General features: G+C 63.5%; 112 protein-coding genes and 3 tRNA genes (1 of these 115 running past the window's edge). 47 read left to right on the top strand and 68 right to left on the bottom strand.

What is annotated here, in order from left to right:
- Positions 1 to 220: 220 nt before the first annotated feature.
- Genes ASC83_RS08220 through rapZ form a run of 4 tightly spaced genes read left to right on the top strand, consistent with a single transcriptional unit; the run spans position 221 to position 3,971 of the window.
- The gene (locus ASC83_RS08220) at positions 221 to 484 is read left to right on the top strand and encodes a hypothetical protein (protein ID WP_056060505.1); all 264 of its coding nucleotides are present in this window, start codon (positions 221 to 223) and stop codon (positions 482 to 484) included.
- A 15-nt stretch (positions 485 to 499) separates the two neighbouring features.
- Positions 500 to 1,396 carry an NAD kinase gene (locus ASC83_RS08215; protein ID WP_056060503.1) on the top strand — a complete coding sequence of 299 codons (897 nt, stop codon included), beginning with the start codon at positions 500 to 502 and terminating at the stop codon, positions 1,394 to 1,396.
- Positions 1,397 to 1,398: 2 nt separating this feature from the next.
- Positions 1,399 to 3,108 (top strand): DNA repair protein RecN, encoded by a 1,710-nt coding sequence (recN, locus tag ASC83_RS08210; RefSeq protein WP_056062044.1) that lies wholly within the window; start codon positions 1,399 to 1,401, stop codon positions 3,106 to 3,108.
- Complete coding sequence (gene rapZ, locus ASC83_RS08205; protein WP_056060499.1) at positions 3,108 to 3,971, top strand: RNase adapter RapZ; 864 nt, start codon at positions 3,108 to 3,110, stop codon at positions 3,969 to 3,971. The genes recN and rapZ overlap by 1 nt, the downstream gene beginning before the upstream one ends.
- A gap of 111 nt (positions 3,972 to 4,082) precedes the next feature.
- Here rapZ and mutY read toward each other — a convergent pair whose 3' ends face one another.
- The 3 genes from mutY to mutM form a co-directional block, all read right to left on the bottom strand.
- Positions 4,083 to 5,153, bottom strand: a complete 1,071-nt coding sequence (mutY, locus tag ASC83_RS08200; protein ID WP_056060496.1) for an A/G-specific adenine glycosylase — start codon at positions 5,151 to 5,153, stop codon at positions 4,083 to 4,085.
- The gene (locus ASC83_RS08195; RefSeq protein WP_056060492.1) at positions 5,150 to 7,111 is read right to left on the bottom strand and encodes a dynamin family protein; all 1,962 of its coding nucleotides are present in this window, start codon (positions 7,109 to 7,111) and stop codon (positions 5,150 to 5,152) included. The genes mutY and ASC83_RS08195 overlap by 4 nt, the downstream gene beginning before the upstream one ends.
- A 102-nt stretch (positions 7,112 to 7,213) precedes the next feature.
- Entirely contained in the window at positions 7,214 to 8,029 is an 816-nt protein-coding gene (mutM, locus tag ASC83_RS08190; RefSeq protein ID WP_056060489.1) for a bifunctional DNA-formamidopyrimidine glycosylase/DNA-(apurinic or apyrimidinic site) lyase, read from the bottom strand.
- Between the two features lie 29 nt (positions 8,030 to 8,058).
- On the opposite strand from mutM, the gene ASC83_RS08185 reads away from it, so the two are divergent.
- The 7 genes from ASC83_RS08185 (at position 8,059) to pth (ending at position 14,027) form a co-directional block, all read left to right on the top strand.
- On the top strand, positions 8,059 to 9,837 hold the full coding sequence (locus ASC83_RS08185; RefSeq protein ID WP_056060486.1) for a tetratricopeptide repeat protein: 1,779 nt from the start codon (positions 8,059 to 8,061) through the stop codon (positions 9,835 to 9,837).
- Positions 9,838 to 9,947: 110 nt separating this feature from the next.
- Positions 9,948 to 10,364 carry a lipoprotein insertase outer membrane protein LolB gene (locus ASC83_RS08180; RefSeq protein ID WP_235509334.1) on the top strand — a complete coding sequence of 139 codons (417 nt, stop codon included), beginning with the start codon at positions 9,948 to 9,950 and terminating at the stop codon, positions 10,362 to 10,364.
- A gap of 70 nt (positions 10,365 to 10,434) precedes the next feature.
- The gene (gene ispE, locus ASC83_RS08175; protein WP_056060483.1) at positions 10,435 to 11,292 is read left to right on the top strand and encodes a 4-(cytidine 5'-diphospho)-2-C-methyl-D-erythritol kinase; all 858 of its coding nucleotides are present in this window, start codon (positions 10,435 to 10,437) and stop codon (positions 11,290 to 11,292) included.
- A gap of 30 nt (positions 11,293 to 11,322) precedes the next feature.
- Positions 11,323 to 11,399 (top strand) — tRNA-Gln (locus tag ASC83_RS08170).
- A gap of 46 nt (positions 11,400 to 11,445) precedes the next feature.
- Positions 11,446 to 12,420, top strand: a complete 975-nt coding sequence (locus ASC83_RS08165) for a ribose-phosphate pyrophosphokinase (RefSeq protein ID WP_056060480.1) — start codon at positions 11,446 to 11,448, stop codon at positions 12,418 to 12,420.
- 160 nt (positions 12,421 to 12,580) lie between these two features.
- A complete protein-coding gene (locus ASC83_RS08160; protein WP_056060476.1) occupies positions 12,581 to 13,216 on the top strand; it encodes a 50S ribosomal protein L25/general stress protein Ctc in 636 nt (211 codons plus the stop codon).
- A 202-nt stretch (positions 13,217 to 13,418) separates the two neighbouring features.
- The gene (pth, locus tag ASC83_RS08155; protein ID WP_056060475.1) at positions 13,419 to 14,027 is read left to right on the top strand and encodes an aminoacyl-tRNA hydrolase; all 609 of its coding nucleotides are present in this window, start codon (positions 13,419 to 13,421) and stop codon (positions 14,025 to 14,027) included.
- A gap of 101 nt (positions 14,028 to 14,128) precedes the next feature.
- On the opposite strand, the gene ASC83_RS08150 is transcribed toward pth, so the two are convergent.
- Positions 14,129 to 14,386, bottom strand: a complete 258-nt coding sequence (locus tag ASC83_RS08150; protein ID WP_056060470.1) for a YfhL family 4Fe-4S dicluster ferredoxin — start codon at positions 14,384 to 14,386, stop codon at positions 14,129 to 14,131.
- A 208-nt stretch (positions 14,387 to 14,594) separates the two neighbouring features.
- On the opposite strand from ASC83_RS08150, the gene ASC83_RS08145 reads away from it, so the two are divergent.
- From ASC83_RS08145 to ASC83_RS08095, 10 genes are all read left to right on the top strand, one after another.
- Complete coding sequence (locus tag ASC83_RS08145; RefSeq protein WP_056060468.1) at positions 14,595 to 15,557, top strand: ABC transporter permease; 963 nt, start codon at positions 14,595 to 14,597, stop codon at positions 15,555 to 15,557.
- 5 nt (positions 15,558 to 15,562) lie between these two features.
- A complete protein-coding gene (locus ASC83_RS08140) occupies positions 15,563 to 16,441 on the top strand; it encodes an ABC transporter permease (protein WP_056060465.1) in 879 nt (292 codons plus the stop codon).
- A 33-nt stretch (positions 16,442 to 16,474) separates the two neighbouring features.
- The gene (locus ASC83_RS08135) at positions 16,475 to 17,512 is read left to right on the top strand and encodes an ABC transporter ATP-binding protein (protein WP_056060462.1); all 1,038 of its coding nucleotides are present in this window, start codon (positions 16,475 to 16,477) and stop codon (positions 17,510 to 17,512) included.
- Positions 17,509 to 18,402, top strand: a complete 894-nt coding sequence (locus tag ASC83_RS08130; RefSeq protein ID WP_056060458.1) for an ATP-binding cassette domain-containing protein — start codon at positions 17,509 to 17,511, stop codon at positions 18,400 to 18,402. The genes ASC83_RS08135 and ASC83_RS08130 overlap by 4 nt, the downstream gene beginning before the upstream one ends.
- A 105-nt stretch (positions 18,403 to 18,507) precedes the next feature.
- Positions 18,508 to 19,998, top strand: coding sequence for an ABC transporter substrate-binding protein (locus ASC83_RS08125; protein ID WP_056060456.1), 1,491 nt, complete (start codon positions 18,508 to 18,510; stop codon positions 19,996 to 19,998).
- Between the two features lie 130 nt (positions 19,999 to 20,128).
- Positions 20,129 to 21,532 (top strand): amidase, encoded by a 1,404-nt coding sequence (locus tag ASC83_RS08120; RefSeq protein ID WP_056060453.1) that lies wholly within the window; start codon positions 20,129 to 20,131, stop codon positions 21,530 to 21,532.
- A 104-nt stretch (positions 21,533 to 21,636) separates the two neighbouring features.
- Positions 21,637 to 22,245: a hypothetical protein gene (locus tag ASC83_RS08115; RefSeq protein ID WP_015012762.1), complete on the top strand. Its 609-nt coding sequence runs from the start codon at positions 21,637 to 21,639 to the stop codon at positions 22,243 to 22,245.
- A gap of 23 nt (positions 22,246 to 22,268) precedes the next feature.
- Positions 22,269 to 23,612: a tetratricopeptide repeat protein gene (locus ASC83_RS08110; RefSeq protein ID WP_056060450.1), complete on the top strand. Its 1,344-nt coding sequence runs from the start codon at positions 22,269 to 22,271 to the stop codon at positions 23,610 to 23,612.
- Between the two features lie 232 nt (positions 23,613 to 23,844).
- Entirely contained in the window at positions 23,845 to 24,804 is a 960-nt protein-coding gene (locus tag ASC83_RS23485; protein ID WP_082522384.1) for a hypothetical protein, read from the top strand.
- Positions 24,805 to 24,806: 2 nt separating this feature from the next.
- Positions 24,807 to 25,910, top strand: coding sequence for a hypothetical protein (locus ASC83_RS08095; protein WP_156379456.1), 1,104 nt, complete (start codon positions 24,807 to 24,809; stop codon positions 25,908 to 25,910).
- 15 nt (positions 25,911 to 25,925) lie between these two features.
- On the opposite strand, the gene ASC83_RS08090 is transcribed toward ASC83_RS08095, so the two are convergent.
- From ASC83_RS08090 to ASC83_RS08055, 8 genes are all read right to left on the bottom strand, one after another.
- On the bottom strand, positions 25,926 to 26,597 hold the full coding sequence (locus ASC83_RS08090; protein ID WP_056060440.1) for a histidine phosphatase family protein: 672 nt from the start codon (positions 26,595 to 26,597) through the stop codon (positions 25,926 to 25,928).
- Between the two features lie 107 nt (positions 26,598 to 26,704).
- Positions 26,705 to 26,923: a hypothetical protein gene (locus tag ASC83_RS08085; protein WP_056060436.1), complete on the bottom strand. Its 219-nt coding sequence runs from the start codon at positions 26,921 to 26,923 to the stop codon at positions 26,705 to 26,707.
- An 81-nt stretch (positions 26,924 to 27,004) separates the two neighbouring features.
- Positions 27,005 to 27,859 carry a DUF429 domain-containing protein gene (locus ASC83_RS08080; protein ID WP_056060434.1) on the bottom strand — a complete coding sequence of 285 codons (855 nt, stop codon included), beginning with the start codon at positions 27,857 to 27,859 and terminating at the stop codon, positions 27,005 to 27,007.
- Positions 27,856 to 28,737 carry a DMT family transporter gene (locus ASC83_RS08075; RefSeq protein ID WP_056060430.1) on the bottom strand — a complete coding sequence of 294 codons (882 nt, stop codon included), beginning with the start codon at positions 28,735 to 28,737 and terminating at the stop codon, positions 27,856 to 27,858. Before ASC83_RS08075 ends, ASC83_RS08080 begins: the two co-directional genes overlap by 4 nt.
- Before the next feature lie 206 nt (positions 28,738 to 28,943).
- Positions 28,944 to 29,366 (bottom strand): BLUF domain-containing protein, encoded by a 423-nt coding sequence (locus tag ASC83_RS08070; protein ID WP_056060427.1) that lies wholly within the window; start codon positions 29,364 to 29,366, stop codon positions 28,944 to 28,946.
- A gap of 2 nt (positions 29,367 to 29,368) precedes the next feature.
- A complete protein-coding gene (folE, locus tag ASC83_RS08065) occupies positions 29,369 to 30,094 on the bottom strand; it encodes a GTP cyclohydrolase I (protein ID WP_056060424.1) in 726 nt (241 codons plus the stop codon).
- Between the two features lie 117 nt (positions 30,095 to 30,211).
- The gene (gene clsB / locus ASC83_RS08060) at positions 30,212 to 31,456 is read right to left on the bottom strand and encodes a cardiolipin synthase ClsB (protein ID WP_056060421.1); all 1,245 of its coding nucleotides are present in this window, start codon (positions 31,454 to 31,456) and stop codon (positions 30,212 to 30,214) included.
- 37 nt (positions 31,457 to 31,493) lie between these two features.
- A complete protein-coding gene (locus tag ASC83_RS08055; protein ID WP_056060418.1) occupies positions 31,494 to 32,231 on the bottom strand; it encodes an endonuclease/exonuclease/phosphatase family protein in 738 nt (245 codons plus the stop codon).
- A 356-nt stretch (positions 32,232 to 32,587) separates the two neighbouring features.
- Here ASC83_RS08055 and ASC83_RS08050 point away from each other — a divergent pair, with 356 nt between their 5' ends.
- Positions 32,588 to 34,354, top strand: coding sequence for a tetratricopeptide repeat protein (locus ASC83_RS08050; protein WP_056060415.1), 1,767 nt, complete (start codon positions 32,588 to 32,590; stop codon positions 34,352 to 34,354).
- Between the two features lie 52 nt (positions 34,355 to 34,406).
- Here ASC83_RS08050 and nudB read toward each other — a convergent pair whose 3' ends face one another.
- The 14 genes from nudB to serA all read right to left on the bottom strand — a co-directional run bounded on the left by nudB (position 34,407) and on the right by serA (position 50,784).
- The gene (gene nudB, locus ASC83_RS08045; RefSeq protein WP_056060412.1) at positions 34,407 to 34,883 is read right to left on the bottom strand and encodes a dihydroneopterin triphosphate diphosphatase; all 477 of its coding nucleotides are present in this window, start codon (positions 34,881 to 34,883) and stop codon (positions 34,407 to 34,409) included.
- 14 nt (positions 34,884 to 34,897) lie between these two features.
- Positions 34,898 to 35,725 carry a CsgG/HfaB family protein gene (locus ASC83_RS08040; RefSeq protein ID WP_056060409.1) on the bottom strand — a complete coding sequence of 276 codons (828 nt, stop codon included), beginning with the start codon at positions 35,723 to 35,725 and terminating at the stop codon, positions 34,898 to 34,900.
- 138 nt (positions 35,726 to 35,863) lie between these two features.
- Complete coding sequence (gene aspS / locus ASC83_RS08035; protein WP_056060406.1) at positions 35,864 to 37,681, bottom strand: aspartate--tRNA ligase; 1,818 nt, start codon at positions 37,679 to 37,681, stop codon at positions 35,864 to 35,866.
- A 53-nt stretch (positions 37,682 to 37,734) separates the two neighbouring features.
- Entirely contained in the window at positions 37,735 to 38,355 is a 621-nt protein-coding gene (locus ASC83_RS08030; RefSeq protein ID WP_056060402.1) for a DUF502 domain-containing protein, read from the bottom strand.
- Between the two features lie 8 nt (positions 38,356 to 38,363).
- Positions 38,364 to 38,714, bottom strand: coding sequence for an FmdB family zinc ribbon protein (locus ASC83_RS08025; RefSeq protein ID WP_056060401.1), 351 nt, complete (start codon positions 38,712 to 38,714; stop codon positions 38,364 to 38,366).
- Between the two features lie 65 nt (positions 38,715 to 38,779).
- Positions 38,780 to 40,225 carry a sodium:solute symporter family protein gene (locus tag ASC83_RS08020; protein WP_056060397.1) on the bottom strand — a complete coding sequence of 482 codons (1,446 nt, stop codon included), beginning with the start codon at positions 40,223 to 40,225 and terminating at the stop codon, positions 38,780 to 38,782.
- Between the two features lie 99 nt (positions 40,226 to 40,324).
- Positions 40,325 to 41,890, bottom strand: a complete 1,566-nt coding sequence (ubiB, locus tag ASC83_RS08015; RefSeq protein WP_056060393.1) for a ubiquinone biosynthesis regulatory protein kinase UbiB — start codon at positions 41,888 to 41,890, stop codon at positions 40,325 to 40,327.
- Positions 41,887 to 42,525, bottom strand: a complete 639-nt coding sequence (locus ASC83_RS08010) for a hypothetical protein (protein WP_056060391.1) — start codon at positions 42,523 to 42,525, stop codon at positions 41,887 to 41,889. The genes ubiB and ASC83_RS08010 overlap by 4 nt, the downstream gene beginning before the upstream one ends.
- A gap of 61 nt (positions 42,526 to 42,586) precedes the next feature.
- Complete coding sequence (locus ASC83_RS08005; RefSeq protein WP_056060388.1) at positions 42,587 to 43,624, bottom strand: Tim44 domain-containing protein; 1,038 nt, start codon at positions 43,622 to 43,624, stop codon at positions 42,587 to 42,589.
- A 36-nt stretch (positions 43,625 to 43,660) separates the two neighbouring features.
- Positions 43,661 to 44,392: a bifunctional demethylmenaquinone methyltransferase/2-methoxy-6-polyprenyl-1,4-benzoquinol methylase UbiE gene (gene ubiE / locus ASC83_RS08000; protein ID WP_056060384.1), complete on the bottom strand. Its 732-nt coding sequence runs from the start codon at positions 44,390 to 44,392 to the stop codon at positions 43,661 to 43,663.
- A 215-nt stretch (positions 44,393 to 44,607) separates the two neighbouring features.
- Entirely contained in the window at positions 44,608 to 45,030 is a 423-nt protein-coding gene (locus ASC83_RS07995) for a gamma-butyrobetaine hydroxylase-like domain-containing protein (RefSeq protein WP_056060381.1), read from the bottom strand.
- A 79-nt stretch (positions 45,031 to 45,109) separates the two neighbouring features.
- Positions 45,110 to 45,541, bottom strand: a complete 432-nt coding sequence (locus ASC83_RS07990) for an HIT family protein (RefSeq protein WP_056060378.1) — start codon at positions 45,539 to 45,541, stop codon at positions 45,110 to 45,112.
- Positions 45,541 to 49,455: an FAD/FMN-binding oxidoreductase gene (locus ASC83_RS07985; RefSeq protein ID WP_056060374.1), complete on the bottom strand. Its 3,915-nt coding sequence runs from the start codon at positions 49,453 to 49,455 to the stop codon at positions 45,541 to 45,543. The genes ASC83_RS07990 and ASC83_RS07985 overlap by 1 nt, the downstream gene beginning before the upstream one ends.
- Positions 49,456 to 49,554: 99 nt before the next feature.
- Complete coding sequence (gene serA / locus ASC83_RS07980) at positions 49,555 to 50,784, bottom strand: phosphoglycerate dehydrogenase (protein ID WP_056060371.1); 1,230 nt, start codon at positions 50,782 to 50,784, stop codon at positions 49,555 to 49,557.
- 300 nt (positions 50,785 to 51,084) lie between these two features.
- Here serA and ugpB point away from each other — a divergent pair, with 300 nt between their 5' ends.
- From ugpB to ugpQ, 6 genes are all read left to right on the top strand, one after another.
- Positions 51,085 to 52,398, top strand: coding sequence for a sn-glycerol-3-phosphate ABC transporter substrate-binding protein UgpB (ugpB, locus tag ASC83_RS07975; RefSeq protein ID WP_056060369.1), 1,314 nt, complete (start codon positions 51,085 to 51,087; stop codon positions 52,396 to 52,398).
- Between the two features lie 120 nt (positions 52,399 to 52,518).
- Positions 52,519 to 53,400, top strand: coding sequence for a sn-glycerol-3-phosphate ABC transporter permease UgpA (gene ugpA / locus ASC83_RS07970; protein ID WP_015012736.1), 882 nt, complete (start codon positions 52,519 to 52,521; stop codon positions 53,398 to 53,400).
- Positions 53,401 to 53,402: 2 nt separating this feature from the next.
- Positions 53,403 to 54,254: a sn-glycerol-3-phosphate ABC transporter permease UgpE gene (ugpE, locus tag ASC83_RS07965; protein WP_056060366.1), complete on the top strand. Its 852-nt coding sequence runs from the start codon at positions 53,403 to 53,405 to the stop codon at positions 54,252 to 54,254.
- A 61-nt stretch (positions 54,255 to 54,315) separates the two neighbouring features.
- On the top strand, positions 54,316 to 55,326 hold the full coding sequence (locus ASC83_RS07960) for a sn-glycerol-3-phosphate import ATP-binding protein UgpC (RefSeq protein ID WP_056060362.1): 1,011 nt from the start codon (positions 54,316 to 54,318) through the stop codon (positions 55,324 to 55,326).
- Between the two features lie 4 nt (positions 55,327 to 55,330).
- Positions 55,331 to 55,699 (top strand): VOC family protein, encoded by a 369-nt coding sequence (locus tag ASC83_RS07955; RefSeq protein ID WP_056060358.1) that lies wholly within the window; start codon positions 55,331 to 55,333, stop codon positions 55,697 to 55,699.
- The gene (ugpQ, locus tag ASC83_RS07950) at positions 55,696 to 56,457 is read left to right on the top strand and encodes a glycerophosphodiester phosphodiesterase (protein ID WP_056060357.1); all 762 of its coding nucleotides are present in this window, start codon (positions 55,696 to 55,698) and stop codon (positions 56,455 to 56,457) included. Before ASC83_RS07955 ends, ugpQ begins: the two co-directional genes overlap by 4 nt.
- 110 nt (positions 56,458 to 56,567) lie before the next feature.
- Here the strand turns inward: ugpQ and ASC83_RS07945 are convergent, their stop codons facing one another.
- A complete protein-coding gene (locus ASC83_RS07945) occupies positions 56,568 to 57,536 on the bottom strand; it encodes a tripartite tricarboxylate transporter substrate binding protein (protein ID WP_056060354.1) in 969 nt (322 codons plus the stop codon).
- 173 nt (positions 57,537 to 57,709) lie between these two features.
- A complete protein-coding gene (locus ASC83_RS07940) occupies positions 57,710 to 57,988 on the bottom strand; it encodes a hypothetical protein (protein ID WP_056060351.1) in 279 nt (92 codons plus the stop codon).
- A 72-nt stretch (positions 57,989 to 58,060) separates the two neighbouring features.
- On the opposite strand from ASC83_RS07940, the gene hemA reads away from it, so the two are divergent.
- The 6 genes from hemA (at position 58,061) to ASC83_RS07910 (ending at position 64,577) form a co-directional block, all read left to right on the top strand.
- On the top strand, positions 58,061 to 59,392 hold the full coding sequence (gene hemA / locus ASC83_RS07935; RefSeq protein ID WP_056060348.1) for a glutamyl-tRNA reductase: 1,332 nt from the start codon (positions 58,061 to 58,063) through the stop codon (positions 59,390 to 59,392).
- 113 nt (positions 59,393 to 59,505) lie between these two features.
- Complete coding sequence (gene prfA, locus ASC83_RS07930) at positions 59,506 to 60,594, top strand: peptide chain release factor 1 (RefSeq protein WP_056060345.1); 1,089 nt, start codon at positions 59,506 to 59,508, stop codon at positions 60,592 to 60,594.
- A gap of 71 nt (positions 60,595 to 60,665) precedes the next feature.
- Complete coding sequence (prmC, locus tag ASC83_RS07925) at positions 60,666 to 61,511, top strand: peptide chain release factor N(5)-glutamine methyltransferase (RefSeq protein ID WP_056060342.1); 846 nt, start codon at positions 60,666 to 60,668, stop codon at positions 61,509 to 61,511.
- 60 nt (positions 61,512 to 61,571) lie between these two features.
- The gene (gene grxD, locus ASC83_RS07920; protein WP_056060339.1) at positions 61,572 to 61,895 is read left to right on the top strand and encodes a Grx4 family monothiol glutaredoxin; all 324 of its coding nucleotides are present in this window, start codon (positions 61,572 to 61,574) and stop codon (positions 61,893 to 61,895) included.
- Positions 61,896 to 62,051: 156 nt separating this feature from the next.
- Positions 62,052 to 63,059 carry an AAA family ATPase gene (locus tag ASC83_RS07915; RefSeq protein ID WP_056060336.1) on the top strand — a complete coding sequence of 336 codons (1,008 nt, stop codon included), beginning with the start codon at positions 62,052 to 62,054 and terminating at the stop codon, positions 63,057 to 63,059.
- Between the two features lie 174 nt (positions 63,060 to 63,233).
- Positions 63,234 to 64,577: a hemolysin family protein gene (locus tag ASC83_RS07910; protein WP_056060334.1), complete on the top strand. Its 1,344-nt coding sequence runs from the start codon at positions 63,234 to 63,236 to the stop codon at positions 64,575 to 64,577.
- A 37-nt stretch (positions 64,578 to 64,614) separates the two neighbouring features.
- Here ASC83_RS07910 and ASC83_RS07905 read toward each other — a convergent pair whose 3' ends face one another.
- Both ASC83_RS07905 and ASC83_RS07900 read right to left on the bottom strand, forming a co-directional pair.
- A complete protein-coding gene (locus ASC83_RS07905; RefSeq protein ID WP_056060331.1) occupies positions 64,615 to 65,322 on the bottom strand; it encodes a lytic transglycosylase domain-containing protein in 708 nt (235 codons plus the stop codon).
- Positions 65,319 to 67,061: a proline--tRNA ligase gene (locus ASC83_RS07900; protein ID WP_056060328.1), complete on the bottom strand. Its 1,743-nt coding sequence runs from the start codon at positions 67,059 to 67,061 to the stop codon at positions 65,319 to 65,321. The genes ASC83_RS07905 and ASC83_RS07900 overlap by 4 nt, the downstream gene beginning before the upstream one ends.
- Positions 67,062 to 67,154: 93 nt before the next feature.
- Here ASC83_RS07900 and ASC83_RS07895 point away from each other — a divergent pair, with 93 nt between their 5' ends.
- Positions 67,155 to 67,832, top strand: a complete 678-nt coding sequence (locus ASC83_RS07895) for an RNA pyrophosphohydrolase (protein ID WP_056060325.1) — start codon at positions 67,155 to 67,157, stop codon at positions 67,830 to 67,832.
- A gap of 110 nt (positions 67,833 to 67,942) precedes the next feature.
- Here ASC83_RS07895 and proB read toward each other — a convergent pair whose 3' ends face one another.
- The 4 genes from proB to rplU form a co-directional block, all read right to left on the bottom strand.
- Positions 67,943 to 69,085: a glutamate 5-kinase gene (proB, locus tag ASC83_RS07890; RefSeq protein ID WP_056060322.1), complete on the bottom strand. Its 1,143-nt coding sequence runs from the start codon at positions 69,083 to 69,085 to the stop codon at positions 67,943 to 67,945.
- 90 nt (positions 69,086 to 69,175) lie between these two features.
- Complete coding sequence (gene cgtA, locus ASC83_RS07885) at positions 69,176 to 70,246, bottom strand: Obg family GTPase CgtA (protein WP_056060319.1); 1,071 nt, start codon at positions 70,244 to 70,246, stop codon at positions 69,176 to 69,178.
- Between the two features lie 170 nt (positions 70,247 to 70,416).
- Positions 70,417 to 70,674 (bottom strand): 50S ribosomal protein L27, encoded by a 258-nt coding sequence (gene rpmA, locus ASC83_RS07880; protein ID WP_005794180.1) that lies wholly within the window; start codon positions 70,672 to 70,674, stop codon positions 70,417 to 70,419.
- A 15-nt stretch (positions 70,675 to 70,689) separates the two neighbouring features.
- On the bottom strand, positions 70,690 to 71,001 hold the full coding sequence (rplU, locus tag ASC83_RS07875; protein WP_005794184.1) for a 50S ribosomal protein L21: 312 nt from the start codon (positions 70,999 to 71,001) through the stop codon (positions 70,690 to 70,692).
- Between the two features lie 235 nt (positions 71,002 to 71,236).
- Here rplU and ASC83_RS07870 point away from each other — a divergent pair, with 235 nt between their 5' ends.
- From ASC83_RS07870 to ASC83_RS23480, 8 genes are all read left to right on the top strand, one after another.
- Positions 71,237 to 72,166, top strand: a complete 930-nt coding sequence (locus tag ASC83_RS07870; protein ID WP_056060316.1) for a polyprenyl synthetase family protein — start codon at positions 71,237 to 71,239, stop codon at positions 72,164 to 72,166.
- Positions 72,167 to 72,205: 39 nt separating this feature from the next.
- Positions 72,206 to 72,282 (top strand) — tRNA-Pro (locus ASC83_RS07865).
- A gap of 135 nt (positions 72,283 to 72,417) precedes the next feature.
- Positions 72,418 to 74,157, top strand: coding sequence for a type IV-A pilus assembly ATPase PilB (gene pilB / locus ASC83_RS07860; protein ID WP_056060313.1), 1,740 nt, complete (start codon positions 72,418 to 72,420; stop codon positions 74,155 to 74,157).
- 20 nt (positions 74,158 to 74,177) lie between these two features.
- A complete protein-coding gene (locus tag ASC83_RS07855; RefSeq protein ID WP_056060310.1) occupies positions 74,178 to 75,398 on the top strand; it encodes a type II secretion system F family protein in 1,221 nt (406 codons plus the stop codon).
- On the top strand, positions 75,398 to 76,270 hold the full coding sequence (locus ASC83_RS07850; protein ID WP_056060307.1) for an A24 family peptidase: 873 nt from the start codon (positions 75,398 to 75,400) through the stop codon (positions 76,268 to 76,270). Before ASC83_RS07855 ends, ASC83_RS07850 begins: the two co-directional genes overlap by 1 nt.
- Positions 76,271 to 76,279: 9 nt before the next feature.
- The gene (gene coaE, locus ASC83_RS07845; RefSeq protein WP_056060305.1) at positions 76,280 to 76,900 is read left to right on the top strand and encodes a dephospho-CoA kinase; all 621 of its coding nucleotides are present in this window, start codon (positions 76,280 to 76,282) and stop codon (positions 76,898 to 76,900) included.
- A gap of 85 nt (positions 76,901 to 76,985) precedes the next feature.
- Entirely contained in the window at positions 76,986 to 77,741 is a 756-nt protein-coding gene (gene zapD, locus ASC83_RS07840) for a cell division protein ZapD (RefSeq protein WP_056060302.1), read from the top strand.
- A gap of 89 nt (positions 77,742 to 77,830) precedes the next feature.
- The gene (locus ASC83_RS23480) at positions 77,831 to 78,049 is read left to right on the top strand and encodes a DNA gyrase inhibitor YacG (RefSeq protein WP_082522383.1); all 219 of its coding nucleotides are present in this window, start codon (positions 77,831 to 77,833) and stop codon (positions 78,047 to 78,049) included.
- A gap of 117 nt (positions 78,050 to 78,166) precedes the next feature.
- Here the strand turns inward: ASC83_RS23480 and ASC83_RS07835 are convergent, their stop codons facing one another.
- The 5 genes from ASC83_RS07835 to ASC83_RS07815 form a co-directional block, all read right to left on the bottom strand.
- Positions 78,167 to 78,625 carry an NUDIX domain-containing protein gene (locus tag ASC83_RS07835; protein ID WP_056062038.1) on the bottom strand — a complete coding sequence of 153 codons (459 nt, stop codon included), beginning with the start codon at positions 78,623 to 78,625 and terminating at the stop codon, positions 78,167 to 78,169.
- A complete protein-coding gene (locus tag ASC83_RS07830) occupies positions 78,615 to 79,487 on the bottom strand; it encodes an ATP-binding protein (RefSeq protein ID WP_056060299.1) in 873 nt (290 codons plus the stop codon). Before ASC83_RS07830 ends, ASC83_RS07835 begins: the two co-directional genes overlap by 11 nt.
- Positions 79,488 to 79,549: 62 nt before the next feature.
- On the bottom strand, positions 79,550 to 80,779 hold the full coding sequence (gene argJ, locus ASC83_RS07825) for a bifunctional glutamate N-acetyltransferase/amino-acid acetyltransferase ArgJ (protein ID WP_056060296.1): 1,230 nt from the start codon (positions 80,777 to 80,779) through the stop codon (positions 79,550 to 79,552).
- A gap of 96 nt (positions 80,780 to 80,875) precedes the next feature.
- Positions 80,876 to 83,632 carry a preprotein translocase subunit SecA gene (gene secA / locus ASC83_RS07820; protein WP_056060294.1) on the bottom strand — a complete coding sequence of 919 codons (2,757 nt, stop codon included), beginning with the start codon at positions 83,630 to 83,632 and terminating at the stop codon, positions 80,876 to 80,878.
- A gap of 137 nt (positions 83,633 to 83,769) precedes the next feature.
- A complete protein-coding gene (locus ASC83_RS07815; RefSeq protein WP_056062035.1) occupies positions 83,770 to 84,753 on the bottom strand; it encodes a M23 family metallopeptidase in 984 nt (327 codons plus the stop codon).
- A 32-nt stretch (positions 84,754 to 84,785) separates the two neighbouring features.
- On the opposite strand from ASC83_RS07815, the gene ASC83_RS07810 reads away from it, so the two are divergent.
- Positions 84,786 to 85,085: a hypothetical protein gene (locus tag ASC83_RS07810; RefSeq protein ID WP_056060290.1), complete on the top strand. Its 300-nt coding sequence runs from the start codon at positions 84,786 to 84,788 to the stop codon at positions 85,083 to 85,085.
- A gap of 43 nt (positions 85,086 to 85,128) precedes the next feature.
- Here the strand turns inward: ASC83_RS07810 and ASC83_RS07805 are convergent.
- From ASC83_RS07805 to petA, 6 genes are all read right to left on the bottom strand, one after another.
- Positions 85,129 to 85,204: transfer RNA gene (locus ASC83_RS07805), tRNA-Thr, on the bottom strand.
- 49 nt (positions 85,205 to 85,253) lie between these two features.
- The gene (locus ASC83_RS07800) at positions 85,254 to 85,790 is read right to left on the bottom strand and encodes a ClpXP protease specificity-enhancing factor (protein WP_056060287.1); all 537 of its coding nucleotides are present in this window, start codon (positions 85,788 to 85,790) and stop codon (positions 85,254 to 85,256) included.
- A gap of 52 nt (positions 85,791 to 85,842) precedes the next feature.
- Positions 85,843 to 86,454 carry a glutathione S-transferase N-terminal domain-containing protein gene (locus ASC83_RS07795; RefSeq protein WP_005794209.1) on the bottom strand — a complete coding sequence of 204 codons (612 nt, stop codon included), beginning with the start codon at positions 86,452 to 86,454 and terminating at the stop codon, positions 85,843 to 85,845.
- A 101-nt stretch (positions 86,455 to 86,555) separates the two neighbouring features.
- Positions 86,556 to 87,317 (bottom strand): cytochrome c1, encoded by a 762-nt coding sequence (locus ASC83_RS07790; RefSeq protein WP_056060285.1) that lies wholly within the window; start codon positions 87,315 to 87,317, stop codon positions 86,556 to 86,558.
- Between the two features lie 17 nt (positions 87,318 to 87,334).
- On the bottom strand, positions 87,335 to 88,750 hold the full coding sequence (locus ASC83_RS07785) for a cytochrome bc complex cytochrome b subunit (protein WP_056060282.1): 1,416 nt from the start codon (positions 88,748 to 88,750) through the stop codon (positions 87,335 to 87,337).
- An 11-nt stretch (positions 88,751 to 88,761) separates the two neighbouring features.
- Positions 88,762 to 89,361 carry a ubiquinol-cytochrome c reductase iron-sulfur subunit gene (gene petA, locus ASC83_RS07780; RefSeq protein WP_056060279.1) on the bottom strand — a complete coding sequence of 200 codons (600 nt, stop codon included), beginning with the start codon at positions 89,359 to 89,361 and terminating at the stop codon, positions 88,762 to 88,764.
- Positions 89,362 to 89,506: 145 nt separating this feature from the next.
- Here petA and mscL point away from each other — a divergent pair, with 145 nt between their 5' ends.
- Complete coding sequence (mscL, locus tag ASC83_RS07775) at positions 89,507 to 89,935, top strand: large conductance mechanosensitive channel protein MscL (protein ID WP_056060276.1); 429 nt, start codon at positions 89,507 to 89,509, stop codon at positions 89,933 to 89,935.
- Between the two features lie 183 nt (positions 89,936 to 90,118).
- Here the strand turns inward: mscL and pdxA are convergent, their stop codons facing one another.
- Positions 90,119 to 91,147 (bottom strand): 4-hydroxythreonine-4-phosphate dehydrogenase PdxA, encoded by a 1,029-nt coding sequence (pdxA, locus tag ASC83_RS07770; RefSeq protein ID WP_056060273.1) that lies wholly within the window; start codon positions 91,145 to 91,147, stop codon positions 90,119 to 90,121.
- Positions 91,148 to 91,271: 124 nt separating this feature from the next.
- Entirely contained in the window at positions 91,272 to 92,045 is a 774-nt protein-coding gene (locus ASC83_RS07765; protein WP_056060270.1) for a Nif3-like dinuclear metal center hexameric protein, read from the bottom strand.
- A gap of 140 nt (positions 92,046 to 92,185) precedes the next feature.
- On the opposite strand from ASC83_RS07765, the gene ASC83_RS07760 reads away from it, so the two are divergent.
- Positions 92,186 to 93,334 (top strand): trypsin-like peptidase domain-containing protein, encoded by a 1,149-nt coding sequence (locus tag ASC83_RS07760; RefSeq protein WP_056060267.1) that lies wholly within the window; start codon positions 92,186 to 92,188, stop codon positions 93,332 to 93,334.
- A 356-nt stretch (positions 93,335 to 93,690) separates the two neighbouring features.
- Here the strand turns inward: ASC83_RS07760 and tatC are convergent, their stop codons facing one another.
- The 16 genes from tatC to ASC83_RS07680 all read right to left on the bottom strand — a co-directional run bounded on the left by tatC (position 93,691) and on the right by ASC83_RS07680 (position 104,636).
- A complete protein-coding gene (gene tatC / locus ASC83_RS07755; RefSeq protein WP_056060263.1) occupies positions 93,691 to 94,485 on the bottom strand; it encodes a twin-arginine translocase subunit TatC in 795 nt (264 codons plus the stop codon).
- A 59-nt stretch (positions 94,486 to 94,544) separates the two neighbouring features.
- The gene (tatB, locus tag ASC83_RS07750) at positions 94,545 to 95,009 is read right to left on the bottom strand and encodes a Sec-independent protein translocase protein TatB (RefSeq protein WP_056060260.1); all 465 of its coding nucleotides are present in this window, start codon (positions 95,007 to 95,009) and stop codon (positions 94,545 to 94,547) included.
- Between the two features lie 52 nt (positions 95,010 to 95,061).
- Entirely contained in the window at positions 95,062 to 95,304 is a 243-nt protein-coding gene (gene tatA / locus ASC83_RS07745) for a Sec-independent protein translocase subunit TatA (RefSeq protein WP_056060256.1), read from the bottom strand.
- A 106-nt stretch (positions 95,305 to 95,410) separates the two neighbouring features.
- Positions 95,411 to 95,767, bottom strand: a complete 357-nt coding sequence (locus ASC83_RS07740) for a histidine triad nucleotide-binding protein (protein ID WP_015012693.1) — start codon at positions 95,765 to 95,767, stop codon at positions 95,411 to 95,413.
- A 235-nt stretch (positions 95,768 to 96,002) separates the two neighbouring features.
- Complete coding sequence (locus ASC83_RS07735) at positions 96,003 to 97,040, bottom strand: patatin-like phospholipase family protein (RefSeq protein ID WP_056060253.1); 1,038 nt, start codon at positions 97,038 to 97,040, stop codon at positions 96,003 to 96,005.
- On the bottom strand, positions 97,033 to 97,419 hold the full coding sequence (locus tag ASC83_RS07730) for a hypothetical protein (protein WP_056060250.1): 387 nt from the start codon (positions 97,417 to 97,419) through the stop codon (positions 97,033 to 97,035). Before ASC83_RS07730 ends, ASC83_RS07735 begins: the two co-directional genes overlap by 8 nt.
- Complete coding sequence (locus tag ASC83_RS07725) at positions 97,416 to 97,790, bottom strand: phosphoribosyl-ATP diphosphatase (RefSeq protein ID WP_056062032.1); 375 nt, start codon at positions 97,788 to 97,790, stop codon at positions 97,416 to 97,418. The genes ASC83_RS07730 and ASC83_RS07725 overlap by 4 nt, the downstream gene beginning before the upstream one ends.
- A 20-nt stretch (positions 97,791 to 97,810) precedes the next feature.
- The gene (hisI, locus tag ASC83_RS07720) at positions 97,811 to 98,209 is read right to left on the bottom strand and encodes a phosphoribosyl-AMP cyclohydrolase (protein WP_082522382.1); all 399 of its coding nucleotides are present in this window, start codon (positions 98,207 to 98,209) and stop codon (positions 97,811 to 97,813) included.
- 124 nt (positions 98,210 to 98,333) lie between these two features.
- Entirely contained in the window at positions 98,334 to 99,134 is an 801-nt protein-coding gene (hisF, locus tag ASC83_RS07715; RefSeq protein WP_056060246.1) for an imidazole glycerol phosphate synthase subunit HisF, read from the bottom strand.
- Between the two features lie 7 nt (positions 99,135 to 99,141).
- Complete coding sequence (gene hisA / locus ASC83_RS07710; RefSeq protein WP_056060243.1) at positions 99,142 to 99,882, bottom strand: 1-(5-phosphoribosyl)-5-[(5-phosphoribosylamino)methylideneamino]imidazole-4-carboxamide isomerase; 741 nt, start codon at positions 99,880 to 99,882, stop codon at positions 99,142 to 99,144.
- Positions 99,883 to 99,947: 65 nt separating this feature from the next.
- Positions 99,948 to 100,625 (bottom strand): imidazole glycerol phosphate synthase subunit HisH, encoded by a 678-nt coding sequence (gene hisH / locus ASC83_RS07705; RefSeq protein WP_056060240.1) that lies wholly within the window; start codon positions 100,623 to 100,625, stop codon positions 99,948 to 99,950.
- 51 nt (positions 100,626 to 100,676) lie between these two features.
- Positions 100,677 to 101,315 (bottom strand): imidazoleglycerol-phosphate dehydratase HisB, encoded by a 639-nt coding sequence (gene hisB / locus ASC83_RS07700; protein ID WP_015012685.1) that lies wholly within the window; start codon positions 101,313 to 101,315, stop codon positions 100,677 to 100,679.
- Complete coding sequence (hisC, locus tag ASC83_RS07695) at positions 101,312 to 102,433, bottom strand: histidinol-phosphate transaminase (RefSeq protein ID WP_056060237.1); 1,122 nt, start codon at positions 102,431 to 102,433, stop codon at positions 101,312 to 101,314. The genes hisB and hisC overlap by 4 nt, the downstream gene beginning before the upstream one ends.
- Positions 102,430 to 102,882 (bottom strand): PIN domain-containing protein, encoded by a 453-nt coding sequence (locus tag ASC83_RS07690; RefSeq protein WP_056060234.1) that lies wholly within the window; start codon positions 102,880 to 102,882, stop codon positions 102,430 to 102,432. The genes hisC and ASC83_RS07690 overlap by 4 nt, the downstream gene beginning before the upstream one ends.
- A gap of 14 nt (positions 102,883 to 102,896) precedes the next feature.
- Positions 102,897 to 103,121, bottom strand: coding sequence for a hypothetical protein (locus ASC83_RS07685; RefSeq protein ID WP_015012682.1), 225 nt, complete (start codon positions 103,119 to 103,121; stop codon positions 102,897 to 102,899).
- Positions 103,122 to 103,181: 60 nt separating this feature from the next.
- Positions 103,182 to 104,636, bottom strand: a complete 1,455-nt coding sequence (locus ASC83_RS07680; protein ID WP_056060231.1) for a PLP-dependent aminotransferase family protein — start codon at positions 104,634 to 104,636, stop codon at positions 103,182 to 103,184.
- 151 nt (positions 104,637 to 104,787) lie between these two features.
- On the opposite strand from ASC83_RS07680, the gene ASC83_RS07675 reads away from it, so the two are divergent.
- Positions 104,788 to 105,219, top strand: a complete 432-nt coding sequence (locus ASC83_RS07675; protein ID WP_056062029.1) for a DUF2917 domain-containing protein — start codon at positions 104,788 to 104,790, stop codon at positions 105,217 to 105,219.
- Here the strand turns inward: ASC83_RS07675 and hisD are convergent.
- From hisD to ASC83_RS07650, 5 genes are all read right to left on the bottom strand, one after another.
- Positions 105,206 to 106,588 carry a histidinol dehydrogenase gene (hisD, locus tag ASC83_RS07670; RefSeq protein ID WP_056060229.1) on the bottom strand — a complete coding sequence of 461 codons (1,383 nt, stop codon included), beginning with the start codon at positions 106,586 to 106,588 and terminating at the stop codon, positions 105,206 to 105,208. The genes ASC83_RS07675 and hisD overlap by 14 nt on opposite strands.
- A gap of 22 nt (positions 106,589 to 106,610) precedes the next feature.
- The gene (gene hisG, locus ASC83_RS07665; RefSeq protein ID WP_056062026.1) at positions 106,611 to 107,258 is read right to left on the bottom strand and encodes an ATP phosphoribosyltransferase; all 648 of its coding nucleotides are present in this window, start codon (positions 107,256 to 107,258) and stop codon (positions 106,611 to 106,613) included.
- An 8-nt stretch (positions 107,259 to 107,266) separates the two neighbouring features.
- Positions 107,267 to 108,541, bottom strand: a complete 1,275-nt coding sequence (gene murA / locus ASC83_RS07660; protein WP_056060227.1) for a UDP-N-acetylglucosamine 1-carboxyvinyltransferase — start codon at positions 108,539 to 108,541, stop codon at positions 107,267 to 107,269.
- 87 nt (positions 108,542 to 108,628) lie between these two features.
- The gene (locus tag ASC83_RS07655) at positions 108,629 to 108,871 is read right to left on the bottom strand and encodes a BolA family protein (protein WP_010462096.1); all 243 of its coding nucleotides are present in this window, start codon (positions 108,869 to 108,871) and stop codon (positions 108,629 to 108,631) included.
- Between the two features lie 104 nt (positions 108,872 to 108,975).
- Positions 108,976 to 109,707, bottom strand: the 3' portion of a protein-coding gene (locus tag ASC83_RS07650; RefSeq protein ID WP_056060224.1) for an ABC transporter permease. The gene runs 24 nt beyond the window's last position; the window shows 732 of its 756 coding nt (coding positions 25-756); the start codon falls outside the window, past its right edge; it ends in the stop codon at positions 108,976 to 108,978.

Here is a 109,707-nt window from a genome sequence, read left to right as displayed (position 1 = left end):
ACACCCCCAGCGCAGGCGCTGCAGGAGCCGCCACAGCGCGTGCAGCGCCTTTAGTGGCTGGGAGTGTGCGAACGGGGGGTTTTGAGGTCATGGCGGCTCCAGAAATGCACACATAACGTGTGCATGCCGCAAGACTAAGCCGCAAACATCATGTGTGCAATCCTTTTGCTACGATGCACACTGGCTGTATGCATGCAAACAACATGTAGGAGTTACGCATATGCAAACGACGATGAATCTGCTAGACACAGCGCTCAAGCTGAATCCTGCGCCCTACTGGCATGAGAAGCTGAAGCTCTCGCGCAATGCTTTGCACACGGCAAAAACTCGCGGACACCTGAGCCCGGCGATTGCTGGAGCGCTGGCCGAGGAACTAGGCCAGGACGTAAAAACTTGGATCGTGGTGGCCGCTCTGGAATCAGAGCGAGAGAGCGCATGCAAGACGCGGATGATGAAGCGCGTCGCAAAGCTCACATCTGTTTAATGATGTAATTTCGCGATGACGTCCAATTTCCGCCATGTGGCACTTATAGGCAAGTACCAGACTTCAGCTGCAGGCGCCCCCGGTGATGGCTCTCGCCGGGCTTTGGAGGATATTGCGCATTTCTTGGAGCGCCAGGGATGTGAGGTGGTGCTGGAAGCGGAGACCGCCAGCAATACCGGATTGACACACTACCCTTCCTTGAATGTAGACCAGATCGGTGCACGGTGCGATTTGGGGCTGGTGGTGGGGGGGGATGGAACGATGCTCGGCATTGGCCGGCGCTTGGCGCGTTTTGGAACGCCGCTGATCGGCATCAATCAGGGCCGGCTCGGATTCATTACTGACATTCCCTTCGACACCTATCAGACCACATTGCCACCGATGCTGCGAGGTGCCTACGAAGAAGACCAGCGGCCTTTGATGCACGCAACAGTCGTTCGCGATGAACGTGTGGTGTTCGAAGCCTTGGCCATGAACGATGTGGTGGTCAACCGTGGCGCGACATCGGGCATGGTGGAATTGCGTGTCGAAGTTGGTGGGCAGTTTGTGGCCAATCAAAGGGCCGACGGCCTCATCATTGCCTCCCCCACCGGATCGACGGCATATTCGTTGTCTGCGGGCGGCCCCATGCTTCACCCATCCATCCCGGGCTGGGTGCTGGTTCCTATAGCGCCACATACGCTGTCCAACCGCCCTATCGTGCTCTCCGATGCGACTGAAGTGGCTGTCGAAGTAGTGAGCGGGCGAGATGTCAGCGCGAACTTTGACATGCAGTCCCTTGCGTCCTTGCTGCATGGCGACCGCATCCTCGTCAAACGCTCTGAGCACCGCGTGCGATTTCTACACCCTCAAGGCTGGAACTACTTCGCGACTTTGCGCAAGAAGCTGCGCTGGAACGAAGGGGGCTCATGACCATGGCACTGCGGCGGATAACCCTGCGGGATTTTGTGATCGTTCAAACGCTGGAACTTGACTTGCGCAGCGGCTTTACCGTGTTGACTGGTGAAACCGGGGCGGGCAAGTCCATCTTGATTGACGCATTGCAACTGGCACTGGGAGCACGCGCGGATGCCGGGGTAGTACGGGAAGGATGCAGCAAAACCGACATTTGCGCGGAATTCGACTGCCCTGCCCATGCCCGCCCATGGCTGGAAGAAGCCGGGTTTGAAACCGATGACTGGCTGCTACTGCGCCGTACCGTCGACACACAGGGCAAGAGCCGCGGTTGGATCAATGGGACACCAGCGACAGCTTCGCAGTTACGTGCCTTGGGCGAGATGCTTCTCGACATCCATGGTCAGCACGCATGGCAAAGCCTGACCCGCCCAGAGTCGGTGCGCGGCTTGCTGGACGCTTTTGCCGGTGTGAATACCCGCGATACAGCATCGCGTTGGACGCAATGGCGCGCTGACCTCAAGGCATTGCAGCAGGCACGCGCAGCACAGGCAACGCTTCAGCAAGAGCGCGAGCGCCTGCAGTGGCAAATCAGCGAAGTGGACAAACTCGCGCCAAGTGACCTGGAGTGGGAGGATCTTGACGCGCAACACAAGCGCCTATCGCACGCGCAGGCGTTGCTGGATGGGGCCCATGGAGCGCTTCAAGCTTTGCAAGAAGACGACGCGGGAGCCGTTTCCGCACTGACCCACGCACATTCGCTGCTTCAGGCGCAAGAACACATTGAGCCAGAGTTCGCCAATCTGGCCGATATCCTGGCGTCGAGTCTGGCGCAGACGACAGACGTGGTGCATTCTCTGCACACCTATTTACGCCATGCGGACATTGACCCCCAACGTTTGGCAGAACTGGACGAACGCATGTCCTTGTGGATGGGACTGGCTCGCAGGTACAAACGCCCTCCAGCGGAACTGCCCGCTCTGCTCAAGGACTGGAAAGCATCCATGCGCCAGCTTGATGCCGCCACCGATCTGGAAAAGCTGCAAGCCAACGAATTCGCCAGCGCTAAGGCGTACCATGCGGCGGCGCGCGCACTGTCTCTGGCTCGCGCCAAAGCAGCACCAAAGCTCTCCGTGTCCATCTCTCAGGCCATGCAAGGTCTCGGGATGGAGGGCGGTAAATTCGAGGTGTCAGTGACGAAGGCGTCGGAGCCCTCTCCAGACGGGATCGATGATGTCGTGTTTTTGGTGGCAGGACACCCCGGCATGACCCCCAAGGCGGTCGGCAAAGTCGCCTCCGGCGGGGAGTTGTCCCGCATTTCGCTGGCTATCGCAGTCACAACCAGTGAATTGGGCTCAGCCCCCACACTCATTTTTGACGAGGTGGACTCCGGCGTGGGTGGCGCAGTCGCCGAAACCGTGGGACGTTTGATGCAGCAACTGGGACGCGACCGCCAGGTGCTGGCAGTAACTCACCTGCCCCAAGTAGCCGCATGCGCGCATCACCACCTCAAGGTGGAAAAAAATAAAAGCGCTCAAGGCACAACCAGCACCGTGCTGGTTGTGCAGCAAGACGAGCGTGTGGCAGAAATCGCCCGCATGCTGGGTGGGGAGCGCGCTACCGAAACCACGCTGGCGCACGCGCGCGAAATGCTGGGTACTGCGGCACCGTCGTTGGTCGCTGCGCCCACCCCATCCGCTCCCTCCTCTAACGCCGCTAGGAAACGCTGATGGCCCTTGAAATTGTTGTCATCACGGGCATGTCGGGATCTGGAAAATCCGTCGCCTTGCACGCACTGGAAGATGCTGGCTACTACTGCGTAGACAACCTGCCGCCGGAGCTACTGCCAGCCTTCGTAGCGCTAGAACACAAACACCATGGCAACCGCGTAGCCATTGCAGTGGATGTCCGCAGCGCAACGTCCTTGCACCAAGTGCCCCAAGAGTTGAGCCGTTTGCGCAGTCAGGGCGTGGCCGTCAAATCCCTTTTTCTGGATGCCACGATTGATACCCTGGTGCGGCGTTTCTCCGAGACGCGCCGCCGCCATCCCCTGTCGCACGACGACCTCCAGCAAGGACGCAGGGCATTAGTTCAGATCATTGAGCTGGAGCGGGAGTTGCTGGCTGAACTGCGCGAACAGTCACACGTGATCGACACCAGCACCATCCGCGCCTCCCAGTTGCAAAGTTATGTCAAAGGCCTGATGTCCACAGCGCAAGGGCAATTGACCTTGGTTTTCCAGTCATTTGCTTTCAAACGCGGGATTCCCATGGATGCCGACTACGTCTTCGACGTCCGCATGCTGCCCAACCCACACTATGAGATCGCGCTCCGGGACCTCACAGGACTGGACCAGCCGGTGGCTGACTTTCTGGACCTGCAACCCGAGGTGGACCTGATGCGGGCCCACATTGAAAAATTTTTAGCACACTGGCTGGACATGCTGGATCGCAATCACCGAAGCTACGTCACCGTAGCCATCGGCTGCACCGGTGGACAACACCGCTCTGTCTATTTGGTGGAGAAACTGGCGCAAGCGTTCAGCGACCGATGGACTGCATTGAAGCGTCATCGTGAACTGGATGGGCGCTGACCATTGCCTTCACAAGCGAGCTGTTGAAGTCAAACCTCTGGGGAACAAGTTGTGGAGCTTGGTGCCAACGAAACGAGACCCCCCACAACTGAGAGCGCGCCCCGTTTGGGCTCACCATAGCGACGATTGCGTGGTGTCCAGCAACTTACGAACGGGCGCTGGCAACCCCACAAAGGACCACTGATCCGGCCCCAGCCACTCTCCGCTCTCCACGGGAGGCACCACTCCGTCGGTCTGTATCAACAGGGGGTGAAGATGCAAGTCCCGGTGCGTGAGGACATGCACAAATGGCTGCAACTCTTGCTGCGCGTACTGCCCATCGCTACCCAAAGCACTCACAAAAATATCCCGCGACTCCAGGTCAGCGAACACGGGCACGCAGTGCATTCCCGCCCAGATCCCAGTGGGTGGGCGGCGTTGCAGCCAGATGCGCCCTTTGCCATCGCGCAGGATCACCAATTGCCAGGATTCAGCCCGGCGTGACAGTTTGCGGGTTCTGACGGGATAGCGTTCAGGATCCCCCTCCTTGAAAGCTGCGCAATCGCCCACCAAAGGGCAATCGGAACATTTTGGAGAGCGGGGTGAGCAAAGGGACGCCCCCAAGTCCATCAGGCCCTGAGTGTAACGGGGCATCGCCACATCAAGATCGCGCACTGGCAACAGCGCATCGGCATGCTCCCATAGAAGGCGTTCGTTTTTGGCAGAAGCCAGGTCTTGGCCAAAGCCCAGCAGGCGCGTGAGCACCCTCCGCACGTTGGCATCCAGAATGGGCACGCGCTCTGAAAAACAAAACGCGGCAATGGCGCCTGCGGTTGAACGCCCGATGCCCGGCAAAGACGCCAACAGCGACGCCGTTCGCGGGAAGGCGCCACCATGGTCGGTCATGATCTGCTGAGCGCAGCGATGGAGATTGCGTGCACGACTGTAGTAGCCCAAACCACTCCACAAGCCCAGGACCTCATCTTGAGGGGCTGCCGCCAGGGCGCTCACATCAGGAAATCGGCCCAGAAAGCGGGCGTAGTAGTCCAGCACAGTGGTGACCTGGGTCTGCTGCAACATGATCTCCGACAGCCAAACCCGGTATGGATCGCGGGTCTGTTGCCAGGGCAGATGATTGCGCCCATGTACGGCTTGCCAAGCGACTACCCGCGCGGCCACACCCTCCCGGGATTCAGCACTCATGCGGAAACCGGATGCGCGTCAGTCAATGCCGGTGCAGCCCCTGGCAGAGCCACCAACTTGGAAGTCAGCTCACGCAACTTGTTCTCCAACTGGCCGAGTTCCTCCTCGCCAGCCTCGATCTCCGAGATGCGCTCCACCAAGCCGCTGGCAGCCTGTTGTATGCGGTCTACGGCCTCCATGCGGCGAGCAAAGCTGCGACGCCGTTCTCGCAGCTGTGCGTCCAATTGCGCAGTGGCTGATTTGCTCCACAGTTCCAGATCATTGGCCGCTGACTCGTACACCGTGCGCAAACGCATGGCCAGCGCGCGCACCAGGCGCTCCGCAAACTCGGGTTGCGCCAACTTGAGAGCATTGCCCATACCCAGGTACTGCAAATGACTCTGCTCGATCTGGTGCAGGTCTTGCGCAAAGTGTTCAAGCTGCGGCGGCGTGGGCACCTGCAAAGAAAAACCGAACTCTGCATTGAGCTGCCTGAAGGTCCCGCTGAGCATGGCCTGAATCTCGGTACCAGAGGCTTGCGCCTTGTCCAAGGTGCCGCGCAGTTTGTCAAAGGTCTGGACGTATATTTTCTTCACGCCCAGCTTGAGCCCCTTTTGCTGCAATGTCTGGGCCAGCTCAGCCAGCTCTGCTTTGAGCGACTTGGCGCCCAACTGCTGAAAAACGTCACGCAGCAACTTGAGGTGAACCGCACGCACCGCCTGGATCTTGGCAGTGCTGAGATCAAACTCACGCTGCTCCTGCTCAATGCGATGGCGCATGGATTCGATCACCGATGCGTTCTTACCCCGCAGACTGCGCAACTCGGCCATTTGGTCATCGAGGTCGCGGCGTCGGATATTGATGACCCGCGACGTTTCTGTACGCAGGCTCGCCACCCCTGCCGCTACCGCAGCGCGCAGTATGGACTGTCGTCTGCCCATGATGCCTTTGGCAAGGGCCTCTTCCAACGCTGGCAGTCCACTGGTTTCCAGCAAAACGTCGTCCGCAGTGATCTTGGCCACCAGGCCTTTTTGCGCAGACACAGGCACCACACGGTCTAGAGACACGCCGAGCATCTCGGCGGAAGTCGCGCACTGGCGCTCCATCTGCGCCTGGACCTGCTCGGCGGTGTTGAGCGTATCCCAGAGGGTGTCGATCTTGTTCAGCACCACCAAACGCGCTTCCATGCTCTCGGGCGAGATGGCCAGGTGCTCGCGCCAGATCGACAGGTCAGAGCGCGTCACCCCGGTGTCGGCACTCAGGATGAACACCACTGCATGCGCCTGGGGGATGAGGTTGACCGTCAGCTCGGGCTCTGCACCCACTGCGTTCAGGCCAGGCGTATCCAGAATCACCAAACCCTGCTTCAGGAGCGGATGGGGGATATTGATGATGGCGTGGCGCCACATGGGCACCTCTACCAAGCCCTGCGCATCAGGCACAGGGTTTTCATCTGTCAGATCGTCATGCCAGAAACCCAGCGCACGCGCATTGTCCAGACTGACCTTGCGAACCTCGGCCACTTTTTCCAGTGCTTTGGCAATCTGGTCGGCGTTGCCAACATCCAGCGGGATTTCCTGCCAACGGTCGGTCTTGACCCGCCACTCCGCCAGGCTCTGCATCTGAAGCCGAGTCTCAATGGGCAATAGCCGCAAGCTGGGTGCAACATTGGCGTCATACCCCAGTTCGGTGGGACACATGGTCGTGCGGCCCGCACTGGCAGGCATGATGCGGCGACCATAGTCAGCAAAAAAGATCGCGTTGATCAGTTCGGATTTTCCACGCGAAAACTCCGCCACAAACGCCACCATGACCTTGTCGCTGCGTACCTGCTCTTCCAGCCGCTGCAGGCGCTCTTGCACTGCTGCATCCATCAGGTCGTGCGTGGCCATCCAATCGGCCAGCCGCTTGAGCTGCTGGGCGAACTCCCGTCGCCAGACGCCATGCTGGTCAAACTGTTCGTTGAATGAAGGTCCCACTTTGCTCCCAGAGATCTATGGATGGCCCGCGAGGCAGGTATATACAAAATATAGCATCGACCGTCCGCCAGCTGTCACAAACCGTCCATCGGATGGCAGCATCTATTGGCGCTGGCACTGGCGGCAGAAGTAAGTGCTTCTCTGTCCCTGGCGAATCAGCCCGATGGCTGTACCGCATACATGGCAAGGCTGACCATCGCGGCCATACACGTTCGCGGCCGTCTGAAAGTGGCCAGCCATTCCTTCGGCATTCGAAAAATCGCGCAGCGTGCTACCGCCCATCTCCACAGCGCGGGCCAGCACCGAGCGAATGGCCTGATGCAGCTTATGTACTCGTGCCGGACCAATGCGTGATGCAACGGTAGTAGGACGGATGCCAGACAAAAAAAGCACCTCAGAGGCGTAGATATTCCCGACCCCCACAACCACGCGCCCCGCCAGAAGCAACTGTTTGATAGGCATCCGGCTTTTCTTGAGCCCTGCCTGAAAAGTCGGAAGTAGAAACTCCTCAGACAAGGGCTCCATGCCTAAGCCGCCCAGCAATTTGGCGGCTACCGGCGAGTTCTCTGATGGCGCATAGACCACCGCGCCAAATCGTCGCGGGTCATGCAGGCGCAGCGTGCCCCGGTCGGTGACAAGGTCAAAGTGGTCATGCACCCCCGCTTCTGGCATGTCTGAAGCAAAACGCAGGCTTCCCGACATCCCCAAATGCAGAAGCAGAACGCCTTGGTTCATATCGAGCAACAGATACTTGCCCCGCCGGCGCAATCCGACCACTTGTTGGCCTCCCAGCAACTGCGGGTCACAACCCAGAGGCCACCGCAGGGGCTTGCCCATCATCACAGCCTCGATCCGGGCTCCAGCGATCGCGGTAGCAAAACTGCGCCGCGTCACTTCCACTTCAGGCAACTCAGGCATACAAACAACCGGGCAACGGCTTAACAGGCATGGATTATTATGGCCCGATGGTGTTATCCCACAGCTTTCGTACCGTCGCCTTGGTCACCGTGATTGCGGCGTCCGCCCACTCAGCTTGGGCCCAAAAGCCCGCCGGTGAAAGCCGCCCCCCGAGCGAGCCCCCACCGGTAGAGTCCAACCCCGCGTTGGACGCAGAGCTGTTCTACGAAATCTTTCTGGGCGAGATCAGTGCACGAACTGGGGACCCAGGCGCAGGCTACGCGTTCATGCTGGAGGCTGCGCGCCGAAGCGCTGACTGGCAGCTCTACCAAAGGGCCGCAGACATTGCCCTGCAATCACGATCAGGCGAATACGCCCTGGCTGCAGCCCGAGCCTGGAAGGAAGCCCTGCCACAGTCGCGCGAGGCCAATCAGTATGTGCTGCAGATCCTGATCGCATTGAACCGCATCGCCGAAACACCGGACTTGCTGCGCCAGGAACTTGCACAAGCCTCTCCTAGGACCAAGGCGTCAACGCTGGCATCTTTGCCACAACTGTACGGACGCGCGAGTGACAAAGCGCTGGCCGCCAAGGTGGTGGAACAGGCCCTGGTCAATGAACTCACCAACCCTGCCACCGGACCCGAGGCCTGGGTGTCGCTGGGTCGATTGAGGCTTGCAGCGGGCGACAAGGCCGGTGCGCTCGACGCAGCACGCAGGGCCCAGGGCCTGGACAATGCCAGCGAAAGCGCGGCCCGGCTGGCGCTGGAGCTGATGGACGAAGGCCTGCTGGACGCAGAGCCCATCGTGACGCAAACGCTGTCCAGACAACCCATCCCGGACCTGCGCATGGCGTATGCCAGGGTATTGCTGGGCCTTCAGCGCTACCCGGAGGCCAGTCGCCAGTTGGAGACGGTCACCAAGGAAAAGCCTGACCTGGCAGAGGCGTGGTTGGTGTCCGCCACCTTGCAGTACCAGGACAACCGCCTGCCTGCCGCACAGGCATCGCTGCAACGGTTCATGGAACTGGCATCTGCATCTGGTGACACCGACCTGCGGCGAAAGAGCCTCACGCAAGCGTACCTACTGCACGCGCAGATTGCCGAGAAAAAGAAAGACTTTGTAGGCGCAGAAGCCTGGCTCGCACGGATCGACAACGCAGAGGAAGTCTTTGGTGCGCAGACGCGCCGCGCATCATTGCTGGCACGCCAGGGAAAGCTCGCCCAGGCGCGGGCCTTGTTGCGCAACCTGCCAGGCAATTCAGCAGACAGCCAACGCATGAAGCTGATGGCCGAAGTGCAGCTGTTACGCGACCAGCGCCTGTACCAGGAAGCCTACAAGGTACAAGTCGAACTGGTAGCCCTGGCCCCGGACGACGCCGAACTGGTCTACGACCAAGCCATGCTGGCCGAAAAGGCGGGCCAGCCAGACACGATGGAGAAGCTGTTGCGTCAGGTGATCGCGCGCCAGCCAGAGTACCACCACGCCTACAACGCCCTTGGCTATTCGCTCGCAGACCGCGGAGTGCGGCTGGCCGAGGCCAAACAGCTCATCCTGAAGGCATTGGAATTCGCCCCCAACGATCCCTTCATCATGGACAGCCTTGGCTGGGTGGAGTTTCGCCTGGGCAACAAGGCAGACGCCCGCAAACACCTCGAAGTAGCCTTCAAGGCACGGCCCGATGTGGAGATTGCTGCACATCTGGGTGAGGTGCTCTGGAGCATGGGCGACAGGGACGGTGCAACACGCGTCTGGAAAGAAGGTCAGCGTGCCAGTCCTGACAATGACACCCTCAAAGAGACCCTGAAACGCCTCGGGGCCTCCCTCTGATGCAAGGCCTTTTCAGCGCCACTTCAAAGAGTCGGCTACGGACTCTTCCTCACCGGTGGGCATGGTGGTTGGTGTTGTGGGCGATGTGGCTCGCAGGTTGCGCGCAGCCAATGGCCACAGCCCCCCTGGACGAAGACAGCTGGAGTGGGCGCATTGCCCTGCAGATCGACGGGGAGGCCTCGCAGTCTTTTTCCGCCATGTTCGAGCTGCGCGGCACCGCCCAGGCGGGTGGACTCGTTTTGCTCAGCCCCTTCGGCAATCGCATTGCGCAACTCGACTGGAAAGATGGTCACGCGCAGCTGCTTAGCGGTCAGGACACCCGCACCTCTGATTCCCTGGACACGCTGCTCCAGGACGTGACCGGCACTCGCATTCCCGTGACCGCCTTGTTCAGCTGGCTCAAGGGCACCCAGGCCAGTGCGACGGGGTGGCAAGCAGACCTTACCGGCATTGCAGACGGGCGGCTGACGGCACGCCGCAGCGACCCGCAGCCTACCGCCACGCTGCGCATTGCGTTGACTCCCTGACGGCCTGCAAACTGCTGCGGCTAGCAGAGCCGTTCGCACAGCAAAACCTCGCTCCCCACTCTTTCGCCCCATGCAAGCCTTGTATGACGTGCCAGCCCCGGCCAAGCTCAATCTTTTTTTGCACATCACCGGACGGCGTGCTGACGGCTATCACCTGCTGCAGTCCGTGTTCATGCTTGTGGACTGGTGCGACACCCTGCACTTCCAACGCCGCACGGATGGATTGATTTCGCGGGAAGACCTGTCCACAGCGCTACCCGAAGTGGACCTCTCGGTCCGCGCTGCACATGCACTGCGGGCCGCAACGGGCTGCCGTGAGGGCGCTCACATTGGCGTTCTGAAACGCGTGCCTGCGCAGGCGGGCATGGGAGGCGGCTCTTCGGATGCCGCCACCACGCTGCTGGCTTTGAACCGGCTGTGGGGGCTGAACCTGCCAAGACACGCATTGGCAAAGATCGGTTTGCAGCTGGGCGCTGACGTCCCGTTTTTTTTATGCGGTCACCACGCTTGGGTGGAGGGAATTGGTGAGACAATCACGCCGCTTGAGAAAGTGCACCAGCTACCGCAAGCGAGCTTTGTGATCGTGAAGCCCGCAGCAGGTTTGGAGACAAAAGAAATTTTTTCGTCACCAAGTTTGAAACGCGATTCAGATAGTGCTACAATCTTAGGCTTTGCTGCAGCACACTTTGACTTCGGTCGAAACGACTTGCAGCCAGTTGCTCAGGCTCTTTGCCCCGATGTTTTTCAAGCCATTGAATGGCTCAAAGATCGCGGCCTCAAAGGCAGAATGACAGGCTCAGGCAGTGCAGTGTTTGCGCATATGTCACACGCAGTTGACTTGAGCGGAGCCCCCGAGGGTTGGCAAGTGAAGGCATGTGAAAATCTGATGACGCATCCTCTGGCAGGTTGGGCATCAGGAGAAATTTAAGGTTGGTTGCCCTCGGCAATTGACCTGTGTAGGGGAGTCGCCAAGCTGGTTAAGGCACCGGATTTTGATTCCGGCATGCGAAGGTTCGAATCCTTCTTCCCCTGCCAAACGCTTTCCGCGTACGGGCTTTTATTTCAGACTGCTGGGACGCTCATGCAAGCCAACCACCCCGACTTCATGGTTTTCACCGGCAATGCCAATCCTGGCATGGCAGCTGAAATTGCCCAACACCTCGGCACCACCCTCGGTGCGGCTGACGTGGGTCGCTTCTCTGACGGTGAAGTCACCGTCGAAATCAAACAAAACGTGCGCGCACGTGATGTTTTCGTGGTGCAGTCCACCTGCGCACCCACCAACGAAAACCTCATGGAACTGCTGATCATGGTCGATGCGCTCAAGCGCGCGTCGGCTGAGCGCATCAGCGCCGTGATTCCTTATTTCGGTTACGCCCGCCAGGACCGCCGCCCCCGCTCCACCCGTGTGCCCATCACGGCCAAGGTGGTGGCCAACATGCTGCAAGCCGTGGGCGTGGCCCGCGTGCTGACCATGGACCTGCACGCTGACCAGATTCAGGGCTTCTTCGATATTCCCGTGGACAACATCTATGCGTCGCCGGTGCTGCTGGGCGACCTGCGCCAGAAGAACTACGAGGACCTGATCGTCGTCTCTCCCGACGTGGGCGGCGTGGTGCGCGCACGCGCCCTGGCCAAGCAACTGAACTGCGATCTGGCCATCATCGACAAGCGCCGTCCTAAGGCCAACGTGTCGGAAGTGATGCACGTGATCGGCGAGATCGAAGGCCGCAACTGCGTGATCATGGACGACATGATCGACACCGCCGGCACGCTGGTGAAGGCTGCCGAAGTGCTCAAGGAGCGCGGTGCCAAGAAGGTGTACGCCTACTGCACGCACCCCATTTTCTCGGGTCCTGCCATCGAACGCATCGCCAAGGGCACAGCCCTCGATGAAGTCGTGGTGACCAACACCATCCCGCTGAGCGACAACGCCAAGGGATGCTCCAAGATTCGCCAACTCTCCGTGGCCCCGCTGATCGCCGAAACGATCCAGCGCATTGCCAAGGGTGAGTCGGTCATGAGTCTGTTCTCGGACCAGGACAACCTGTTCTGACACGCTCCCCCGGGAGCGTTGCAGTCGGATTGCACTCAGGCCTCCTTCGGGAGGCTTGTCTGTTCGAGAGCAATGCGCAGGCCTGCCGCCATGAAGGCGTCACAGGTCTTTTTTAATCGGGGTACGACTGGTCGCGGTCTACCCTTTTCAGGAGCTAACTATGAACTTCGTCGCTTTTGAGCGCGCCAAGCAGGGTACGGGTGCGAGCCGCCGTCTGCGTAATTCGGGCAAGACGCCTGGCATCGTGTACGGTGGTGCTACCGAGCCACAACTGATCGAGGTGGACCACAACGCACTGTGGCACGCCCTCAAGAAGGAAGCGTTCCACTCCAGCGTGCTGGACATGGAAGTGGCTGGCGCCACGTCCAAGGTTGTGCTGCGTGACGTGCAATACCACCCCTACAAGCAACTGGTGCTGCACATCGACTTCCAGCGCGTGGACGACAAGACCAAGCTGCACCTGAAGGTGCCACTGCACTACAGCGGTGCAGAAGAGTCCAACGCCGTCAAGGTGGACAAGTGCATGGTCAACCCGATCGTGAACGAACTGGACGTGACCTGCATGCCTTCGGACCTGCCCGAATTCATCGCTGTGGACCTGTCCAAGCTGGAAAAGGGTGCTTCCCTGCACCTGAAGGACATCAAGCTGCCCAAGGGCGTGGTGGCCAAGGTCCGTGGTGGCCAGAACAACAACCCCGTGCTGGTGTCCGTGGTGCCTCCAGTCGTGGTCGTCGAGACCCCTGCTGAAGCCGCTCCTGCTGCCGATGCCAAGGGCAAGGGCAAGGGCAAGAAGTAATTCGCCGGTCAACGACCTCGATCACTTCACCCGGTCAACCCGCTTTGCGGTGTTGACCACGAAACGGCCCACCTTGCGTGGGCCGTTTTCATTGGTGTGGCGCACTTTGCACGCCGCACCTCTCTCTCGCCGACTGCATCCTCAGGCAGCGGCAGCAATGCTGACGGCCTTTCTCCACCCCCAGCCACCGATAATCCCGCACATGATCAAGCTGTTTGTAGGCCTGGGAAACCCCGGGCCAGACTACGAGGACACGCGGCACAACACCGGCTTCTGGTGGATTAATGCCCTGGCGCGCGAACTCAAGACCACGCTGGTGCCCGAGCGCAGTTACCACGGCCTGGTGGCACGCACCACGGTGCATGGCCAGAACGTGTGGCTGCTGGAGCCGCAGACCTTCATGAACCTCTCGGGCAAGTCCGTGGCCTCGCTGGCGCGCTTTTTCAAGATCCTGCCCGAGGAAATCCTGGTGGTGCACGACGAACTGGACATTGCACCGGGCCAGGTCAAGCTCAAGCGCGGCGGCAGCCATGCGGGGCACAACGGCCTGCGTGACATCCACGGACAGCTGGGCTCGCCCGACTACTGGCGCCTGCGCATCGGCATCGGCCATCCGGGCGTCAAAAGCGAAGTCGCCAACTGGGTGCTCAAGAAGCCGTCGCCAGACCAGCGCACGCTGATCGAGGACAGCATCGCCCACTCGCTCAAGGCCTACCCCGCTCTGTTGGCGGGGGACATGGAAAAGGCCACGCTGCTCATCCACACCACCAAACCGCCCCGCCCCAAGCCCCCTCGGCCTGTGGAGGACTGAGGGGCCACCAGTCCATCCAGCCGTTGTGCTATGGGTATTGCTATTTATTCAATAGCACCCAAGGCATGACCTACTAGCGCAAGCTGTCGATTTGGCTCAAATTACGTCGGTGTGGACGCCTGCAGCCGCTGGAACTTCTGCCACAGGGTTTCGCGGCTTTCCACGTGCTGCGGGTTCACGGGAATGCAGGCCACAGGGCAGACCTGCACACACTGGGGCTCGTCGAAATGCCCTACACATTCTGTGCACTTGTTCGGGTCGATTTCGTAGATCTCCTGCCCTAGGTAGATCGCCTGGTTGGGGCACTCGGGCTCGCACACATCGCAGTTGATGCACTCGTCCGTGATCATCAGCGCCATACAGCCTCCCAGTGCACAGGGCCAAAAACAGGGGCAACGGAGCGAGCGGCGCAGTTCATGCTCCGTATTATCCCGCGCCGGTGGCATGTGCCTTGCGTGCCACACTGCAACCCACCACCGCTGACGGGGACGTTTTTACCGTTATGCTGTGTATACACATTAATTTTGACGCCCCTGCGTCTGACCCACCTGCCAACGCACCCCACCCATGGGCCTGTTTTTTCTCAAGCGGTTTGTCACCCTCCTGGCCACGTTGATTGGCGCCTCCATCGTCGTGTTCCTGGTGCTGGAAATCCTGCCGGGCAATGCCGCGCAGATTCTGATGGGTCCCGATGCCTCTCCCGATGCGGTGGCAGCTCTGGCCACCAAGCTGGGTCTGGACCAGCCCGCCAGCCTGCGCTACTGGCAATGGGTGAGCGGCCTGGTGGTGGGCAACATGGGCGACAGCTACGCCTACAGCTCGCCCGTGCTCGACCTGGTGCTGGAGCGCCTGGCGCTTACCGTGCCGTTGGCCCTGATGGCCATGGTGATCACCACGGTGCTGGCATTGGCCGCCGGTGTGTACGCCGCGGCGCGCCACAACAAGCTGGGTGACGTGGGCGTGATGGGCCTGGCGCAGATCGGCATTGCCATCCCCAACTTCTGGTTCGCCATCCTGCTGATCCTGCTGTTCTCGGTGAAGCTGCAGTGGTTCTCGGCCGGCGGCTTTCCGGGCTGGACGGAAGACGCCGGCGGCAGCCCGCTAGAAGCCCTCAAAGCCCTGCTGCTGCCCGCCATTGCGCTGGCCGTGGTGCAGGCTGCCATCCTGGCGCGCATCACCCGCTCGGCCGTGCTGGAGGTGCTGCGTGAAGACTTTGTACGCACCGCCCGCGCCAAGGGCCTCACGCAGCGCGCTGCACTGTGGGGCCATGTGCTGCGCAACGCCATGATTCCGGTGGTCACCGTGATGGGGCTGCAATTCGCCAACCTGCTGGCGGGCACCATCGTGGTCGAGAACGTGTTCTATCTGCCCGGCCTTGGGCGCCTGATCTTCCAGTCCATCTCCAACCGCGACCTGATCGTGGTGCGCAATTGCGTGATGCTGCTCGCCGCCATGGTGGTGATCGTGAACTTCGTCGTGGACATCCTCTACGCCGTGATCGACCCCCGCGTGAAGGCTTCCGACATCTGATCCCCATGAGCGCCGCCGTGTCCCCCCCCTCCTCTTCCACACCCTCCGCCCCCGGCTGGCTGCACCGCGCGCTGCGCCACCGCAGTTTTGTCATCGGCGCCGTGTTGTCGGCGCTGCTGATCCTTGCTGCGCTGCTCTCTTTTGTCTGGACGCCTTGGTCGCCCTACGAGATGGACCTGGCCAACAAGCTGGCGAGTCCCTCCGGCACCCACTGGCTGGGCACCGATGCCTTTGGCCGCGACGTAGCCTCGCTGCTGCTGGTGGGCGCCCGCAACTCCATCCTGGTAGGCGTGATCGCGGTGGGCATCGGCCTCACCATCGGCACGGCCCTGGGCCTGCTGGCTGCCGCCAAGCGCGGCTGGGTGGAAGAGCTGATCATGCGGCTGGCAGACTTCACCTTCGCCTTCCCCGCCATCCTCTCGGCCATCATGATGACGGCGGTGTTTGGTGCAGGCATTGTGAATTCCATCATCGCCATCGGCATCTTCAACATCCCGACGTTTGCACGCGTCACGCGCGCATCGGCCAACGCCGTGTGGTCGCGCGAATACATCCTGGCCTCACGTGCCTGCGGCAAGGGCAGCTGGCGCATCACGCTGGAACACGTGCTGCCCAACATCCTGTCGGTGCTCATCGTGCAGGCCACCATCCAGTTCGCCATCGCCATCCTGGCCGAGGCCGCCCTGTCGTACCTGGGCCTGGGCACCCAGCCGCCCCAGCCCTCCTGGGGCCGCATGCTCAGCGAGGCACAGACGCTGATGTTCCAGGCCCCGCTGCTGGCGGTGTGGCCCGGCATGGCGATTGCGCTGGCGGTACTGGGGCTGAATCTGCTGGGCGACGGGCTGCGCGATTTGCTCGACCCCCGCCTCTCCCGCAAACGCTGACAGCTCCGCACCGAAGACCACCTGCATTCCACGATGTCTCTGTTAGAAGTCTCCAACCTCCGCATCCGCCTGCAGACGCACCGGGGCCCCGCCGATGCCGTGCGCGGCGTGAGCTTTTCGCTGGCGCGCGGTGAAACCCTGGGCCTGATCGGTGAGTCCGGCTGCGGCAAGTCCATCACCGCCATGTCGCTCATGGGCCTGCTGCCCGAGAGCGCACAGGTCACCGGCAGCATCCGCTTTGATGGGCAAGAGCTGGTGGGCCGCACCGATGCACAGATGTGCAAGATGCGCGGCAACCGCATTGGCATGGTGTTCCAAGAGCCCATGACGGCCCTGAACCCCGTGCACACCATTGGCCGCCAGGTGGCGGAGCCGCTGCGCCTGCACCGGGGCATGAACGCAGCAGCCGCACGCACCGAAGCGATTGCCTTGCTGGACCGCGTGGGCATCCCCAACGCCGCACAGCGCTTTGACGCCTACCCGCACCAGTTCTCGGGCGGGCAGCGCCAGCGCATCACCATTGCGATGGCGCTGGCCTGCGGGCCCGACCTGCTGATCGCCGACGAGCCCACCACGGCGCTCGACGTGACCATCCAGCAGCAGATCCTGGACCTCATCAGCGACCTGGTGGCCGAGCGCAACATGGCGCTGATCCTCATCTCGCACGACCTGGGGGTGATCTCGCAGAACGTGGACCGCATGATGGTGATGTACGGTGGCAGCGTGGTCGAAAGCGGCTCCACTGCCTCGGTCTTCTCGGCCATGGCCCACCCTTACACACGCGGGCTGTTCGCCGCCCGGCCCCACCTGGGTGCCGTGCACGCGCCCGGGCAACGCCCGCGCCTGTCCACCATTCCGGGCACGGTGCCCGAGCTGGTGGACCTGCCCGCTGGCTGCCCGTTTGCAGGGCGCTGCAGCTACACGGTGGATGACTGCCACCACAAGCAGCCCGAGGCCACGCTGGTGGCCACCGATGCCGACGGCGACCACCTGGTGCGCTGCCTGCGGCGCGAAGCCATTGCCGAGGCGCAGAGTGCGGACGTGGTGAACATCATCGGGGTGGCTGCATGACCCAGGCCCCCCACACCACCGGCGCGCCAGCCACCGCGCCGCTGCTCCAGGTGACCGACCTGGTGCGCGAATACACACTGCCCCGCGAGCACCTGTTTCGGCCCCCGGGCAAGGTGCACGCGCTCAACGGCGTGAACTTCTCGATTGCCTCTGGCCGCAGCCTCGGCATCGTCGGCGAATCGGGCTCGGGCAAGTCCACCCTGGCACGGCTGGTGATGGCGCTCGATGCACCCACCTCCGGCACGGTGGAGCTGCTGGGCCGCAACCTGCACCAGTTGCCCGCCGAGCAGTTGCGCCAGGCGCGGCGCGATTTTCAGATGGTGTTCCAGGACCCGTACGGATCGCTGGACCCGCGCCAGACCGTGGAGCGCATCGTGACCGAACCGCTGCAGGCACAGGGCCAGACCACGCGCGCCGAGCAGCGCGAGCAGGCCGCCCAGGTGCTATCGCAAGTGGGCCTGCGCACCAACGACCTGGGCAAGTACCCGCACGAATTTTCTGGCGGCCAGCGCCAGCGCATCGCCATTGCACGCGCCCTCATCACCCGGCCCCGCCTCATCGTGGCCGACGAGCCTGTGAGCGCACTCGACGTTTCGGTACAGGCCCAGGTACTGAACCTGATGCAAGATTTGCAGCAGCAGTTCGGCATCACCTACATGCTCATCAGCCATGACCTCGCGGTCGTCAACCACCTGTGCGACGAGGTGGTGGTGCTGTACCAGGGGCGCATCGTGGAGCGTGGCTCGCCGGGCGAGCTGTTCCGCAACGCGCAGCACCCTTACACGCAGTCGCTGGTGGGTGCCGTGCCGCAGGTGCTGCCCGGCCGGGCACGGGCACGCCGTGCAGCTGCCGCCGCTGCAGCGACTGCGGCAACGGCAAAAACCGCATAACCACATGCAGGTGTGATGGTGTAAAAAGCTTCTTTCCTCCCCGGTAACAAATTGCACCGGGGTCTCTATGGTTGTTGTCTGGTTTTTTGTCTGGAGAGTCCGAACATGCTGAACCGCCGTACCGTCCTTGCCACTGGCGCCATCGCCGCTGTGCCCTTGACCACCTCGCTTGGCGCCCTGGCGCAAGGCCGCAAAGATGCGGTGACGCTGGCGATGACGCTGGAACCCCCAGGCCTGGACCCCACCGCCGGTGCGGCATCTGCCATCGCCGAAATCGTTCAGTACAACATCTTCGAGACGCTCACCAAGATCAACCCCGACGGCAGCGTGTCGCCCCTGCTGGCCGAAAGCTGGGAGGTCTCGCCCGACCTCAAGACCTACACCTTCAAGCTGCGCCGTGGCGTGAAGTTCCAGAACGGCGAGCCCTTCACCGCTGCGGCCGTGAAGTTCTCGTACGACCGCGCAGGCGGCGAGAAGAGCACCAACAAGGACAAGCGCACCTTTGCCGGCATCACCACCCAGGTGGTGGACGACTACACCGTGGTGCTGCTCAACAAGGAGATCGACCCCGACCTGCTGTTCGTGCTGGGCCAGGCCACCTCCATCATCGTGGAGCCCAAGAGCGCCGACACCAACGCCAACAAGCCCGTGGGCACCGGCCCCTACCAGCTGCAGGCCTGGAACAAGGGCTCGTCGGTCGTGCTGACCGCCTGGGACGGCTACCGCGACGCCAAGGCCATCAAGATCAAGCGCGCGACCTTCCGCTTCATCTCCGACCCCGCAGCCCAGGTGGCTGCCCTGCTGGCGGGCGACGTGGACGCATTCCCCCGCGTCACGCCGCGCAGCGTGGCGCAGTTCAAGGCCAACCCCAAGTTCCAGGTGGTGGTCAGCGGCTCGCGCGCCAAAACCATCGTGGCTATCAACAACGGCAAGAAGCCGCTGGACGACGTGCGCGTGCGCCGCGCCATTGCCGCAGCCATTGACCGCAAGGCCGTGATCGAAGGCGCGGGCGACGGCTACGGCGCACCCATCGGCAGCCACTACGTGCCCGGCGCGTTTGGCTACGTGGACACCACGGGCGTGAACCCCTACGACCCCGAGAAGGCCAAGAAGCTGCTGGCCGAGGCCGGCATCAAGACACCGCTGGAGCTGACCATGACGCTGCCCCCCACGCCTTACGCCCGCCAGGGCGGCGAGGTGGTGGCTGCCCAGCTGGCCAAGGTCGGCATCATCGCCAAGATCCAGAACGTGGAATGGGCGCAGTGGCTCAGCGGCACCTACGGCAGCAAGAACTACGACCTGACCATCATCAGCCACGTGGAGCCCTTTGACCTGGGCAACTTTGCCAAGCCCGACTACTACTGGGCCTACAACTCGCCCAAGTTCAACGACCTGTTCACCCAGATCAAGAACGCCGCCCGCCCCGCCGACCGCGCCAAGCTGCTGGGCGATGCGCAGCGCCTGCTGGCCAACGATGCGGTGCACGCCTTCCTGTACTCCAACCAGTGGATCACGGTGGCCAACAAGAACCTCAAGGGCCTGTGGAAAGACATGCCCGTGTTCGTGAACGACATCTCCGCGCTGTCCTGGTCCTGACAGCCACGCGCCGCAACGCGGCGCGTGCAGGAGCCAAGACTCCTAAAACAATAGCTGCCAGCGCTTGATCCACTAGCGCTTGCAGCCTTTTTTATTGATAAACATCGCTACGGCGACCACCCACCCCGCCATGACCGAACTGCACGACCTGCCCGCCCACGACCTGATTGCCGCCTACCGCCAGCGCAAGCTGTCACCGGTCGAGGTCACGCAGTCCGTGCTGGCCCACATTGAACGGTGGGAGCCCCACATCAAAGCCACCTACCTGCTGCGCCCCGAGGCCGCCCTGGCCCAGGCCCGTGCCTCCGAGGCCCGCTGGCTGCGCGGCGAGCCCAAGGGCGCGCTCGACGGCGTGCCCAGCACCATCAAGGAAAACATTGCTACCGAAGGTGACCCCACCCCGCTGGGCACGGCCGCCGTCGAGCTGGTGCCCGCCGCAGCTGACGCCCCCCCCGCCGCCCGCATGCGCGAGGCCGGTGCCGTCATCGTCGCCAAGACCACCATGCCCGACTACGGCATGTTGTCATCCGGCCTGTCCACCTTTCACCCGCTTTCGCGCAACCCCTGGGACGTGAGCAAGGGCCCGGGCGGCTCCAGCGCTGGCGGCGGCGCGGCGGCCGCCGCGGGCTACGGCCCGCTGCACATCGGCACCGACATTGGTGGCTCGCTGCGCCTGCCCGCCAGCTGGTGCGGCATCTTCAGCCTCAAGCCCAGCCTGGGCCGCATCCCGATTGACCCGCCCTACACTGGCCGCGCCGCCGGCCCCATGACCCGCACCGTGGCCGACGCCGCGCTGATGATGCAGGTGCTGAGCCAGCCCGACGCACGCGACAGCATGAGCCTGCCCTACCAGGACATCGCCTGGAGCCAGTTCAACAGGGGCGCAGAACGCCTGCGCGGCCTGCGCATCGGCCTGCTGCTGGATGCAGGCTGTGGCCTGCCGGTGGAGCCCGAAGTGAAGGCCGCCGTGGAGCGCGCAGCCCAACTCATGGAAGCCGCCGGCGCTACCATCGTGCCCATGGCACCTTTCATGACCCAGTCCATGCTCGACGGCATGGACCACTTCTGGCGCATGCGTTCGCACATCGACCTGCAGGCCCTGCCTGCGGCGCGGCGCGACAAGGTGCTGCCCTACATCCGCACCTGGGCCGACAGTGCCGCCGGCATGAGCGGCACCGAGGTCTTCACCGCCAGCCACCAGTTCCACCTGACGCGCGTGGCCGCCGTCAAGGCCTGCAGCGCGTTCGACTATGTGATCTCGCCCGTGGCGCCCAACGTCGCCTTCCAGGCCGAGCTGCCCTCGCCCACCAACGACCCGCTGCGCCCGCTGGAACACATCGGCTTTACCGTGCCCTTCAACATGTCCGAGCAACCTGCGGCCTCGGTCAACTGCGGCTACACCCGCGCTGGTTTGCCCATCGGCCTGCAGATTGCGGGCGCACGTTTTGACGACCTGGGCGTGCTGCAGGTGGCGCACGCGTTCGAGCTGATCCGCGAACCCCAGCGGGCATGGCCCCAGCCGCCTGCGGCATAACCCTGCATCTGTCGTGCGTTGTTGTTGGTAACCTTGGGGGATACGCTCTGACGCTGGCACCACCGCTGGAGCCCCCACCTCACAAATCACCATCCCACCACCGCATGGACATCATCATCCTGGCGATCCTCATCGCCACCGGCACCTTCATGCTCAACGCCAAAGAGCAGCGCAAGCGCATTGCGCTGCTGGGCAAACACCTGGCCAACTACCAGATCGAAAAGCTGATGGAGGCGCTGACCGACGGCTACCTGCGCGCCCTGGGTGAAAGCACCGACGAGCGCCGCAGCCAGATATGGAGCCTGCTGAGTACCACCGAGTCGCAACTGAGCGAGCAGTTCAGCCGCTTTGCCGCCGATTTTGCCAAGGTGGACGAAGCCCACGCGCGCGTCAGCCGGCTCTCCGTGCCGATCCCGTTTGCCGACAAGCTGCTGCCCGCCATGACCTTTGACGTGCGCCGAGCCCTGGCCATCCACGCGCGCGGCATTGCCCATGTGGTGCAGAACACCAGCCACCTGTCGCCCAAAGACCGCGCCTACATGATGACGGCCGAGCTGTTTCTGATGCAGCACACCTGCCACTGGTACTGCAAGTCCAAAACCGTGGCCAGCGCCCGCATGCTGGCGCGGCACCAGACGCCGCATGAACAGCTCGTCGCTTCCGTTTCAGCCGAAACCCGCAACGCCTACCTGACCTTGATCAACGGCGGCTGAGCCCAGCGACCCAACAATGCCCCATGCCATCCTCCACGCACACCCGCATGACCGACTGCCTGGGCAACGCCATCACGCTGCAGGACGCCACCAGCGCGACGGCGCTGAATGACTTTGTAGAAGGCTTCATCGCCTGCGAAGCCCGCGCGGTGAACGTGCTGAACGCGGCGGCCGACACCAGCCCCATCGTTCAGGCCAGCTGCGCGGCGCTGCACATGTTTGCCGAGTCGGCCGACGCCCCGCGCAACGCCCGCCCCTTCATCGACCAGGCGCTGGCCCGTGCTGCAGAGGCTACCGAGCGTGAACAACGCTTTGTGGCCGCCATCGCCGCCTGGGTGGATGGCGACCTGCCCCGCGCCATTTCGCTGCACGAAGAGCAAGCCCGCCTGCACCCGCGCGACCTCGCCTCCCTCAAGCTCGGCCAATACCATTTGTTCAACCGGGGCGACTCGCCCCGCATGCTGCGCCTGGCGCTGCAGGCCCTGCCCGCAGCGGCCGAGGTGCCCTACCTGCACGGCATGCTGGCCTTTGGCTGGGAGCAATGCCACCGCCTGCAAGAGGCCGAAAGCGCCGCACGCCACGCCATCACCCTGTGCCGCAAAGAGCCCTGGGCCCACCACGCGCTGGCCCACGTCATGCTGACCCAGGGCCGCATCCGCGAAGGTACCGACTTCATGGCCAGCGTGGGCGACACCTGGACGGGCCTGAACTCCTTCATGGTCACGCACAACTGGTGGCACCAGGCGCTGTTTTTGCTGGAGCAGGACCGGCACGCCGAGGTGCTGGCGCTCTACGACCAGCAGGTGTGGGGCGTGGTCAAGGAATACACCCAGGACCAGATCAATGCCGTGTCGCTGCTCGCCCGGCTAGAGCTGGCGGGCGTGGATGTGGGCGACCGCTGGACCGACGTGGCCGACTACCTAGCGCCGCGCCTGGCCGACCACGTACTGCCCTTTCTGGACCTGCAATACCTCTACGGCCTGGCCCGCGCCGGGCGGATGGAGGCAGCACGCACGCTGCAAAACAACATCGCAACCCACGCCGCCACCCGCACCGAGGCACACGAGCGCACCGTGTGGCAGCAGGTGTGCGTGCCTGCCGCCCACGGCCTGCTGGCACATGCGCAGGACGACTGGGCGACGGCAGTGGAGAAGCTGGGCGTGGCCCTGCCCAGGCTGGTGGAGATTGGCGGCAGCCACGCGCAGCGGGATCTGTTTCACCAGATCTGGCTGGACGCACTGCAGCGCAAAGGGCAGTGGGCGGCGGTGCAGAACGTGTTGCAGCCGATAGTGAATGGGCAGCCGGAGTCGGTGAGGCTGGCGCGGCAAGTGGGGGTGGTGAATGCAGCGCTGAAATTGCCGGGTTGAGTCCCAAAGCCGCTTCCCAACGCGCTCCACAGCAAACGCAACCAGACTTGGATTCGCGTAACGACTTTCACACCCAGATACAGCCAACAGGCTGATCAATCCGTGTTTCCAGAGAATCTGGAACTGACAATTGTGGGCCGTTTAACTTCATGCCGACCTGCGGGCTGTGCCAATCGACGCATCCACATGCCGCGTCGTAGAGAGCGAGTGAGACACCCAGTCGGCACCCACCATGCCTCTCGTCATTTCCAGCCAGCCCGCAGGCCCGCGCTTCTCTATCACCGCCGAGGCAGAGATGCCCACCATCGTAGTGACGGCGGCGCTACAAAACCAGCCCATGCCCTCGGGTGCCGCCCCCATATACGAGTGGTCGGCTACCCTTGCTTTTGACGGTAGTTCACCAGCCACCAATGCCACCTTTGGCGGCGGCAGAAGCACGCAGCACAGCCGCATCGCTCCGCAGGTAAGTGCCAACGCCAGTTGGCGAATACCCTTCACCGAAATACTGGGCGGCGTGTTGACGGTGCAAGTCATTTTGCGCGCCGGAGGGACTGAGCAGCGCGCCCAGGCGACATGGACGATCGCGGGAACAAATCCCACTGGTACGGCCATACGCGCCTTCGCCAACAGCATTGGGGCTAACCGCGCCGTCTTTCGAAAGAAAATGCGCCAGGAAAGCTCGCTCCAACAGTTCCGGACGCCAGGTAACTGGCCGAAGTACAGCAGCGATGGTCTTGGCGGCGTTGGCTTGTGCCAACTGACACGCCCTGCACCTACAGCCGATCAAACTTGGAGCTGGAAAGAGAATGTACGCGGCGGATGGGCGCTGTACTTGGAAAAGGAACGCATTGCCCGCGCTTACCCTCGCAACGTACGTAGCGGAGAGCGTTTTCGTAATCTGGTGACTGCATGGAACCGCGCTCGTACCGCACAAGGGCTGCCCGCCTTGCCTGTGGAATTACCTGACTACACGCCGGAGCAACTTGAGTTGGACACACTTCGCGGCTTCAACGGATATGCCAATGGCTTGCATGAGTACAGGGTACGACTCGATAACGGCGCTCTTTTCGTAACGGTGGATTCCAGCGGCCAGCGGGGGTTTGCCGAATGGGAGCGAGTGCCAGTAGCCGCCAGAGGCACGGTCGGTGATCCAAACTATGTAGAGAACGTGCTTGCCCAATCGGACTTCTGAACGTGCTGACAACCTCTGATTCCATTGCGACCCGCCCGCGCGGTCTGCTAGCTGCGTCCGGCGTACTTGCCTTGTCTTTGCTCTTGGCGGCGTGTTCCCCAGAGAATGCAAACACCGCGTCGCAAGTACGTGCTTCCACGGCGGCTAGCGGGAGAGAGAACTCGCAGCATCTGTATGTGGTGTATTGCAACGGCACCGTTGACCACCTGGATCTTGCGAAACAGGCCAAGGTAGCAAGCTTTCAACTGTCAGACCGCAGCGGCAGCCCTCCCGCCGTGGCCAAGCTGCCGGCAGCAGGCGTGCGACCTGACAGCTGTTTGGCCAGACCGGCCTCGTTGACCGATGCCCTGCCTCAGGATGAAGGAATGGCGCTCATCGTTGCATCTGCCCAGTTGCAGCGTGACGACACAAGCGGACGCATGCCTTACAGTCTCCTCAAATTTTCAGTGCCTGCATGGACTTTGCAGAGCCGACAGGATCTGGGCAGCTTTGATGTACTCAATGGAACGCCGCCAAGCATTACACGTGGCTCCGACGGGCGGCTCAAGCCCCAGCTGGCTGAAATCGACCTGACTTCTGAGCTGCGTGCAGAGCTCAGCCGTTACGCGGGCGGCGCCACGGTGACATTTGCCACCCCGCTCGCAACATCTGCCAACACCGCGCTGATTGGATACACAGCTTCTCAAAATGCCCACGGTGCGGCTTATGCGCTGCTGCACCGTACACAACGCAGCATCGTACGGATTGAGGGCGTTCCCGGCAGCGACCCTGAGCCTGCTCTCACGCTGGCGCCGGGGGGACAGTTTGTCCTGCACTCGGTGCGCGCTTTCTCCTCCAAGCAGGGCAGCCGCCAACTCGCAGCCACAGGCGAACTGAGGCTGTACGGAGCGGACGGTAAGCTGGTCAGCCAGCAAACAGATGAGCGTGTTGCCGGAGACTGGTATCCCATTGCGCTGACGCCGCAGGGAGTCGCCGTTTACACCGATCGACGCGGTACCTACAACTTCGTGACACTAGGGCGCATGTTTGGTGTGGAGCCTGTGCAGGACCCCAATACCGATGACCTGGGCGGTACACGCCCAGGTGTCATCTATGCAGGCGGGTAAAGACCTCGGGCCTCCTCACCGCACCACCAACTTCGTCTGGTCGTACACCGGCTGCTCCGGCAAATCTGCCAGGTGCCGCACATCGGCCCAGTCCATCACCTCCACCGCCTCGCCGCGCACCCGCACGCGGTTGAGCCCCGCGTTGGGGATGTCGCTCTGGCGGGGGCCATCCAGCCCGGTGCCACGCGCAGTGCGCCAGATCATGTCGAGCACGCCGCCATGGGTGACCACCATCACCGTCTGGCCGCTGTGCTGCTGGGCGATGCGGTAGACGGCGTCCATCACGCGGGTGTGGAACTGGCGGGTGGTCTCGCCGCCGGGCATGCCGTAGTCGGCTTCAAAGCGCAGCCACTGGTTCCATGCGTCGGCGTGTTCCTGCTTGACGTCGTCCACGCGCTTGCCGTCCACCACGCCAAAGTTTTGCTCGCGCAGGGCGCTGTCGGTGAGGGTGTCTATGCGGGCCTGGGGGAACAGCACCTGCAGGCTGGGCGTGGCAGTCTGCTGGGTGCGGATGAGGTCGCTACAGATGAGGTGGTGCACCACGGGGCGCTCTGCGGCCACACGCTCTGCCAGGCGGCGGGCCTGTTCGTGGCCAGTGGCGTTGAGGGGCACATCCACGTGGCCCTGGAAGCGCAGTTCGCGGTTCCAGTCGGTCTCGCCGTGGCGGATCAGAATCAGTTCAGTCATGCGTGACATTATCGAATGTACACACACGATTGCAAGGTTTTTTGGCCGCTACCGCCCGTCCAGTAAGCCTCAATAGCTATTATTTTTATAACAAAACACAGCAGACACTACCGCATGGGCACGATGAGCACTTTGCGGCGCGGCTGGCAGCCGGGGCCTTCGTGGGGGGTGCTGTCCTGCTCCCAGCCCGGGCCGGGCGAGGTTTGCGCGCACACGCGTTGGCCATCGACCAGGCTGCGCCAGTAGTACCAGGGCGCGGGGGCGGCCTGTACCAGCAGCGGGGCCAGCAGAGTCAGGACCAGCAAGCGGCGGGGGACAAAAGACATGGCAAACAAAGTCCTACGTGTACCGCCAATGCTACGCAGCCTGCGGCGGGCCGATGCCCGGAAAAGCGGCGGGATCGTCGGTCAGGGCTTGTCCGCCGTGACGATCCAGCCTTCGAGTGGATCGAGCCCCGGCGGCAGGCCGTAAAGCGCGTCGCCCTCGGCATGGCGCTGCTCCGCCCAGGCGGCTTGCAGCAGGCACAGCACGGCGTCCAGACTGTCGCCGCTGGCGTCCTGCACCAGCGCATCGCGCTGGGCGTGGCTGAGCTTGAGGTGCAGGCCCAGGCGGGTCTGGCCCAGCTCCAGCGCATTGACCAAGTCCTTGCGGGCGATGAGGCGGTCGGGGGTCTGCTTGGCGCGGTCGTCGCTTTTGTAGCTGCGCCGCTGCAGCACCTCACGCGCGAGCAGGCCGGGGTAGGCCTCCAGCGCCACGCGGCGGGGGTCGCCTGTGTGCAAGCCGGGCAGGTGCACGCCCGCGTCCAGCAGCAGCGGCAGGCCCGCGTGCAGCATGTAGGCCACCGGCGGGTTCACCCATTTCATGGACGGGCTGGAGCCCGCGGGCCCGTCGGTGGCGCGGTGCGCAAACTTGCCACCTACCGGGCGGGCGTCGCAGAACGCCGCAAACTGGGCACGGATCTGCTCGCGGCTCAGACTGCGGTAGTGCTGCATGCAGGCATGCCAGTCGGTGGGCCAACCCAGCGCCTGCACCAGCTCGCGAGGCAGGCCGAAGGGCAGGTCAAAACCGCCCACCCAGTCGCCGGGCTGCTCCAGCCACTGGCCGAATGCGGCCAGGGTGTCGAACGGCTGCAGCGCGGTGATAACCACACGCGCGCCCTGGCGCTGGCCCAGCGCCAGCACGATGGGTTTGCGCCGCGTGGGGCTGCTGGAGAAGTCGCAGCCCAGCAGGTGGAATGGGGGTTGGGGTGCCATGGTGGTCATCCCAAGGCCAGGGCCGTGACACCCGCTGCAATGCACAGCGCGCCACAGATACGCGCCAGGCGGTCCCCCTCGCCCAGCAGGTGCCCGCCAATCAGCGCGGCAAACAGCATGGACACCTCGCGCGCCGGGGCCACGTGCGACAGGGGCGCCTGCTGCATGGCATAAAGCACCAGCACATAGGCCACCGGGCTCACCACCGCCACGGCCAGGGCAAAACGCCACTGCGCCAGCCACAGCGTGCGGGCCGTGGGCAGGTCGCGCAGCACCACCGGGGCCAACAGGCCCACACGCACAAAGTTGCCCATGTAGTCCACCAGAATGGGCGACATGAGCAGAAACTTGACCGCATAGCCGTCAACCACCGTGTAGCTGGCAATGAAAGCCCCCGTGAGCAAGCCGTACAACATGCCCTTGTGCACCCGCGCCCGCGCGGCAGGGTCGTGCGCGGCGCGCAGCAGGCCCGGGCCACCCGCGATCAGAAACACGCCCCCCACCACGCCCACGATGCCCAAGGCACCCAGCGCCGAGATCTGCTCGCCCAGCAGCGTGATAGCCACCAGCGACGACAACAGCGGCCCCGAGCCGCGCGCCAGCGGGTAGACCACGGTGAGGTCCGCCACACGGTAGCCGCGCAGCAGGATGACGAAGTACGCCACATGCAGCAGCCCGCTGGCGGCCACGAAGCCCCACTCCACCGCACCCCACTGCGGCACCGCGTCGCGCCCCAGGTACCAGCCCAGCGGCGCCCAGACGACCATCATGATCACCGAGGTGAAGAACGCAAACCGCGAGTCCCCCCCGGCCTTCTTGGCCACGATGTTCCAGCACGCGTGGATGAGGCCGGCGAGGATGATGAGGGCGAAGGCGGTAAAGGTCACGGGTGAGAAAGAGAGAGGGCTTGAATGCAAAAAGCCGCAGCCCCTGTGGGCTGCGGCTGAAATGGCGAGTTCAGGACAACGACGAAAAGTGGGGTGATTTGCGTAGCGAGCGGCCTCAGCCTGGGTTGAGGAACGCAGCCGCACTCCCGTGCGGCGAGTACCGCAGACCCGGGATCAGGCCGCGCAGTAGCAAAGCGCCCCGCTTTTCAGGCTCTTCCGATGATGGAGGCGGTGGCCATCAGTTCTTCGAGCAGCGCAAAAGACACCTTGCCCGACACCGCATACGGATCCAGCTCGGGCTTTTCGGAATATTTGAGCAAGATGGAGTGGTTGATCTTGGACAGGTTGACCTGCCCCATGGTCCAGCCGCCAAAGCGGCGCTCGGCGATTTCTTCGTAGTGCAGCAGCTCCACGTTCTTGTGGCGTGTGTCCTTCTGGATGTGGCCATACAGCTCGCTCACCGCGGAGCGGCCGCCCTCGATGGCTTGCAGGAACACGCCACCGCCGTAGCACAGCACGCCGGTGATGCCGCTGCCGGGGTTGTGCTGGCGCGACTGCGTCAGGATGGCTTCGATGGCGGCGGGCGAGGTATCGACCGCGCGACTGGCGTAAAGCAGACGTACCAGCATGGTCAGTTCTTTCCAGGAATGAGGGACAAAAATTCACGGCGCAGGGCGCTGTCCTTGAGGAACACGCCACGCATGACCGAGTTGATCATGCGGCTGTCGTTGTCGCGCACGCCGCGCCAGGACATGCAGAAGTGGCTGGCTTCCATGACGATGGCCAGACCGTCGGGCTGGGTCTTTTCCATGATCAGGTCGGCCAGCTGCACCACGGCTTCTTCCTGGATCTGGGGGCGGCCCATGATCCAGTCCACCAGGCGCGCGTATTTGCTCAGGCCGATCACGTTGGTGTGCTCGTTGGGCATCACGCCGATCCAGATCTTGCCGATGACGGGGCAGAAGTGGTGGCTGCAGGCACTGCGCACGGTGAGCGGGCCCACGATCATCAGCTCGTTCAAGTGCTCGGCGTTGGGGAACTCGGTGATGGGCGGCTGTGCCACATAGCGGCCGCGGAACACCTCGTTGAGGTACATCTTGGCCACGCGGCGCGCGGTGTTGTTGGTGTTGTGGTCGCCCTGGGTGTTGATCACCAGGCTGTCGAGCACGCCTTGCATCTTGACCTCGACCTCGTCGAGCAGCTTTTCCAGCTCGCCGGGCTCGATGAATTCGGCAATGTTGTCGTTGGCGTGAAAGCGCTTGCGCGCGGCGGCAAGGCGTTCTCGGATCTTGACGGAAACGGGCGTGCCTTCGTCCGGTGAGGTGGGCGTCATATCGGCGGCAGGTTGGCTGGACATGGCTGGCATCGTACCAGCGAACCCAGTTTGATCAATTACAAGGGTTTTAGGCAGCAAGCGCTAGTGGAATATGCCTGAGCAGCTATTAATAATATAGCAAACTCGATAAAGGCGCCCTCAATACCGCTTGCCCGTCACCCACAGCGCCAGGCGCATGAGACCAAACGCCACGCGGTCCAGCACCCGCTGGCGCAGCGGGCGGCCGGCATAGCGCGCAGGGTCCATGCGGCGGCCCGCGTGCTGCATGGCGTGCACCAGGCGCTGGCGCAGGTCAATGGCGAAGGCGGCGTCTTCCACCACCACGTTGGCCTCGCGCGCCAGCAGCAACGAAAGCGGGTCGAGGTTGGACGAGCCCACCGTGGCCCAGGGCCGGTCGCCCTGCGCATCGATGACGGCCACCTTGGCATGCAGAAAGCTGGGGGCGTACTCGTAGATCTCGACGCCGGCCTCCAGCAGCGCGCCGTACACGGGACGGGCCGCGTGGTACTGCATGAAGTATTCGTACCGCCCCTGCAGCAGCAGGCGCACCCGCACACCCCGGCGTGCGGCCATCACCAGCGCGCGGCGCAGCTTGCCGCCGGGCATGAAGTAGGCATTGGCAATGATGACCTCGTGCCGCGCCGCGCCGATGGCGCGGCGGTAGGCCTTCTCGATGCGGCTGCGGTTGCGCACGTTGTCGCGCAGCACCAGGGTGGCGCGCACAGGCGGGCCTGCGCCAGGGTCGCCGCCCTGCTCCGCGTGCCGTGCCGCGCTGGCCGCGCGCAAGGCCTGCAGGGCCTCCGGCAAGCGGCGCTGGCGTGCGTCGCGCACGGCCTGCATGCGCCACCAGAGCTGGTCCATCGTGTCGCTGGCCGATGCCACCAGGCTGCCCGTGGCCCGCACGGCAAAGTCAAAACGGGGGGCCTCCAGCGCGCCGTGGTTGGGGTCGTGAAAGTCGTCCAGCACATTGATGCCGCCGCAAAACAGCACCCGCCCATCCACCACACACAGCTTGCGGTGCAGGCGCCGCCAGCGGCGTGGCAGCAGCAGCCCCAGCGGCCCCAGCGGCGAATACACGCTGCACAGCACCCCGGCGGCCTGAAACTGATCGGCCCAGGCCTTGGGCAACGCACCCGTGCCCACGCCATCGACCACCAGATGGGTGCGCACGCCGCGCGCTGCAGCGCGCATCAGCGCCTGGGCCACGGTGGCTCCGGCGCCGGTGAAGTCAAAGATATAGGTCTCGAACTGGATGTCCGCCATCGCAGCATCCATGGCCTCGGTGAGCGCCGGAAAGAACTCCTCCGCGCCTTGCAGCAGCCGGACCTGGTGGTCGTCGGCGGGCCCGGTGCCCGGGGCCTGAGCCAAGAGCTTGCGCCTCATCCCGTCACCCCGCCACCACGCACACCCCGGCAGCGCCTCACAGCCGGAACTCCGCGATCAGGGGCAGATGGTCCGACATGCGCCACCAGATGCGCCCACGCGGCACCTGCAGCGACAGCGGCGTGAGCCCGCGCGCATACACATGGTCCAGCTGCGCCAGGGGCAGGCGTGCGGGGTAGGTGAAGGTGCGGGGCGCATCCCATTCATACAGGCCAAAGCCAGCCAGCATGCGCTTGAGCAACTGCCCCCAGTCGTTGAAGTCACCGGCCACCACCAGCGGCGTACCGGGGGGCACCTCGCGCTCGATGAAGCCCTGCAGGCGCTCGACCTGGCGGATGCGGCTGCCAGGGATCAGGCCCAGGTGCACCACGATCACGTGCACGTTGCGGCCCTGCACATCCACCTCCACATGCAGCAGCCCGCGCTGCTCGAAACGGTGGTCCGAGATGTCTTCATGCTGGTGCCCGATCACCGGCCAGCGAGTCAGCAACGCGTTGCCATGTTCGCCGTGTTTGGTGACCGCATTGGTGCGGTACACCGCCTCGTAGCCTTCGGGCGCCAGGAACTCGGCCTGCGGCAGATCAGGCCAGCGCTGGAAGTAGGCCGCCTCGCGCCGGTGCAGCTTGCGCACCTCCTGCAGGCAAACGATGTCGGCGTCGAGCTGTTCCACCGCCAGGCCCAGGTTGTGAATCTCCAGCCGCCGCGCGGGCCCGATGCCTTGCACACCCTTGTGGATGTTGTAGGTGGCTACGCGCAGGATGTCGTCGTGTTGCATGGTCCTAGGAGGGGTAATTGAACGCGCTCGCCAGCGTCGCGATGGGTGCGCCAGGCAAGGCGCGAGGACGCGGCGGGCTCATGCCCGCAAGAAGGAGCAACGCTGCATGGCGCGCCCAGCGCGGTGCTGGCGAATGCGTAGCGTGCCCACTCGACAAGCGAACATCAACGAAGCAGCGAGAGTCAGTATCCATGAGGCGCCCTTGAAAACGGCAAGCGGTCAATTGCCGCTCCTAGGACTGGAGATTGTGTCGCAAGCCGTGGTGGCAAGGGGTTTGCCCGACGCAGGCAGGGGACGGCAGCGCTTTACACTGGAGACTCCAACATTTTGAGCACGCAGGGACGGCCCCGACCCCCATGGCTACCGAGAGCGGCCCCAATCCCGCCCCACAGACCCAGGCGCTGATCGTGGACAGCAATGCCACATCGCGCAGCATTCTGGTGGGGCAGCTGCGCGAGTACGGCGTGACCCGCATCGTGCAATGCTCCCGTGTGCAGGACGCGCGCGCCCGACTGGAGCACACGGTGTTCGACTACGTGTTGTGCGACCAGTTTTTTGGCGAATCCAACTACTCGGGCCAGACCCTGCTGGACGACCTGCGGCGCGCGCAGTTGCTGCCGTTTTCCACAGTGTTCTTCATGGTCACGGCCGAGGCGTCGTACGCCGCAGTGGCCGAGGCCGCCGAGTCGGCACTGGACGGCTACCTGCTCAAGCCCTTCACGCCCAGCGCGCTGTTCGAGCGCCTGAGCCTGGCGCGCCTGCGCAAGATCCACCTCAAGCCCATTTTCGATGCCATCGAGGCCGAGGACTTCGAGCAGGCCGCCGCGCTGTGCGTGGAGCGTTTCGAGGCCCGCAAGCCCTATTGGCTGTACGCCGCCCGCATCGGGTCGGAGCTGCTGCTGCGCTTGGGCCGCCACGACGAGGCGCGCACCCTGTTCGAGGCCGTCATCGCGGCACGGGCCCTGCCCTGGGCCAAGCTGGGCGTGGCCCGCGCACAGATCGAATCAGGCCAGGCCGCGCGCGCCATCACCACCTTGCAGGAATTGATTGGCGAAGACGCGTCGTTCGCCGACGCCTACGACGTGCTGGGCCGCGCGCAGGTGGAGATGGGCAATTTTTCGCAGGCCATCGAAACCTACCGCACGGCCAGCACCCTCACGCCCGACTCGGTGGTGCGGCTGCAGAAGCTGGGGATGATGTCGTACTACATGGGCGACCGCGCCACCGCCACCAAGGTGCTGGCACGCGCCACAGTGCTGGGCATTGACTCCAAGCTGTTCGACTACCAGTCGCTGGTGCTGCTGACGTTTGCGTATTACGCAGAGAACGACCGCAAGGGCATCGAGCGCTGCATGGCCGACTTTGCGCGCATCCTGGAGCGCCACTACGGCAGCGCGCGCATCCGGCGTTTTGCCGAGGTGGCGCGGGCGCTGCAGCTCATCCAGCAGCGGCAGTTTTCGCAAGCGGTTGAATCGGTGCGTGGCATGGCCCGCGAGATCACGTCCAGCACCTTCGACTTTGAGGCTGCCTGCAACCTGGGCAGCCTGCTGGCCGTATTGGCCGTCACGTCGATCGAGCTGCCCGAGGGCGACAGCTGGGTGCTGGCACTGGGCATGCGCTATGCCAACACACGCGGCTTGACCGAGCTGATGGCCAACGCCTGCAACCTGCATGAGCCTTACAGCCAACTGGTGCGAGACTGCCTGCAGCGCGTCAACAAGACGGCCGAAGTCGCCATGGCGCAAAGCCTGGGCGGCGACCCTGGCGGTGCCGTGCAAAACCTGCTGGCCGAAGCCGAACGCACCCTCAACTCCAAACTGCTCGATATGGCACAGCAAGTGCTGCTACGCCATGGCGCGCGCATGGCCGCCCCCCAACCGCTGCAAGAGAGCATCGACGCACTGCGCGCACGCATGGGCAGCACCCCGGCGAGGGCCATCCTGGGGCAAGACAGTGAACGCCACCCCGGCGGAGTGGCGCTGAGGGTGCGGGGCAGCAGCGACAACACACCCACGCGCACTCCGCAGCCATCGCCCGACAGCTCGGCCCTCGGCCCGTCGCCCGCAGACGATGCCGACGATCCTGCTGCCGCCCTGCGCTTGCGGCCTCCAGACGCCTCTTGAGGCGACGCCGCCCGGCCTTGCCCCCGTTGCCGCCGGGCCATTCGGAGTCGACTCACCCGAGATGCAAAAACCGGGGGAGTAACAGGCACGCCTCGGCATTGGACGCTGAAAAACACCGGTCAGCGGCCTGCTGCCAAGGCAGCCACTCATAGGCATCGTGCTCACGCGGGCTCAGCACCACGGGCGTGCCTGCGGGCACACACAGGCCAAACACGCGCTCGCGGTTGCGCACCACGCCAGGGGCATAACGGTGCAGCCATTGGGGCCAGATGTCGTACACGTTCTCCAGCGCCCAGTCGGTCAGCAGACAACCCGGTGCCAGGGTGTCTATCCCGGTTTCTTCGGCCACTTCACGGCGTGCGGTCTCGGCAAAAGGCTCGTCCAGCGCATCCTTGCTACCGGTGACCGACTGCCAATGCCCCTCGCCCCCGGTGCGGCGGATCAGCAGCACCTCCAGCGCGGGGGTGTGGATCACCACCAGCACCGACTCTGGAAGCTTGTAAGGCCGCGGTGACCCGGCGGCTGCCATGGCCTGTTGTGCCTTCAGCCCCCCTTGGGGCGCTGGGCTGCCGTGGTGGTGGGCACGGGCGGGGGCAGCTCCTTGGCCTGCAACGCACGCGCCTGCACCACCAACTGGTTGTGCGCGTCCAGAAACGCCGCAGCAATGACCTTGCCTTCGTTGGTATTGCTCCAGCCAGCGCCCGCTGCACCGCCCAGCTTGCCAAACACCAGGCCGCCCACCCCCAGGTCGGTGGTGCGCGCTGAGCCTGTGGCCGCAGCTACCTGTTCGGTGGTTTCGTTGTCGGACAGCAGCAAGGCCGTCTGTGCTTCCTTGAACTTGACCTGCTCCACCAGCCCGGCCAGGCCTGCGATGTCGCGCAGTACCGGGATCATGGCAATCACCCCGGCCAGGCCCCGGCCCGCATCCTGCTCGCTGAACGTGAGGCTGGGCGTGAGCGTGTACTGCGCCTCGTACCCCTTGCCCTTGGCCACGGTGGAGTTGTTCTTGCGCAGGATGCCGGCGTCCTTCAATTCCTGCTCCTGCACCGTGCCCTTCAGGCCCGCTGCCCGGTCCACCACGCGGAAACACCCGCTCTGCTGGGCCAGCAGCTTGACCAGCGGCACCGGCGACGCGGGCAGCTGGTAGCCCGAGCCCATGATGTAGCCATTGGGGTTCTCGGCCAGCGCCAGTGTGGCCACCGGTGCATCGCAACGCACCAGCTCACGGGCCGCGTTCTGCGCGCCCTGGGGCCCGGCCGAGCCCGTGACCACCGAGCCGCCCTGCCCCAGTTCGGTCTTCTTCTCGCCGCATCCGGCCAGGGCGATGCATGCGGCCGCAAGCAGCCAATGGGAGCGTGTCAACAAACGCATGGAAGTACCTCTTTCAGTCCGTGCACGGCGGCCAGTGCCCGATGCGCCGCGCATGAAAAAAGCGGCCAGGGCGCAAGGCCCGAGCCGCTTGGTGTGCGATGCATGGCTGCATGCGCGAAGGACGTGATGCGTCCGGAATCAGGCCGCAGTCTTGACCGCGTCGGGGTTGCGCAGGCGGATGTGCAGCTCGCGCAGCTGCTTTTCGTCCACAGGGCTGGGCGCCTGTGTGAGCAGACACTGGGCGCGTTGGGTCTTGGGGAAGGCGATCACGTCGCGGATCGACTCGGCACCGGTCATCAGCGTCACGATGCGGTCCAGGCCAAAGGCCAGGCCGCCGTGCGGAGGCGCGCCGTACTGCAGCGCATCCAGCAGGAAGCCGAACTTGAGCTGGGCTTCTTCGGGCGTGATGTTGAGGGCGTCAAACACCTTCTGCTGCACGTCGGCGCGGTGGATACGGACGGAGCCGCCACCCATTTCCCAGCCGTTGAGCACCATGTCGTAGCCCTTGGAGATGCACTTCTCGGGCGCAGTGACCATCCAGTCTTCGTGACCATCCTTGGGGCTGGTGAAGGGGTGGTGCACCGAGTTCCAGCGCTGGTTTTCCTCGTCGTACTCGAACATCGGGAAGTCGACCACCCACAGCGGGGCCCAGCGGTTCTCGAACAGGCCGTTCTTCTTGCCGAACTCGCTGTGACCGATCTTGATACGCAGCGCGCCAATCGCGTCGTTGACGATCTTTTCCTTGTCGGCACCGAAGAAGATCAGGTCGCCATCTTGTGCGCCAGTGCGCTCCAGCACGGCTTGCAGGGCTGCGTCGTGGATGTTCTTCACAATGGGCGACTGCAGACCGTCACGGCCCTTGGCCAGTTCGTTGACGCGGATGTAGGCCAGACCCTTGGCGCCGTAGATCTTGACGAACTCGGTGTAGGCGTCGATTTCTCCACGGCTGATGCCGCCGCCTTCGACCGAGCCACCGGGCACGCGCAGGCCGACCACGCGGCCATTCTTCATGTTGGCGGCGCCCGAGAACACCTTGAAGTCCACGTCCTTCATCACGTCGGTCAGCTCGGTGAATTCGAGCTTCACGCGCAGATCGGGCTTGTCGGAGCCATACAGGCGCGCAGCGTCCTGGTAGGTCATGACGGGGAACTCGCCCAGGTCCACGCCCAGCGTGTTCTGGAACACCGTCTTGATCATGCCCTGGAACATGTCGCGGATGTCCTGCTCTTCCATGAACGATGTCTCGATATCGATCTGGGTGAATTCAGGCTGGCGGTCAGCACGCAAGTCTTCGTCGCGGAAGCACTTGGTGATCTGGTAGTAGCGGTCGAAGCCCGCCACCATCAGCAGCTGCTTGAACAGCTGGGGCGACTGGGGCAATGCGAAGAAATGGCCATCGTGCACGCGGCTGGGCACGAGGTAGTCGCGCGCGCCTTCGGGCGTGCTCTTGGTGAGCATGGGGGTTTCGATGTCAATGAAGCCATTCGCATCGAGGAACTTGCGCACCTCCATTGCCACCTTGTAGCGCAGCATCAGGTTGTTCTGCATGTACGGGCGGCGCAGGTCCAGCACGCGGTGCGTTAGGCGCGTGGTTTCCGACAGGTTTTCCTCGTCGATCTGGAACGGAGGCGTGACGGAGGGGTTGAGCACGTTCAGCTCATGGCACAGCACTTCGATCTGGCCGGTCTTGAGCTTGTCGTTGGTGGTGCCTGCGGGGCGTGCGCGCACCACACCCTTGACCTGCACGCAGAACTCGTTGCGCACGCCTTCAGCGACCTTGAACATCTCGGCGCGGTCGGGGTCGCACACCACCTGCACGTAGCCTTCGCGGTCGCGCAGGTCGATGAAGATCACGCCACCGTGGTCACGGCGGCGGTTCACCCAGCCCGACAGGGTAACGGTTTGGCCCAACAGGGCTTCGGTCACAAGACCGCAATAGTGGGAACGCATGGCCATGACAAAACTTCCGGCGCCGCAGGGCGCGTTGACGTTGAAAGAGATTGCTTTTCTTACTTGGGTGAGGGCAGCGTAGGGTCCGCTGGAGCCACTACACCCATGGAGACGATGTACTTGAGGGCGCTGTCCACACTCATTTCGAGCTCGACGCAGTCGCTCTTGCGCACCATCACAAAATACCCCCCCGTGGGGTTGGGGGTGGTGGGCACGTATACGCTGACGAACTCGTCGCGCAGATACGCAGCCACTTCACCATTGGGGGCGCCAGTGACGAACGCCACGGTCCATACCCCTTCGCGGGGCCACTGCACGAGCACGGCCTTGCGAAAGGCATTGCCGCTCTCGGAGAACAGCGTGTCCGACACCTGCTTGACGCTGGAGTAGATAGAGCGCACCACCGGAATGCGGTGTACCAGCGCGTCGCCCCACTGCACAAGCTTGCGGCCCGCAAAGTTGCTGGCAATGGCGCCCACCACCAGCAAGATGGCCAGCGTGAGGACCACACCAAAGCCCGGGACATGCACTCCGAGCAGCTTGTCGGGCTGCCACGCGCCGGGCAGGATCTGCAGGGTCTGGTCGAGCGTGCTCACAATCCAGTTGAGCACCCAGGCCGTGATGACACCGGGCACGATGACCAGAAGGCCTGTCAACAGCCATTTGCGCAGGGCAGCCATGCAGGTCCTCAGCTCGAAGAGGAAGAAGTGCCACTGGTACCGGTGGTGCCGGTAGCGCTAGCAGTGCTTGTGCTGGCCGCTTCCTTTTTAGGAGCATCACCGCCACTGGCAGGTGCCGCTGATTCAGTCTTGGACTCCGACTTGGCCTCGGTGGCCGGGGCGGAGTTGCCACCGTTTCCGCCACGGAAATCGGTCACGTACCAGCCCGAGCCCTTGAGCTGAAAACCTGCGGCAGTGACCTGCTTGGAGAAGGCTTCGGCGCCGCAGGCGGGGCACACCGTCAGGGGTGCGTCGGAGATTTTTTGCAGCACATCCTTGGCATGGCCACAGGAGCCGCATTTGTAGGCGTAAATAGGCATGTCAGTGTGTTGAGGGAAAGTGCAAAACCCTCAATTATAGGCGGCATGCCCCTTCACCCCCCGCGTTACTCGACCCCAACCATCTTGTGGTGGGAGGCATGGCTGTTGCGGATGGCCTGTGGCCCGAGGGAGCCGATCAGCATGCCCGCCAGCGCGGCCAGCAAACCCGCCAGCTGCGCAGGAAAGATTGCTCCCGCCGGAGTGGACAGGAACAGCAGCCAGGTCACCAAGCCCAGCACGATGGCAAAGATGGCGCCCTGCGTGGTGGCACGCTTCCAGTACAGGCCGAACACCAGCGGCACAAACGCTCCCACCAGCGGCACCTGGTAGGCACCCGACACCAGCTCATAGATGGAAGTACCCTGCATGTAGATGGCATAGGCCAACACACAGGCACTGAAAACGAGCGTGGTGATGCGCATGGTGCGCAGATGCTGCTTGTCCGAGCTGTGCGGGCGGAACTGGCGCCAGATGTTTTCGGTGAAAGTGACGCTGGGCGCCAGCAGCGTGGCGGAGGCCGTGGACTTGAGCGCCGACAGCAGGGCCCCAAAGAACAGCACCTGCATCACAAAAGGCATCTTCTCCAGCACCAGCGTGGGCAGCACCTTTTGCGGGTCGTCCTTGAGCAGCGCAGCCGTTTCCGTGGGCATGATGATGAGCGCGCTGGCCACCAGGAACATGGGCACAAAGGCGAACAGGATGTAGCAGATGCCACCGATCACGGGACCGCGCGTGGCGGCCTGGATGTTGTTGGCCGACATCACACGCTGAAAGACGTCCTGCTGCGGGATGGAGCCGAACATCATGGTCACGCCCGCGGCGATGAAGAACACCACGTCATGGAACTTGGGCTCAGGCAGGAACCGGAACAGCTCACGACTGGACGCGAACTCGATCACCTTGTCGGCCCCCCCGGCCATGTTGCCCGCAAACACGGCAATGACGGCCAGGCCCACCACCAGGATGATCATCTGGATGAAGTCGGTGACCGCCACCGACCACATGCCGCCGAACAGCGTGTACGCCAGGATGGAGACCACACCGATCGTCATGCCCACCGGAATGCTGATGGCACCGCCAGACAGCAGGTTGAACACCAGGCCCAGCGCTGTGACCTGGGCAGAAACCCAGCCCAGGTAGCTCAACATGATGATCAGCGAGCAGACGATTTCCACCGTGCGGCCATAGCGTTCGCGGTAATAGTCGCTGATGGTGAGCAGCGTCATGCGGTACAGCTTGCCGGCAAAGAACAGGCCGACCAGGATCAGGCAGAAGCCCGCGCCGAATGGGTCTTCCACCACATTGCCCAGACCGCCCTCGATGAACTTGGCGGGAATGCCCAGCACGGTCTCCGACCCAAACCAGGTGGCAAACGTGGTGGTGATGATCATGTACAGCGGCAGGTGGCGCCCGGCAATGGCAAAGTCCGCAGCGTTCTTCACACGCCGGGCTGCCAGCAAGCCGATGCCGATGGTGATCAGCAGGTAAACGATAACCAGGGTCAGCAGCACAGCGCGCTCCTCTCTCTTTTTGTCTCGGTCGGTCCAGGGTGAAGAAATCCGACCTGCGCTCCGGCGCTCCCCACACCGGGGCACCGGGCATGCAGATCGTCAGAAAAGCCGGATTCTGATCAGCAGTTGGATGAGCAGCAAGCCCAGCACAAACCCGACCCCAGCAAAAATGATGCCTTGCAGCAGCCGGTTGGTGCGTTTTTGCGCTTCCAGCAGTTCACGCAGTGCAGACTCGTGGTCTGCCGGGCGCTGGCGCAGCGCGTCGTAGATGAGTCGTGGCAGCTCGGGCAGCAGCTTGGCATAGTGCGGCGCCTCGGCCCGCAGCTCGCGCCACAGGCGCTGGGGGCCCATCTGCTCCAGCATCCACTTTTCAAGGAAGGGCTTGGCCGTGCTCCACAGGTCCAGGTCCGGGTCCAGCTCGCGGCCCAGGCCCTCAATGTTGAGCAGGGTCTTTTGCAGCAGCACCAGCTGGGGCTGAATCTCGACATGGAAGCGGCGCGAGGTCTGGAACAGCCGCATCAGCACCAGGCCCAGCGAGATTTCCTTGAGTGGGCGGTCAAAATATGGCTCGCACACGGCGCGGATGGCCGACTCGAGGTCATTGACCCGCGTTTCGGGCGGCACCCAGCCGCTTTCGATGTGCAGCTCTGCCACCCGCTTGTAGTCGCGCCGGAAGAACGCCACAAAGTTCTGCGCCAGGTATTCCTTGTCCACTTCGGTCAGCGTGCCCACGATGCCGAAGTCCAGCGAGATGTAGCGGCCGAACGTGGCAGGCTCCAGACTCACCTGGATGTTGCCCGGGTGCATATCGGCGTGAAAAAAACCGTCGCGAAACACCTGGGTGAAGAAGATGGTGACGCCGTCGCGCGCCAGCTTGGGGATGTCCACACCGGCCTCCCGCAGGCGGTCGATCTGGCTGATGGGCACACCGTTCATGCGCTGCATCACCATGACCTCGGGGTGGCAGAAGTCCCAGAAGATCTCGGGGATCAGCACCAGGTCCAGCCCGGTCATGTTGCGGCGCAGCTGCGCAGCGTTGGCAGCCTCGCGCACCAGGTCCAGTTCGTCGTGCAGGTAGTTGTCAAACTCTGCCACCACCTCACGGGGCTTCAGGCGCTTGCCATCGGCAGACAGGCTCTCCACCCATCCCGCCATCATGCGCATGAGGCTCAGGTCCTTTTCGATCACCGGCAGCATGCCAGGCCGCAGTACCTTGACGGCTACCTCGCGCTCAATGCCCTGGCGGTCGCGCAGCGTGGCGAAATGCACCTGGGCGATGGACGCGCTGGCCACCGGTGTGCGGTCGAAAGAGGTGAACACCTCGTCCACCGGACGACGGAAGGCACGCTCGATGGTGGCGATGGCGATGTCGGGGTCGAATGGCGGCACGCGGTCCTGCAGGCGGGCCAGTTCGTCGGCTATGTCGGGCGGAAGCAGGTCGCGGCGGGTGGACAGCACCTGGCCGAACTTGACGAAGATAGGTCCCAGGCTTTCCAGCGCCTCGCGCAGGCGTTGCCCACGCGGCGCATCCAGATTGCGCCCGATGGACACGATGCGCGAGATCATGCGCAGCCAGGGCTTTTGAAAGCTGTCGAGCAGCAAGCCATCCAGGCCGAACCGGAACACCACCCACAGGATGGCCGCCCCCCGCAAGAAGCGCTTCATGCGTCGGCCCGGTCCGAACCAGCCGAAGGTGACAGCGGCGCCGCCGCCGGCGCACTGGGCGCCACCGGTGCCGTCGCAACGACCACTGCAGAAGACGCCGCGCTGGCGGCTGCCATGCGCGAACCCACAAACTGGCGCAGCGCCTGCGCAGCCCGGCTGGCGAACTGCGCCAGCGTATGCGCAGGGGCATCGCCAATCACGCGGGCCAGGTCTTCCTCCACATCCCAGCGCACATGGTCCACCAGCCAGTTGATCTCGGCCGCCAGTTGTACGTCGCCCTCAATGCGGATGGAGGGCTTGTCGCCCCGCAACGCAGCCTGGGCCAGGGTGATGGGGGAGGTATCGGTCACTTCCAGCCGCAGGTCTGGCACCGCGGATTCGGGCGCCAGGTTGAACAGGCCCGCAGGGGTGATCACCAGCGACAGGGAATAGGCCCGCCACTGCACCCTGGCGATGCGGCCCTTTTGGCGCACCAGCCGGTCCGTGGCCTCTTTCTCCTGCATCAGCACATGGTTGAGAAACAGCACCAGGCGCTGCTGCACCTCGTGGACCAGCCATTGCGGGGGCTGCGGGCCGGCTGCCAGGCGCTCGAAGAGGCCGTCCAGAAAAGGAAAAGGGGACTGTGGTGTTGCCATAGTCCCCGATTATTCCCTGAACTGGAATGCCCCTGGCACGCAGGGGCCCCGTGGGCGGTGTTTACTGCAGGGCTTGCACGCCTGCCACCAGCCAGCCGGTGTTGCCCGCCTTGGGCTTGGTCATGTTCCAGACCTCACGGAAGGGGCTGGGCCCGGCCGAGGGTTCTTCGCGGATCATGCCCGAGAACTCGACGCTGGCCATGTAGCCGTCGCCCAGGTCTTCGATGCCCAGCAGCTGCGCTTCGATCATGACCACATCGGTGTGATTGGGCTGCGTGCCCCGGTGGGCTTCGCGCTCGGTCAGCTGGGTGCGGATCTCATCGAGCATGTTGTCCGTCATCATGGACCGCAGGGTGGCGATGTCCGAGCGGTCCCACGCACCCTGCAAGGTCACGAAGTTGCGCTTGGCGGCCGCCAGGAAACCCTCGGTGTCGAAATCGGCGGGCACACCCCAGTTCTGCGAACCCGACAGGCCCGAACCGATCACCACACCCGAACCCACGCCACCCTGCCCGGCACGCGAGGCATCAAATGCCATGCTGCTGCGCTCCCAGGGGCGGGCCGATGCGTCGTTGCCCACGTTGTTGGGGCTGTACTGCGGCGGCACCTGGGCAGCAGCGGGCGTTGCAGCCCCTGCGCCCTGGAAGGCGAACGGGGCACCACCTGCAGCATTGCCCGAGCCATTGCTACCGCCGTTGCGCGACCGCATGACCATCTTGAAGATGGCAAACGCCGCCAGCGCCAGCAGCGCAATCATCAGGATGTTGCCAAAGCCCGCGCCCAGGCCCAGCGAGTGCGCCAGCCAGGCCAGGCCCAGACCCGCCGCCAGGCCGCCCAACATGGCACCCCAGGGCTTCTTGGCCGGCGCGGCCGGAGCCGCTGCCGGCGTGGCGGTAGCAGGCTTGGCTGCCGCAGCCGTGTTGGTCGCGCTTTGTGCCGGTGCGCCCGGCGTGGCGGGCGGCGTGGCCGACTCGCGCTGCGTCACATTGCTGGACTGCTTGCCCACCGATTTGCCACCACCCAGTCGCCGCGCGGCGTCGGCATCGGCGTGCGCAAACGCCAGCATCGCGACCAACACCACAGACCACAGTTTCATCATGACTTCTCCGTCTCCGTTATCGACCGAGCAAACCGCTCAGCACTTGATTCCAACATGGAGGGCCACAATGCCCCCCGTCATGTTGTGATAGTCCACATGCCCAAAACCATTTTTCTGCATGAGGCTTTTGAGTTCTTCCTGCCCCGGGTGCATGCGGATGGACTCCGCCAGATACCGGTAGCTCGCGTCGTCGCCCGCTACCAACTTGCCCAGCTGGGGCAGCACCTTGAACGAGTACCAGTCGTACACCTTGGTCAGCGGCTGCGCCACTTTGGAAAACTCCAGCACCAGCAGCTTGCCGCCGGGCTTGAGCACACGGCACATTTCGGCAATGGCCTGGTCCTTGTGGGTCATGTTGCGCAAGCCAAAAGCCACGCTCACCACGTCGAAATGCGCGTCGGGGAACGGCAGCTTTTCAGCGTCGCAGACCAGCGTAGGCAGCACCACGCCCTCGTTGATGAGACGGTCACGGCCCACACGCAGCATGGCCTCGTTGATGTCGGTGTGCACCACACGGCCCGATGCCCCCACCTTCTTGGAAAACGCCAGTGCCAGGTCGCCGGTGCCCCCCGCAATGTCCAGCACCTGGCTGCCTTCGCGCAGGTTGGCCACCATCACGGTGTAGGCCTTCCAGGCACGGTGCAGGCCCGCCGACATGAGGTCGTTCATCACGTCGTACTTGGAGGCCACGGAGTCAAACACACCGCGCACGCGGCGTGCCTTTTCCTGCTCGTCCACCGACTGAAAACCGAAATGCGTGGTGCTCATAAGAATCATGCTAGGCGCGTGAACGCCAGAGGTACAGCGACAACCCCGCACTGAATTGGGGCATCTGTCGCAATTTGGAGAACGCTATTGAAACAAAACCAGCCGCTAGCGCAAGCAAATATTGCGCTGATAGCTATATTTTCAATAGCACCTTGACGCACAGGGACTTGTGCGGCTTTTGGCGGCGGGCCCCCTGAACAGGCCTGCCAAGGGCGTCAGTGACTGCCGCAGGCGTGGCCCCCTGTACCACCCTTGGGCGCCATGGGTGCATCACGGTCGGCCCCCGCCGCAGCCAGCCGCTCGGTGTACTGGGCCCACAGTGCGTCCTGCTTCTGGCCCAGCTCGTAGAGATAGTCCCAGGTGAAGATGCCGCTGTCGTGGCCGTCGGAGAACGTGGGCTTGACCGCGTAGTTGCCCACAGGCTCCAGGTTGATGAGCGCCACATTGCGCTTGCCCGTCTGCAGCACCTCCTGCCCCGGGCCGTGGCCTTGCACCTCGGCCGAGGGCGAGTACACGCGCATCAGCTCGAACGGAATGCGGAACGTGGCGCCATCCGAAAAACCCACCTCCAGCACGCGCGACTGTTCATGCACCGTCAGGGCCTGCGGCGTGGGAGCGCCCGCTTTCAAACCTGCCATGGAATCACCTTGAGAAAACTGTTGTCAGGAACGACGGCTGCCATTGTCCCACCCGCCCAGGCACACGCTGCCAGCAAGGTTACCGGGCGGCCCACTGCGCCAGCTGGGACTGCAGCTGCGCTTCCAGCGCGGGCAACAAGGCCCGCACGGCGGCCTCTTGCGCTGCGGGGCTGGGCCGCTGTGCCGCAGCCCATACGGGCGATGGAAAGTGACTGTCCCAGTCAAACCGCGCAATCACATGCCAGTGCAGGTGCGGCACCATGTTGCCCAGCGCCGCGATGTTGACCTTGGTGGGCGACAGGTGCTGGCGCAGCGCCTGCTCCACCAGAGTCACGGCTTCCATGCAATGCGCACGGTCAGCAGCGGCCAGGTCCGAGAACTCGGCCACATGCGCGTTCCAGACCACGCGGTAAAAGGCGGGGAACCCCGCCTCCTGCGCACGGATGACACGCAGGCGCTCGCCACGCCAGACCAATGCGCCGCCGTCTTCAGCGCACAAGGGGCAGGTCATCAGACCAGCACCCGCTCAATGCCGCCGTTGTTGGCACGGTGTACGTACTCAGGCATCCAGTTCTCGCCCAGGATCTCGCGCGCCATCTCGACCACGATGTAGTCGGCTTCGAGCAAGCCGTTGTTCAGGTCGCCTTCGTAGCGGTTCAGGCCCTGCAGGCAGCTGGGGCAGCTGGTGAGGATCTTCACGTTGTCCTGCGCGCCGACAGCACCGCTGGCACGCAGCTGGGCTTCGCCCTTCTTGATCTCTTCTTCCTTGCGGAAGCGCACCTGCGTGGACACGTCGGGCCGGGTCACACCCAGCGTGCCCGACTCGCCGCAGCAACGCTCGCTCTTCAAGACCTGCTCGCCCACCAGCGCCTTCACGGTCTTCATCGAGTCCTGCAGCTTCATGGGGTTGTGGCAGGGCTCGTGGTACAGGTAGGCGCCCTTGCCTTGCAGCTGAATGCCCTTTTCCAGCAGGTACTCGTGGATGTCGATGATGCGGCTGCCCGGGAAGATCTTGTCAAACTCGTAGCCCTGCAGCTGGTCGTAGCAGGTGCCGCAACTCACCACCACGGTCTTGATATCGAGGTAGTTGAGCGTGTTGGCCACGCGGTGGAAGAGCACACGGTTGTCCGTGATCATCTTCTCGGCCTTGTCGAACTGGCCCGAGCCGCGCTGGGGGTAGCCGCAGCACAGGTACCCAGGCGGCAGCACCGTCTGCACGCCCGCGTGCCAAAGCATGGCCTGGGTCGCCAAACCGACCTGCGAGAACAAGCGCTCCGACCCGCAGCCAGGGAAGTAGAACACCGCCTCCGTCTCGGCCGTGGTGGCCTGCGGGTTGCGGATGATCGGCACGTAGTCCTTGTCCTCGATGTCGAGCAGCGCGCGCGCCGTCTTCTTGGGCAGGCCGCCCGGCAGCTTCTTGTTGATGAAGTGGATCACCTGCTCCTTGATCGGAGCCGTGCCCACCGTCGCGGGCGGCTTGGCCGTCTGCTTGCGGCCTACCTTGCGCAGCAGGTCCACGGCCATGCGCTGGGCCTTGAAACCCACGTCCACCATGGCCGAGCGCATCAGCTTGATGGTGTCCGGGTTGGTGGCGTTGAGCATGGTCATGGCCAATGCATTGCCGGGGCGGAAGGTCTTCTTGCCCATCTTGCGCAGCAGGTTGCGCATGTTCATGGTGACGTCGCCGAAGTCGATCTTCACCGGGCAAGGGCTCTCGCATTTGTGGCACACCGTGCAGTGGTCGGCGACGTCCTCAAACTCCTGCCAGTGCTTGATGCTCACGCCCCGGCGGGTCTGCTCTTCGTACAGGAACGCCTCGACCAGCAGCGAGGTGGCCAGGATCTTGTTGCGTGGGCTGTACAGCAGGTTGGCGCGTGGCACGTGCGTGGAGCACACGGGCTTGCACTTGCCGCAGCGCAGGCAGTCCTTGACCGAATCGGCAATGGCGCCGATGTCGCTCTGCTGCATGATCAGCGACTCATGCCCCATCAGGCCGAAGCTGGGTGTGTAGGCGTTGGTCAAATCTGCATGCAGCGCCGGTTTTGAAGCCAAATCGGCACCAAGCGCTGGTTGAATATGCCCTGAATGCTCCTGATTTCGGAGCAACTTGCCTTTGTTGAAGCGGCCTTCCGGGTCCACCTTGCGCTTGTACTCGGCAAACGGGCGCAGCTCGTCGTCGGTCAAGAACTCCAGCTTGGTGATGCCAATGCCGTGCTCTCCCGAGATCACGCCATTGAGGCTGCGCGCCAGCACCATGATGCGCGCCACGGCCTCGTGGGCCGTTTGCAGCATCTCGTAGTCGTCGCTGTTGACCGGGATGTTGGTGTGCACATTGCCGTCGCCTGCGTGCATGTGCAGCGCCACCCACACGCGGCCCTTGAGCACGCGCTTGTGGATGGCCACGGCCTCGTCCAGGATGGGCTTGAACGCCGCGCCAGTGAAGATGCCTTGCAGCGGCGCCCGCAGCTGGGTCTTCCAGCTGGCGCGCAGGGTGTGGTCCTGCAGTTGGGGGAACAGCGTTTCCACATCGTGCAGCCAGCCCTGCCACAGGGCGCGCACCTCTTCCACCAGGGCGATGGCCTGGGCCACGCGGTCTTGCAGCAGCTCGGGCGAAGGCACCTCGTCGTCGGCGTCGTGCTTGCCCAGGGGCAGGTTGCCACGCTCGAAGAACTCGGTCAGCGCGTCGCACAGCTTGAGCTTGTTGCGCAGGGAAAGCTCGATGTTGATGCGCTCGATGCCGTCGGTGTACTCGGCCATGCGCGGCAGCGGGATCACCACGTCTTCGTTGATCTTGAAGGCGTTGGTGTGGCGGCTGATGGCCGCCGTCTTCTTGCGGTCGGCCCAGAACTTCTTGCGCGCATCGGCCGTGATGGCCACAAAGCCTTCGCCGCTGCGGGTGTTGGCCAGGCGCACCACTTCGCTGGTCACGCGGGCCACGTCGTCGGCGTTGTCACCCGCGATGTCGCCAATCAGCACCATCTTGGGCAGACCACCGTTGCCCTTCTTGCTCTTGGTGGCATAGCCCACAGCCTTCAGGTAGCGGTCGTCCAGGTGCTCCAGGCCCGCCAGCAGCACGCCACTGCGCTTTTGCTCGGCGAACATGAAGTCCTTGATCTCGACGATGCTGGGCACGGCGTCCTTGGCGTTGCCGAAGAACTCCAGGCACACGGTGCGCGTGTGCTCGGGCATGCGGTGCACCACCCAGCGCGCGCTGGTGATGAGGCCGTCGCAGCCTTCCTTCTGGATGCCGGGCAGTCCGGCGAGGAACTTGTCCGTCACGTCCTTGCCCAGGCCTTCCTTGCGGAAGGTGCGGCCGGGGATGGCCAGGCGCTCGGTGCGCACGGGCGTCTTGCCGTCGGCCTCGAAGTACTGCAGCTCGAAGGTGGCGGTTTCCACATCATGGATCTTGCCCATGTTGTGGTCCAGGCGCGTCACTTCGAGCCACTGGGCGTCGGGTGTGACCATGCGCCAGCTGGCCAGGTTGTCCAGCGCCGTGCCCCAGAGCACGGCCTTCTTGCCGCCCGCGTTCATGGCGATGTTGCCGCCAATGCACGATGCCTCGGCGCTCGTCGGATCCACCGCAAACACAAAGCCCGCACGCTCGGCCGCATCGGCCACACGCTGGGTGACCACGCCGGCTTCGGTCCACACCGTGCCCACCTCGCGGTCCAGGCCCGGCAGGCGGCGCATCTCCACCTCGGTCATGGCTTCGAGCTTTTCGGTGTTGATGACCACGCTCTTCCACGTCAACGGAATGGCGCCGCCGGTGTAGCCGGTGCCGCCCCCGCGTGGAATGATGGTCAGGCCCAGTTCGATGCAGCCCTTCACCAGGCCAGCCATCTCGACCTCGGTGTCGGGGGTGAGCACGACGAACGGGTATTCGACGCGCCAGTCGGTCGCGTCGGTCACATGGCTCACGCGGGAGAGGCCGTCGAACTTAATGTTGTCCTTGGCCGTGAGGCGGCCCAGGGTTTTCTGGATCTGTCGTCGCAGTTGCGCGGCCTGCTCGAACGTGGCGTTGAATTCGGCCACAGCGCGTCGCGCGGCGACGACCAGCTCACCGACCAGACGGTCGCGCTCGGCATCGTCTGCGGGGGTGCGGCGTTTTTCGATCTCGCCCAGGCGGTGCTGCAGGGCGTCCACCAGCAGCTTGCGGCGCGAGGGGTTGTCCAGCAGGTCGTCCTGCAGGTAGGGGTTGCGCTGCACGACCCAGATATCGCCCAGCACCTCATACAGCATGCGGGCCGAACGGCCCGTGCGGCGCTCTTTGCGCAGCTGGTCCAGCACCTCCCAGGATGAGGACCCCAGCAGCCGGATCACGATCTCCCGGTCGGAAAACGAGGTGTAGTTATAGGGAATTTCACGCAGTCGGGCAGGCTCGGCGGCCTGCGTCTGCAAGGCCGCCAACGCGATCGGTACATTCATGGGGGTCTACCTGGGGTGGGGGCGCGATTTTAAGCCACCGGCCTGCGGCTTGCCGGGCCGGGGCTGTCTGACAGAGCCGGAACCGGCCCCGCAACAGTGTCAGAACAGCACGCGGCTGCGCAGGGTGCCGCTGACCTGGGCCAGCTTGTCAAGCGCCAGGTCGGACGAGGCGGCGTCGATGTCGATGACCACGTAGCCGATCTTCTCGTTGGTCTGCAGGTATTGGGCCGAGATGTTGATCTGGTTGTCCGAGAAGATGCGGTTGATCTCCGACAGCACGCCCGGCACGTTGCGGTGGATGTGCAGCAGACGGTGCTTGCCGGGGTGGGCGGGCAGCGCCACCTCGGGAAAATTGACCGACGAGGTGCTAGTGCCGTTGTCGCTGTATTTCACCAGCTTCTCGGCCACCTCCAGGCCAATGTTGGCCTGCGCCTCCATGGTGGAGCCGCCGATGTGGGGAGTCAGGATCACGTTGTCCAGCCCGCGCAGGGGCGACACAAACTCATCCTTGTTGGTGCGCGGCTCGACCGGGAACACGTCGATGGCGGCGCCCAGCAGCTTCTTGGCCTGGAGCGCTGCAGCCAGCGCTTCAATATCCACCACCGTGCCCCGCGCGGCGTTGATGAGGATGCCGCCCGGCTTCATGGCCGCAATTTCGGCGGCGCCGATCATGCCCTCGGTGGACGGCAGCTCGGGCACGTGCAGGCTCACAATGTCGCTCTGGCCCAGCAGATCGTGCAGGTGCTGCACCTGGCGGGCATTGCCCAGAGGCAGCTTGTTGACCACATCAAAGAAGGCCACGTGCATGCCCATGGCCTCGGCCAGTACCGACAGCTGGGTGCCGATGGAGCCGTAGCCCACGATGCCCAGGGTCTTGCCACGGATCTCATACGCGTTATCGGCGCTCTTGAGCCAGCCGCCCCGGTGGGCCACCGCGTTTTTCTCGGGGATGCCGCGCAGGAGCAGGATGGCTTCGGCCAGGACCAGTTCGGCAACCGAGCGGGTGTTGGAGTACGGCGCGTTGAACACCGCAATGCCGCGCTCGCGCGCAGCGTTCAGGTCCACCTGGTTGGTGCCAATACAAAAGCAGCCCACAGCCACCAGCTTGTGGGCCTGGGCAAACACCTCTTCGGTGAGCTGGGTGCGCGAGCGAATGCCCACAAAGTGCACATCGGCGATCTTGCGCTTCAGTTCCTCGTCCGGCAGCGCACCGGACACCGTCTCGATCTGCGTATAGCCTGCCGCCCGGATCACATCCACTGCGGAGGAGTGGATGCCTTCGAGCAGCAGAAACTTGATCTTGTTCTTGTCGAGCGAATTGGTGGCCATGGCGATGAAGGAGAAGGGATAGGAGAAGGAAACGTCCGGCGCGCGACGGCGCGAACGAACCGAGGGTGCCCACGCATGTGAACAGTCACCAGCATGGTGCATTGCACAAAACCTTGCAAGCCTCGGCAAATGCGCCACACCTTGTCACAAAAAGGTCACAATCGCACCCCTCACGGGTACCCCAAGGGGTTTCCCCGGTTGTTGCAGGGCGCGGGCTCATGCGACAACGACATATCAATGTCACAGAGGCTGCATAGCATCCGGCCCTTGTGCTTTTCGTCATCCTCGGAGGAAATATTCATGAAAACGAAGCTTCTGGCGGTCTGCGCTGCTGTTGCCATGTCGGTCTGCGCACCTGCGCAAGCACAGGCACCCATTGAGATCCAATGGTGGCACTCGATGAGTGCAGCGCTGGGCGACTGGGTCAACGACTTGGCCAAGCAATACAACGCCAGCCAATCCCAGTACAAGGTCGTGCCCACGTACAAGGGCCAGTATGACGAATCGATGACCGGCGCCATTGCCGCCTTCCGCGCTGGCAATGCCCCCCACATCCTGCAGGTGTTCGAAGTGGGCACCGCCACCATGATGGCCAGCAAGGGCGCCATCGTGCCTGCGGCCAAGGTGCTGAACGACGCGGGCTTCAAGTTTGAACCCACCGAGTATGTGTCCGCAGTGGCCGGCTACTACACCGCCCCCAACGGCCAGATGCTGAGCTACCCGCTCAACAGCTCGACCACGATCTTCTATTACAACAAGGACGCCTTCAAGAAGGCTGGTCTGGACGCCGACAAGCCGCCGAAGACCTGGCCCGAAGTGTTTGCCGCCGCCTCCAAGCTCAAGGCCAGCGGCCACAGCTGCCCGTTCACCACCAGCTGGGTGAGCTGGACGCAGCTGGAAAGCTTCTCTCTGTGGCACAACACCCTGTTCGCCTCCAAGAACAACGGCTTTGACGGCAACGACGCGCAACTGCAGATCAACACCCCGCTGCACGTTCGCCACTTCGAGAACCTGGCCAAGGCCTCCAAGGAAGGCAGCTTTGTCTACAAGGGCCGCAACAACACCGCCGATGCGTCCTTCCCCTCTGGTGAATGCGCCATGATCACCGGCTCGTCGGGTCTGTACGCCCGCGTGGCCAAGGAAGCCAAGTTCGCCTACGGCATCTCCACCCTGCCTTACTACCCCGATGTGAAGGGTGCCCCACAGAACACCGCCATCGGCGGCGCCAGCCTGTGGGTGATGGCCGGCAAGAAGCCCGAGGAATACAAGGGCGTGGCCAGCTTCCTGAACTTCCTGAACGACACCAAGGTGCAGGCTGCCAGCCACCAGCGCACGGGCTACCTGCCCGTGACCATGGGCGCCTACAAGCTCACCGAGGCGTCCGGCTTCTATGACAAGAACCCCGGCACCGACGTGGCCGTGACGCAGATGATCCGCAAGGCCACCGACAAGTCGCGTGGCATCCGCCTGGGCAACTTCGTGCAGATCCGCTCGATCATCGACGAGGAAACCGAACAGATCTGGTCGGGCAAGAAGTCGCCCAAGGAAGCCCTGGACACCGCCGTGACACGTGGCAACGAGCAGCTGGCCCGCTTCGCACGCGCCAACAAGTAAGCACGGTCCACCATCTGTCGATGCCACCTGGCCACCCGGCTGGGCGGCATCGAAAGCCCGCCGCCCCGTCAACCAACCTGGTTCACGGGGCGGCGGGGTTTTCTTTTTGAGAGTTTCGTCATGGAAAAACGCGTACTTTTCCGCTCTGCGTGGCTACCCTGGGTGCTTCTGGCTCCCCAACTGGTCATCATCAGCGTGTTCTTCTTCTGGCCCGCGGGCCAGGCCCTGGTGCAGTCGTTCCAGATGCAGGACAGCTTTGGCATGTCCACCGAATGGGTGGGGCTGGACAACTTCAAGGCACTGTTTGAAGACCCGGGCTATCTCGCCTCGTTCAAGACCACGGCCTTCTTCTCGATCCTGGTGGCGGTGGTGGGCATCGGCCTGTCGCTGATCCTCGCGATCTTCGCCGACCGCATCATCAAGGGCGCCATCGTCTACAAGACCGCCCTGCTGCTGCCCTACGCCGTCGCCCCTGCGGTGGCAGGTGTGCTGTGGATGTTCATGTTCTCGCCCTCGCTGGGTGTGGTGGCCTACATGCTGCGCCAGTCGGGCTTTGACTGGAACCACATGCTCAACTCCGACCACGCGATGACGTTGATCGTGATTGCAGCGGTGTGGAAGCAGATCTCCTACAACTTCCTGTTTTTCCTCGCAGGTTTGCAGTCCATCCCCAAGTCGCTGATCGAAGCCGCCGCCATCGACGGTGCGGGCCCCTGGCGCCGGTTCTGGAGCATTCAGTTCCCGCTGCTGTCGCCCACCACGTTCTTCCTGCTGGTGATCAACGTCGTGTACGCGTTCTTCGACACCTTTGCCATCGTGGACTCGACCACCCAGGGCGGTCCCGGGCGCGATACCTCCATCCTGGTCTACAAGGTGTACCACGATGGTTTCAAGGCCATGGACATGGGCGGCTCGGCCGCGCAATCGGTGGTGCTGATGGCCATCGTGGTGGTGCTCACCGTCATTCAGTTCCGCTACGTTGAGAAAAAGGTTCAATACTAAAAATGGTCGAACGCAGCCCCTATCTCACCGCGTTCTCGCACCTCATCATGGTGCTGGGCGTGATCATCGTCGGCTTCCCGCTGTACCTGGCCTTCGTGGCCTCCACCCATACCGCACAGGACATCGTTCAGGTGCCCATGCCCATGGTGCCCGGCAGCAACTTCTGGCAGACCTACCACGACGCGCTGTTTGGCGGCGGCGCGGGTGCGGGCTCCACTGCGCCTGTCGCCCGCATGATGTGGGTGAGTTTTGTCACCGCAATGGTCATCACGGTGGGCAAGATCGCCATCTCGCTGCTGTCGGCGTTTGCTATCGTGTACTTCCGCTTCCCCTTCAAGGGCATCTGCTTCTGGCTGATCTTCATCACGCTGATGCTGCCCGTGGAAGTGCGCATCGGGCCTACCTATCAGGTCGTATCCAACCTGGGCATGCTCAACACCTACGCGGGCCTCACGGTGCCGCTGATCGCCTCGGCCACCGCCACCTTCCTGTTCCGCCAGTTCTTCCTGACGGTGCCCGATGAGCTGGTGGAGGCCGCACGTGTGGACGGCGCCGGTCCGATGCGCTTTTTCAAGGACATCCTGGTGCCGCTGTCGCGCACTTCGGTTGCCGCACTGTTCGTGATCCAGTTCATCTACGGCTGGAACCAGTACCTGTGGCCGCTCTTGGTGACCACGTCCGAAGACATGTACCCGGTGGTCATCGGCATCAAGCGCATGCTGGCCGGTGGCGACGCAGGCAACGAATGGAACATCGTGATGGCCACGGCCCTCCTGGCCATGCTGCCGCCTGCCTTTGTGGTGGTGGTCATGCAACGCTGGTTCGTCAAGGGCCTGGTGGACACCGAAAAATAAGACAAAACTCCTGCAAGCGCTTGTTCAATAAGCCCCTGTAGCTATCAAATTCATTGCACATATGGCATCCCTCTCTCTCCGCAACATCGTCAAGCGCTACGGCGTGGGCCCCAAGGCCAACCAGGTCATCCACGGCGTGAACGCCGAGGTCAAGGACGGCGAGTTCGTCGTCATCGTCGGCCCCTCGGGCTGCGGCAAGTCCACCCTGCTGCGCATGGTGGCGGGCCTGGAAGAAATCTCCGGCGGCGAATTGCGCATTGGCGACCGTGTGGTCAACGACCTGGAACCCGCCCAGCGCGACATCGCGATGGTGTTCCAGAACTACGCGCTGTACCCGCACATGACGAACTTCGAGAACATGGCCTACGGCCTGAAGATCGCCAAGGTACCCAAGGAAGAGATCAAGGCGCGCGTCGACAAGGCCGCCAAGATCCTCGAACTGGGCCACCTGCTGGAGCGCAAGCCGCGCGAGCTGTCGGGCGGCCAGCGCCAGCGCGTGGCCATGGGCCGCGCCATCGTGCGCCAGCCCCAGGTGTTCCTGTTTGACGAGCCGCTGTCCAACCTGGACGCCAAGCTGCGCGCCCAGACCCGCCTCGAAATCCAGAAGCTGCACCGCGAACTGGGCATCACCAGCCTGTTCGTGACACACGACCAAGTCGAGGCCATGACGCTGGCCCAGCGCATGATCGTGATGAACGCGGGCAACATGGAGCAGTTCGGCACGCCCGAAGAGGTCTACCACACGCCCGCCTCCACCTTCGTGGCCAGTTTCATCGGCTCGCCGCCGATGAACCTGCTCAAAAACGCACCAGGCGCCAAACCGGGCACCATTCTGGGCATCCGCCCGGAGCATCTGGATGTGCGCAGCGAGGGTTGGGCCGTTACCGTCGAAACTGTGGAGTTGCTGGGTGCCGAGCGCCTGATCTACGGCCGCATCAACGGCGAACAGATCATCGTGCGGGTAGAAGAAGGCACCCACGCGCCGCAGCCGGATGCGGTGATCCACGTCGTGCCCCGTCCCGACCGCCTGCACGCTTTCGATGCCACCACCGGTAAACGCATCCCCGACTGAGCCCGTGCAGCCGCCTGAAGCCGCCGGCACCGGGCACGGGGTTCTGGCCACCGTGCCGGTGCTGGCCTCGCTACACTTGGCGGAGACCCGGCAGTTCTACGTCGAGCGGCTGGGGTTCACCGCACTGCTGGAGCTGGATAACTACCTGATCCTGCAGCGCGATGGCTGCGAGCTGCACTTCTGGCCCTGCACCGAGCGCCACATTGCAGAAAACACTTCGTGCTACGTACGTGCAGACACCGGGTTGCTGCATGCGGATTTCACGGCACGCGGCCTGCAACTGGCACCTCCCACTGTCCAGCCCTGGGGCATGAAGGAGATGTATGTCATCGACCCCCATGGCAATCTGCTGAAATTTGGTGAACCCGCATGAGCGCACCCTCGTCTACCCTCGCCCCCTGGCCTTACCCCCGCTGGATCGCCCACCGCGGCGCGGGCAAGCTGGCCCCTGAGAACACCTTAGCCGCCTTCCGGCTGGGTGCCCAATACGGCTACCGCATGTTCGAGTGCGACGCCAAGCTCAGCAGCGACGGCGTGCCTTTTCTGATGCACGACGCCACGCTGGAGCGCACGACCAACGGCCACGGCACCGGCGGCGACCGGCCCTGGACCCAGCTTGCCCAGCTGGATGCAGGTGGCTGGCATTCCCGCAGCTACGCGGGCGAGCCCCTTCCCACACTGGAGAACCTGGCGCGCTACTGCATTGCCAACGGGTTTTTCCTGAACATCGAGATCAAGCCCACACCAGGCCAGGAAGAAGTTACCGGCCGCGTGGTGGGCGAATACGCCGCACGGCTGTGGCAAGGGCAGGCCGTGCCGCCCTTGTTCTCGTCGTTCAAGCCCGAGGCGCTGGCGGGCGCCATGGCCACCGCGCCCCACCTGCCCCGCGCGCTGCTCATCGACGCGCTGTGGGACGGATGCTTTGACAAGGCGCAGGCGCTCGGCTGTGTGGCCATCGTGTGCAACCACGCGCTGTGGGACCCGGCCCTGGTGGCGCAAGTCCACGGCATGGGCATGCGCATGCTGAGCTACACGGTGAACGACGACTGGGCGGCGCAGCGCCTCATCGCGCTGGGCACGGACGGCATCATCACCGACCGCGTGGATTTCTTCTCGCCCGCCACGCCATAACGCGCACCTTCCAACCAACACCGCCCCAAGCCAGCGCCACCGTGGACCGGGTTTGCCGGGCCACCGGTGGAGTCCCCCTGCAGGGGGAAGGCGCGCAGCGCCTCAGGGGGTCAATCGAGTTTCGCGCCAGACTTCTTGACGGCGTCGGCCCAGCGGGGCATCTCCGAGGCCAGGAACTTGGCAAAGTCGTCCGCACCCAAAAATGCCGGATCGGCCCCCTGGCTCACCATGCGGTTGCGCACATCGGGCATCTGCAACACCTGGCCAAAGGCGTCACTGAGCTTGTTGACCACGTCCTTGGGCGTGCCTGCAGGGGCCAGAAAGCCATAGAAGCCCACCACCTCAAAGCCCTTGATGCCGCTCTCGATCACCGTGGGCACCTCGGGCAGCGCGGGGTTGCGCTCCTTGCTGGTCACGGCCAGGGCGCGCACCTTGCCTTGCTTGTGGTACGACGCAGCCTGCGGAATGCTCTCGGCCATGAACTGCACCTGCCCGCCCATGAGGTCGGTGAATGCCGGCGCGCTGCCCCGGTAGGGGATGTGCACCATGAACAGGCCCGTGGCGGTCTTGAACATCTCGGGCACCAGGTGGCTGATGCCGCCATTGCCCGCCGAGCCAAAGTTGACCTGACCGGGCCGCGACTTGGCATAGGCCATGAACTCCTGCAGATTCTTGGCGGGCACGCTGGTGTTGACCAGCAAGGCCAGCGGCTGCATGGCCGTGCGCGCCACGGGCACAAAGTCCTTGAGGGTGGCATAGGGCAGGCGGCTGTACAGCGCGGGGTTGATGACCATCACCCCCGTGTTGGCCAGCATGATGGTGTGGCCGTCAGGGGGCGCTTTCATCACCTCCTGCGCGCCCACGGTGCCACCGGCTCCGGCCTTGTAGTCCATCACCACCGGCTGGCCCAGCACGGTCTGCAGCTTGTCGGACAGCAGGCGCGCATGCTGGTCCAGCGGCCCGCCGGCGGGGAAGCCCACCACGATACGGATGGGCTTGGACGGAAACGCCTGCGCATGCACGGCGGCAGCAAAGGCCAGGCCTGCGGCCAGGGTGATGCAGGTACGCAGCAGCTTCATGGGGTTGTCTCCAGCATTGGTTGTGGGTGTACGGGGGTGTTCGCTAGTTCCGTCAGAGCGGGCCATGGCAACCGTCCTGGAAGGTGTAACGAGGCTATCAGACACCAGGGCGCGACAGCCCTCCAGATCACCTCTCGCAAACCCTCAAAACACGTGACGGCTTGCTGAAAGCTTCAAGCCTTCCAGCCCCGCACCAGCACCCACTGGCAAGTGGCGCAGGCCACCACCAGCGCGGCATAGGTGAGCATCTTGCCGTCACGTCCCCACAGCACCAGCCCTGCCGCGAGCACCGCCACCCCCACGGCAAACAGAATCGCCCACCGCAGCCACACAGACATTGCAGAGGCACTGCGCGAGCCCACCAGACGGCCCGAAAGCACCAACACCAGCGCCATGGCGGCAGCGGGTGCGACAAAGTTGAGGAGGTGGTTGACGATGTCCAGCGGACCCATGGAATTGACCCAAATCAAGGCTTGAACAAGCAAGGCCGCCTGTTCGGGCCAACAATTTTATAATTGCGGCTTATGGCAGTCTGGGCCCTCGGCATCAACCACACCACCGCGCCGCTCGATCTGCGCGGCCGGTTTGCGTTTGCGCTCGATCAGATCGCCCCCACGCTGCACGGTTTGCGCCAGTCGTTGGGCAACTCTGGCGGCGCTGCCAGCCGCCACCCCGGGGTGGAAACCGCCATCATCTCCACCTGCAATCGCACCGAAATTTACTGTGCCGGCGACCAGCCCGCAGTGGACCACACGCTGGGCTGGCTGGCCCACAGCGGCGGCGTGAGCCCCGCGCTGCTGCGCTCGCACTCCTACACGCTGGAAGACAGTCTCGTCGCACGCCACGCCTTCCGCGTGGCCAGCGGGCTCGATTCCATGGTGCTGGGCGAGGCCCAGATCCTGGGCCAGATGAAAGACGCGGTGCGCGCCGCCGAGACGGCCGGCGCTTTAGGCACCACGCTCAACCAGCTGTTCCAGCGCAGCTTTGCCGTGGCCAAGGAGGTGCGCACCAGCACCGAGATCGGCGCACACAGCATCAGCATGGCAGCCGCCGCCGTGCGCCTGGCCAGCCAGCTGTTTGAAGACCTCTCCAAGATCCGCGTGCTGTTCGTCGGCGCGGGCGAGATGATCGAGCTGTGCGCCACGCACTTCGCCGCCAAGAACCCGAAGCAGATCGCCATTGCCAACCGCACGCTGGAACGCGGCGAAAAGCTCGCCACCCGCTTTGGCGGCGAGGTAATGCGCCTGGCCGACCTGCCCGAGCGCCTGCACGAGTTCGACGCCGTCATCAGCTGCACCGCCAGCAGCCTGCCCATCATCGGCCTGGGTGCCGTGGAGCGCGCCCTCAAGAAGCGCCGCCACCGCCCCATGTTCATGGTCGATCTTGCCGTGCCGCGCGACATCGAGCCCGAGGTCAAGGCCCTGGGCGACGTGTACCTCTACACCGTGGACGACCTGGCCACCGTGGTGCAAACCGCGCAGGCCAACCGCCAGGCCGCCGTGGCGCAGGCCGAGGCCATCATCGACGCGGGCGTGCAAAGCTTCATGCACTGGATGGAGCTGCGCAGCCCCGCAGCCGCCGAGGGTGGCGTGGTGCCGCTGATCCAGCAGCTCAACGCCCAGACGGACGAATGGCGCGCGCTGGAAATCGCCCGCGCCAAGAAGCTGCTGGCCAAGGGCGAGGACGTGGACGCCGTGCTCGAAGCCCTGTCGCGCGGCCTCACACAGAAAATGCTGCACGGCACCCTGGCCGAGCTGCGCGCGGGCGACGCCGAGATGCGAGCCCAGACGGCCCAGACCGTCTCGCGCCTGTTCCTGCGCTCGCAAAGCAAGACCCCCCACAACAACGGCCTGTAGCGGCGCTCGCCCGCTCCACAGCCGTTCCGATTTGAGCCAAATCGGCCTCAGGCGCATGATTTACATGCGCCACCAGCTACCCAATCTGTAGCAAATCATTTTTCCAGAATTCCATGAAACCCTTTCTCCGAAGCCAGCTGGAGCGCTACGCACAGCGCCTGGGCGAACTCGACTTCCTGCTCTCGCGCGAAGACATCATGAGCGACATGGCGCAGTACCGGCGCATCTCCGTCGAGCATGCCGAGGTCACGCAGGTCGCCGGCCGCTACGCCCGCTACCAGCAGCGCGAGGCCGACCTGGCGGGTGCGCGCGAGATGCTGGCCGACCCCGACATGGCCGAGATGGCGCAGGAAGAAATCACCAGTGCCGAGGCCGAGCTGCTGCAGCTGGAAGACGAGCTGCAGCGCCTGCTTTTACCGAAGGACCCCGACGACGCGCGCAACGCGTTTGTGGAAATCCGTGCGGGCACGGGTGGTGACGAATCCGCCCTGTTCGCAGGCGACCTCACGCGCATGTACACCCGCTACGCCGCCAACGTGGGCTGGAAGGTGGAGGTGGTGAGCGAGAACGCGGCCGAGCTCGGCGGCTACAAGGAAATCGTGCTGCGCATAGAGGGTGACCATGTTTACGGGGCTCTCAAATTCGAATCCGGCGGCCACCGCGTGCAGCGCGTGCCCGCCACCGAAACCCAGGGCCGCATCCACACCAGCGCCTGCACCGTGGCCGTGATGCCCGAGCCCGACGAGCACGAGGCCATCAAGCTCAACCCGGCCGACCTGCGCATCGACACCTTTCGCGCCAGCGGCGCCGGTGGCCAGCACATCAACAAGACCGACTCGGCCGTGCGCGTGGTGCACTTGCCCACCGGCATCGTGGCCGAATGCCAGGACGGCCGCAGCCAGCACAGCAACAAGGCCAAGGCGCTGCAGGTGCTGCAGGCGCGCATCCAGGAGAAGGAGCGCAGCGAGCGCGCCGCCAAGGAGGCCGCGCTGCGCAAGGGCCTGATCGGCAGCGGTGACCGCAGCGACCGCATCCGCACCTACAACTTCCCGCAGGGGCGGCTCACGGACCACCGCATCAACCTCACGCTGTACAAGCTGCTGTACGTGATGGAAGGCGACCTGGGCGACGTGCTGCAGGCCCTGGCCCATGCGCGCGAGGCCGAGCAGCTTGAAGAGCTGGAAATGGGCTCCAACGGTTAAGCACAGCGAAATATGAGTCAAACTGGCTGATAGCGCATGATTCATATGCCTTTGATGCTATCAAAAAGATAGTGAACAACACCACCTCCCCCACCCTTGCCCAGGCCTTGGCGCAAGCCCACACCCTGGGCCTGCAACGCATCGACGCGCAACTGCTGCTGCTGCATGCCGTGGGCCGCCCTGATGCAGGCCGTGCCTGGCTGCTGGCGCACGATACCGATGCACTGGACGAGACCACACACACCCAGTTCATCGCCCTGTGCCAGCGCCGCGTGGCGGGCGAGCCCGTGGCCTACCTCACCGGCCGCAAGGAGTTCTACGGCCTGCCGCTGCAGGTGGACGCGCGCGTGCTGGACCCGCGCCCTGACACCGAAACGCTGGTGGACTGGGCGCTGGAGGTGATCGCCCCGCTGACATCACCGCGCGTGGTGGACCTGGGCACCGGCAGCGGCGCCATTGCGTTGGCACTGCAAAGCCAGCGCGCCGACGCCCAGATGCTGGCGGTGGATGCCAGCGCCGATGCACTGGCCGTGGCGCAGGCCAACGCTGAGCGGCTGGGCCTGCCCGTGCAGTTTCGGCAGGCCAACTGGCTGGTGGGAGTGGAGGGGCCATTCGACGCCATCGTCTCCAACCCGCCCTACATCGCCAGCGCAGACCCACACCTGGCCGCGCTGACCCACGAGCCCCTGCAAGCCCTGGCCAGCGGAGCGGACGGCCTCGAAGACATCCGCGCCATCGTCGCCCAGGCGCCCGCCCACCTGCGGCAGGGCGGCTGGCTGCTGCTGGAGCATGGCTACGACCAGGCAGACGCCGTGCAGGTGCTGCTTGCCGCCCAGGGCTTTGTGCGGGTACAAAGCCGCAATGACCTTGCCGACATCGCACGCTGCACAGGCGGGCAATGGCCGACAGTGAAATAATCCCTCCATCGCGGGCCCTCAGCATCCATTCGCCCGCAGCCTCTTTCAAGGAGTTTTCCCATGAGCGACACCCAACAACGCATCGACGGCCTCGTCAAATCCAGCGACATCCTGCTGTTCATGAAGGGCAGCGCCAGCTTCCCCATGTGTGGCTTCTCCGGCCGCGCCATCCAGATCCTCAAGGCCTGTGGCGTGGACCCGAAGAGCGTGGTCACCGTCAACGTGCTTGAGGACGACGAAATTCGCCAGGGCATCAAGGAATACAGCAACTGGCCCACGATCCCGCAGCTGTATGTGAAGGGCGAGTTCATCGGCGGCTCGGACATCATGATGGAGATGTATGAGTCGGGCGAACTCAAGCAAGTGCTGGGCACCGAGGGCTGATCGAAGCGACCCTTGCCTCACCCGCCATCAGGCCGCCTTCGGGCGGCCTTTTTGTTTGCCCGCAACAGAGGCACCAATCAGGGGCTTTTCCGATGGAGCAGCGGGCATGTTGTGTGCTTGAATGATTGCGTGACGTAACCCTCACAGGAGCATGCAATGACCAGCCATAGCCTTGTTCCCCAGCCACCTGCCCTGCGCCTGCCGGTGGCCCAGATGCGCAATGTGTTCCACCCGGGCGATGTCGAGCGCAAGCTCGCTCGCCTGCAGGAGTCCGGCAACCAGAGGGAATACGAAACCCTGCGCACCGTGTACGAGCGCATGCTGGAGCGCGGCCCGGAGCGTTTTCAGGTCAAGCCCTCGGGCATCCCCGACATGGCCACCCTGTACGAGCAGTTGCCCAACTTCACCGAGGTGCTGGACGACGTGAAGCGCCACGTGGCGCTGGCGCAGGACAGCAGCGATGGCCTGGAGGTCACACCCATGCTGCTGCTGGGACCACCCGGCATCGGCAAGACCCACTTCGCGCGCCACCTGGCCGAGATGCTGGGCACGGGCATGAACCTGCTGCCCATGAGTTCCATGACCGCAGGCTGGCTGCTGTCGGGCTCGTCGGCGCAGTGGAAGGGCGCGCGCCCTGGCAAGGTGTTCGAGGCGCTGGTGGAGGGCGAATATGCCAACCCGGTCATCGTGGTGGACGAGATCGACAAGGCCAGCAGCGATGCGAAGTACGACCCGCTGGGTGCGCTGTACAGCTTGCTGGAGTACGACACCGCCCAGAGCTTTACCGATGAGTTTGCCGAGGTGGCCATCGACGCGAGCCAGGTCATCTGGATTACCACTGCGAACGACACACGCGGCATTCCCGATCCCATCCTGAACCGCATGAACGTGTTCGAGGTGGAGGCGCCCACGCTGGAGCAGGCCCGCACCATTGCGCGCAACCTGTACCAGGGCATCCGCGCGGGGCACGACTGGGGCCGCCTGCTGGACCCGGAGCCGGCGGACGACGTCCTGGACCACCTGGCACAGATGCCCCCGCGCGAAATGCGGCGGGCGCTGATGACAGGTTTCGGCAATGCGCGGCTGGACCGCCGGTCCACGGTGGAGATCACCGACCTGCCGAAGGCCGCCACGGGGCGCAGCCGGATTGGCTTTGTGCAGTAGTAGCGCGATGCAGTCGGCTGCACTGTAGCGCCACCCGCCCCCTGCCACACCATGCAGTGGCACGGGGCGTCAGGTGGCATGCGTCACAAGGCGCGCCAGCGGGCCCGTGTGCAGGGTGCCCAGATACACTTGGTGGCCCGGTGTACCGCTGTACGCCGGTTCCGCCTTCTTCCCATGACCCTGTCCCAAAGCCTCTTCGTGATCGGGCTGCTGATTGCAGCCAGCGCCTTTTTCTCCATGGCCGAGATTTCGCTCGCGGCCGCCCGCCGCCTGCGCCTGCGCCAAATGGCCGATGAAGGCGACGCACGTGCGGACCGGGTGCTGCGCATGCAGGAGCAGCCGGGCGACTACTTCACGGTGGTGCAGGTAGGGCAGAACGCCGTGGCCATCCTGGGCGGTATCGTGGGCGAAGGTGCGCTGAGCCCGCATTTCAGTGAGCTGTTTGCGCTGTGGATGTCGGGGCCCACGGCCGAGCGGGCGGGGTTCCTGGCGTCTTTCCTCATCATCACCTCGCTGTTCATCCTGTTTGCCGATCTGTTCCCCAAACGCCTGGGCATGGCAGAGCCCGAGCGGCTGGTGGTGCGGCTGGCACAGCCCATGGCCTGGTGCATGACGCTGTTGCGGCCGCTGGTGTGGTTCTACAGCCGGGGGGCCGACGCGCTGTTCCGCCTGTTGGGGTTGTCATCGCTGCGCGATGACCGCATCACGTCAGACGATATCCTGGCCATGATGGAGGCAGGCGCGCGTGCCGGGGTGCTGGCGGCGCGCGAGCAGCAGGTCATCACCAACGTGTTTGAGTTGGACACGCGCACGGTGTCCAGCGCCATGTCGCCGCGCGACCGCATTGCATTTTTTCTGCGCGACGAGCCCGACTCGGTCATCCGCCTGCGCATCGCTGCCGAGCCGTTTTCGACCTACCCGGTGTGCGAAGGCGACATCGACCACGTGGTGGGCTATGTGGATGCCAAGGACCTGTTCCAGCGTGTGCTGAACAACCAGCCGATTTCGCTGGCCGACGACAGCCTGGTGCGCAAGGTGCTGATCGTGCCCGACCGGCTGACCCTGTCGGAGGTGCTGGAGCAGTTCCGCCAAGTCCACGAGGACTTTGCCGTGATCGTGAACGAGTACAGCCTGGTGGTCGGTGTGGTCACGCTCAACGATGTCATGAGCACCGTAATGGGTGACCTGGTGGGCCCGGCGGACGAAGAGCAGATCGTGCGACGGGATGAGAACTCCTGGCTCATCGATGGGGTCACCCCCATTGAGGATGTGCTGCACGCCCTGTCGCTGGACGAGCTGCCGCACACCGGCGAGTACGAAACCCTGGCGGGCTTCCTGATGGTGATGCTGCGCCGCGTGCCACGCCGTACTGACAGCGTGAGCTGGGGCGGCTACAAGTTTGAGGTGCTGGACGTGGACAGCTACCGCATCGATCAGGTCATGGTCTCCAGGCTGGGCGGAGCCCCTGGTGCATCGGCCCCGAGCCCGTCAGCACCGACGGGAACCGCTGTGGAGTGACCAAGGCGCGGCCCGTGTCACCGCCGCGCTGATCGCTCTACGCGGCCGGCGACTGTGGCCGATCGGCAAAAAGCCACTTGCGCTGCGCTCCAAAGACCGCATCCGGGTAAGGCGACCGGCCGCGGCTGCCGTTGTAGCGGCCCAGGGCCATGAACAAATCGCCCTGCTCACGATCGATGTAGTGACGCAGGATGACGCAGCCAAAACGCAGGTTGGTCTGCATGTGAAACAGCTTACCCGGGTCGCCGTCGCCAATCACGCGCGTCCAGAAAGGCATGACCTGCATATAGCCCCGCGCTCCGACGCTGGACACCGCAAACTTGCGGAATCCGCTTTCGACCTGGATCAGCCCCAGGACCAGGGACACATCCAGCCCGGCGCGCTTGGATTCGTACCAGACCGTCTGCAGGAAGTCGCGGCGTACTTCCAGGTCCGGTTTGCGCGGCCGCAGTCGATCACTTTGCGTACCCAGCCACCGCAGGTAGTGCAGGCGCGCTTCGGTGGTGAAAAACTCCGGCTCGGGCGGCGCCTGGTTGGCAATGGCAGAGCTGAGTGCGGTGCGCACCGAGTCCATCAGGGGCTCCTCCAGCTGCCCGCCAGCGTGCGCCACCTGCGGAGCGCCCAGCCAGGCGGCGGGCGCTGTCAGCGAAGCCAGCGACACCAGGCAGCCGCGCCGCGACAGCCCCTCAGGGCCGCCCGAGGCCGCGGCCGACGGAGCGATGGAGGAGGCGCCGCTCATGCTCATACTGCCATGCGGCCCTTCACATGGGCCAGGATGTCGGCCACGGCCACCTTGGTGGCGGCGGTGTCACGGCGGTGCTGGTACTCGACAACGCCCTCTTTCAGGCTCTTGTCGCCAATGGTCACGCGGTGTGGCACGCCGATCAGTTCCCAGTCGGCAAACATCGCTCCGGGGCGCTCGCCACGGTCGTCCAAGATCACGTCCACGCCCGCGGCCAGCAGGTCGGCATACAGTTGCTCGGCCGTGGCTTTGACGGCCTCGCTGCGGTCCATGCCCACGGGGCAGACCACCACGGTGAACGGCGCAATCGCGTCCGGCCAGATGATGCCGCGCTCGTCGTGGTTTTGTTCAATGGCGGCAGCGGGCAGGCGCGTCACGCCAATGCCGTAGCAGCCCATCTCGAAGAATGCGGGCTTGCCGTCGTCGCCCAGGAAGGTCGCGTTCATGCCCTTGCTGTACTTGGTGCCCAGGTAGAACACATGGCCCACTTCGATGCCGCGCTCGATCGCCAGCTCGCCCTTGCCGTCGGGGGAGCGGTCGCCCGCCACCACGTTGCGCAGGTCGGCCACCATGTCGGGCTCCGGCAGGTCGCGGCCCCAGTTGACGCCGGTGATGTGAAAGTCCACTTCGTTAGCGCCGCAGATCCAGTTGGCCATCACAGCGACTTCGCGGTCTGCCACGATCTTCAAAGGCTTCTTCAGGCCGATGGGGCCCAGGTAACCCGGCTTGCAGCCAAAGTGGTCCTCAATTTCGCCCAGCGTCGCGAAGCGGAAGCCCGCCAGTCCGGGCACCTTGCCAACCTTGATCTCGTTCATGTCGTGGTCGCCGCGCAGCAGCAGCAGCCACACCTGGGTCTTGACGATCTCACCCGCTTCGTTGGTTTCGTCCGTGGCCAGCACCAGTGACTTGACCGTGGTGTTCAGCGGAACACCCAGCAGTTCTGCCACATCGGCACAGGTGCTCTTGCCTGGGGTGGCTGTTTTGGTCAGCGCCTGGGCGGCTGCGCCGCGTGGTCCGGCGGGGGCCAGCGCCTCCGCCTTTTCCATGTTGGCGGCATAGTCGCTCTGCGGGCAGTACACGATGGCGTCTTCGCCCGTGGCGGCAATCACCTGGAATTCTTCCGACAGGTCCCCCCCGATGGCACCGCTGTCAGCGGCCACGGCACGGTAGGTCAGGCCGAAGCGATCGAAAATCCGCCGGTAGGCTGCGGCCATCACCTGGTAGCTGGCCTTGGCGGCCACTTGGTCGCGGTCAAAGCTGTAGGCATCCTTCATGATGAACTCACGTCCGCGCATGAGGCCAAAACGGGGGCGGCGCTCGTCGCGGAACTTGGTCTGGATCTGGTAGAAGTTCTTCGGCATCTGCTTGTAACTCTTGAGCTCTTGACGGGCGATGTCAGTGATCACTTCTTCGCTGGTCGGCTGCACCACGAAGTCGCGCCCATGGCGGTCCTGGATGCGCAGCAGCTCGGGGCCCATTTTCTCAAAGCGCCCCGTTTCCTGCCAGAGCTCAGCGGGCTGCACCACGGGCATGGTCAGCTCGACAGCACCCGCGCGGTTCATCTCTTCACGCACGATGGCTTCCACCTTGCGGATCACGCGCAGGCCCAGAGGCATGTAGTTATAGATGCCAGCGCCCAGCTTCTTGATCAGCCCGGCCCGCGTCATGAGTTTGTGGCTGACCACTTCGGCGTCCGCCGGAGCTTCCTTTAGGGTGGAAATGAAGAATTGGGAGGCTTTCATCGGGAGTCGATTGCAGGCAGAACGGGGCCGTCCACTTGCTGCGCGCTAGGCGCCGTGCATAATGGACACAGTTTAAAAATTTGGGGTTTGATTATGCTTGACCGGGACGGCTTTCGGCCGAACGTCGGCATCATCCTGCTCAACCAGAAAAACCAGGTGTTTTGGGGCAAGCGCATACGCACCCACAGCTGGCAGTTCCCGCAGGGTGGCATTGACCGGGGCGAGACCCCCGAGCAAGCCATGTTCCGCGAGCTGCATGAAGAGGTGGGATTATTGCCCAACCACGTTCGCGTGGTGGCCCGCACCCGGGACTGGTTGCGCTATGAGGTGCCTGACCGGTACATCCGCCGCGATGCGCGCGGCCACTACAAGGGCCAGAAGCAGATCTGGTACCTGTTGCAATTGATGGGGCACGACTGGGATCTGAACCTGCGTGCGACCAATCACCCGGAGTTTGACGCTTGGCGGTGGAACGACTACTGGGTTCCGCTGGATGTGGTGGTCGAGTTCAAACGCGGTGTTTATGAGATGGCACTCACCGAACTGGCCCGCTATCTGCCGCGACACGAGCAGCGCAACCGCTATTTGCGCAGCGGTTTACGCACCCGCGAGGGTGAACATGCGGGCGTCGCCAACATGTTCCGCACAGGCTCCATGCTGGTCAACCCCGGCATGGAACTCCCCCCAGGCGCCAGTTTTGATCCCGATCCTCAAAACAGCATGCCGGGAGAACTCGACGGCATGCCATCGGTATCAGACACACCGCGCTGACCCTGGCATCGCACCATGAAAAACGCCTGCATCTGCAGGCGTTTTGTTTTGATGGGCGAATGAATCCGCTCAGTCCTGAATCGACAAGGATTGATGCGCGCAGCCAGTCCCTATGCGCCCTGCGCCAACACGAGATTGTCTCGGTGCACCATTTCCGGCTCAGCCATGTAGCCCAGCAGTTTCTCAAACTCCGTCGACGGCTTGCGGCACAGAAGGCGGGCTTCCGCCGCTGCATAGTTGGCCAAGCCGCGTGCAATCTCTGCCCCAGACCCGTCGCGCACGGCAATCACGTCGCCGCGCGAAAAGTCCCCCTCCACTGCCGTCATGCCGATGGGCAGCAGGCTTTTGCCTTCGTCGCGCACCTTGGCAGCAGCCCCAGCGTCCACCACCACAGAGCCACGCAGTTGCAAATGGTCCGCCATCCACTGCTTGCGAGCCTGCTTTTTCTGTGTCTGGGCAACCAGCAAAGTACCCAACGCCTCACCACTCACCAAACGGACCAATACGTCGGATTCGCGTCCCCAGGCAATCACGGTCGATGCGCCAGAGCCTGCAGCGCGCTTGGCCGCCAGAATCTTGGTGATCATGCCGCCCTTGCCAATGCTGGAGCCCGCGCCGCCCGCCATCGCTTCCAGAGCAAGATCACCCGCTTTGGCCTCATGCACAAACTGCGCAGACGGATCACGGCGTGGGTCGGCGGTGTAGAGCCCCTTCTGGTCTGTGAGGATGATCAGGGCGTCCGCTTCCACAAGGTTGGCCACCAGCGCACCCAGCGTGTCGTTGTCGCCAAACTTGATCTCGTCATTGACCACCGTATCGTTTTCGTTGATCACCGGCACAACACCCAAACGCAGCAGCGTGAGCAAGGTGGAGCGCGCATTGAGATAGCGCTCACGGTCCGCCAGATCGGCATGGGTAAGTAGCACCTGCGCGCTGCCCATCCCCTGCTCGCGCAGCTTGGTTTCGTACATCTGCGCCAGCCCCATCTGCCCCACCGCTGCGGCAGCCTGCAGTTCGTGGATTTCCTGGGGTCTTGTGGTCCAGCCCAGACGCTTCATGCCTTCGGCAATGGCACCGCTGGACACCATCACCACCTCGCGTGGGGCACCCCCAACACCGCGCACCAGCGCGGCCAGTTGGCGACTCCACTCACCGATGGCGGTTTCATCCAGTCCACGCCCTTCGTTGGTCACAAGGCTGGAGCCCACCTTCACCACGATGCGGCGGGCATCTCTCAATACGCTGGAAACCATTTTGATGTCTTTGATGCCGATAGCGCTACTGCTTCATGCCTGAGTAGCTATTAAAAATGTAGCAATTCCTATCCTCTGAGCGCCGACGCGTCAGGCTGGCGCATCGCCGGCGAAACGGGGATCCACCTCCACCGGCTCGTTCTCCGTGCGCTGCTCGGACTGCACATGGCGGAAGATGGCGTGAATCAGCGGCTCGCAGCCCTCACGCGTGAGGGCCGAGATCTCAAACACCGGCCCCTTCCATTTGAAGCGCTTCACAAAATCCTTCACGCGCGCCTCACGGTCATCAGCGGGAACCATGTCCAGCTTGTTCAGCACCAGCCAACGCGGCTTGTTGTAAAGCTGCTGGTCGTATTTCTTGAGCTCGTTCACGATGGCCTTGGCCTGCGCCACCGGGTCCACAGCATCGTCAAACGGCGCCAAGTCCACGATGTGCAACAGCAAACGCGTGCGTTGCAGGTGGCGCAGGAACTGGTGGCCCAAGCCAGCGCCCTCAGAAGCTCCCTCGATCAGACCGGGGATATCGGCTACAACAAAGCTCTGCTCAGGCCCCACCCGCACGACGCCCAGGTTGGGGTGCAGCGTGGTGAACGGGTAATCCGCAATCTTCGGTCGCGCATTGGACACGGCCGTGATGAAGGTGGACTTGCCGGCGTTGGGCATGCCCAGCAGCCCCACATCGGCCAGAACCTTCAGCTCCAGCTTCAAATTCTTTTTCTCGCCCGGCCAGCCCGGCGTTTTTTGACGCGGGGCCCGGTTGATCGCGCTCTTGAAACGCATGTTGCCAAAGCCGCCATCACCGCCCTTGGCGATGGTGATGACCTCGCCCGGGGTCAGCAGCTCATACAGAACTTCACCCGTCTCGGCGTCGGTGATGATGGTCCCGACCGGCATCTTGAGTGTGATGTCCGTACCCGCTGCGCCGAACATATCGGAGCCCATGCCATGCTCACCGCGTTTGGCCTCGTGACGGCGCGAGTAGCGATAGTCCACCAGGGTATTCAGGTTGGGATCGGCCACAGCAAACACATGCCCCCCGCGCCCACCGTCACCACCATTGGGACCGCCGAACTCCTTGTATTTTTCGTGCCGGAACGACACGCAGCCATTGCCACCATCACCTGCGGCAATGTCAATAAAGGCTTCGTCGACGAACTTCATGGGGTATCCAGTTTACAAAAGAGGCCGTACTGTCGGCTGCTGGCCAATTGTGGCGGAACAGCAGGGGCCATTCCAGGCACCACAGGCCAAAGGCGCACCAGCGACGCGTGCAGACCAAACAACAAAGCCCCGGCAAAGCGGGGCTTCGATGGTTGCCGGAGGAGCAATCCTCAGGCGGGAGTCACATTGACCGTGGACTTGGACAATGCACCCTTGGTACCGAACGACACGTGGCCGTCCACCAGGGCAAACAAGGTGTGATCCTTGCCAACGCCGACATTGGTGCCGGGGTGGAAACGTGTGCCACGCTGGCGCACGATGATCGAACCAGCGCTGATCAGTTCACCACCGAAGGCCTTGACACCCAGCATTTTTGGCTTGGAGTCACGCCCGTTTCGCGTAGAGCCGCCGCCTTTTTTCTGTGCCATGACTAGCTCCTTCGATTAAGCAGCAATCGCACCGATTTGCAGCTCAGTGAACTGCTGGCGATGGCCTTGGCGTTTTTGATAGTGCTTGCGACGGCGCATCTTGAAGATGTGCACTTTGTCGTGCTTGCCGTGGGCCACGACGGTGGCTTTCACGGTTGCGCCGGACACCAGGGGCGTACCAACCTTCAGTTCAGCGCCGTTGCCGACAGCCAGAACCTGGTCGATCACAATTTCCTGGCCTACGTCCGCAGCAATCTGTTCTACTTTAATTTTTTCGCCGGAAGCAACGCGATACTGCTTGCCGCCGGTTTTTATGACCGCGTACATGTTGACCTCTTGATATGAGTTCTACAGACGAATTTCTGCAGCGCCTGCGAGTATAGCGCATCAGGCATCACCTCGCCAGCCCCACGCGCATCAGTCAATTCGGCGTGACCAACACGCCACCGCACTCGTCAGGCATGTAGCGGGCCTTCTTATAATTCGGGCACTTTCTGTGACCACCATCTTGACTGACCATACCGCCCCTGCAGCTTCCCCCCTCACGCTCGTTGCACAAGACATGCACGAGGTCGACAAGGTCATCGGTCAGCGCCTGACATCGAGCGTCCCCTTGGTGGCCCAGATCTCGCAATACATCATTGCAGCTGGCGGCAAGCGGCTGCGCCCCGCTCTGCTGCTGATGGTGTGCGGAGCCTTGGGCTACCGTGGCACACATCGGCACAGCCTGGCGGCAGTGGTCGAGCTGATTCACACCGCAACACTGCTGCATGACGATGTGGTGGATGCATCCACCCTGCGCCGTGGCCGCCCCACAGCCAACGAAACCTTTGGCAACCCTGCCAGCGTTCTCGTGGGCGACTTTCTGCACACTCGGTCATTCCAGATGATGGTCGAGGCTGGAAGCATGCGCATCATGGAAATCCTCTCCGAGGCCACGAACGTGATTGCAGAAGGCGAAGTGCTCCAGCTGATGAACATGCACGACGCCTCACTGGATGAAGCGGGCTATCTGCGTGTTATCCGCTCCAAAACAGCCAAACTTTTTGAAGCCAGCGCCCGCCTCGGCGCCATACTGGCCAACAGCTCCCCTGATGTGGAAGAGGCATGTGCAACTTATGGACAGGCACTGGGTACCGCATTCCAGATCATTGACGATGTGCTGGACTACGACGGCGACACCGCAGAGATGGGCAAAAATCTGGGTGACGACTTGAGAGAAGGCAAATCCACCCTCCCCCTGATCGCCGCCATGGAACGAGGCACCCCCAGCCAGGCGGAAATCGTTCGCCAAGCCATCGAACAAGGCTCGACCGAACGATTAGAAGAAGTCGTGAGCATCGTCCGCTCGACAGGCGCCCTAGACGTTACCCGCGCTGCAGCATTCGCCGAGGCGCACCGCGCCATGGCTGCCGCCCGACTATTACCCGCAAATGCCTACTCGGAGGGTTTGCTAGAATTGGCAGCCCAATTGCTGGGGCGGCGAAATTGAAAGAGGCACTAGATCACTCGCGAGTGCTTTTACAAGCTGCGGGGTGTAGCTTAGCCTGGTAGAGCGCTACGTTCGGGACGTAGAGGCCGGAGGTTCGAATCCTCTCACCCCGACCATATATCGCAGTATGGTCACCTACCAAAATCCCACCTGTTTGTGGCGCCGTTGCCAATATGCGCCGCTGTACAGCCCATGGTTGATCGGTGATGATAGGATGGTTTCTTTTCCACACCTAACACATTTCCGGTTACATGGCCGCTGTTGATACTGCCCTCAAAGAAGCCTCTGCAGTAGCCCTGCCCGGGCTCGGCCGCGCCCTGATGTCTGCGGGCAAGCTGACCCAAAAGTCAGCAGAAGACATTTACAAAAAATCACAAATAAGCCGTACTAGTTTCATTGCCGAGCTGACGGGCTCTGGAGCTGTTTCTGCAGCGGATCTGGCGCACACGGTATCTGCGGTTTTTGGTGCACCCCTGCTCGACTTGGACGCCATTGATCCTTTGCGCTTGCCGAAGGAGCTTCTGGATAACAAGATATGTCAAGCATATCGCGTGGTGGTCCTGAGCAAGCGTAACAACCGGCTGATCGTCGCAACGGCTGATCCGACTGACCAAGAAGCTGCAGAGAAAATTAAATTCACCACCCAAATGGGTGTGGATTGGATTATTGCGGAATATGACAAACTCAGCCGGCTCGTAGAAGCCACCACCAAATCCGCAAGCGAATCCATGGATACGCTAATCAGCGGAGGAGGTGACTTCGCTTTCGATGACGTCTCCATTGAAGATGCGCCTGAAGAAGCGGATACAGGAACAACGGAAGTTGAAGATGCGCCGATCGTCAAGTTCCTGCACAAAATGCTGCTCGACGCCTTCAATATGCGCGCCTCCGATTTGCATTTTGAGCCTTACGAACACCAATACCGAGTCCGTTTCCGCATTGACGGAGAACTCCGCGAAATAGCCTCTCCACCGATCGCGATCAAGGACAAGCTCGCGTCCCGCATCAAGGTGATTTCACGCCTAGATATTTCCGAGAAGCGTGTGCCTCAGGACGGTCGCATGAAGCTCAAGGTGGGGCCGGATCGCGTGATCGATTTTCGGGTAAGCACTTTGCCCACCCTGTTTGGCGAGAAAATCGTGATCCGTATTTTGGATCCGAGTAGCGCCAAGCTTGGGATCGATGCACTTGGCTATGAACCCGTGGAGAAGGAACGATTGCTCCAGGCGATTGGTCGTCCTTACGGAATGATTCTGGTCACAGGCCCTACGGGCTCTGGCAAGACGGTATCTTTATACACCTGTCTGAATCTGCTGAACAAGCCGGGGGTCAATATCGCAACCGCCGAAGACCCTTCTGAAATCAATTTGCCTGGCGTCAATCAGGTGAACGTGAACGAAAAAGCCGGTATGACCTTTGCTGTGGCACTGAAGTCGTTTCTGCGCCAGGATCCCGACATCATCATGGTGGGTGAAATCCGGGATCTGGAAACTGCAGATATTTCCATCAAGGCGGCGCAGACAGGTCACCTTGTGCTTTCCACGCTGCACACGAACGACGCGCCCACGACGCTCACGCGGATGCGCAACATGGGTATAGCGCCGTTCAACATCGCTTCCAGCGTGATTTTGATCACTGCGCAACGTTTGGCGCGTCGATTGTGCCCCGTATGCAAGGTTCCCGCAGATATACCCCATGAGACTTTGGTGGAGGCGGGATACGAGGAACATGACATTGACGGCTCCTGGGTGACCTATCGTCCCGTAGGATGCTCGGCCTGCAATAACGGCTACAAGGGCCGACTCGGCATCTATCAAGTAATGCCTATTTCCGAGGAGATCCAGCGCATCATTTTGCGCGACGGGAGTGCACTGGAGATTGCAGAGCAGGCACGCGCCGAGGGTGTTCGTTCGCTGCGCGAATCCGGGCTCTACAAAGCCAAATTGGGCCTGACTTCCCTTGAGGAAGTTCTGGCCGTCACCAACGAATAGCATCCACGGACGAGGGCACCATGGCGACCGCAGCATCAACCAAAGATATCAAGGATTTTGTCTTCGAGTGGGAGGGCAAGGACCGCAACGGAAAGATCGTTCGTGGCGAAATCCGCGCGGTCGGAGAAAACCAAGTGCAGGCGACTTTGCGTCGCCAAGGGGTTTTCCCCACCAAAATCAAGAAGCGCCGCATGCGTTCGGGCAAAAAAATCAAGCCCAAGGACATTGCGCTGTTTACCCGCCAGCTGGCAACCATGATGAAGGCTGGCGTACCTCTGCTGCAGTCCTTCGACATTGTGGGTCGAGGCAATACCAATGCCAGCGTCACCAAGCTGCTCAATGACATCCGGTCCGATATCGAGACAGGGACATCACTCAACGGGGCTTTCAGAAAGTACCCGATGTACTTTGACAGTCTCTACTGCAACTTGGTAGAGGCGGGCGAGGCTGCGGGTATTTTGGAAGCCCTGCTGGATCGGCTGGCTACGTACATGGAGAAAACCGAGGCGATCAAATCGAAGATCAAGTCGGCACTCATGTACCCCATTTCCGTGGTGATTGTGGCTTTCGTGGTGGTGACCGTCATCATGATTTTCGTCATTCCAGCGTTTAAAGAGGTCTTCACTTCGTTTGGAGCCGACCTCCCCGCCGCCACCTTGTTTGTGATGGCGATCAGCGAGGTATTTGTCAAATGGTGGTGGCTGATTTTCGGTGTCATCGGAGGGGGCTTCTACTTTTTCATGCAGGCATGGCGCCGCAGTGAAAAGGTACAGATGTTCATGGATCGACTTCTATTGCGGCTTCCTGTGTTTGGTGCCTTGATCGATAAGTCCTGCGTTGCGCGCTGGACTAGGACGTTGTCCACCATGTTCGCCGCGGGCGTGCCGCTGGTGGAGGCGCTTGACTCGGTGGGTGGGGCCGCTGGTAACTCGGTGTACTCTTTGGCCACAGATAAGATCCAGCAGGAGGTTTCCACGGGTACCAGCCTCACCGCCGCAATGGGCAACGCTAACGTTTTCCCCTCCATGGTGCTTCAGATGTGCGCGATTGGCGAAGAATCCGGCTCTATCGACCACATGCTTGGCAAGGCTGCCGACTTCTATGAAGCTGAGGTGGATGACATGGTGGCTGGCCTGTCCAGCCTGATGGAGCCCATCATCATCGTGTTTCTGGGTACGCTCATCGGCGGTATCGTGGTATCGATGTACCTTCCCATCTTCAAGCTCGGTCAGGTCGTGTAATGGCGCTGGAAGCATGGTTGGATGCCGCTATCGGCGGCGTGATTGGTTTGCTTTTCGGCAGTTTTCTGAATGTGGTGATTTACCGCCTTCCCAAAATGATGGAGAGGCAATGGGCGGCAGAGCTGGCGCAAGTCGAGGCATCCAACCAGGGCAAAGAGCTACCCGAGGACACGCAGCCCACCTTCAACCTCATGACACCTCGGTCCCGCTGCCCGGCTTGCGGGCATGTGGTGCGGTGGCATGAAAACATTCCTGTCTTAAGTTATCTGTTGTTGCGCGGACGTTGCTCGTCCTGCAAAACACGCATCAGCCCCCGCTACCCGATGGTCGAACTGGCAACGGGAGCGCTGTTCTTTTTTTGTATCCACCGCTGGGGCGCGACGCCTGCGGGGTTGGCATGGTGCGGCTTTTCGGCGGCCCTGATTGCTCTGGCGTTCATTGACTGGGACACCACGCTTTTGCCCGATGACATCACCTTGCCTTTGCTCTGGGCAGGGTTGCTGGCGTCCGCCCTGCAATGGACGAACGTACCGTTGTTTGCTTCCGTCATGGGCGCTGCGGCAGGATACCTGTCGCTCTGGCTGGTCTACTGGGGCTTCAAGTTGGCGACAGGCAAAGAAGGCATGGGCTACGGCGACTTCAAGCTGTTTGCAGCATTGGGCGCATGGTTTGGCTGGCAGGCGCTGGTGCCGATCATTTTGATGTCTTCAGTGATTGGCGCCATCATTGGGATTGCAATGAAAGTTTTCAGCAGCTTGCGTGAGGGTGGCTACATTCCGTTCGGCCCCTTCTTAGTGGGTGCAGGGCTCACCGCGATGGTGTTCGGCCCCAACGCCATTTTGGGTACAGTGCTCGGTCTTCTGGGGCTCTGACGAACTCTCATGGCAACCCACCGACAGCCCTTGCGCCTGGGTCTGACCGGCGGCATCGGTAGCGGCAAGAGCACCGTAGGCCAGATGATGGCGTCCTTGGGTGCAAGCCTCATCGACGCCGACCAGATCTCCAGGGAGGTGACTGGGCCGGGCGGTGTGGCCATGCCTGCCATTCAAACTACCTTTGGTGAAGCATATGTTGATGCATCGGGTGCGCTGGATCGTGCGCGCATGCGGCAACTGGCCTTCAGCCAACCGCAGGCGCGCAGCCAGCTGGAGGCCATCGTGCACCCCTTGGTGGCCTTGCAAAGCCAACAACGGATTCAACAGGCCATACAGTCTGGCTGCCGATGGATCGTGCACGACATCCCGCTGCTGACGGAGTCCGGGCGGTGGGCTCGCCAACTCGACGCCGTGGTCGTGGTGGACTGCACAGAGCAGACCCAGATCGCGCGAGTCATGCAGCGCAGCGGTCTGTCTGCCGAAGCCGTGCAAGGCATCATTGCCTCACAAGCTACGCGCCCAGCGCGCAGGGCGGTGGCCGATGTGGTGATTGCCAACGAAGCACATTGCTCACTGGAGCAGTTACAGGCTGAGGTGGGGCAAGTGGCCACACTGTTCGGGCTATGATGCGTACGAAACCGTTTGTGCTTTCACCCCATGCCGTGCGCCACCGGCGTCAGAATACTCCCTGAGCCTCCAGGAACCCGCCAGCGTGATCCTTTACGAATACCCCTTTAACGAGCGTCTCAGAACCTATCTGCGGCTGGAGCAGCTGTTCCGCCGCTTGGGGGAATTGATCCCCCGGCCTCACGCGCTGGACCACCATTTCGCCTTGGTGACGATTTTCGAGATCATGGATGTGGCCGCCCGGGCCGATCTGAAGTCGGATGTGCTCAAGGACATCGAAAAGCACAAGCACCAGCTCGACACGTACCGAGGCAATCCCTCCATTTCTGAAGCCGCACTGGACGCGGTGATCAGCCAGTTGGACCGGTGCTTCGTGGCACTCAACACCCAAAGCGGCAAGTCGGGCCATGCGCTGACGGAAAACGACTGGCTGATGAGCATCCGCAGCCGCATCGGCATTCCGGGTGGGACCTGTGGCTTTGACCTGCCAGCCTATTACGCGTGGCAACACCACCCCCCGGCGGTGCGTCAGCAGGCCCTGGAGGAATGGGCCTCCACGTTGGCGCCCCTCGCCGAGTCGATCTATGTGCTGCTCAAGCTGCTGCGCGATTCAGGCGTGCCCCAAAAGGTCGCGGCAGAACGCGGACAGTTTCAGCAGAACCTGCCCCAGGGCCGCACCTTCCAGCTGCTGCGGCTTCGCATCGACCCAGCGCTGAACCTGATCCCGGAAATCAGTGGCAACCGTCTGATTGTCTCGGTGCGGCTCATGCGGCTGGAAGGCGATGGACGCCTGCACGCCTGCAACGAAGATGCGGCGTTTGAACTGACCCTGTGCGCGTAGGCCTTAGCCAGCCCAAGCCCAGAGACTGAATCGCGCCAAAGCCCGCTAAAGATCGGGCGGGCCGACTTGAGCAAGAGGATCACCCCAGGATGCCCCACTCCCCAGCCCCTTCCTCGCAGGCACGCATCGTCACCTGCCCCAGCTGCGGCGGAGATAGCGTGTATAGCGCCGCGAATGTATACCGTCCGTTTTGCAGCGAGCGCTGCAAGCAGATAGACCTTGGCGCATGGGCCAGCGAAAGCTTTCGCATGCCCACCGAAGCGCCGCCAGACGACGCCCCCCATGGCGACCCGCGCCAGCAGCATTGACCAAGGTCATAGGCGCCATTCAAGAGCCATTTCGCCAAAAACCAGCGGTAGCGTTAGTGCTGCATGCCTGAGAAGCTACCAATTCAATAGCAAATCAGTCCCACACAGGAGGGAATCTCATCCCACCGCAGACTGCAGACCCCGCTCCTCAGCCAGCCATTGCAACACCGGATAGGCACCGGGCAGCACCGGGGACACCGTGATCGGCATTTGCTGCCAGGCCATGGCCTGGCCTTCACGCATCTCGAATTCGCCAGTCCACTCCCAGACCTTGCACCAGTGCAGCCGCACCAGTGCGTGGGGGTAATCGTGTTCGGTCACTTTCCAGACGCTGGCCGGGCCGATGGTCACGCCCAGCTCCTCGATCAGTTCGCGGCGCAGCGCCTGCTCCACGGTCTCGCCCGCCTCCAGCTTGCCACCCGGAAACTCCCAGTACCCCGCGTAGGGCTTGCCCGGCGGGCGGGTGGATAGCAGCATCGCGCCGTCTGCGCGCAGCAGGACGCCCACGGCCACTTCGGTGTGTTTGCGTTCGGCAGTGGCCGGGACGCTGTCTGGAGCGAGATGTTCAGCCGCCATGTCGCCCCGCATAGTCACGCGCAAACTGGTACGCCACACGGCCGCTGCGCGAGCCACGCTCCAGCGCCCAGACCAGGGCCTCAGGCCGCGCCTCCTCAATGGCCTGTGCGGGCACACCGAACGACGACAACCACTGCGCCACGATGGTCAGATACTCCTGCTGGCTGAACGGGTAGAAGCTGACCCACAGGCCAAAACGCTCCGACAGCGAAATCTTCTCCTCCACCACCTCGCCCGGGTGCACCTCGCCGTCTTCGGTGTGGGTGTACGTGAGGTTGTCGGCCATGTACTCCGGCAGCAGGTGGCGCCGGTTGCTGGTGGCGTAGATCAGCACGTTCGGCGTGGCGGCCGCCACCGAGCCGTCCAGGATCGACTTGAGCGCCTTGTAGCCTGGCTCACCGTCCTCAAAACTCAGGTCATCGCAGAAGACGATGAATTTCTCGGGCCGGTCAGACACTACGTCCACGATGTCCGGCAGATCGGTCAGGTCGGCCTTGTCCACCTCTATCAGGCGCAGGCCTTCGGCTGCGTAAGCGTTCAAGCAGGCCTTGATCAGCGACGACTTGCCGGTACCACGCGCGCCAGTCAGCAGCACGTTGTTGGCGGGCTTGCCCTGCACAAACTGCTGCGTATTGCGCTCGATCTTTTCTTTTTGCGGATCGATTTCCTTGAGGTCTGCCAGCCGCATCGCTCCCACGTGGCGCACGGGTTCCAGCGTGCCATGCCCACTGCTGCGCTTGCGGTAGCGCCAGGCAATGGATGCGGACCAGTCAGGCGCGCCCAGCGGCTGGGGCAGCACCGACTCGATGCGGGCGATGAGCTGCTCGGCACGCTCGACCAAGCGTTCAAATTTTTCGTTCATTGTGGCGACATGCGCAAGTGGAATATGCCTCAACAGCTATCACAAAGATAGCAAAACCCAACTCACGAGCGGTAGTCGGCGTTGATGGTCACGTACTCGTGGCTGAAGTCGCAGGTCCACACCGTGTCCGCTGCGGTACCGCGCCCGAGTAGCACCCTCACGGTGATCTCGCTCTGCTTCATCACCCGCTGGCCGTCTTCTTCGCGATAGGCAGGATTGCGCCCCCCTTGCAGCGCCACATGCACATCGTCCAGGTACAGGTCGATGCCGGTCTGGTCCAGGTCGTCAATGCCAGCGTAGCCCACGGCCGCCAGGATGCGGCCCAGGTTGGGGTCGCTGGCAAAAAAGGCCGTCTTGACCAACGGCGAATGGGCAATGGCATAGGCCACCTTGCGGCACTCGTCGCCAGTCTTGCCGCCTTCGACCCGCACTGTGATGAACTTGGTCGCCCCCTCGCCGTCCCGCACGATCGCCTGCGCCAGCTTTTGTGACACCGAGAGCATTGCAGCCTTGAGGGCCTGGCCGTCCGCGCTGTCGAGCGAGGTCACGGGCGCATGTGCTGCCTTGTTGGTGGCAACGACCACGAAGGAATCGTTGGTCGATGTGTCGCCGTCAATGGTGACGCGATTGAAAGAGCCGTCAGCCAGATCACGCGCCAGTTGCTGCATGACGGCGGGCGCCACGCAAGCGTCCGTGGCCAGGAAGCCCAGCATGGTGGCCATGTTGGGGCGGATCATGCCCGCGCCCTTGCTGATGCCCGTGATGGACACCGTGGCGCCACCGATCTGCACCTGCTCAGAGAACGCCTTGGGCAGTGTGTCGGTGGTCATGATGCCCTCGGCGGCACGGGCCCAGTGGCTGGGCTGCGCATCGGCGATGGCGGCGGGCAGTCCCGCTTCGATGCGGTCGTTGGGCAGCGGCTCCATGATCACGCCGGTCGAGAACGGCAGGATCTGCTCGGGCGCCACGCTCAGCTGACGAGCGAGCGCAATGCAGGTGGCGCGCGCACGCGCCAGGCCGTCAGCCCCCGTACCTGCATTGGCGTTGCCCGTGTTGATGACCATGGCGCGGATGGGCTGGCCGCTGCTCAAATGCTCGCGGCTGATCTGCACCGGCGCTGCGCAAAAGCGGTTCTGCGTGAACACGCCAGCCACGCTGGCGCCCTCGTCCAGCAGGAACACGGTGAGGTCCTTGCGGTGGGCCTTGCGGACACCAGCTTCGGCAACACCGATGCGCACACCGGCGATGGGGTGCAGATCGGCAGCAACGGGGGCGACTAGATTGACGGGCATGAAGGTCTTTCTCAAAAAACTGCGGCCGATTATCCGGAAAACCGTGGCGCGCCAATGAAAACACGGGCCGAAGCCCGTGTTGTCTGGATCAGGAAATCAAGCCAGCTTGCCGTGGCACTGCTTGTATTTCTTGCCGCTGCCACAGGGACAGGGGTCGTTGCGGCCCACACGCATACCTTCGGGCAGCGCTTGCTGGGCCACGGTCTGTGCATCCACCGTGGTCTCCACCTCGCCGGTTTCGGTGGGTGCGGTATAGGTCACGTTGGCAATGCTCTCGGCGCGCTGCTCCATGTCTTGCGCGGCCTGGTCGAGCTGCGCCTGCGACTGCACCTGCACGGTCATGAGGATCTTGGTGACCTCGTTCTTGACTTGGTCGATGAGCTGGCGGAAGAGTTCGAAAGCCTCGCGCTTGTACTCCTGCTTGGGCTGCTTTTGCGCATATCCGCGCAGGTGGATGCCCTGGCGCAGGTAATCGAGTGCGCTCAGGTGATCGCGCCAATTGGAGTCAAAGTTCTGCAGCAGCACCACACGCTCAAACTGCGTGAAGTTCTCGCGGCCCACCTGCTCGACCTTGGCATTGAAGGCAGCGTGCGCGGCCTGCAAGACCTTGTCCAGGATCTCGTCGTCGGTGATTGCATTGGCGCCCTGCACTTCCTGCTGCAGCGCGATCGGCACCTGCCATTCTTCTGCGAGCGCCTTTTCCAGCGCGGCCAGATCCCACTGCTCTTCCACCGATTCGGCAGGCACGTACTGGCGCACCAGATCGGTCATGCAGTCTTCGCGCATGGCCGCAATCACATCCGACAGGTCAGACGCGTCCAGGATGTCGTTGCGCTGCTGGTAGATCACCTTGCGCTGATCGTTGGCCACATCGTCGTACTCCAGCAACTGCTTGCGGATGTCGAAGTTGCGGGCCTCCACCTTGCGCTGGGCCGACTCGATGCTGCGCGTCACGATGCCCGCTTCAATGGCTTCGCCATCGGGCATCTTCAGGCGGTCCATGATCGCCTTCACGCGGTCGCCCGCGAAAATGCGCATGAGCGAATCGTCCAGGCTCAGATAGAAACGCGACGAACCTGGGTCGCCCTGGCGGCCTGAACGGCCACGCAGCTGGTTGTCGATGCGGCGCGACTCATGGCGCTCGGTGGCGATGATGCGCAGGCCGCCCAGCGCCTTGACCTTCTCGTGGTCCACCTTCCACTGCTCACGCAGCGCGGCCACCTTGGCGGCACGGTCGGAGTCGGACAGGGATTCGTCGGCTTCGATGGCCGCCACATCCTTCTCGATATTGCCGCCCAGCACGATGTCGGTACCACGGCCGGCCATGTTGGTAGCGATGGTGATCATGCCCTCGCGACCGGCCTGGGCCACGATGTCGGCCTCACGGGCGTGCTGCTTGGCATTGAGCACCTGGTGGGGCAGGCCTTCCTTGTTCAGCAGCTGGTCGATGATCTCGGAGTTCTCGATCGACGTCGTGCCCACCAGCACGGGCTGGCCGCGCTCATGGCATTCGCGAATGTCCTTGATGGCGGCTTCGTACTTCTCGCGCGTGGTCTTGTAGACGCGGTCCAGCTGGTCGTCGCGCTTGCTGGGCCGGTTGGGTGGGATGACCGTGGTTTCCAGGCCATAGATTTCCTGGAACTCGTAGGCTTCGGTATCGGCCGTACCGGTCATGCCGGCGAGCTTGTTGTACAGGCGGAAATAGTTCTGGAACGTGATGGAGGCCAGTGTCTGGTTCTCGGCCTGGATGTTCACGCCTTCCTTGGCTTCCACGGCCTGGTGCAGACCTTCACTCCAGCGGCGGCCCGACATCAGGCGGCCGGTGAACTCGTCCACGATCACGATCTCGCCGTTTTGCACCACGTAGTGCTGATCGCGGTGGTACAAGTGATTGGCCCGCAGCGCTGCATACAGGTGGTGCATCAGCGTGATGTTGGCCGGGTCGTACACCGAGGCGCCTTCGGCGATCAGGCCGTGGGACGCCAGAATGCGTTCGGCAGTTTCGTGGCCCTGCTCGGTCAGAAACACCTGGTGGGTTTTTTCGTCCAGCGTGAAGTCGCCGGGCTTGGTCACGCCCTCGCCTGTGCGGGGGTCCGCCTCGCCTTCCTGACGCACCAGCAGGGGCACCACCTTGTTCATGGCGATGTACATCGCTGTGTGGTCTTCGGCCTGGCCACTGATGATGAGCGGCGTGCGGGCTTCGTCGATCAGGATCGAGTCCACCTCGTCCACGATGGCGAAGTTCAGGCCCTGCTGCACGCGGTCCTGCGCTTCATAGACCATGTTGTCGCGCAGGTAGTCAAAGCCGTATTCGTTGTTGGTGCCGTAGGTGATGTCGGCACGGTACGCAGCCTGCTTTTCTTCACGGGGCATGTTGGGCAGGTTGATACCCACCGTGAGGCCCAGGAAGTTGTACAGGCGCCCCATCCACTGCGCATCGCGGTTGGCGAGGTAGTCATTCACCGTCACCACGTGCACGCCCTTGCCAGAAAGGGCATTGAGGTACACCGGCAGCGTGGCCGTCAGGGTCTTGCCCTCGCCAGTGCGCATTTCGGCGATCTTGCCGAAATGCAGCGCCATGCCACCGAGCAGCTGCACATCAAAGTGCCGCATCTTCATGATGCGCTTGGACCCCTCGCGCACCACGGCGAAGGCTTCGGGGAGGATGCTGTCCAACGACTCGCCCTTGGCCACACGGTCCTTGAACTCCTGCGTCTTGGCCCGGAGCTGCTCGTCCGACAGCTTCTCGTAATCGGGCTCCATCGCATTGATGCGGGTCACCGTCTTGCGGTACTGCTTGAGGAGCCGGTCATTGCGGCTGCCGAATATTTTGGTGAGGAAGTTGGTGGCCATGCGAACAGGACCGCCTGCCCCGCTGCAATCAGCGCGCCAAGCGACCGAAATCCCTAAGATGAATTGAGTTCAGATGGGTCCTGCGACCGATATTGCAAGCATTGCAACTGCGGGCAGAGAACGCCGGACCCGCGATTTTACCTGCCCGGTGCCGGCGCGGCCGACTGTCCTGCCAACGTGGAGGGCTGAATGGCGGCTACCTGTGCGCCAGTGGCCGTACCGCCCGCATTCAGGAACTTCTGTGGGTCCTGGAAAACCCCCTGCACCAGCACCTCAAAGTGCAGATGCGGCCCCGTCGAGCGGCCGGTGGTACCGATCTCCGCAATCTTTTGCCCGCGGCGCACGATGTCGCCCTGCTTGATCAAGACGCGCGAGGCATGGGCATAGCGCGTCACCAGCTGGTTGCCATGGTCTACCTCGATCATGTTGCCGTAGGCGGGGTGGTACTCTTGGGTAACAACCACGCCTCCGGCGGCCGCCAGGATGGGTGTACCGGTGTCGGCCTGGAAGTCCAGCCCGGTGTGCAAGGCCGACTGCCCCGTAATGGGATCGACCCGCCAGCCAAAACCCGACCCTGCGACACGCCCCGTGACGGGCGCATGGGTTGGAATCATCTTCTTGCGGATGTGCTGGTCAAACAGACGAGACTCCAGCACCGTCATCAGGTCCACGCGCTGGTTGGTCAGGCGCTCCAGATCATCCAGGGTGGTTTGCAGCTCTTCCATGGACAAGTTGCGCGCGCTCACGAGGGCGCCGCCGCGGGCATCCGCTTTCTGAATGTCAGCAGGTGCCATGCCCGCAAGGCCCAGCACACGATCCCCCAGGGACTCCAGCTGCACCATGCGCGCTTGCATTTCACCCACACGCCGGGCCATGGCATCGAGATTGGCGCGCATGAATCGGTCACGCTCTGCGAACTCATCCTTGACCACAAGGCGCACCAGCGAGCCCACGATGGGCCACCCTTCACGCGCCCCTTTCAGAAAAACCCAGTGGTAGAGCCCTGCAGCCACCACCATCAGGCACAGCGACACAGCAAGCCCCGCCAGGACCAAGCGCGTGCCAGACAAATGAATGGCCCGGCTGCGCGCCAGTCTGGCGTCCGTGATAATCAAATGCACTGCCAATACTCCACGCCCGAAGACGCCACACCATGAATCGCCGCCACTACGCCGTCACCCTGCAGCAAGCCAGCGAGGAATCCCCCACGCTGGCAAAGCTTACAGCGCTGACACGCGACTCCAGTGATCGGCTCAAGGCCATTGAATTGCTGATTCCCGCCGCGTTGCGCCCAGCGGTGCAGGCAGGTCCCATTGACGGGGACAGCTGGTGCCTGCTGGTCAAGAGCAACGCTGCGGCGGCAAAAATACGCCAACTGCTGCCTGCTTTGCAGGCGCATCTGCGCAGTCGGGGGTGGGAGGTTAACGCGATTCGCCTGAAAGTTCAAACCTGACGGCCAGGGCGTCAGTGCCAGGGAATGCAAAAAGCAAGAGAAATGGTGCCGGTTGTCGGAATCGAACTGACGACCTACCGCTTACAAGGCGGGTGCTCTACCAACTGAGCTAAACCGGCGAAGGCAGTATTTTATCCTGTAAAAACCGCCCGAAATTTGAAACTGCGGCTATTTGACGCGCTTTAGCGAGGGGCGTGCTCCACCTTGAGCAGGCGGCGGCCGAGGAGCGTCGCCCCCATCATCTTTGTGGCCATCTTCCACACCCACCAGCTGCACAACGCGATCTTCAGCAGCTGCGGCCGACGCCTCCTCCGCTGGCGCGGCAGCAGGAGCGCCCGCCGAAGACAGTGCTGCCGGAGCCCCTTCAGCAGAAGACAGCAGATCCACCGGGGGTGGAAACGCCATGCCTTGACCGTTCTCGCGGGCATAGATGGCAATCACACGGCCCACGGGCACCAGGATTTCGCGAGGCTTGCCGCCAAATCGGGCTTTGAATTCGATGAATTCATTGCCCAGCTGCAACGCGCTGGTGGCATCAAAGCTGATGTTCAGAACGATTTCACCATCCTTCACATACTCGCGTGGCACCTGCACGGAATCATCCACACGCACCGCCACGTAAGGCGTGAGCCCGTTGTCGGTACACCATTCGTACAGGGCGCGAATGAGATAGGGGCGCGTGGAGGTCGATTCCTGTGCGGTCATGGATGGCGGTACTACAGCTGCTATGGAAAGAGGGAAGTCTGCAGGCCGCTGCTTACTTGCGCATGACCTTTTCGGACGGCGTCAGCGCTTCAATGTAAGCCGGGCGCGAGAAGATGCGCTCAGCGTACTTGAGCAGCGGGGCCGCATTCTTGGACAGATCAATGCCGTAGTAGTCGAGGCGCCATAGCAGCGGCGCGATGGCCACGTCCAGCATCGAGAAGTTGTCGCCCAGCATGTACTTGTTCTTGAGGAACACCGGGGCCAGCTGCGTCAGGCGGTCACGGATGTGGGCGCGCGCCTTTTCCAACGCTTTCTCATTGCCCTTGGTCGCACGCGATTCGAGCGTGTTCACATGCACGAACAATTCCTTCTCGAAGTTGAGCAGGAACAGGCGCACGCGGGCGCGGTCCACCGGGTCACCAGGCATCAGTTGCGGGTGAGGAAAACGCTCATCGATGTACTCATTGATGATGTTCGACTCGTACAGGATCAGGTCGCGCTCGACCAGGATCGGCACCTGGCCGTACGGATTCATCACGCTGATGTCTTCGGGCTTGTTGTACAGGTCCACATCGCGGATTTCAAAGTCCATGCCTTTTTCAAACAGGACAAAACGGCAGCGGTGGGAGAAGGGACAGGTCGTACCCGAGTAAAGCACCATCATGGTGGGAGGCTCCTAAAAATCAAAAGAGTGGGACGCCAAAAGCGCCCACTCTGTAATAAATCCGACGGCACCCCGCAGGGTGCAAGCGATGGATCTGGCGTTTACTTGACGTCCTTCCAGAACGCAGCGTTCAAGCGCCAGGCAATGATCGTGAACACGCCCAGGAACATCAGCACCCAGACGCCCACGCGCCAACGGATGTTCTGCGCGGGCTCGCCCATCCACTGCAGATAGTTCACCAGATCGCCAATATTTTGATCGAATTGCAAAGGCGTCATCGTGCCTGGTGTGATCTGCTCCCAGCCCTTGAACACATGGGTCTTGTGACCGTGGCTCTCGTGTTCTTCAAACACGGGACGACGTTCGCCCTGCAACTGCCACAGAACATGGGGCATACCGACGCTGGGGAAAGCCAGGTTGTTCCAGCCAGTGGCCTTGGTGTCGTCGCGATAGAAAGTGCGCAGGAAGGTGTACAGATAGTCAGCCCCCGTGCCGCCGTGGCCTGCACGCGAACGTGCGATCACGGTGAGGTCGGGCGGATTGGCACCAAACCACTCCTTAGCCTGCTTGGGATCGATCGACGCCTTCATGGTTTCACCCACCTTGTCGGTGGTGAACAGCAGGTTGTCCTTGATCTGCTGCTCGGTCAGGCCGATGTCGCGCAGGCGATTGAACCGCATGTAGGCCGCCGAGTGGCAGCTCAGGCAGTAGTTCACGAACACCTTGGCACCGTTTTGCAGCGAGGCCAGGTCGTTGGTCTTGTTGGGCGCCTTGTCCCAGGCAATGGTGTCGCCACCCGCCGCATGGGCAGCACCGGCGACCAGACCCACAGCGGCGATCAACGTGAGGATGATTTTCTTCATTGTTGTTATCTCCAGGCTCAGTGCGCCACAAAGGTCACGCGGTCGGGCACGGGCTTGGCTTCGCCAATGCGGCTCCACCAGGGCATCAGCAGGAAGAATCCGAAGTAGAACAGCGTTCCGACTTGCGACACCCGCTCGCCGATCGGCGATGGTGGCTGCACACCCAGGTAGCCCAAGATCAGGAAGATGATCACAAACACGCCGTACAAATACTTGTGCCAGTCGGGACGGTAGCGGATCGACTTGACAGGGCTGTGATCCAGCCAGGGCAGGAAGAACAGGATGATCACAGCACCACCCATCACCACCACACCCCAGAACTTGGCATCGATGGACAGCATCATGGCGATGACCACCACGGCCGCACCGGCGACACCCGCCTTCACGAAGCTGGGCAGCTTGGCCTTGAGCACCCCAAAACCCGCACCCGCGACCACGCACAGAACGAGCACGTACATCATCTCGGTGGTGATGGCACGCAGCATCGAATAGAACGGCGTGAAGTACCAGACCGGAGCAATGTGTGCAGGGGTCTTGAGCGGATCCGCAGGGATGAAGTTGTTGTATTCGAGGAAGTAGCCACCGAACTCGGGAGCAAAGAACACCACGGCCGTGAATGCCATCAGGAACATGCTCAGCGCGAAGATGTCATGCACCGTGTAGTAGGGGTGGAAGGGCACGCCGTCGAGCGGCTTGCCATTGGCGTCCTTGGGAGCCTTGGGGCCCTTGATTTCCACACCATCGGGGTTGTTGGAGCCCACGTCGTGCAGCGCCAGCAGGTGCGCCACCACAAGGCCCAGCAGCACCAGGGGCACGGCAATCACGTGGAAGCTGAAGAAGCGATTCAGCGTCGCATCGCCCACCACATAGTCGCCACGGATCAGCAGGGCCAGATCAGGACCAATGAAGGGGATGGCGGCGAACAGGTTCACGATCACCTGGGCGCCCCAGTAGGACATCTGTCCCCAGGGCAGCAGGTAACCCATGAAGGCTTCAGCCATCAGGCACAGGAAGATCGCGCAACCGAAGATCCAGACCAGCTCGCGCGGCTTGCGGTAGCTGCCGTAGATGAGGCCACGGAACATGTGCAGGTACACCACCACAAAGAACGCCGAAGCGCCCGTGGAGTGCATGTAGCGGATCAGCCAGCCCCAGGGCACATCGCGCATGATGTACTCGACCGACGCGAACGCGAGGTTGGCGTCCGGTTTGTAGTGCATGACCAGGAAGATGCCGGTCACGATCTGGATCACCAGCACGACCAGCGCCAGCGAGCCGAAGATGTACCAGAAGTTGAAGTTCTTCGGAGCGTAGTACTCCGACATATGCACCTTGTAGGCGTCAAAGGCCGTCGGGAACCGGTTCTCGAACCAGTTGGTGACCTTGGCGCCTGCGGAGGCGTTCGGCGAGATTTCTTTGAATTCGTGGGCCATGTCGTTCTCCGTCAAGCCTTCTTGTCTTCACCGATCAGCAGGCGCGTATCGGACAGGTACATGTGCGGAGGCACCTCAAGGTTGTCGGGTGCTGGCTTGTTCTTGAAGACGCGGCCCGCCATGTCGAACGTGGAGCCGTGGCAAGGACACAGGAAGCCGCCCTTCCAGTCGTCGGGCAGCGAAGGTTGTGCACCGGTCTGGAACTTGTCCGACGGCGAGCAACCCAAGTGCGAGCAAATGCCCACACCCACAAAAATTTCCGGCTTGATGGAGCGCGCCTCGTTGCGGGCGTACTCAGGCGTGAGTTCAGAGGGCTTGCGCTCCGACTTGGGATCGGCGAGCTGGCCGTCGAGCTTGGGCAGCTCTGCCAGTTGCTCCGGCGTGCGCTTGATGATCCAGACGGGCTTGCCGCGCCACTCCACAGTGACCTTTTCTCCAGGTTTGAGGGCGGAGATATCCACCTCGACAGCAGCACCAGCGGCTTTGGCACGCTCTGAGGGCTGGAAAGTACTCACGAAAGGAACGGCGGTTGCCACGCCGCCCACCGCACCAGCACATGCTGACGTGATGATCCACGTCCGCTTGCTGGAGTCGATTGGAGTGTCACTCATGGGGATCCTCGATGAACATCGCTAGATTGGGGTCAACCGCGAATTGTAGCGGAGTGAAAATGGTTATTTCCAAGTGGTTTGCTGGCTTGACAGAGGTGCGAACCGGGCAATACTCCCCCATCACCGTTTTACAAGGAGCAACGACATGGGGATGATGCAAGAGTTCAGGGAGTTCGCGGTCAAGGGCAATGTGATTGACCTCGCGGTGGGCGTCATCATTGGCGGCGCCTTCGGCAAGATCGTGGATTCGGTGGTAGCGGACCTGATCATGCCGGTGGTGGGGCTCATCTTCGGCAAGCTCGATTTCTCCAACCTGTTCATCGTGCTGGGCAACGTGCCTCCAGGCACGGGCACCACACTCGACGCCCTCAAAAAAGCCGGTGTGCCAGTGTTTGCCTATGGCAACTTCCTGACCGTGGCGGTCAACTTTGTGATCCTGGCTTTCATCATCTTCATGATGATCAAGCAGATCAACCGCCTCAAGCGCGAAGCCCCTGCCGCCCCCGCCGCGCCGGTGGCCCCTCCCGAAGACATTGTGTTGCTGCGCGAAATTCGCGACAGCCTGAAGAAGTAAACCCTTGGGCCAGCGGCCTTAGTGGCTGCATAAAACGCCACCGCTGCGCTGCCTCCACCAGCCGCCGGTGGCGTTGGCTTTTTGGGGTCACGCCGCCCGCACACCCGCGTCCAGGCTGGCGCAATTTTCAGCGGTTCATTTGATCTCGATCAGCGCTGGGCCCCAAGGCTTCAGCAGCTGACGTCATCCACACAGCGCCCGCGCCATGCGCACCGCCTCGATCAGGCTGGAGGCATCTGCAACGCCCTGCCCTGCAATATCAAACGCCGTGCCATGGTCGGGGCTGGTTCGCACCAGGGGCAGGCCCAGGGTCACGTTCACGCCCTTTTCCACCCCCAGGTATTTCACCGGGATCAGGCCCTGGTCGTGGTACATGGCAACGACCACATCGAACTCGCCCGCGCGCTGCGGGGTGCTGCGCGCGCGCATGAACACCGTGTCAGGCGCAAACGGGCCGTGCACGTCGAGCCCCTGCGCGCGCGCCGCCGCGATGGCCGGGGCGATCACCTCCAGCTCCTCGCGGCCGAACAATCCGCCCTCGCCAGCATGGGGATTCAACCCTGCCACACCCATGCGGGGCACACGGCCCAGGCTGCGCTGCAAGGCGGTGTGGGTGATTTGCAGCGTCTGCAGCACGTTGTCCTGCGTCACCGCTGCAATCGCGTCGCGCAGCGACACATGGATGCTGACGAGCACGGTGCGCAGCTCGTCATTGGCCAGCATCATGCGCACGGGCATCCGCGCCAGCGGCACCCCCCGGTGCGCAGCAGCCTCTGCCTGCAAGAGCTCCGTATGCCCCGGGAAGTCCACCCCTGCGGCCGACAAGGCCTCCTTGTGCAAAGGGGCTGTCACCAACGCTGCCACCGCCCCACGCAATGCGGCACGCGCCGCCCAGACCACGCTGTCCGCCGCGGCACGGCCGGCGGCGGCGCTGATCTCGCCCCAAGGCTGGGGCCCCGGGATCCCGGGCAGTTGGAGCACGGGGATGCAGCGGGGCGGAGCATCCGCTGCTTCGCCCGGAGACCCGATCTGCGCCACAGGCACACCGGGCACACCGGGGCGCGTGATGGCGTCCGCAGCGCGTCGCACAGTGGCCAGGTCACCGACGACAAAGCAGTGGCGCAGCGCATCGGGCGCATCACGAAAGGCCTTGGCCACGATCTCGGGGCCGATGCCGGCGGGATCTCCCTGGGTGATGGCGATGGGTTGCATGGGTTTGGAGCCAAAAGTGCTTGTAGCGCTAGTTGTTCATGCGCTATCAGCTATGAATAAATGAGCAAAATGGACCGGACATCCGCACGATGTGATTGCTTGCCGTGCGGTGTCTTGCCATGGGCTAGGCGGGGTTGTCGATCTCGATGAACTGGTGGCTCAGCCCGCACTGGGCTGCCACATGCGCCGCCACGGCGGGCGCGCCATAGCGCTCCGTGGCATGGTGCCCGGCGGCAATAAAGCCCACCCCCGTCTCGCGCGCCAGGTGCGCCTGGGGCTCGGAGATTTCGCCGGTGATGAAAACATCCGCCCCTGCAGCGATGGCCGACTCGAAATACCCTTGCGCGCCGCCCGTGCACCACGCCACGCGGCGCACGGGGCGCCGTGCAGCGGCACCACCGCCCACCTCACCTGGCGACACCAGGGTCACAGGGCGTCCGAGCGCCTGGGCTACATGGTCGGCCACGGCTTGGACATTGTCGAACGCCGCTGGCGCTGCAAAGCCCAGGTCCTGCTCGCCAAACCGCGCATCGGCGGCAAAACCCAGCACCCGGCCCAGCTGTGCGTTGTTGCCCAGTTCGGCATGGGCATCGAGCGGCAGGTGGTACGCAAACAGGTTGATGTCGTGCGCCAGCAGCAGCTGCAGCCGCTGCTTCATCCAGCCCGTGATGCGGCCATCCTGCCCGCGCCAGAACAGGCCGTGGTGCACAAAAATAGCATCGGCCTGCGCGGCAATGGCGGCTTCGATCAGTGCACGGCTGGCAGTGACGCCACTGACCACTCGCCGGATCTCGGCCTTGCCCTCGACCTGCAGGCCGTTGGGGCCGTAGTCCTTGAAGCGCTCGGGTTGCAGCAGGCTGTCAAACGCCTGCAAAAGTTGACTGCGGTGAATGCTCATGCCGCTATTGTGGCGCGCCGTTCGCGCCCCCACATTCGGAGACAATCCTGTGTGAGAGGGAGCGCCCAGGCCGCCACGGCGAACCTGCAGCGTCCACCTCCGTCGCCCACACCCTGTACTACCACCGGCAAGCACCTTTCATGAAGCGACTCTGGCTGTTGTTTTCCCAGTCCGTGACGGTCCTCGTTGCGGCCTACTTTGTTGTCGCCACGCTCCAGCCTGACTGGCTGGGCCGGGGCACCACGCGCTCCGGGGCGGGTATTGCACTGCTGGAGGCCCCTGCCACGCCGCCTTCGCAGCCCGCGGCGGGCAGCTTCAGCGGTGCGGCGCGCAAGGCGGCGCCGGCCGTGGTCAGCATCAACACCAGCAAGGAAGTGCGCCACCCGCGCAGTAACGACCCCTGGTTCCAGTTTTTCTTTGGTGACCAAGGCAGCCAGGCGCAGGCCGGCCTGGGCAGCGGCGTGATCGTGAGCCCCGAGGGCTACATCCTCACCAACAACCATGTGGTGGAAGGTGCTGACGAGATCGAGGTGACCCTCACCGACAGCCGCCGCGCCCGTGCGCGCGTGATTGGCACCGACCCCGACACCGACCTGGCCATCCTCAAGATCGAACTGGACAAGCTGCCCGTGATCGTGCTGGGCAACTCCGACGCCCTGGATGTGGGCGACCAGGTGCTGGCCATCGGCAACCCCTTCGGCGTGGGGCAGACCGTGACCAGCGGCATCGTGAGCGCGCTGGGCCGCAGCCAGCTGGGCATCAACACGTTTGAAAACTTCATCCAGACCGACGCGGCCATCAACCCTGGCAATTCGGGCGGTGCGCTGGTCGATGTGAACGGCAACCTCATGGGCATCAACACCGCGATCTACTCGCGCTCCGGCGGCAGCATGGGCATCGGGTTTGCCATTCCGGTGTCCACAGCCCGCATGGTGCTCGATGGCATCGTGAAGGACGGCCAGGTCACACGCGGCTGGATTGGCGTGGAGCCCAACGAGCTGTCGCCCGAACTGGCAGAAACCTTTGGCGTAAAAAAGGCCACCGAGGGCGTGATCATCACCGGCGTGCTGCAGGACGGCCCCGCCGCCCAGGCTGGCATGCGCCCGGGGGATGTGATCGTGAGCGTGGACGGCAAGAGCGTGGGCAATGTGTCGCAGCTGCTGACCGCCGTGGCGGCACTCAAGCCGGGCCAGGCTGCGGCGTTTGACGTGCAACGGGCCGACAAGCGCGTGGAGCTGAGCATCAACCCAGGCGTGCGCCCCCGGCCACAGCGCAATGTGAGGCGCTGAGCCCCTTCAGCGAGCCCGGCTCTGCGCGGTCATCGCCGGGCGGGTACAAGCCGTCACCACTGCCGATTGGGGGCGAAGCAGGCGAAGGTCGTCGGCTTTGGGCCCCCTCTGGCAGGGCCAAGCCGGGGTGAAGAACAGGCCAACCGGAAGGGGCCACAAGCGGGTGAGGAGTTTCCCACCCTCTGAAGGGCTGGAGCCCTCACAGCACTATAAAAAACATAGCTGCCAGCGCATATCACACTAGCGCTTGCAGCTATTTGTATTGTATTTTCTGTCTCATCGCCCAGGTGGAGCCCCACGGACGCGATCTGTGCATCACCCCCAACGCATCCCCACCAGCCTGCGGGGATGGCAGGTCAGGATGCGGAAGCGGATTCCCCGGGCTCTTCGGGCGCCTGGGTGTGCTTGATGAAGATCTGCGCGGCCCAGATGCCCACCTCGTACAGCAGGCACATGGGCACGGCCAGCGACAGCTGCGACACCACATCGGGCGGTGTCACGACGGCGGCCACCACAAAGGCCAGCACGATGAAGTAGCCGCGAAACTCGCGCAGCTTTTGCACGCTCACGATGCCCATGCGGGCCAGCACCACCACGGCAATCGGCACTTCAAACGCCATGCCGAACGCCAGGAACATGGACAGCACAAAACTCAGGTAGGCCTCGATGTCAGGCGCGGCCGTGATGCTCTTGGGGGCAAAGCTCTGAATGAACGCGAACACCTGGCCAAACACCAGGTAGTAGCAAAACGCCACCCCGATGAAGAACAACAGCGTGCTGGACACCACCAGCGGCAGGACCAGTTTTTTCTCGTGCGAATACAGGCCGGGCGCCACAAAAGCCCAGATCTGCCACAGCACAAAAGGCAGCGCGAGCAGGAACGCCGACATCAGCAAGATCTTGAGCGGCACCATGAACGGCGAAATCACCGAAGTGGCGATCAGCGTGGCCCCCTTGGGCAGGTGGGCTACCAGAGGGGCGGCCAGAAAGTCATACAACGCGCCGGGACCCGGGAAGAAGAACAGGATCGCTGCCGCAATGGCGATGGCGATCATGGCCTTGACCAGCCGGTCGCGCAGCTCCATGAGGTGCTGTACGAACGGCTGTTCGGTGCCGGCCAGTTCGTCTTCTTTGGTGGGGGTTTCGGACATGGTGGGTTTTCGTGGGCGTCAGGGCCGCCCATGCAGCGCACGGGGCGCCGCAGGCTGCGTCAGTGGAATTTTTGGGGGCGGTAACGTGCTACGCGGGCTGCGCCGGACTGTGCCTTGGTGCGCACACCACTGCGGGCCTTGTACCACTGGGGCACCGCACCACGCTTGAGGCGCCAGTTCTTGCCGGGGTGCTTGTAGGCAGGCACCACGGCCGCCTGCTCCCGCAGGTCGGCGTTGTTGCTGGAATCGATGGCATCGGTCCAGTCTTTCTCGAACTCGCTGGCGCTGGTCTGGATGGTGTTGTGCACGTCGCGCGCGGCGTTCTCCACCGTGTCCTTCATCTTCTTGAGCTCATCGAGCTCCATGGACCGGTTGACCTCCGCTTTCACGTCGGACACATAACGCTGCGCCTTGCCGAGCAAGGTGCCGACGGTACGGGCCACACGGGGCAGCTTCTCGGGGCCGATGACGATCAACGCCACGGCGCCAATCAGCGCCATTTTGGACAGGCCAATATCAATCATGGATCAGGCGCCAGCGCAATGCAGGCCAAGGCAGCGAGTCGGCAGCACCAGCTCAGCTCTTTTGCTTGGCTTCGACATCGATGGTGGTCTTGTCGGCGGCCTGGCTGTTGGCCACCTGGCCAGCGGGGGGCGTGGCAGCAGCAGGTGCGTCAGACGAGCCATCCTTCATGCCGTCCTTGAAGCCCTTGACGGCGCCGCCCAGGTCCGAGCCCATGTTCTTGAGCTTCTTGGTACCGAACACCATCACAACGATCAACAGCACGATCAGCCAGTGCCAGATGGAAAAAGAGCCCATGAAATATCTCCTAACGAATTGCAATCATTTTAGACGGGGGGCGTGACAGGAGTTCAGTGCCGGGGCAAGCCGACACCTCTCAACATGGCACGATCGTCAGCCTGGTTCAGCCTTTGAGCCACGGACGGGGGCCGCCCATAACATGGATATGCAGGTGGTGGATTTCCTGCCCACCTTCAAGCCCCGTGTTTACCACGACGCGAAAGCCACCATCCGGGTACGGGTTGCAGCCCTGCTCCAGTGCCAGCTTTGGCGCCAACGCCATCATGCGCCCCAACACCCCGGCATGCTCCGGGGTGACCTGTGCCATGGAAGGGATATGCAGCTTGGGCACCATCAAGAAATGCACTGGCGCCCACGGGTGGATGTCGTGGAAGGCGAAAATTTCTTCGTCCTCATAAACCTTCTTGGAAGGGATCTGGCCCGCGATGATTTTGCAGAAAAGGCAGTTCGGATCGTGCATGGGAGGGATCGGAGCAAAGGGAATCTGGGGTACAGGCGCGGATCAACCCTGAGGGTGCCTCGCGCGCAAGCGAGGGATGTCCTGCATAACCCTCGCGAGTCGGTGTAGTGCGGATCGGGATGGGCCGCAAGGCGTCTTTTTGCAGCCAATAGCTGTGCTATTGGCCAAAAAAGCAACGCAGCGGACCGCCCGAGACCGCGCTATCACGGACCGCAGGGAGTTATGCAGGACATCCCTAGGCATTGTCAGCGATCTTGATGCTGGGGCGCACGCCCACGTCCTTGCGGTGCGCGTGCAGCCACTCCTGCCCCGCTGTGCGGCCCAGCGCAAACAGCTTGCGCACAAAGGCCAGGTCCGCACGCAGCTTGCTGTCGGCCCCGAAGGGCGCCAGCACCGAGCCACCATCGATGCGGTGCATGCGCACGCTTTTGTAGCGGCGGGCGTCGAGCTTGCCCTCGGCGAGCAGGCGGCGAACGAACTCGATGGCGCGCAGCTCGGCCAACAGGCTGGCGTTGAAGGTGACTTCGTTCATGCGCTCCATGATCTCGGAGGCGCTGCTGGGCACGTCCAGATGCTCCACGGGGTTGATCTGCACCAGCAGGATGTCCGAGGTATCGGTCTGGTAGATCAGCGGGTGCAGCGCGGGGTTGCCGGAATAGCCGCCGTCCCAGTACGCCTCACCCTCGATCTCGACCGCCTTGAACAGCATGGGCAGGCAGGCCGACGCCATCACCGCATCCGCGCTGAGCCGGGGCCCAAAAAAAATCTCGCCCCGGCCGGTGCGCACGTTGGTCGCGCACACAAACACCTTGGGGCCGACGACGCCGGTGCGGGCGGAGCACAGCAGGCTGAAATCCACCTCGCGCTCCAGCAGCTTGCGCAGGGGGTTGATCCCCAGCGGATTGGTCTGGTAGGGCGAGAACCACTGCGACATCATGCCCACCAGCGGATTGGCGGCAGACAACGGCGTTCCCCAGGTCAGGCTGCCCAGCGCGCCCACCCCTTCCCACAGGCGGGTGAGCGATTCGCGGGCCAGGGCGCAGCCAGCGAGGTGGGCGTCTTCGGGGTCCTTGTGCTGCTGCGCTGCCTGCGCAAACCCGTGCGCCAGGGCCACCGCGTTCATGGCGCCTGCGCTGGTGCCACTGACACCGTCGAACTGCCACTGGCCGTCCTCCAGCAGCGCATCCAGCACGCCCCAGGTGAGCGCGCCGTGCGAGCCGCCGCCCTGCAGCGCCAGGTTCAGACGCGGGCGGGGACGGGCTGCTTCATGCATCCACGGCCTGGCTCTTGTTCATGGCGACCATGCCGCGCACGATGCGGTACAGGAACCAGATGGAGATCAGGCCCCAGGCGATCCAGCCGGGCAGGAAGAACAGCAGCCACAGCGGCGCCGTGACGATGTAGAGCACGCCGGCCCAGATCACGGTGCGGATGCGCCATGAGAAATGGTTGGCCTGCCAGGTGCCTTCGGCATCGCCTTTTTTCACCAGGTCGATCACCAGCGCCACGATCAGCAGCGCAGCGCCGGGCTGCGCGCCCGGGATGACCGCCCCCAGCGCCACGATCAGGTGCAGCACATAGCTGACCCAGCCGATGGCCTTGAGGTCCTCGGCCTTCTGGTCGTTGGTCTGCACGTCAATGATGTCGCTCACGGCGTGCCTTCTTCGGCAGCGCGTTCCGCCACCTTGCGCAGGGCCTTTTCCTCGATGCCGCTGGTGCCTTCGCGGCGCTCCAGCTCGGCCACCACATCGGCAGGCGTGAGCCCGTAATGGGCCAGCGCCACCATGGTGTGGAACCACAGGTCGGCCACTTCGTAGACGATCTTGGACTTGTCGGCGCCGTGGTCGACATCCTTCGCGGCCATGACCACCTCGGTGGCTTCTTCGCCGATCTTCTTCAGGAAGGAATCCGGCCCCTTGTGCAGCAGGCGCGACACGTAGCTGGTGGCCGGGTCGCCGCCGTTGGCTGGCTTGCGGCTTTCGATGACGGCGGCCAGGCGCGCCAGGGAATCGTGGGAACTCATGCTCTTGTCGTCCATTGCCATTACTTGTAGATGGATTCGGGGTCTTTCAAGACCGGATCGACCGCGTGCCAGGCACCGTCCTTGAGCACGCTGAAAAAGCAGCTGTGGCGGCCCGTGTGGCAGGCGATGCCGGGCTCGTGGCCCTGCTGGGTGACCTTGAGCAGCACCACGTCGTTGTCGCAGTCCAAGCGGATCTCGTGCACCGTCTGCACGTGGCCGGACTCTTCGCCCTTGAACCACAGCTTTTTGCGCGAGCGGCTGAAGTACACGGCGCGGCCCAGTTCAGCGGTTTTCGCCAGGGCCTCGCGGTTCATCCACGCAAACATCAGCACGTCGCCCGTGCCCTGCTCTTGCGCAATCACGGGCACCAGACCCTGCGCATCCCATTTCACTTCGTTGAGCCAGTTCATGGGGGCCATTGTCGGTGATCCGTGTGGCGCGCCAGTGCCAACCAGGGCGCGCACCTGCACTTTTCAAGTGTTTTTGGCTGCTGGCGCACATATCACATGCGCCAGCAGCTATCAAATCAGGAGCAAATGCCGATCACATCCGCACGGGGATGCCACGCTCTGCCATGCGCTGCTTGGCCTGGCCCACCGTGTATTCGCCGTAGTGGAAGATGCTGGCGGCCAGCACCGCGTCGGCGCCGCCGGTCTGGATGCCGTCGGCCAGGTGGTCAAGGTTGCCCACGCCGCCCGAGGCGATCACGGGCACGCTGACCGCGTCACTCACCGCGCGGGTCAGTTCCAGGTCAAAACCCGCCTTGGTGCCGTCGCGGTCCATGCTGGTCAGCAGGATCTCGCCCGCACCGCGCTGCGCCATCTCGGTGGCCCAGGCAATGGCGTCCAGGCCGGTGTTCTTGCGCCCGCCGTGGCTGTACACGTCCCAGCCCGCACCGATGGGCTGACCATTGGCGCCCAGGCGCTGCGCATCCTCGGCCGAGCGGCGCTTGGCGTCGATGGCCACCACGATGCACTGAGCACCGTACTTGGCAGACACGGCGTTGATGACGTCAGGGTTGGCAATCGCGGCCGAGTTGAAGCTGGTCTTGTCCGCGCCGGCATTGAGCAGGCGGCGCACATCGTCCACGGTGCGCACGCCACCACCCACGGTGAGCGGAATGAACACCTGGCTGGCCACGGCCTCGATGATGTGCAGGATGAGGTCACGGCCATCGCTGGTGGCGGTGATATCGAGGAAGGTGAGCTCGTCAGCGCCCTGCGCGTTGTAGCGCGCAGCAATTTCGACCGGGTCGCCTGCGTCGCGCAGCTCGACGAAATTGACACCCTTGACCACACGGCCTCCGGTGACGTCCAGGCAAGGGATGATGCGTTTGGCGAGCATGCGGTCCTTAGCCGTTCAGTTCGTCGGCACGTGCTTGTGCCGCCGCAAAGTCCAGGTCGCCGCTGTAGATGGCGCGGCCGCAGATCACGCCCTCCACGCCCTCGTCTTCGACGGCGCACAGCTGCTCGATGTCGGCCATGTTGGACAGGCCGCCCGAGGCGATCACAGGGATGCTCAAAGCCTGGGCCAGCTTCACCGTGGCGTCGATGTTGATGCCCGACAGCATGCCGTCGCGGCCGATGTCGGTATAGATGATGGATTCGACGCCCCAGTCCTCGAACTTCTTGGCCAGGTCCACGACCTCGTGGCCGGTGAGCTTGCTCCAGCCGTCGGTAGCCACCTTGCCGTCCTTGGCGTCGAGCCCCACGATGATGTGGCCGCCGAACGCGCTGCAGGCGTCTTTGAGGAAGCCGGGGTTCTTCACGGCCGCCGTGCCGATGATCACGTAGCGCAGGCCGCCGTCGATGTATTTCTCGATGGTGTCCAGGTCGCGGATGCCGCCGCCCAGCTGCACGGGAATGTCGTCACCCACCTCTTTCAGAATGGACTTGATGGCGCTGTAGTTCTTGGGCACGCCCGCAAACGCACCGTTCAGGTCCACCAGGTGCAGGCGGCGTGCGCCGGCATCCACCCATTTGCGCGCCATGGCGGCGGGGTCTTCACCAAAGGTGGTGGATTGGTCCATATCGCCTTGCTTGAGGCGTACGCAGTGGCCGTCTTTGAGGTCGATGGCGGGGATGAGCAGCATGGTGGTGAAGTTCGGGTGAAAAAGGGCGAGACGCAGCTCGGCCCGAACGGGTGGGGGTTAAGGGATCAGGGATTCCAGTGCAGAAAATTGCGGTACAGGGCCAAGCCGTGCTCCGCGCTCTTCTCCGGGTGAAACTGGGTGGCAAAAATATTATCGCGTGCAACCGCGGCAGCAAACAAACCGCCGTAGTCGGCCTGCCCGGCGCAATGGGCAGGATTTTGCGGCACAGCGTAGAAACTGTGCACGAAGTAGAAGTAACTGTTGTCGGGCACACCGGCCCACACCGGGTGCACGCCGCCGCCGTGGTGGGCGTGAGGCATCTGCCGCACCTGGTTCCAGCCCATCTGGGGCACCTTGAAACGGCTGCCATCGGGCTGTGTGCGGCCTGCCAGGTCAAACTTGAGCACATCGCCAGGGATCAGGCCCAGGCCAGGCGTGTTGCCTTCGGCGCTGTGGTCCAGCAGCATCTGCATGCCCACGCACACGCCAAACATCGGCTTGGTGGCAGCGGCTTCGAGCACCGATTCCTGCAGGCCGGACTCGCGCAGCTCGCGCATGCAATCGGGCATGGCGCCCTGCCCTGGCAGCACGATGCGCTGGGCGGCGCGCACGTCTTCGGGGCGCTGGGTGACGACCACGGTCCAGCCCGTGCCCTCGGCGGCGGCCTGCACGGCCTGCGACACCGAGCGCAGATTGCCCATGCCGTAGTCCACGACCACCACTGTTTTTGCTTCCATATTCATAGCTGCGAGCGCATACAAATCAAGCGCTTGCGCCTGATTTGACTGAAAAATTCACAGAGAACCCTTGGTGGAGGGGATGACACCGGCCGAGCGCGGATCACGCTCCAGCGCCGCACGCAGCGTGCGTCCGAACGCCTTGAAGATGGTCTCGCACTGGTGGTGTGCGTTGACGCCCTTGAGGTTGTCGATGTGCAGCGTCACGCCCGCGTGGTTCACAAAGCCCTGGAAGAACTCGAACACCAGCTGCGTGTCGAGCTGGCCGATGCTCCCGGCCGTGAACTTCACGTCCATGTGCAGCCCGGGGCGGCCCGAAAAATCGACCACCACGCGCGACAGCGCTTCGTCCAGCGGCACGTAGGCGTGGCCGTAGCGGCGGATGCCTTTCTTGTCGCCCACGGCGCGTGCAAAGGCCTGGCCCAGGGTGATGCCCACGTCTTCCACCGTGTGGTGGCCGTCGATGTGCAGGTCGCCTTCGCAGTCGATGTCGAGGTCAATCAGCCCGTGGCGGGCGATCTGGTCGAGCATGTGGTCAAAGAAGCCGATGCCGGTGTGCAGCTTGGCCTGGCCGGTGCCGTCGAGGTTGATGCGCACACTGATGCGCGTCTCGGCGGTGTTGCGGCTGACCTCGGCAATGCGGTCGGCCATCGGGTCGGCCGATGGGGCGGAAGGTACGAGTGCGGAGGAAGTCATAGGGAGGCTTGGAGTGCGGCCAGCATCTGCGCGTTGTCTTCGGCATTGCCTACCGTCAGGCGCAGGCAGTTGGCCAGCAATGGGTGCATTGTAGAAACGTTCTTGACGAGCACCTTGCGGTTTTTCATGCCCTCGTAGGCCTTGGCGGAATCCGCCACACGGATCAGCACCATGTTGGCCTCGCTGTCCCAGCACTTTTCGACCCCCGGCATCTGGCGCAACGCGGCGATGAGCGTGGTGCGTTCGACACGGATCTCGGCGGCCTGGGCGGCAAACACCTCGGCATGTTCCAGCGCAAACAGGGCGGTTTCGCAGTTGAGCACACTCACGTTGTAGGGCGGGCGCACCTTGTCGATCTCGCTCACGAACGCCGAGGGTCCGATGAGGTAGCCCAGGCGCACGCCCGCGAGGCCAAACTTGCTGAGCGTGCGCATGAGCAGCACGTGCGCATTGCGCGCAGGCTCGGTACGCATGCGGTCGATCCAGGTGCGGCTGGCAAAAGGCTGGTAGGCCTCGTCCATGACCACGATGCCGCCCTGCGCGCCCGCAGCGTCGATGATGCGCTGCACCGCGCCCTCGTCCCACAGCGTGGCCGTGGGGTTGTTGGGGTAGGCGATGTAGGTGATGGCCGGGCGGTGCTGTTGGATGGCGGTCAGCATGGCAGGCTCGTCCAGCTCGAAGTCGGGCGTGAGCGGCACGCCGACAAAGTCCAGGCCCTGCAGCTGCGCCGACAGCGGGTACATCACAAAACCGGGCATGGGTGCCAGCATGGTGGCGCGCTGGCCCGTGCCGGGCTGTGCGCAGGCCAGGGCCAGCAGGGTGATGAGTTCGTCCGACCCGTTGCCCAGCACGATGCCATAGCCCTCGGGCATGCCCGCGTACTGCGCCAGGGCCGCCTTCAGGTCGGCAATGCGGTCGCCGGGGTAGCGGTTGAGTGCCACCGAACCCAGGCGCTGGCCCAGCGCGGCCTGCAAATGCGCGGGCAGGCGGAAGGGGTTCTCCATCGCGTCCATCTTGAGCATGCCGGTGGAGGGCTGCACGACATAGGAATGCATCGCGCGCACGTCAGGGCGGATGCGGGCCAGGGCCTGGAGGGGGGACGACGCGGGAGTAGTCATTCGGTGGTGTCCAGTTCGTTGGGGGTGACAAGGAAAGGGTTGATGGGGCGCACGGCGTCCATCGGCTGATCGTGCGGCAGTGCCTCGGTCAGCAGGTAGCGGCAGCCTTGCTGGTGGGCGGACGAAAGGATGAGGGCATCCCAGTAGCCCAGACGGTAGCGGTCCTGCAGGTCCCAGGCGCCGTCCACGGTGTAGGAGTCCAGGTGCGGCGGCAGCCACACGCGCAGGCGGCGCACCTGGGCGCGCACCTGCTGCAGCACGTGGGGGCCGTCAAAACGCTGGATGGCCTGGTTGTACAGCTCGTTGAGCACCTGCGAGCTGATGCGGCCGCTGCGCGTCTGCCAGCAAAAGCTGATCCATTCGCGCGCCCGCGCCTGGCGCTCGGCATCGCGGTCGTCCACGCTGGCGAGCAGGATTTCGGTATCGACAAAGATGGGGACGGTGGCCATGTGTTCTGCCCCGTTCAGCGCAGAAACAGGGTTTCGCGCGGCACATAGGGCCCGCTCGAAGCACCCCAGCTCTCAAACCCCAGTGCCTCGCGCATGGCCTGGGCATAGGCGTCTTCCTGGCGCATCTTTTCGGCCAGCCATTCACCGAGCAGGCGGGACACGCTGCTGCCGCGCTTGGCGGCTTCCACGCGCACCCATTCGGCAACGGTGTCGTCCATGGTCACGGTGATGTTTTTCATGGGTTAAATACTACACGAACTTCGTGCACCACGAACTTCGTGTTGATTAAAACACCACAATCAAGCTGCCTTGCGGGGTGCCCCGCTTTGCAGCATCTGGCACGCCATGTCACCCACGGTGCGCAGCGCCTCCAGGTGGGCGGTCGTCCAGTCGCCTCCCACGCCGATGCGCAGGCAGTTGCGGAACCGTCCGCTGGCGCTGAACACCGTGCCGGGTGCGATCAGGATCTGCCGGGCCAGGCAGGCTTCGTGCAGTTGCACCGAATCGAGCGCACGCGGCAGCTCCAGCCACAGCAGCAGGCCGCCGGGCGGGTCACTCACGCGGGTACCCTGCGGGAAGTGCGCGGCAATCACATGACGCACCTCGTCCATGCGCGCCGCCACGGCCGCGCGCAGCTGGCGCATGGCGGCGGCGTGGCCCGCCTGGGTGATGAGATCGGCCAGGGCCAGTTCCAGCACGGCGGACTGGCCGCCCGCCTGCAGGTCCTTGATGGCGCGCAGCTTGTCGGCCCAGCGGCCAGCCTCCAGCCAGCCCAGGCGCAGGCCCGGCGCCAGCGTCTTGGAGAACGAGTCGCACAGCATCACATGGCCGGTGGTGTCGTACGACTTGACGGTGCGGCGCATCTCGTCCACCTCGACCAGGTCGTTGTAGATCGCGTCCTCGATCACCGCCATGTCGTACCGCGCCGCCATCTGCACCAGGCGCTTGCGCTCGGCCTGGGGCATGCAGCTGCCCAGCGGGTTGCTGAGCGTGGGCACCACCATCACCGCCTTGACGGGCTGGGTGTCCAACGCCAGTTGCAGCGCATCCAGCGAGAGGCCGTTGCGCGGGTGGGTGGGAATCTCCAGCGCCTTGAGGTGCAGGCCCTGCAGCACCTCCAGAAACGAAAAATGCGTGGGCGACTCCAGCGCCACCACGTCGCCCGGCTGCGTCACCGCGCGCAGGCACAGCGCAATGCTGTCCATGCAGCCTCCGGTGATCACGATGTTCTCGGGGTCCAGGCTGCAGCCCAGGCTGACGGCATAGCGCGCCAGGGCGCGGCGCGCGTCCTCATGGCCCGACGAACCGGGGTAGGTGCACAGCAGGTTGCGGTGGCGCTGCGCGGCGCGGACCACGGCGCGGCGCACACGATCAGGGTTGAACAGCTCGGGGCCAGGCGTCCCGCTGCTGTACGAAATGATGTCCACCGGCTGGTTGCGCCCCAGGATGCGCTGGCCCAGCCAGTCCACCGACACCTCGCGGGGGCGGCGCATTGGGCGCGGCGTGCTGGGCTCGGGCAGGCTCACCGGCCGCGCCGCCACAAAAAAGCCGGAGCGCGGGCGCGCGGTGATCAGGCGCGCATCTTCGAGCCAGTGGTAGGCCTGCACCACCGTGGTCTGCGCCACGCCGTGCTGGCGCGCCAGCTCACGCACCGAGGGTAGCTTTTCGCCGCGCGCCAGGGTGCCGTTGCGAATCAGCTGCGCAAGCTGTTCGGCGATTTGAAGGTACAGCGGGGGTGCGTCATCGGTGGCCATGCTGCATTCTGTACTGGCACTTTGGCCGGCAGACAGTACAGAGACGGCCCAGTGCGTACAGTACAGATGGGCCGGTTCGCTGTTCTGTACTGGGCCAGATCGCACGCGCCTGTGGCTGGTGGCCCACGGCAGCTGGCCGCACAGTGAAGGCATGAACACGCTGCACACCCCCACCCCACCGTCGCCCACGCTGCCCACCCAGCCTGCGGTGCCCCTCACCCTGCAATGGAAGCGCCAGCCCCTGCCGCCGCTTCAGGCCGTCCAGGTGCTGGACTTCCGCGCGGGCGAGATCGCCCTGCTCGAAGTCGAACAGGGCCGCGTCTGGGTGACCTGTGATGGTCTGCTGGAGGATTATTTTCTGGAGGCTGGACAGCGCCTGTCGTTCGCCGGACCCGTGCGGCTGCGCGTCAGCGCCGAAGGCCACCGGCCTGCACGGCTGAACTGGGCGCAGCACCGGGCAGTGGAAGGCGCCGCGTATCCGCCAGCGCCCTCTACAACCGCAGCGCCGGCCGCAACTCCTCAGCCCAGGACAGCAGCCCCCACGCAGGGCGCCCTGCCCCGGGGTGCCATCAGCGCGGCTTGACGGGCGTGGTCAGCCGCATCTCTGCGGCTTGTGCGTGGGCCTGCAGGCCCTCGCCATAGGCCAGCTCGGCGGCAATGGTACCCAGCACCTGGGCCCCGGCCTCGCTCACCTCGATGAGGCTGCTGCGTTTCTGGAAGTCGTACACGCCCAGCGGCGACGAGAAGCGCGCCGTGCCGCTGGTGGGCAGCACGTGGTTGGGGCCTGCGCAGTAGTCGCCCAGGCTCTCGGAGGTGTAGGCCCCCAGGAAGATCGCGCCCGCGTGGCGCAGCAACGGCTCCCAGCGGTGTGGGTCGGTGCTGCTCACTTCCAGGTGTTCCGGTGCGATGCGGTTGCTGATCGCGCAGGCTTCTTCCATGTCCTTCGTCAGGATCAGCGCGCCCCGGCCGGTGAGGCTCTTGGCGATGATCTCAGCGCGCGGCATGGTAGGCAGCAGGCGGTCGATCTCGCGCTGCACGGCGTCGAGGTAGGCGGCGTCAGGGCACAGCAGGATGCTCTGGGCCAGCTCGTCGTGTTCGGCCTGGCTGAAGAGGTCCATCGCCACCCAGTCGGGCGGCGTGGTGCCGTCGGCCAGCACCAGGATTTCGCTCGGGCCCGCAATCATGTCGATGCCCACCGTGCCGAACACGCGCTTCTTGGCGCTGGCCACATAGGCGTTGCCGGGGCCGGTGATCTTGTCCACCTTGGGCACGGTCTCCGTTCCATACGCCAGCGCGGCCACGGCCTGGGCGCCGCCGATGGTGAAGGCGCGGGTCACACCGGCCACGTAGGCGGCTGCCAGCACCAGCTCGTTGCGCTCGCCCTTCGTCGAGGTGCCCTCGCCCGTTCCACCGGTCGCCACGCTGCCGCGTACGGGCGTGGGCACAACCATGATGATTTCCTGCACGCCCGCTACGTGGGCCGGGATGGCGTTCATCAGCAGGCTCGAAGGGTAGGCGGCCTTGCCGCCGGGCACGTAGATGCCCACACGGTCCAGCGGCGTGACCTTCTGGCCCAGCAGCGTGCCGTCTTCGTCGCGGTAGCTCCAGCTCTCGCCCGAGGCCTTTTTCTGCGCCTCGTGGTAGCTGCGCACGCGCTTCGCTGCAGCCTGCAGGGCGTCGCGCTGAGCCTGTGGAATGGCGTCGAACGCGGCCTTGAAGTCGGCCTGGGTCAGCTCCAGCGCGGCCATGTTGGGGGCGCTGAGGCCGTCGAAGCGGGCGGTGTACTCCAACACCGCCGCGTCGCCGCGCTTTTGCACGTCTGCCAGGATGTCGGCCACGCGCTGCTCGATGGCCGCGTCGGTGTCGGCAGACCAATGCAGGCGGGCTGCAAAATCAGCCTCAAAAGTGGCCGCGGCGGTGGACAGACGGGCGGGAGCAGCTACCAAAGTCATAGTGTTAGTCGTTGGGTGGAGGTCAGTTCTTTTCGGCCGGTATGGCTGAGGCAAACGCATCGATGATGCGGCGCAGTGGCGCCTGCTTGAGCTTGAGCGCGGCCTGGTTCACGACCAGGTAGGAGCTGATGTCCATGATGCGCTCGACTTCGATGAGGTTGTTGGCCTTGAGGGTGTTGCCGGTGGAGACCAGGTCCACGATCGCATCGGCCAGGCCCGTGAGCGGCGCCAGTTCCATGCTGCCGTAGAGCTTGACCATGTCCACGTGCACGCCCTTGCTGGCAAAGAAGTCGCGCGCAATGCCGGTGTACTTGGTGGCGACCTTGAGGCGCGAGCCCTGCTTGACGGCCTGGGCGTAGTCGAAGTCGTTGCGTACGGCCACGCTCACGCGGCACTTGGCAATGCGCAGGTCCAGCGGCTGGTACAGGCCCTGGCCGCCGTGCTCGATGAGCGTGTCTTTGCCAGTCACGCCGATGTCGGCGCCGCCGTATTCCACATAGGTGGGAACGTCGGTGGCGCGCACCAGCACCACGCGCACATTGAGCTGGTTGGTGGGCAGGATGAGCTTGCGCGATTTTTCGGGATCTTCGAGCACCTCGATGCCTGCAGCGGCCAGCAGCGGCAGGGTTTCGTCAAAGATGCGGCCCTTCGAAAGCGCCAGGGTGATCATGTTGCTGCTCATGCTTTTACTCGTTCGATGTCGGCGCCAATGCCGCGCAGTTTGGCTTCCATGCAGTCGTAGCCGCGGTCCAGGTGGTAGATGCGGTCCACCACGGTTTCGCCGTCGGCCACCAGGCCGGCAATGACGAGGCTGGCCGATGCACGCAGGTCGGTGGCCATCACGGTGGCGCCGGACAGGCGGGGCACGCCCTCGATCACAGCCACCTTGCCATCCACCTGGATTTTGGCGCCCAGGCGAACCAGCTCGTTGACGTGCATGAAACGGTTTTCAAAAATCGTCTCGGTCACCGTGGCCGTGCCCTGGGCGATGCAGTTCAGCGCCATGAACTGGGCCTGCATGTCGGTGGGAAAACCGGGGTACTCCGTGGTGCGAAAGCCCTGGGCCTTGAGCGTGGCGCCGCCGGCGCTTTGCACACGGATGCCGCCCTCGACCGCTTGCACGGAAGCGCCGGCCTCGCGCAGCTTTTCGATCACGGCGTCGAGGTGGTCGGCGCGGCCATGGCGCAGCACCACATCACCGCCCGTGGCGGCCACAGCGCACAGGAAGGTGCCGGCCTCGATGCGGTCGGCCACCACGCGGTGGGTGCAGCCGTGCAGTTGGTCCACGCCCTGGATGCGGATGCGGCTGGTGCCGTGGCCTTCGATCTTCGCGCCCATGGCGATCAGCATCTCGGCCAGGTCCGAAATCTCGGGCTCTTGCGCGGCGTTTTCCAGCACCGTCTCGCCCTCGGCCAGCGCGGCGGCCATGAGGAAGTTCTCGGTGCCCGTCACCGTGACCATGTCGGTGGTGATGCGCGCCCCCTTCAGGCGCTTCCAGCCGGCGGGCAGCTTGGCGATCATGTAGCCGTGTTCGACCACGATCTCGGCGCCCATGGCGGCCAGGCCCTTGATGTGCTGGTCCACCGGGCGCGAACCGATGGCGCATCCGCCGGGCAGCGACACCGTAGCCTCGCCAAAGCGGGCCAGCAGCGGGCCCAGCGCCAGCACAGAGGCGCGCATGGTCTTGACCAGTTCGTACGGGGCTTCGGGCGTGCTCAGCGCGCTGGCGTTGATATGCACGGTGCCGTCATCGGCCCGCTCCGCCGCCACGCCCATGTTGCGGATGAGCTTGAGCATGGTGCTCACGTCCTGAAGCTGGGGCACGTTGAGCAGGGTCACAGGCTCGGCCGTGAGCAGGGCGGCACACAACTCCGGCAAGGCGGCGTTCTTGGCGCCGGAGACCAGCACCTCGCCTTGCAAGCTGCGTCCGCCGCGAATCAGGAGTTTGTCCATCTCAAATCACCAAAAATAGGGGTCAAAAGTGCCGCGTGCGCTAGTGGAATATGCGCCAGAAGCTATCAAAAAGTGAGTATTCCGAGGCTACTGCGCCTGGGCGGCCCATTCGGCCGGGGTGAAGGTTTTCATCGACAGCGCGTGCACCTCGTCGGTGTGCATTTTCGCGCCCAGCGTGGCGTACACGCGCTGGTGGCGCTGGATGGCGCGCTTGCCCTCGAACTCGGCCGAGACGATGGTGGCATACCAGTGGCGGCCGTCGCCTTCGAGCGTGATGTGTTCGCAGGCCAGGCCGGCAGCGATGATGTCTTTGAGTTGGTCAGCGGTCATGGAGGGGCGCTCGGAATCAATGAGAACTGACGCAAATCGGGATGCAACAACCGCCTCGCCCTGGAGGGGAGCGCTTGCCTGAACCTTGTTTTGCGTCAGTCATGTCAGTTACGGATTTTGTAGCCCGTGCGCAGCAGGTGCACAGCCAGCGCGCTCACGGCCAGCCAGGCGATGCCCACGATGCCCAGGCTGAGCCAGGGCGAGGTGTCGCTCTGGCCGAAGAAGCCGTAGCGAAAGCCATCGATCATGTAGAAGAACGGGTTGAGGTGGCTCACGGCCTGCCAGAACGGCGGCAGCGACTGGATCGAATAGAACACGCCCGACAGGAAGGTCATGGGCACGATGATGAAGTTCTGGAACGCGGCCATCTGGTCGAACTTGTCGGCCCAGAGCCCCGCAATCAACCCCAGCGTGGCCAGCAGCGCCGCACCCAGCAGGGCGAACGCCAGAATCCACAGCGGCGCAGCAAATTCGGGCCGCGCAAACGCCAGCGTGACGATGAACACACCCAGGCCCACCACCAGCCCGCGCACGATGGACGAGCCCACGTAGGCGCAGAACCACGCCCAGTGCGACAGCGGCGTGAGCAACACAAACACCAAGCTGCCCATGATCTTGCTCTGGATGATGCTGGACGAGCTGTTGGCAAAGGCGTTCTGCAGCACGCTCATCATCACGAGGCCCGGCACAAGGAAGGCCGTGTAGCTGATACGGTCGTAGACCTTCACATGGTCTTCGAGCACATGGCCGAAGATCAACAGGTACAGCACGGCCGTGAGCACGGGAGCCGCGACGGTCTGGAAGCTGACCTTCCAGAAGCGCAGCACCTCTTTGTA

This window comes from Acidovorax sp. Root402 (assembly GCF_001425125.1).
Classification (GTDB): Bacteria; Pseudomonadota; Gammaproteobacteria; order Burkholderiales; family Burkholderiaceae_C; genus Acidovorax; species Acidovorax delafieldii.
Note: the sequence above shows the minus strand (reverse complement) of the source record. Positions and strands in the feature narration are given on the sequence as shown.

What these genes read in the sequence shown, in the direction of transcription:
- ASC83_RS08010 (WP_056060391.1), bottom strand. Translation starts at nt 42,525, where the DNA reads ATGGCAACACCACAGTCCCCTTTTCCTTTTCTGGACGGCCTCTTCGAG.
- ispE (WP_056060483.1), top strand. Translation starts at nt 10,435, where the DNA reads ATGCAAGCCTTGTATGACGTGCCAGCCCCGGCCAAGCTCAATCTTTTT.
- ASC83_RS08120 (WP_056060453.1), top strand. Translation starts at nt 20,129, where the DNA reads ATGACCGAACTGCACGACCTGCCCGCCCACGACCTGATTGCCGCCTAC.
- tatA (WP_056060256.1), bottom strand. Translation starts at nt 95,304, where the DNA reads ATGGGCTCTTTTTCCATCTGGCACTGGCTGATCGTGCTGTTGATCGTT.
- rplU (WP_005794184.1), bottom strand. Translation starts at nt 71,001, where the DNA reads ATGTACGCGGTCATAAAAACCGGCGGCAAGCAGTATCGCGTTGCTTCC.
- ASC83_RS07870 (WP_056060316.1), top strand. Translation starts at nt 71,237, where the DNA reads ATGCACGAGGTCGACAAGGTCATCGGTCAGCGCCTGACATCGAGCGTC.
- aspS (WP_056060406.1), bottom strand. Translation starts at nt 37,681, where the DNA reads ATGGCCATGCGTTCCCACTATTGCGGTCTTGTGACCGAAGCCCTGTTG.
- tatC (WP_056060263.1), bottom strand. Translation starts at nt 94,485, where the DNA reads ATGTCCGAAACCCCCACCAAAGAAGACGAACTGGCCGGCACCGAACAG.
- ugpQ (WP_056060357.1), top strand. Translation starts at nt 55,696, where the DNA reads ATGAGCGCACCCTCGTCTACCCTCGCCCCCTGGCCTTACCCCCGCTGG.
- ASC83_RS07790 (WP_056060285.1), bottom strand. Translation starts at nt 87,317, where the DNA reads ATGAAGAAAATCATCCTCACGTTGATCGCCGCTGTGGGTCTGGTCGCC.
- cgtA (WP_056060319.1), bottom strand. Translation starts at nt 70,246, where the DNA reads ATGAAGTTCGTCGACGAAGCCTTTATTGACATTGCCGCAGGTGATGGT.
- ASC83_RS07835 (WP_056062038.1), bottom strand. Translation starts at nt 78,625, where the DNA reads ATGGCGGCTGAACATCTCGCTCCAGACAGCGTCCCGGCCACTGCCGAA.
- ugpB (WP_056060369.1), top strand. Translation starts at nt 51,085, where the DNA reads ATGAAAACGAAGCTTCTGGCGGTCTGCGCTGCTGTTGCCATGTCGGTC.
- ASC83_RS07990 (WP_056060378.1), bottom strand. Translation starts at nt 45,541, where the DNA reads ATGACCTGCCCCTTGTGCGCTGAAGACGGCGGCGCATTGGTCTGGCGT.
- proB (WP_056060322.1), bottom strand. Translation starts at nt 69,085, where the DNA reads ATGGTTTCCAGCGTATTGAGAGATGCCCGCCGCATCGTGGTGAAGGTG.
- ASC83_RS07800 (WP_056060287.1), bottom strand. Translation starts at nt 85,790, where the DNA reads ATGACCGCACAGGAATCGACCTCCACGCGCCCCTATCTCATTCGCGCC.
- pth (WP_056060475.1), top strand. Translation starts at nt 13,419, where the DNA reads ATGATCAAGCTGTTTGTAGGCCTGGGAAACCCCGGGCCAGACTACGAG.
- hisC (WP_056060237.1), bottom strand. Translation starts at nt 102,433, where the DNA reads ATGACTACTCCCGCGTCGTCCCCCCTCCAGGCCCTGGCCCGCATCCGC.
- ASC83_RS07785 (WP_056060282.1), bottom strand. Translation starts at nt 88,750, where the DNA reads ATGGCCCACGAATTCAAAGAAATCTCGCCGAACGCCTCCGCAGGCGCC.
- ASC83_RS08215 (WP_056060503.1), top strand. Translation starts at nt 500, where the DNA reads ATGACGTCCAATTTCCGCCATGTGGCACTTATAGGCAAGTACCAGACT.
- ASC83_RS08140 (WP_056060465.1), top strand. Translation starts at nt 15,563, where the DNA reads ATGAGCGCCGCCGTGTCCCCCCCCTCCTCTTCCACACCCTCCGCCCCC.
- ASC83_RS07855 (WP_056060310.1), top strand. Translation starts at nt 74,178, where the DNA reads ATGGCGACCGCAGCATCAACCAAAGATATCAAGGATTTTGTCTTCGAG.
- ASC83_RS07685 (WP_015012682.1), bottom strand. Translation starts at nt 103,121, where the DNA reads ATGAAAAACATCACCGTGACCATGGACGACACCGTTGCCGAATGGGTG.
- ASC83_RS07680 (WP_056060231.1), bottom strand. Translation starts at nt 104,636, where the DNA reads ATGGCCACCGATGACGCACCCCCGCTGTACCTTCAAATCGCCGAACAG.
- argJ (WP_056060296.1), bottom strand. Translation starts at nt 80,779, where the DNA reads ATGCCCGTCAATCTAGTCGCCCCCGTTGCTGCCGATCTGCACCCCATC.
- ASC83_RS08165 (WP_056060480.1), top strand. Translation starts at nt 11,446, where the DNA reads ATGCAAGCCAACCACCCCGACTTCATGGTTTTCACCGGCAATGCCAAT.
- mutY (WP_056060496.1), bottom strand. Translation starts at nt 5,153, where the DNA reads ATGAGTGCTGAATCCCGGGAGGGTGTGGCCGCGCGGGTAGTCGCTTGG.
- ASC83_RS08090 (WP_056060440.1), bottom strand. Translation starts at nt 26,597, where the DNA reads ATGACTGAACTGATTCTGATCCGCCACGGCGAGACCGACTGGAACCGC.
- ASC83_RS07795 (WP_005794209.1), bottom strand. Translation starts at nt 86,454, where the DNA reads ATGATGGTGCTTTACTCGGGTACGACCTGTCCCTTCTCCCACCGCTGC.
- ASC83_RS07905 (WP_056060331.1), bottom strand. Translation starts at nt 65,322, where the DNA reads ATGAGCATGAGCGGCGCCTCCTCCATCGCTCCGTCGGCCGCGGCCTCG.
- ASC83_RS08160 (WP_056060476.1), top strand. Translation starts at nt 12,581, where the DNA reads ATGAACTTCGTCGCTTTTGAGCGCGCCAAGCAGGGTACGGGTGCGAGC.
- ASC83_RS07985 (WP_056060374.1), bottom strand. Translation starts at nt 49,455, where the DNA reads ATGAATGTACCGATCGCGTTGGCGGCCTTGCAGACGCAGGCCGCCGAG.
- ASC83_RS07830 (WP_056060299.1), bottom strand. Translation starts at nt 79,487, where the DNA reads ATGAACGAAAAATTTGAACGCTTGGTCGAGCGTGCCGAGCAGCTCATC.
- ASC83_RS08055 (WP_056060418.1), bottom strand. Translation starts at nt 32,231, where the DNA reads ATGCAACACGACGACATCCTGCGCGTAGCCACCTACAACATCCACAAG.
- clsB (WP_056060421.1), bottom strand. Translation starts at nt 31,456, where the DNA reads ATGAGGCGCAAGCTCTTGGCTCAGGCCCCGGGCACCGGGCCCGCCGAC.
- hisG (WP_056062026.1), bottom strand. Translation starts at nt 107,258, where the DNA reads ATGATCACCCTGGCGCTTTCGAAGGGCCGCATCTTTGACGAAACCCTG.
- rapZ (WP_056060499.1), top strand. Translation starts at nt 3,108, where the DNA reads ATGGCCCTTGAAATTGTTGTCATCACGGGCATGTCGGGATCTGGAAAA.
- ASC83_RS07945 (WP_056060354.1), bottom strand. Translation starts at nt 57,536, where the DNA reads ATGAAGCTGCTGCGTACCTGCATCACCCTGGCCGCAGGCCTGGCCTTT.
- pilB (WP_056060313.1), top strand. Translation starts at nt 72,418, where the DNA reads ATGGCCGCTGTTGATACTGCCCTCAAAGAAGCCTCTGCAGTAGCCCTG.
- ubiB (WP_056060393.1), bottom strand. Translation starts at nt 41,890, where the DNA reads ATGAAGCGCTTCTTGCGGGGGGCGGCCATCCTGTGGGTGGTGTTCCGG.
- nudB (WP_056060412.1), bottom strand. Translation starts at nt 34,883, where the DNA reads ATGGCAGCCGCCGGGTCACCGCGGCCTTACAAGCTTCCAGAGTCGGTG.
- mscL (WP_056060276.1), top strand. Translation starts at nt 89,507, where the DNA reads ATGGGGATGATGCAAGAGTTCAGGGAGTTCGCGGTCAAGGGCAATGTG.
- ASC83_RS07910 (WP_056060334.1), top strand. Translation starts at nt 63,234, where the DNA reads ATGACCCTGTCCCAAAGCCTCTTCGTGATCGGGCTGCTGATTGCAGCC.
- hisH (WP_056060240.1), bottom strand. Translation starts at nt 100,625, where the DNA reads ATGAATATGGAAGCAAAAACAGTGGTGGTCGTGGACTACGGCATGGGC.
- ASC83_RS08185 (WP_056060486.1), top strand. Translation starts at nt 8,059, where the DNA reads ATGGATTATTATGGCCCGATGGTGTTATCCCACAGCTTTCGTACCGTC.
- petA (WP_056060279.1), bottom strand. Translation starts at nt 89,361, where the DNA reads ATGAGTGACACTCCAATCGACTCCAGCAAGCGGACGTGGATCATCACG.
- folE (WP_056060424.1), bottom strand. Translation starts at nt 30,094, where the DNA reads ATGTCCAGCCAACCTGCCGCCGATATGACGCCCACCTCACCGGACGAA.
- hemA (WP_056060348.1), top strand. Translation starts at nt 58,061, where the DNA reads ATGGCAGTCTGGGCCCTCGGCATCAACCACACCACCGCGCCGCTCGAT.
- ASC83_RS07690 (WP_056060234.1), bottom strand. Translation starts at nt 102,882, where the DNA reads ATGGCCACCGTCCCCATCTTTGTCGATACCGAAATCCTGCTCGCCAGC.
- grxD (WP_056060339.1), top strand. Translation starts at nt 61,572, where the DNA reads ATGAGCGACACCCAACAACGCATCGACGGCCTCGTCAAATCCAGCGAC.
- ASC83_RS08135 (WP_056060462.1), top strand. Translation starts at nt 16,475, where the DNA reads ATGTCTCTGTTAGAAGTCTCCAACCTCCGCATCCGCCTGCAGACGCAC.
- ASC83_RS07995 (WP_056060381.1), bottom strand. Translation starts at nt 45,030, where the DNA reads ATGGCAGGTTTGAAAGCGGGCGCTCCCACGCCGCAGGCCCTGACGGTG.
- ASC83_RS08025 (WP_056060401.1), bottom strand. Translation starts at nt 38,714, where the DNA reads ATGCCTATTTACGCCTACAAATGCGGCTCCTGTGGCCATGCCAAGGAT.
- ASC83_RS08125 (WP_056060456.1), top strand. Translation starts at nt 18,508, where the DNA reads ATGCTGAACCGCCGTACCGTCCTTGCCACTGGCGCCATCGCCGCTGTG.
- tatB (WP_056060260.1), bottom strand. Translation starts at nt 95,009, where the DNA reads ATGATTGATATTGGCCTGTCCAAAATGGCGCTGATTGGCGCCGTGGCG.
- ASC83_RS08220 (WP_056060505.1), top strand. Translation starts at nt 221, where the DNA reads ATGCAAACGACGATGAATCTGCTAGACACAGCGCTCAAGCTGAATCCT.
- ASC83_RS07740 (WP_015012693.1), bottom strand. Translation starts at nt 95,767, where the DNA reads ATGCACGATCCGAACTGCCTTTTCTGCAAAATCATCGCGGGCCAGATC.
- ASC83_RS07765 (WP_056060270.1), bottom strand. Translation starts at nt 92,045, where the DNA reads ATGAGCATTCACCGCAGTCAACTTTTGCAGGCGTTTGACAGCCTGCTG.
- ubiE (WP_056060384.1), bottom strand. Translation starts at nt 44,392, where the DNA reads ATGAGCACCACGCATTTCGGTTTTCAGTCGGTGGACGAGCAGGAAAAG.
- ASC83_RS07760 (WP_056060267.1), top strand. Translation starts at nt 92,186, where the DNA reads ATGAAGCGACTCTGGCTGTTGTTTTCCCAGTCCGTGACGGTCCTCGTT.
- ASC83_RS08080 (WP_056060434.1), bottom strand. Translation starts at nt 27,859, where the DNA reads ATGACCACCATGGCACCCCAACCCCCATTCCACCTGCTGGGCTGCGAC.
- ASC83_RS07960 (WP_056060362.1), top strand. Translation starts at nt 54,316, where the DNA reads ATGGCATCCCTCTCTCTCCGCAACATCGTCAAGCGCTACGGCGTGGGC.
- coaE (WP_056060305.1), top strand. Translation starts at nt 76,280, where the DNA reads ATGGCAACCCACCGACAGCCCTTGCGCCTGGGTCTGACCGGCGGCATC.
- ASC83_RS08150 (WP_056060470.1), bottom strand. Translation starts at nt 14,386, where the DNA reads ATGGCGCTGATGATCACGGACGAGTGCATCAACTGCGATGTGTGCGAG.
- ASC83_RS08030 (WP_056060402.1), bottom strand. Translation starts at nt 38,355, where the DNA reads ATGGCTGCCCTGCGCAAATGGCTGTTGACAGGCCTTCTGGTCATCGTG.
- ASC83_RS07850 (WP_056060307.1), top strand. Translation starts at nt 75,398, where the DNA reads ATGGCGCTGGAAGCATGGTTGGATGCCGCTATCGGCGGCGTGATTGGT.
- ASC83_RS07900 (WP_056060328.1), bottom strand. Translation starts at nt 67,061, where the DNA reads ATGAAAGCCTCCCAATTCTTCATTTCCACCCTAAAGGAAGCTCCGGCG.
- ASC83_RS08110 (WP_056060450.1), top strand. Translation starts at nt 22,269, where the DNA reads ATGCCATCCTCCACGCACACCCGCATGACCGACTGCCTGGGCAACGCC.
- ASC83_RS07810 (WP_056060290.1), top strand. Translation starts at nt 84,786, where the DNA reads ATGAATCGCCGCCACTACGCCGTCACCCTGCAGCAAGCCAGCGAGGAA.
- murA (WP_056060227.1), bottom strand. Translation starts at nt 108,541, where the DNA reads ATGGACAAACTCCTGATTCGCGGCGGACGCAGCTTGCAAGGCGAGGTG.
- ASC83_RS08130 (WP_056060458.1), top strand. Translation starts at nt 17,509, where the DNA reads ATGACCCAGGCCCCCCACACCACCGGCGCGCCAGCCACCGCGCCGCTG.
- ASC83_RS08115 (WP_015012762.1), top strand. Translation starts at nt 21,637, where the DNA reads ATGGACATCATCATCCTGGCGATCCTCATCGCCACCGGCACCTTCATG.
- ASC83_RS08180 (WP_235509334.1), top strand. Translation starts at nt 9,948, where the DNA reads ATGGCCACAGCCCCCCTGGACGAAGACAGCTGGAGTGGGCGCATTGCC.
- prfA (WP_056060345.1), top strand. Translation starts at nt 59,506, where the DNA reads ATGAAACCCTTTCTCCGAAGCCAGCTGGAGCGCTACGCACAGCGCCTG.
- mutM (WP_056060489.1), bottom strand. Translation starts at nt 8,029, where the DNA reads ATGCCTGAGTTGCCTGAAGTGGAAGTGACGCGGCGCAGTTTTGCTACC.
- ASC83_RS08145 (WP_056060468.1), top strand. Translation starts at nt 14,595, where the DNA reads ATGGGCCTGTTTTTTCTCAAGCGGTTTGTCACCCTCCTGGCCACGTTG.
- secA (WP_056060294.1), bottom strand. Translation starts at nt 83,632, where the DNA reads ATGGCCACCAACTTCCTCACCAAAATATTCGGCAGCCGCAATGACCGG.
- ASC83_RS23485 (WP_082522384.1), top strand. Translation starts at nt 23,845, where the DNA reads ATGCCTCTCGTCATTTCCAGCCAGCCCGCAGGCCCGCGCTTCTCTATC.
- ASC83_RS07655 (WP_010462096.1), bottom strand. Translation starts at nt 108,871, where the DNA reads ATGACCGCTGACCAACTCAAAGACATCATCGCTGCCGGCCTGGCCTGC.
- rpmA (WP_005794180.1), bottom strand. Translation starts at nt 70,674, where the DNA reads ATGGCACAGAAAAAAGGCGGCGGCTCTACGCGAAACGGGCGTGACTCC.
- ASC83_RS08070 (WP_056060427.1), bottom strand. Translation starts at nt 29,366, where the DNA reads ATGCTGGTACGTCTGCTTTACGCCAGTCGCGCGGTCGATACCTCGCCC.
- ASC83_RS08005 (WP_056060388.1), bottom strand. Translation starts at nt 43,624, where the DNA reads ATGATGAAACTGTGGTCTGTGGTGTTGGTCGCGATGCTGGCGTTTGCG.
- ASC83_RS08040 (WP_056060409.1), bottom strand. Translation starts at nt 35,725, where the DNA reads ATGCGTTTGTTGACACGCTCCCATTGGCTGCTTGCGGCCGCATGCATC.
- ugpE (WP_056060366.1), top strand. Translation starts at nt 53,403, where the DNA reads ATGGTCGAACGCAGCCCCTATCTCACCGCGTTCTCGCACCTCATCATG.
- hisD (WP_056060229.1), bottom strand. Translation starts at nt 106,588, where the DNA reads ATGACTTTGGTAGCTGCTCCCGCCCGTCTGTCCACCGCCGCGGCCACT.
- recN (WP_056062044.1), top strand. Translation starts at nt 1,399, where the DNA reads ATGGCACTGCGGCGGATAACCCTGCGGGATTTTGTGATCGTTCAAACG.
- ASC83_RS07895 (WP_056060325.1), top strand. Translation starts at nt 67,155, where the DNA reads ATGCTTGACCGGGACGGCTTTCGGCCGAACGTCGGCATCATCCTGCTC.
- ASC83_RS07675 (WP_056062029.1), top strand. Translation starts at nt 104,788, where the DNA reads ATGAACACGCTGCACACCCCCACCCCACCGTCGCCCACGCTGCCCACC.
- ASC83_RS23480 (WP_082522383.1), top strand. Translation starts at nt 77,831, where the DNA reads ATGCCCCACTCCCCAGCCCCTTCCTCGCAGGCACGCATCGTCACCTGC.
- hisF (WP_056060246.1), bottom strand. Translation starts at nt 99,134, where the DNA reads ATGCTCGCCAAACGCATCATCCCTTGCCTGGACGTCACCGGAGGCCGT.
- hisA (WP_056060243.1), bottom strand. Translation starts at nt 99,882, where the DNA reads ATGCTGCTCATCCCCGCCATCGACCTCAAAGACGGCCACTGCGTACGC.
- pdxA (WP_056060273.1), bottom strand. Translation starts at nt 91,147, where the DNA reads ATGCAACCCATCGCCATCACCCAGGGAGATCCCGCCGGCATCGGCCCC.
- ASC83_RS07735 (WP_056060253.1), bottom strand. Translation starts at nt 97,040, where the DNA reads ATGCATGAAGCAGCCCGTCCCCGCCCGCGTCTGAACCTGGCGCTGCAG.
- ASC83_RS07915 (WP_056060336.1), top strand. Translation starts at nt 62,052, where the DNA reads ATGACCAGCCATAGCCTTGTTCCCCAGCCACCTGCCCTGCGCCTGCCG.
- ASC83_RS08050 (WP_056060415.1), top strand. Translation starts at nt 32,588, where the DNA reads ATGGCTACCGAGAGCGGCCCCAATCCCGCCCCACAGACCCAGGCGCTG.
- ASC83_RS07940 (WP_056060351.1), bottom strand. Translation starts at nt 57,988, where the DNA reads ATGGGTCCGCTGGACATCGTCAACCACCTCCTCAACTTTGTCGCACCC.
- hisI (WP_082522382.1), bottom strand. Translation starts at nt 98,209, where the DNA reads ATGGCCCCCATGAACTGGCTCAACGAAGTGAAATGGGATGCGCAGGGT.
- ugpA (WP_015012736.1), top strand. Translation starts at nt 52,519, where the DNA reads ATGGAAAAACGCGTACTTTTCCGCTCTGCGTGGCTACCCTGGGTGCTT.
- ASC83_RS07725 (WP_056062032.1), bottom strand. Translation starts at nt 97,790, where the DNA reads ATGAGTTCCCACGATTCCCTGGCGCGCCTGGCCGCCGTCATCGAAAGC.
- ASC83_RS08085 (WP_056060436.1), bottom strand. Translation starts at nt 26,923, where the DNA reads ATGTCTTTTGTCCCCCGCCGCTTGCTGGTCCTGACTCTGCTGGCCCCG.
- hisB (WP_015012685.1), bottom strand. Translation starts at nt 101,315, where the DNA reads ATGACTTCCTCCGCACTCGTACCTTCCGCCCCATCGGCCGACCCGATG.
- serA (WP_056060371.1), bottom strand. Translation starts at nt 50,784, where the DNA reads ATGGCCACCAATTCGCTCGACAAGAACAAGATCAAGTTTCTGCTGCTC.